The sequence below is a fragment of the Enterobacter sp. Y17 genome (assembly GCF_019730495.1).
Lineage (GTDB): Bacteria > Pseudomonadota > Gammaproteobacteria > Enterobacterales > Enterobacteriaceae > Enterobacter > Enterobacter asburiae_B.
In genome coordinates this window covers 1-115,343 of the sequence record NZ_JAASKP010000005.1, presented here as the reverse complement: position 1 = coordinate 115,343, position 115,343 = coordinate 1, and the positions used below count along the sequence as shown (strand labels likewise).

Sequence of the window (115,343 nt, the reverse complement as noted above, 5' to 3'; positions counted from 1 at the left end):
GATACTTTTTACTACGTGCTTTACGGCATGCTGGGGCGCGCCATCGGGATGATGGACACGCAAAAACGCGGGCTGAACTGGCTCTGCGGGGCGCTGTTTATCGCTGGCGTGGCAGTGATTTCACGCGGGACGCTGCACGAATTGCAGTGGCGCGGCAATTTTGCCGATACCTGGTATCTCTATTGCGGGCCGATGGTCTTTATCTGTGCCGTTTCGCTGCTCACGCTTGCCAAAAATACCCTGAACACGCGCGCCCTTCCCGTGCTGAGTATTATCTCGCGGCACTCTCTCGGGATTTACGGTTTTCACGCGCTGGTGATCCACGCGCTGCGCACGAGAGGCGTTGAGCTAAAAAGCTGGCCGGTGCTGGATATCGTCTGGATTTTTGCCGCCACGCTGGCGATCAGCCTGCTGCTGTCGATGCTGCTGCAAAAAATAGACGTTCGCCGCTTCGTCAGCTAATGCTTCGCTGCCGGGCGCGATGGTACTGGCGAGGGGAGGAAAACCCCGCCGCCAGTGAAGCCTGCTCCACGCCGCGCCCCTGCAATAGCCACTGCTCCGCCACCGCCAGACGCAGCTGTTCCAGATAATCGCGAACGCTAATCCCTAAATGTGACTGGAAAAGCCGGGTGAGATGACGCGGGCTGACGTGCGCCAGTGCGGCAATGTCAGGCAAGCTCCACGTTTTTTGCGGCTCGGCAGTGAGCGCATCTTGCGCCCGATGAATCGCCGGGTGAAGATGATTGCGATAGCGTAGCCACGGAGAGAGCTGGGGATCGTCACCGGAACGGCGGAACCAGACCACCATCTCACGCGCCACGGTCAGCGCCTTTTCGGGGCCGCACAGGCGGTTAATCATGTGCAGCGCCAGGTCGATGCCTGACGTGATCCCCGCGCTGGTCCAGATATTCTCATCCTGCACAAATATGCGGTTTTCTTTAATCGTCGCCGTGGGGGCCGCGGTGCGTAAACGGCTAATAACGTCATGATGGGTCGTGCACTGTCGGTTGTTCAGCAGGTCCGATTTCGCCGCCAGTAAGGCCCCTGAACAGACGCACAACACGGTGATTTCCTGGCGCTGGATCTGCGGCTGCAGGCGCATCAGCCAGTGCTGGATCTGCTGCGCCTGTGGCGTTGAGAACTGACTGCGGGAGTCGCTCACACCCGGCAGCACCAGCAGACTACCTTCCGGCAGACGCTCCGGCAGCGGCTGAATGCCGCTCATCGTCAGGCCAATCGACGTCTGAACGTCAGGCTGCGGGCCAATGTAATGCAGGCGAAACGCGTCTCCTGCCAGCACAAAGGTTTCTGCCGGGCCGGTCATGTCTAATGACAGCACCCCGGGCAACATCACGAACCAGACGTCGATGCGCATTACAGTGACTCCAGCGTCTCCGCTACCGTTTTAATCTCGGCAAAACGCCCGGAAAGTACCGTCTCGGTACGATGGCGAATTTCCGCTGCGCTAAGGGTTATCCCCTTGTACGTCATGGGAAACGTCAGCGTTGCCTCACTAACAAAGGTCACAGCATAACCCAGATCGGATGCCACCCGGGCGGTGGTTTCACAACATTGTTCAGTGCGAATGCCGCAGATAATCAGCTGGTTGATATCACGCTCGCGCAGCCAGCGGTCAAGCCCGGTATCCGTGAAGGCATTATGGACGTGTTTCTGGAAAACCACATCCGGCTGATGACGTAAAAAGGCCATCGGTTTGACATAGCCGCTTTCGAGGGTGAAAGGACCGTCTTCATCCACGTGAAAAATATCAACGACCGGAATATTGTGCGCCTGACAGCCTTCAATCAGCCCCAGCATCGCCTGCTGAAAGGCAGGAATTTCGTCCTCCTGCCAGTAATTGCGGTGATGGAATGACTGCTGAGTATCGATGTTGATTAATGCAATGCGTGACATGATGGTTCTCCTCGCCAGTGGGTGTGACACCATACTGGCAAGGAAATGAAGGCACGCACAGACCAAAAAAGGACATCCTCGTGCCTCTCCCGGACAAGCGTATTTACGACATCAGCGGCAGCAGCTGTTGGTAGATTTTGCGGAACACGTCGCGCCTCTCCGCGTACCGCGCATGGCGCGCCGCGTCAGGCAAATGCGCCTGTTCAAGCGTAAGCTGCGGCAACAGTTGCGAAAGCGGTTGTTCCGGATGAATGGCTATCTGCGCCAGACGCGCGGCACCGAGCGCGGGCCCGACGTCCCCCCCGGTGCGGAAATCCAGCTGCAACCCGCTGATATCAGACAGCATCTGTCGCCAGTAAGGGCTTCGCGCACCGCCGCCAATCAGGGTGACGCTCGTCGGTTTCAGGCCGCAGTCGTGCACCACGTCCATCCCGTCGGCCAGCGCATAGCCCACGCCTTCCAGAACCGCACGCGCCAGTTCTGCCGGGCCATGTTGATGGGTTAAGCCAAAGAACACCCCTTTCGCTTCCGGGTTGTTGTGCGGCGTACGCTCGCCGGAAAGATACGGTAAAAACCAGACGGTACCCGCAGCGTCATCCGCCTGCTGGGCTGTGGAAATGAGCGCCGGAACGTCGGCCATGCCGGTGAGTTTTGCCGCCCAGTCCAGGCAGGATGCCGCGCTGAGCATCACCGACATCAAATGCCATTTCCCGGGAAGGGCATGACAGAAACTGTGCACAGCGCTTTCAGGATTACTGCGATACCCGTCGCTGACGGCAAAATAGACGCCGGACGTTCCCAGCGACAGCATTGCCTGGCCCGCCTCAACCATGCCGACACCGACAGCGCCCGCCGCGTTATCGCCGCCCCCGGCCACCACCGGTACGGCAGGCATATTCCAGCGCTCAGCAACGGCTGGCAGCAGCGCGCCTGTCACCTCACAGCCTTCGTACAGCGCGGGCATATGTTCCCGGGTCAGATGGCAGGCATCCAGCATCGCCTCGCTCCAGTCGCGCTTCGCCACGTCGAGCCACATGGTGCCCGCGGCATCCGACATGTCGCTGGCGAAATCGCCCGTTATGCGAAAACGCAGATAGTCTTTCGGCAGCAGGACTTTCGCCACCTGACGGAAAATCTCCGGTTCGTGGCGCTGCACCCACAGCAATTTGGGCGCAGTAAAGCCGGGCATCATCAGGTTGCCGGTAATCTCCCGGGAATTGGGCACGCGTTCCTCAAGAAGCGCGCACTCTTCCGCACAGCGGCCATCGTTCCAGAGGATCGCTGGACGCAGCACGCGATGCTGGCTGTCGAGCAGCGTAGCGCCGTGCATTTGTCCGGCAATTCCCAGCGCTTTCACGTCACGAAGGCTGTGCTGCTCACCTAAGGCTTTGATTGCGCGGTCCGTCGCCTGCCACCACTGTTCCGGATCCTGTTCCGACCACAGCGGATGCGGACGTGAAACCTGCAGCGTTTCCGTCTGCGTTGCTAACACGTCGCCCTGCTCGCTCAACAGGATGGCTTTCACACCCGATGTGCCAAGATCGATCCCGATATACATTACGGTGACTCCTTTAACAGAAATGCCCGGTGGCGCTAACGCTTACCGGGCCTACGTGCATCTTCAGCTCAATCACTTATCAAACAGATAGTGGTTTACGAGATTTTCCAGCAGTTCCTGATGCCCGCTCTGGTGCTGCGGCGCCAGCTGATGTTGTTCAGCGTACTTCGCGATTTCCGCAAGTGATAACTGCCCTTTCAAAATTTGCTGGCCCAGCTCACTGTTCCAGCCGCTGTAACGCTTCGCTACGCGTTTATCCAGCTCGCCGTCTTCAATCATTCGAGCCGCCACTTTCAGCGCCAGCGCCATGGTGTCCATCGCGCCAATGTGGCCGTAGAACAGATCGTATTTGTCAGTGCTCTGACGACGCACCTTGGCGTCAAAGTTCAGGCCGCCGGTGGTGAAACCGCCCGCTTTGATGATTTCATACATCACCAGCGCATTCTCTTCCACGCTGTTCGGGAACTGGTCGGTGTCCCAGCCCAGCTGTGCATCGCCGCGGTTCGCATCGACAGAGCCGAAGATACCCAGCGCAATCGCAGACGCGATCTCGTGATGGAAAGAGTGGCCCGCCAGCGTGGCGTGGTTGGCCTCAATGTTCACTTTAATCTCTTTTTCCAGACCGAACTGCTTCAGGAAGCCATACACCGTCGCCACGTCGTAGTCGTACTGGTGCTTGGTTGGTTCCTGCGGCTTCGGCTCGATCAGCAGCGTGCCGCGGAAGCCGATTTTGTGCTTATGGTCGACAACCATCTGCATAAAGCGGCCAATTTGTTCGCGCTCCTGGCGCAGGTCGGTGTTGAGCAGGGTTTCATAGCCTTCACGGCCCCCCCACAGAACATAGTTCTCGCCACCCAGTTGATGCGTAGCGTTCATTGCCGTCACCACCTGCGTGGCTGCCCAGCTAAACACTTCCGGATCCGGATTGGTTGCCGCGCCCGCGCCGTAGCGTGGGTTGGTGAAGCAGTTTGCCGTGCCCCAGAGCAGCTTCACGCCACTTTGCTGCTGTTTCGCCGCCAGTACATCCACCATCTGCGCAAAATTATTCAGATACTCTTTCAGCGACGCGCCTTCTGGCGACACGTCCACGTCATGGAAGCAGTAGTACGGCACGTTTAGCTTGTGGAAGAACTCAAACGCCACATCGGCTTTGCGCTTTGCCAGCTCAATGGCCTCACCCGGCTGCTGCCACGGGCGGTCAAAGGAACCCACGCCGAACATATCGGCGCCATTCCAGCAGAAGGTATGCCAGTAACAGGCGGCAAAGCGCAGATGATCTTCCATGCGCTTACCCAGCACCAGCTCATCCGGGTTGTAGTGACGAAATGCTAAAGGATTGGTCGTTTTTGGGCCTTCGTAACGAACACGATCGAGTTGGTCGAAATAAGCTTGCATATTGAGCTCCATAATCAGGGTATGCGGCGAGTCGTTGATACAGGAGTAATAGTGAATAGACATTTTGGGTTGCTCAATTACGTTATTTCACACTGCTATTGAGAGAATGCACAACTGTGCGCTGGCTCGCAAAATAATGCGCAGACAAACTATTTTTCGGCGCGTATTCCAGAATCAAATGTAATTAAGACGTTACGTATTTTAAAATCCGATCGCGGTCATAAATTCAGAAATAAACCAAATATCATAATGAGAAGATAAAAATCTGTAATTGCCAGCCCGCCTTTCCGCGTTAAAAATTTGCTGCGTCTCAGCAGTGAATGTTTCTTTTATCTCAGCAACACATACCCCTACAAAAAGGCCTAATAATTATGAAGATAAAGAACCTGACTCTAACGCTCTGCACTACGCTTCTCCTTGCAAGCTTTGCAGGACATGCCAAAGAGGTCAAAATTGGCATGGCGATTGACGACCTGCGCCTGGAACGCTGGCAAAAAGATCGCGATATTTTTGTGAAGAAAGCAGAATCTCTCGGCGCAAGCGTGTTTGTTCAGTCGGCTAACGGCAACGAAGAAACACAAATGTCGCAGATTGAGAATATGATCAACCGTGGCGTCGATGTTCTGGTCATTATCCCCTATAACGGCCAGGTATTAAGTAACGTGGTGAAAGAAGCCAAACAGGAAGGCATAAAAGTCCTGGCCTATGACCGCATGATTAATAATGCGGATATTGATTATTATATTTCTTTCGACAATGAAAAAGTCGGGGAATTACAGGCGCAAAGCCTGATCGACAAAGTGCCTCAGGGCAATTATTTCCTGATGGGTGGCTCTCCGGTAGATAACAACGCCAAACTGTTCCGCGAAGGGCAAATGAAAGTCCTTAAACCGTACATCGACAACGGGAAAATTAAAGTGGTTGGCGATCAGTGGGCCGACGGCTGGCTGCCAGAAAACGCGCTGAAAATTATGGAAAACGCGCTGACGGCCAACAACAACAAAATTGATGCGGTTGTGGCCTCCAACGATGCCACTGCAGGTGGTGCTATCCAGGCCCTGAGCGCACAGGGGCTGGCCGGAAAAGTCGCCATTTCAGGACAGGATGCCGATCTCGCTGGCGTAAAACGCATTATCGCAGGCACCCAAACCATGACGGTCTACAAACCGATTACCCAGCTGGCCAATACGGCGGCGGAAATCGCCGTGGAGCTGGGCAATGGCAAACAACCTAAAGCAGACGCAACGCTGAATAACGGCCTGAAAGACGTTCCGGCTCGCCTGCTCATGCCGATTGAAGTCAATAAAGAGAACATTGACGCCACCGTGGTTAAAGACGGTTTCCACAAGAAGAGCGAACTGTAATCCGGCGCGGCCCCTGCTCTGCGGGGGCGCATCACGTTGTACTGTTCTTCCCTCGGGTTATGTGGAGCGGTTATGCCCTATTTACTTGAAATGAAAAGCATCACCAAGCGCTTCGGCACGGTGAAAGCCGTCGATAACGTTAGCCTCCGGTTGAACCCCGGCGAAGTGGTTTCACTGTGCGGCGAGAACGGCTCGGGCAAGTCGACGCTGATGAAAGTGCTGTGCGGGATCTACCCACACGGCAGCTACGAAGGCGAAATCGTCTTTGCCGGTGAAGTGATTCAGGCGACACACATCCGCGATACCGAACGCAAAGGCATCGCCATCATCCACCAGGAGCTGGCGCTGGTGAAGCATCTCACCGTGCTGGAGAACATCTTCCTCGGGGCCGAAATTTCCCACCGCGGCGTGCTGGATTACGACACCATGACGCTCCGCTGCGAAAAGCTGCTGGCGCAGGTGAGCCTCAACATTTCACCGGATACCCGCGTGGGGGATCTGGGCCTGGGTCAACAGCAGCTGGTCGAAATAGCGAAGGCGCTAAATAAACAGGTCAGGCTGCTGATCCTTGATGAGCCAACGGCCTCGCTTACCGAACAGGAAACCGCGGTTCTGCTCAACATCATCCGCGATCTGCAAAACCACGGCATCGCCTGTGTCTACATTTCGCACAAGCTGAACGAGGTCAAAGCCATTTCGGACACCATCTGCGTGATCCGCGACGGGCAGCACATCGGCACACGTGAAGCCGCCGGGATGAGCGAAGATGACATCATCACCATGATGGTGGGCCGCGAGCTGACGGCGCTCTACCCGAATGAGCCTCACGCTAAGGGCGATGAAGTGCTGCGCGTGGAAAACTTGACCGCGTGGCACCCCGTTAACCGCCACATCAAGCGCGTCAATAACGTCTCGTTTTCTCTTCACAGCGGTGAAATTCTTGGGATTGCCGGCCTCGTCGGTGCCGGGCGCACCGAAGCCGTACAGTGCCTGTTTGGCGTGTGGCCGGGGCGCTGGGAGGGCACGGTTTATATCGACGGCCAGCCGGTGAAAATCGACAACTGCCAGCAGGCGATTGCCCACGGTATTGCCATGGTGCCGGAAGATCGTAAGAAAGACGGCATCGTACCGGTGATGGCGGTGGGTAAAAACATTACGCTTGCGGCACTCGATCGGTTCTCCGGCGCGCTGAGCAGCCTGGACGACGCCGCCGAGCAGCAGTGCATCCTCCAGTCGCTTGCCCGGCTGAAGGTCAAAACCTCCTCGCCGGAGCTGGCGATTGGCCGTCTGAGCGGGGGAAACCAGCAGAAGGCGATTCTGGCGCGCTGCCTGCTTCTCAATCCACGCATATTAATCCTTGATGAGCCAACGCGCGGGATTGATATCGGTGCCAAATATGAAATCTACAAACTGATTAATCAGCTTGTACAGCAAGGGATTGCCGTCATTGTCATTTCGTCTGAATTACCCGAAGTGCTCGGCCTGAGCGACCGCGTGCTGGTCATGCACGAGGGAAAACTGAAAGCCAACCTGATTAACCAGAACCTGACGCAGGAGCAGGTGATGGAAGCCGCTTTAAGGAGCGAACGTCATGTCGAAAAGCAATCCGTCTGATATCAAAGTCGCTGTTCCGACGCCCGGTGCATTCGCGGGGCTAAAAGCGCTTAACCTGCAGGTTTTCGTGATGATCGCGGCCATTATCGTCATCATGCTGTTCTTTACCTGGATGACCGATGGCTCGTACTTAAGCGCGCGTAACGTCTCCAACCTGCTCCGCCAGACCGCCATCACCGGCATTCTGGCCGTGGGCATGGTGTTCGTGATTATCTCCGCGGAGATCGACCTGTCGGTCGGGTCGATGATGGGCCTACTCGGCGGCGTGGCGGCGATTTTTGACGTCTGGCTCGGCTGGCCGTTGCCGCTGACCGTGGCGGTCACGCTGGTGCTGGGTCTGGTACTGGGAGCCTGGAACGGCTGGTGGGTTGCCTACCGTAAGGTGCCATCGTTCATTGTCACCCTGGCGGGGATGCTGGCCTTTCGCGGGATCTTAATCGGCATCACCAACGGCACCACCGTCTCCCCGACCAGTGCAGCCATGTCGCAGATTGGCCAGAGTTACCTCTCGGATAGCGTGGGCTTTACCCTCGGTGTGGTGGGATTGCTGGGGTTTGTCGCGTGGCAGTGGCGTGGACGCATGCGTCGTCAGGCGCTGGGGCTGGCTTCTCCAGCGTCAACGTCGGTAGTGGGGCGTCAGGCGCTCACGGCGGTCATTGTGCTGGGCGCCATCTGGCTTTTAAACGACTATCGCGGTGTCCCGACCCCCGTCCTGCTGCTGGCGCTTTTACTGCTGGCCGGTATGTTTATGGCGACGCGCACCGCGTTTGGCCGCCGTATTTATGCCATAGGCGGCAACCTTGAAGCTGCCCGCCTCTCAGGTATCAATGTCGAACGTACCAAGCTGGCAGTTTTCGCCATTAACGGCCTGATGGTCGCTATCGCCGGGTTGATCCTCAGCTCGCGTCTGGGCGCCGGCTCGCCCTCCGCCGGTAACATCGCCGAGCTGGATGCTATCGCCGCCTGCGTCATTGGCGGCACCAGCCTCGCAGGGGGTATCGGGAGCGTGGCGGGCGCGGTCATGGGGGCATTTATCATGGCGTCGTTGGATAACGGGATGAGTATGATGGACGTCCCGACGTTTTGGCAGTATATCGTCAAGGGGGCCATTCTTTTACTGGCAGTCTGGATGGATTCGGCCACCAAGCGACGGGCCTGATAACCGTATTGTGACTTAATTGGGAAGTGAGCCATGTTTGAAAAGCGTCACCGCATTACGTTGTTATTCAATGCCAATAAGGCCTACGACCGTCAGGTGGTGGAAGGCGTTGGTGAATATTTGCAGGCGTCGCAATCCGAATGGGATATTTTTATTGAAGAAGATTTTCGCACCCGTCTGGAGAACATTAAAGACTGGCTGGGCGATGGCGTCATCGCCGATTATGACGATCCCGTCATCGAACAGCTGCTGACCGACGTCGACGTCCCGATTGTGGGCGTCGGCGGCTCCTATCATGCGCCCGAACACTATCCGCCGGTCCACTATATTGCCACCGATAACCATGCCCTGGTCGAGGCCGCCTTTCTTCATTTAAAAGAGAAAGGCGTCCATCGCTTCGCGTTTTATGGGTTACCGGCCACCAGCGGCAAGCGCTGGGCCGTCGAACGAGAGCACGCGTTTTGCCAGCTGGTCGCGCAGGAAAAATACCGTGGCGTGGTCTATCAGGGGCTGGAGACCGCGCCGGAAAACTGGCAGCACGCGCAAAACCGCCTGGCGGACTGGCTGCAAACGCTGCCGCCGCAAACCGGTATTATCGCCGTGACGGACGCTCGCGCGCGGCACGTGCTGCAGGTCTGCGAACATTTACACATTCCTGTGCCCGAAAAGCTGTGCGTGATTGGCATTGATAACGAAGAACTGACCCGCTATCTGTCTCGCGTGGCGCTCTCCTCCGTTGCTCAGGGCACGCGTCAGATGGGCTATCAGGCGGCGAAGCTGCTGCATCGTCTGCTCGATAAAGAATCTCTGCCGCTTCAGCGTTTGCTCGTGCCTCCTGTCCGCGTCGTGGAACGTCGCTCAACCGATTATCGCTCCTTAAGCGACCCGGCCGTCATTCAGGCCATGCACTACATTCGCAACCACGCCTGCAAAGGGATAAAGGTCGATCAGGTGCTGGATTCGGTGGGCATTTCGCGTTCGAATCTGGAGAAGCGTTTTAAAGAAGAGGTGGGCGAAACCATTCATGCCGTCATCCATGCTGAAAAGCTGGAGAAAGCACGCAGCCTGCTCATTTCCACGTCGCTGTCGATCAACGAAATCTCGCAGATGTGCGGTTACCCGTCTCTGCAATATTTCTATTCCGTGTTTCGCAAGGAGTATGAGACCACGCCGAAGGAGTATCGGGATCGCTACAGCGAGGTGCTGATATAGAAAAGAAAACGCCTTCCAGTGGAAGGCGTTTTTTTAGATTACATATGGGCGGCGATTAAACGCTGGTTATCCTGGTACATGGCGAACAGATAGTTGTTATAGCTCTGTCCCTTTGTCGAATAACCTTTCAGCTTGTGGATCATCGTACTGGCCGTCACTTCCTGGTCCGCTTTACGCAGCTGAGCGCGTGATTTACGGAACGATGAGTAGGCCGGGTGCGTGTTCAGATTCACCACGTAGGCGCTGACGGAATCTTTCACAGATTCAAACTGCGAATAGCCTTTCACCTTGCCAGGGGCATTATTACAACGACCTTTCACACATTTCATGCCGAAAAGGTTGTTGTTGCTACGCGCAAGCTTAGAAGTCCCCCAGCCGCTTTCGGCAGCAGCCATGGTCGCAACCATGCTGCCCGGGATGATATCCACACGCTCAAGGAGAGCATTCCACGGCACACGACGGGTGTTACCGTTCCAGCTCAGCTTGTAGCGCTTCGTGATATCTTTCAGACGCGCGCGCTCTGACGGCGACCAGCGGCTATCGTACTGTTTGGAAATCAGCCAGTTACGATCCGCAGTAATCGCAGCATTTTGACTCGTGATGTAAGGCATTACCGTCCGGAGAAACGCTTTTTTCCTTGGTGTTCCGGAAGGGTATTTTCGCAAATCAGGAAGTGAACTACTCTTTGCACTATTGCGAGAATACTCTTGTTTACTGCTAACCTTACTACTAGTCGTTTTTATTACGTGGGCTTTCTTACTCGTTGTATCCGTGTGCGTCTTCGCAAGCACCTCACCCGAAAATGCCGTGGTGAGTAACATGAGTATCGCAGCCCCATATCGTCGAATGGGAGTCGATATCATTAGGTCTCCTGGTCGGATGTAATCATCCCAACACCTTATTTTTTTCACAAATTTGAGAGCGGAATCTCAAATCATATCAAAAATAGACTTCAAGAGCACGTATAGAAATAGTCCAATTCCGAAACTATGTCACCTGAAACTTGCTCATAAAAACATCATTCCACAAAAACTGTGTGCGCTATCGCAGATAACTACCTAATTTTGCGCGAGATCACTCATCCTCACGCTTCCTCCCGGCAGAAAGCGGCAGGGGATGAGTTTTTGCCCCTCGCCTGATGGCACACTGGTCAAAAATGCCGCGACAGGAAAAAGGAATGAAACGTACCGCATTAGCCTTTCTGATGTTACCCGCACTGGCGCATGCCGACTGGTCATCGCCGGGGTTTAGCGCATTTAGCGCCGAAGGCACCGGGGTCTTCACCAGCCAGGCAAAGCTTGCGAAGGGTACGCGTCCTCTGACGCTGAGTTTTGACAAGACGTGCTGGCAGCCTGCGGACGCGATAAAACTCAATGAGATGCTGTCGCTCAAGCCCTGTGACGGCACGCCGCCGCAGTGGCGCCTTTTTCGCGACGGTGACTACCAGATGCGGATTGATACCCGCTCCGGCACGCCCACCCTGCTGCTGACGATTCAGAGTGCCGCAGAACAGCCGGTTGCAAACGTCATCCGCCAGTGTCCGAAGTGGGACGGTAAACCGCTGACGCTGGACGTCAGCAGTACCTTCCCGGAAGGCTCCGTCGTGCGCGACTACTACAGTAAACAGACGGCGACGGTGCAGAATGGAAAAATCACCCTGCAGCCAGCCGCCCACAGTAACGGCCTGCTGCTGCTTGAGCGCGCCGAAACCGACAAGCCTGCGCCGTTTAGCTGGCAAAACGCCACCGTCTATTTTGTGCTGACCGACCGTTATGTGAATGGTGACCCGGGCAACGACAACAGCTACGGTCGTCATAAAGACGGTATGCAGGAGATTGGCACCTTCCACGGCGGGGATCTCAAAGGACTTGCCGGCAAGCTCGATTATTTACAGCAGCTGGGGGTGAACGCGCTCTGGATAAGCTCTCCGCTTGAGCAGATCCACGGCTGGGTAGGCGGTGGCACAAAAGGGGATTTCCCGCATTACGCCTATCACGGCTACTACACCCAGGACTGGACGAAGCTCGACGCCAACATGGGAACCGAAGATGATTTACGCCATCTTGTCGACGAAGCGCACAAGCGCGGGATCCGCGTTCTGTTCGATATCGTCATGAACCACGTTGGCTATGCCACGCTGGCAGACATGCAGGAATTTCAGTTTGGTGCCCTGTACCTTCAGGGTGATGAGCTGAAAAAGACGCTGGGAGAACGCTGGACGGACTGGAAGCCGGGCGCGGGCCAAAGCTGGCACAGCTTTAACGACTACATCAACTTCAGCGACAAAGCCGCATGGGAAAAATGGTGGGGCAAGAAATGGATCCGCACGGACATCGGCGATTACGACAACCCCGGCTTCGACGATTTGACCATGTCGCTGGCATTTCTGCCGGATTTGAAAACGGAATCCATGACGCCTTCCGGATTGCCTAACTTTTTCCAACACAAGCCCGACACCCACGCGAAGGCCATCCCGGGATATACCCCGCGCGATTATCTGACCCACTGGCTCAGCCAGTGGGTACGTGACTACGGCATCGACGGTTTCCGGGTGGATACGGCGAAACACGTTGAGCTTGCGGCCTGGCAACAGCTGAAAGACCAGGCAAGCCAGGCGCTGGCCGCCTGGAAAGGGGCGAACCCGGACAAAAAGCTCGACAACGCACCGTTCTGGATGACCGGGGAATCCTGGGGCCACGGGGTGATGCAAAGCGATTATTACCGCCACGGTTTTGATGCGATGATCAACTTTGACTATCAGGAGCAGGCGGCAAAAGCGGTGGATTGTCTGGCCGATATGGATCTCACCTGGCAGCAGATGGCGGAAAAGCTGCAAAGCTTCAACGTGCTGAGCTATCTCTCATCACACGATACGCGTCTGTTCCGCGAAGGGGGCCAGCGCGCGGCGGAGCTGCTTCTGCTGGCACCCGGCAGCGTACAAATCTATTACGGTGATGAATCCGAGCGTCCGTTCGGTCCGACAGGTTCTGACCCGCTGCAGGGCACCCGGTCAGATATGAACTGGCAGGACGTCACGGGCAAGCAGGCCCTAACCGTCGCCCACTGGCAAACGCTGGGCCAGTTCCGCGCCCGCCACCCGGCGATTGGTGAAGGCAAACAAACCACGCTGTCGCTGAAAGAGGGATATGGCTTCGTGCGCGAGCATAATGGCGATAAGGTGATGGTGGTATGGGCAGGTAATCAATAATTCACCCCCTCACCCTAACCCTCTCCCCGCAGGGGAGAGGAAACCGCACGGCGCCGTCTTTTCCCCCTCTCCCTTTTGGGAGAGGGTCGGGGTGAGGGAAACCCACCAGAACTATTCGCTACACAAATACACTTCCGCCCTATAAAACAACAAATCCGACCACATCACCCGATTTGCACCAGCACGGTGCTAGCGTTATGGTTACCCACTTTCAAAATAAGCTCGACAGATCACCTGCTATGACGTTTTCACTTTTCGGCGACAAATTTACCCGCCATTCAGGCATTACTCGCCTGATGGAGGATCTCAACGACGGGCTGCGCACACCGGGCGCAATCATGCTCGGCGGCGGAAACCCGGCTCAAATCCCGGAGATGAATACCTATTTCCAGACGCTGCTCGCTCAGATGCTGGAAAGCGGCAAAGCAACCGATGCGCTTTGCAATTACGACGGCCCGCAGGGTAAAACCGAACTGCTGGCACTCCTCGCCGAAATGCTGCGTGACGAGCTGGGTTGGGATATCGAACCACAGAATATTGCACTGACAAACGGCAGTCAGAGCGCGTTTTTCTACTTGTTTAACCTGTTCGCAGGGCGTCGCGCCGACGGCACCACCAAAAAAGTGCTGTTCCCGCTGGCACCAGAGTATATCGGCTACACCGATTCCGGCCTGGAAGAGGATCTGTTCGTCTCCGCGCGCCCGAACATCGAGCTGCTGCCGGAAGGCCAGTTCAAATATCACGTCGATTTTGAACACCTGCATATTGGTGAAGAGACGGGAATGATCTGCGTATCGCGCCCGACTAACCCAACGGGCAACGTGATCACCGACGACGAACTGATGAAACTGGATGCGCTGGCGAATCAGCACGGTATTCCGCTGGTGATCGATAACGCCTACGGCGTGCCGTTCCCGGGCATTATCTTCAGCGAAGCACGTCCGCTGTGGAACCCGAACATTGTCCTGTGCATGAGCCTCTCTAAGCTGGGTCTGCCGGGCAGCCGCTGCGGCATCATCATCGCCAACGAGAAAATCATCACCGCCATTACCAATATGAACGGCATTATCAGCCTTTCACCGGGCGGCATTGGCCCGGCGATGATGTGTGAAATGATTAAGCGCAACGACCTGCTGCGTCTGTCGAATGACGTGATCAAGCCATTCTATTACCAGCGCGTTCAGGAGACGATTGCGATACTTCGCCGCTATTTGCCGGAAGAACGCTGCCTGATCCACAAACCTGAAGGAGCAATTTTCCTGTGGTTGTGGTTTAAGGATTTGCCTGTCACCACCGAACTGCTCTACCAGCGCCTGAAAAAGCGCGGCGTTCTGATGGTACCGGGCGATTATTTCTTCCCGGGACTGGATAAGCCGTGGCCGCATACGCACCAGTGCATGCGCATGAACTACGTACCCGATCCGGAAAAAATCGAAGCGGGTGTAAAAATTCTCGCCGAAGAAATTGAAAAAGCCTGGCGCGAAGGCAATTGTTAAATATTAAGGCTCTTCGGATGAAGAGCCTTATTTTTACCGTGATCTATATATTTTATAAAGGATATATCCTTCAGCTTTATTCCCCTATTATTTAAAGGGATTATTTAGGATAATTCCTGTTGTTTTAATGGCACTATAGTAATTCAAAAATAATTAAGTAGACGTTAAATAATAAATTAATTAACTCATTGTTATACAAGATTTAAAACAAACAACGCTGGTAAAAAATATCCTCGAAGCGAGTCTGTGTGCATTTTTAAAATACTGCATATACTCACTAATACGCCGCTCGGCGTTCTATTGCGTGGAGTATTTTTATGCTACCTAATAATGCTAGTCGCATCAGCGTAATTGCTGCTGCGGTACTGCTCGCGTTCTCTCTTTCTGCCTGCAGTGGAAGCGGTGGCGGATCTCACTCAACAGCCAAAAATAACCCTGCAACCGGAAGTAATACCGGCTCGGGTGATGGAAGTGGCACAACGGCTAACAATGGTGGTTCAGGCAGTAACGGATCTGGCTCAGGTTCAGGGACAGGCTCGGGCTCAGGCTCAGGAACGGGAACCGGAGGTAACGGCAGCGGAGGAACCGGAACGGGCAGTGGCGGCACAACCACTGCAGGCGTGAATACTGTGCTGGGTGATGCCGGTAAAACGGTAACCAGCGTCGGCTCTACGGTGGACAGCCTGGGAAGCCAGATCCCGACAAATAATCCTGTTACATCAACCGTTTCAACCACCGTCAGCGGTGTTGGCAGCGCCGTTTCTACCGTGGGGACGGGCGTCACCTCCGGCATTGGCGATCCGGGCAACGCGAACGGTGTTGGTACGACGGTTCAGGGCGTGACCACGTCGGTCACCTCCTTGGGCAATACCGTCTCTACGGTAGGCACGGGCCTGGCAAGTTCGACATCGGGAACACCGGTTAGCGGCGTAACAGGCCTGACGGGCAGCGTGGTAAACAGTACCGGGCAGTTAGTCAGTAACACCGGCACAGGTTTAACCAACACGGTCAGTAGCCCTGCGGTAGCTCAGGTAACAACCGATACGACGACTGTGGTGAACAAGACGCTGGGCGGAGTACAAGGCGTGACGCAAAGCGTGGGCACCACAACAGGTCTGGGTACTCCGGTCAACGGCCTGCTGACGCAGGTAGGAAACACCGTGAGCGGCGTAGGTACCAACGTTAGCAGCAGTAATAGCGGGCTTAGCGGCGTAGGTCAGGTCGTTCAAAACGTCGGCCAGACGGTGACGGATACCGGTACGCTAGTGAAACCCGCCACCTCGACGACCGGAGGAGGATCAGGCTCTCTCACAGCTAATGCAAATGTGGCGGCCACGAACAACAGCCTGGGTGCGACGGTCAATACAACCCTCAATACCCTGACGTCGGGCGTTACCGCCAGCACAACAACACGTTAACCACCGGTCTACTGACGCCAAAACAGTAAAACGGTTATTGCCTTTCTGCGCCCCTGCTTCAGGGGCGCTTCGTACAGCGACACTCCCCCTAACCGGGAATGATGAACAGGGATAGCGCGATGAAAAACCATTTCCTTTTTTCGCTGACGGGGCTGGTTGTGTTGAGCATGGCCCGCGCCGATACACTGCCCTCTATTATTAACCCTGATAACCCGGCGCAAGTTTCTCGTAACGTTGCCCCAGAACAGACTGAGACCGTCCCACAGCCGAAAGTCAAAATAGAAAAACCGCAGTCAACGCTGACGCCTGAAACGCCCATTACCATTCATCACATTCAGTTTATTGGCGGCACGCGTTATCCCTTGCAGGAATTACTTAACCCCTTCAGGCCTTACGCCGGAAAAACCGTGCCGCTAAAAACGCTTACGGGGCTGGTAAATGATATTACGGCGCGCTACAAGGCCGACGGTTTTCCGCTCTCCTATGCCTGGCTGCCCGATAATAATTTCCAGCAGGGAAATATTAAAATTGTCCTGGTCGAAGGGTACGTGGCGCACAGCGACATAACCAGTAACAACCCCAATATCGCCGCGCGCCTTAAACGCTTGTCAGAAAAAATCATGGCGGAAAAACCGCTGTCTCAGGATACGTTCGATCGCTATAGCCAGCTGATGACCCGCACCCCGAACGTTCCGGTCACGGCCAACGCGCAGCTGCCAACCAATATCTATGGCGCGGCGGCGATGCAGATAACCGGTAATGAGGAGCGGAGCTGGAATATCGCCTCCACGATCGACACCCGTAAAGGGCAAGATTTAATGATGCTGAACGGAACGCTCAGCAACCTGACAAGCTATGGCGATCAGCTTGGCGTGGCTACGCTTATACCGTTAGATAGCAACACGCGAAAAAACTATGTGGGTCTGAACTGGCAGCAGTTTTTAAACGATGAAGGGCTGACGATGCAGATCAAAGGCAGCTATTACCGTGAAAATCCGCGGGATTTTTCCCCCCTGCTCACTTTGCCCAATAATATTCAGGTCGATTCGAAGCAAAAAACCACGCAATACAACGGCGGCGTGACGATTGGCTATCCATTGCTGCTGACGCAAAAATCACAAATTAATCTGACCAGCGGTTTTGATTATACCGACCGCCGGGATGACTATGCCCTGCAGGCCAGACTGCAGGGCAAAACCTACAGTCTGGACTCCGTCAACCAACACGCACGTTATCCGGCGCTGGAAGTGGGTATCAATGGTGCACATCAATTCACAACCGCCAGCATCAGCGGCAGACTCAACGTACGACAGGGTATTGATGCGATGGGTGCCGATATCGTCTCAGCGCCTAAACCCGATATTAATTTTACGCTCACAAAAAGCTTTTTAGACGCAGCCTGGCTGTTTGCCGATAAATGGCGGCTATCAACATCCTGGGAGGGAGACTGGTCAAATAACACGTTGCCAGAGCCCGAACGCGTTAGCTTCGGTGCCCAGCGCTTTGGCCGTGGATATCAGGACAGTGAAGCAAGCGGTGATTACGGCTACGGCGGGCAGGTAGAACTGCGCTATATCAAGATGCGAAAAGAGAGCACCTGGCTTGCCACCATCCAACCCTATATCCTGGCCGATACCGCGCAAACCTGGTTTAACACGTCCGGTTTGCCTCATCAACGGCTCGGGTCAGTGGCTGCCGGGGTGATGATAGGCGATACGCGCCACTATAGCGTCACGGTGGAGGCGGCACGACCCGTCGGGGATGTTCCGACAGACAGTCGCAACAGGGACTGGCGCTACAGTCTGACGTTTACGTGGAATTTCAATAAAATGCAGTAAGCTTTTCAGCCCGAATCCTGGCAGGGTCAACGCAGCGCAACGCGTGGGTTGGACAGGCCTCCACGCAGGCCGGTCCGCCTTCGCGATGCAGGCATAAATCACATTTCAGCGCCTGCGCCTTATTTCCCTCCAGGCGCACCTGCATCGCCCCAAACGGACATGCCACCACACAGCTTTTGCACCCAATGCAGCGCGTCTGCTCAACGAGCCAGGCTCCCGCCGTACGGCTGATGGCATGGGTTGGACAGACGTTAGCACAAGGCGCGTCCTCGCACTGATGGCAACCCACTGCCGTAGTGTATGAACTTCCCTTAACCACCCGAAGGCGGGGCGAAAAGGCATTAGCGGAGACGCCGTCCTGATGCGACACCGCGCAGGCCACTTCGCAGGTGCGGCACCCAATGCATTTTTCCGCATCCGCCATGATAAATCGGTTCATGTGTTACGCCTCGCGCACGTTAAAAGCCGGTACTGCACACATCTTACATAATGCCCGATTCAGCGAAGGTGTGATGGGTCAAACAGGAGGCGCTCAGCCGGAATTATTATGCGCTTTACAATACCGCCGTTTCCAGACGGCAGGTGTTAAGCCCGTATGCTTTGAAAATATTTGCCGAAAATAGCCCACGTCATTAAAACCAAAGCGGTTTGCTACTTAGGTAAGCGACGCAGAGCCATCCAGCAACAGCTTTTCCACTGCCCTGACGCGCTGGCGATGTATCGCCTCCGTCAGGGTTAAATGGAAAGTCCGGCGAAATACGCGCCCCAGGTAATCGGCATTGCAGTGCAACGCTTTTGCCAGCTGCGACGTCGAAAGCGGTAAATGAAACTGCGTGCGAATAAGCTGCTTCGCCTTCCACGCCATCGCCGCACCGGCTTGATCCACGCTGTCTCCATTCCCTGAAGAGAGCGACACCTGCTATAAAATCATCTCCAGCACCAGCACTGCACGCTAACCTTTATACCCCGGTTCAGTTGGGCAAATAGGGGAGTAGCAGAGATGCGGATTTGGGTGGATAAACATAAACAAGAATAATGTCACCTTTATGGATATATAATATTTTTATCAAGCTCAGTGATGCCGAGTTCACGGATTATCATCGACTGAAAGACAATGTGATCTAACCCTCGGTATTGTTTTTTTGCAGCAGTTCAGCTCAGGTATACCATTGTCTGACATGCATTTTAGTGTTATTCCATAAAGACACACAGCTAAAAATAAGGACATCCCATGGAATTCACAGAAAGATTAAATGCCTTATCAAATAAAATAAAACAACAACTTGATGTAATTAATACTGAAGAAGCAACAAAAACTGCATTTGTAATGCCATTCATTCATAACGTTCTGGGTTATGATGTTTTTGATCCTTCAGAGGTAACACCTGAGTTTGTCTGTGATGTTGGTACAAAAAAGGGCGAAAAAATCGATTATGCTATAATGAAAAATAATGACGTTCAGATACTTATTGAATGTAAGAAAATTGGCGAACCATTAAATATAAATCATGCCTCGCAGTTATTCAGGTATTTTCATGTAACAAACGCCAGAATTTCAATCCTCACCAATGGACAAAATTATAAATTTTTTACAGATCTGGATGCTCCCAATAAAATGGATGAAAAACCATTTTTGGAAGTAGATCTTCTTGATATTGACGAAAATATAATACCTGAGCTAAAAAAATTAACTAAGTCTTCGTTTGATTTAGAATCAATTATCAATGCTGCTGGTGAATTAAAATATGTCAGCCAAATCAAAAAAATCCTGCATTCTCAGCTAAATAATCCTGAAGATGACTTTGTGAAATTTTTTGCATCCCGAGTTTATGATGGGATTCTGACTCAAAAAGTCAGAGAGTCTTTTTTTAACTTGACCAAAAAAGCTGCAAGCCAGTACATAAATGATCAGGTTAATGAGCGACTTAAGTCAGCTATTACGGGCATAACCCCAGCGATCATCGATACTCCAAATGAGTCATCACAGATTGAGGAAGACGAACATAAAGATGAAAGTGATGTGGTTACAACGCTAGAGGAGCTCGAGGGATATCATATTGTTAAAGCAATCACCAGAGCAGTACTGGAGGCACCCCGTATAACTCACAGAGATACCAAAAGTTACTTTGGTATTCTTGTAGATGACAACAACCGCAAACCCCTTTGCCGATTGCATTTTAATCGTACACAAAAATACATCGGACTTTTCGACATAGAAAAAAACGAAACGCGTCATCCTATAACGACAGTCGATGATATCTATTCATTTGCTGATATCCTGAAAGCGACAGCAGCTCTATATAATTAATTTTTTACTCAGGCAGCACGCGACGTGCTGCCTCAGCCTGGAACGTCAGGGAAAAAGGCGCTGGCGCTACCGTCGAAGTCAGAACGAATGTAAGCCGGATAAAACATAACGACTCCTGATATCCGTGCTTAATTAACGCCTGTCGCCAAATACGGGCGAGAGTGCCCGGTTTGATTTTCTTTAAGCATGATACACATGATGCACATCTTTATTGATGGCGCAGATCGCATTAGCGTATCAGGAATATTAATGAGGAAGCCATGACGGGAAGGGAAAACGGGAGATCGGTACTCTCAAATATGCCCGGCGGCGCTTTGCTTGCACGGGCCTACGTAAAACTGCGATGGCAGTCCATGTAGGCCGGGTAAGGCGAAGCCGCCACCCGGCTTTAGCGCATCAGAAACGCCAGGTCAGGCCGGTCATCAGCGCGAAGCTGTCGTCGCGGTCGATCATCGGGCTGTTCTTCACGTCGTCAGGCAATACGGAGTAGACCGCGCTGGCGTTAAGATACAGCTTCTGGGTTAACTGATATTTGGCCGCCAGGCCAACGTATGGCGTCCAGCTGTCACCGGCGGTGTATTCATCCAGACCTGAGCGGCGAGACTCGATGCCGGATACGCCATAGTAGTAGTCGTTATAGCTTTCGTCGCTATAGAAAATACCGACAGAGGGCGTCAGGGTCAGGCGTTCCATCCTGATTGGACGGAAGTAAGAAACCTCGCCGATCATACCGCCGCTTTCATCCGTGGCATCGCCCGAGACCGCCACTTTCAGCGAACCCCAGCTTTCGTGGCGGTAGTACGCGCCGCCGAGGAAGGCAGAGGCTTTACGCTCATCAAGCTTTTTCATCTGATGGTCGTCGTTGTCATCAGGATCGAAATGCAGCGGCATCCACGATGCGGTCAGGCTGAGTTCATTTTTTGCGTCTTTCCACAGGATCCATCCGCCCGTGGTCTGGCGAACATAAAAGCTATCGCCTTCGTAGCTAATTAACGGTACTGCGGTAGTATTTTCGTTATAGCCTTTGTAAGGAGACTCATTAAATACAGCCCCCGCTCCTAGTGAAAAGTCACCGGCCATTGCTGAGGATGTTGCAAATAACGTGGCAGCGATGAGTAAATTGTATTTAATAGTCATTACATGTAATCCATTAAAATGCCAAACAAGCGAGGCGCATAATAATGGTTACAAATTTGCCAATGCAACGCTGCGGTTTATATAATATTATATACAAAATCATATAGATGGGTGTGCATGATGAATAAATTACAGCTAAAGCCGCGCGAGTTAAAAATTATATCCGTCATCGCAGCCACCCACAGCATTGGTGATGCCGCCGCCCTGCTGGGCATGGCGCAGGCCAACGTCAGTAAATATCTGTCTGATTTTGAAACGCGGGTTGGGCTCAAGGTTTTTGAGCGCACCACGCGGCAGCTGGCCCTGACCCAGTTTGGGGAAGCGTTACTCCCGTACATTGATGCCACGCTGGATAAGAACCGTCAACTCGTTAATTTTATTGCTGATTATAAGCATGAAAAGCGCGGAAAGGTCACGATCTATGCCCCTACAGGTATCGTAACCTATCTCGCGCGCCACGTGATCCATCAGATAGAAGATATCGGTGACATCCGCATCTCCCTGAAAACCTATAACCTGGATCGGAATGAATTTTCAGAAGGCGTTTCTTTTCCGGATGACTGCGACATTTTAATTACCTATGCGCCGCCGAAAGACGAAAGTCTGGTTGCCAGCGTGTTAACAAAATATTCTGTTACGGCATTCGCTACCCTGGAATATTTAAATAAACACCCCTTAACGGGACCTGAAGGTTTAATTAATCATTCCTGTATTCTCATTGATTCCATGCTGATCGATGATGCAAACATCTGGCGTTTCCGCGTGCACGGCAGTGATAGCGTGCATGACTACCGGGTGACCGGTAATTATATTTGCGACAATACGCAGACGGCCCTGGAGCTGGCAAGAAATAATCTTGGGATTGTTTTTGCGCCAAAAGAGAGTCTGAAAAAAGAATTAACGAAAGGGATGCTGGTCCCCTGCTTCCCGCATCAGGAAGAGTGGTGGCTCGATCTGACGGCCATTTTCCGCAAACGCGAATACCAGCCCTGGCGCGTGCAATACGTTCTGGATGGCGTTCTGAACTGCCTGCGCCAGCAAATTGCTCAGGCCGCCCATGGACGGCCTGAGCTGGGCGATTAGAACAGCCCCAGCGGTTTATCGGAGTAGCTGACCAGCAAACATTTCGTCTGCTGATAATGTTCCAGCATCATCTTGTGGGTTTCACGCCCGATGCCCGATTGCTTATAACCGCCAAATGCCGCGTGCGCAGGATAGGCGTGGTAGCAGTTGGTCCAGACGCGCCCGGCCTGAATGCCTCTGCCCATTTTATAGGCCAGATTACCGTTGCGGCTCCAGACGCCGGCTCCCAGGCCATACGGCGTGTCGTTGGCAATCTCCAGCGCCTCCTCCATCGTTTTGAAGGTGGTCACGGCCAGCACCGGTCCGAAAATTTCCTCCTGGAAGACGCGCATGTTGTTCTGACCGAACAGGATCGTTGGCTCAAGGTAATACCCTTCCTGCAGATCCCCGCCGAGCACCTTACGGCGACCGCCGGTCAGAATATCCGCCCCCTCTTTCTTGCCGATATCGATGTAGTTGAGGATGGTTTCCAGCTGTCCGTGCGAGACCTGCGCCCCCATCTGCGTGACGTTATCGAGCGGATTACCGCTGCGGATAGACTCGACGCGGCGAATGGCCCGCTCCATAAAGCGCTCATAGATGGACTCCTGCACCAGCGCGCGGCTTGGGCAGGTGCAGACTTCGCCCTGGTTAAACGCAAACAGCGCAAACCCTTCCAGGGCTTTATCGAAGAAGGCATCCTCTTCCTCCATCACGTCCGCGAAGAAGATGTTCGGGGATTTCCCGCCCAGCTCCAGGGTTACCGGAATGATGTTCTGCGTGGCGTACTGCATAATCTGCTGGCCCACTTCCGTCGACCCGGTAAACGCCACTTTAGCGATCCGTTTCGAGGTAGCCAGATATTCCCCTATCTCACCGCCCGCACCGTTGACCACGTTAATCACGCCCGGCGGCAGAAGATCGCCAACGATTTCCATCAGCAGCAGCACCGAGAGCGGGGTCAGACGCGCCGGTTTAAGCACAATGCAGTTCCCGGCCGCCAGCGCGGGTGCCATTTTCCAGCTCGCCATCAGCAGCGGGAAGTTCCATGGAATGATTTGCCCGACGACGCCCAGCGGCTCGTGGAAGTGATACGCCACGGTGTCGCTGTCTACCTCGCTTATTCCGCCCTCCTGAGCGCGAATGCAGGAGGCAAAATAGCGGAAGTGGTCGATGGCCAGCGGCACGTCTGCCGCCATCGTTTCCCGGATCGGCTTGCCGTTATCCCAGGTTTCCGCCGTCGCCAGCAGCTCCAGATTCTGCTCCATCCGGTCGGCGATTTTGAACAAAATAGCCGCGCGGTCCTGAACGGAGGTGTGGCCCCATTTATCTTTCGCTTTGTGCGCCGCATCCAGCGCCAGATCGATATCGCGCCTGCCGGAGCTGGCTATTTCGCACAGCGGCTGGCCGGTTACGGGGGTCAGGTTGGAATAGTATTCGCCGTCGACGGGAGCTACCCAGTCGCCGCCAATAAAGTTGTCATAACGAGGCTTCAGCTTGAGGGGAAAACCATACTCGCCGGGCTGGATACGCGATGAGGGAGGATTGTTTGTCATGACCGTCTCCTTGCTGTTGGTGTACATCAAGGGTAGTTCCGGCTGGCGATTTTCTCGCCAACCGGTAACGGCTTTACGACGGGGGTCACGGAGTTTCAGGAAATAATAACGAATCGCGCAATAAATGATCGTTACCGCGACGGCGGGTGAAGCCGATGCGGTTGAAATACTCCAGGATCTGAATCGCCAGCTTGCGGCCCACGTTCAGCCGGTCGCGGAAATCGGCTGCGCAGGTAGAGCCCCGCTCCAGATCCAGCTCGCGGATCAGGTTCGCAAAGGCCACAATACGATCGTTACGGTAATAACGATCTTTCACGATCGCGACTATCAGCCCCTGCTGCGCCGCATGGCGCAATACCTGACGCATCACCTGCTCGTCGGTATTCGTTTCGCGGGCCAGATCGCGAACCCACCACGGCTCATCGCCAAACAGCGAGGCCACTTTTTGCCATACCGCTTCTTGCTCTGCGGTGAACCCGGCCTTGTGATCCGGCAGATGGAGCCAGCCGTGGTGGCTTTTGATCGCCCCGCTTTCGCGCATGTTTTCAATCAGCAGCAGCACCAGCGCATCGTCTTCCATCGGCAGCGCCATGCGCCGCAGACGCTCACGGCCCGGGCCAGGCTCATCCTGATGCTGTTCATGGTATGTTGCGAGCGTGTTCAGTATCTTACGCTGCCAGTTCGCAGCAACCGGGGCGTTTAGCAGACTGTTTCCAGCCTGAATAAAGCCCGGCTGCTGGGCCAGCAGGCGTAATCCTTCCTCGCTCAGCTGGCGTGCCCATGCAAAATCACGCAGGCTCACCGCACCGCGCTCAAGATGCACCCGCAGCGCGGCGTTATCATCGCTGGCCTGCGCCAGCGCTGCCAGCCACTGCAGATATTCGGGCTTACGCTTGCCGCGTCGCGGTGGATTCAGCGCGACCACCCGTGCCCCGGCCAGCGTTTCCCGCGCGGAAATATCACGCAGAACCAGACGATCGTTGTCTGCAAGCCAGAGCGGTGAATCGAATACCAGTTCGGCAAGATCGTTTTCCAGCAGCGACACGCGCCCGGTGATATGGCTGGCCGCGTGGTGAATATGCAGCGGCTGCCATTGGGTCAGGGGCACGTTTGTCTGCAGGGAAACAATGACGCGTTCAGACGGCTCAGGTGGGGCATCGGCCAGCAGCCAGTCGCCGCGGTTAAGCTGCTCTTTTTCCGCATCCCCGGCAATGTTCAGCGCGATCCGCTGCCCGGCATGAGCACGCTCCGCGGGCTGGTTTTGCGCATGCAGGCCGCGCACGCGCATCGCCTTGTTAACGCCCGTCAGCCAGAGCGTATCACCTACGTTCACTTCACCGCTCAGCGCCGTACCGGTCACCACCAGCCCCGCGCCTTTGACGGTAAACGCCCGGTCAATTGCCAGACGGAAGCGGTGATGGCTGGCGTGGTCACGCGACGAAAGCTGCTGTAAGTGGTGGCGAAGTTCATCGATACCGCGCCCTTCTGTCGCCACGGTGACAAAAAGCGGGGCATCGGCAAAACCATACTCCTGCAAGGTCGCCTGTACCGCTTCGCGCACCTCACTGACGCGTGCGTCATCCACGCGATCGGCTTTGGTCAGCGCCACGGTCAGCTGCGGGTTACCGGTCAGCTGCAGGATCGCCAGGTGCTCACGGGTTTGCGCCATAACGCCATCATCGCAGGCCACCACCAGCAGGGCATGATCGATACCCCCCACGCCCGCCAGCATGTTGGACAGAAACTTTTCATGCCCCGGAACATCAATAAAACCCAGCACGCGACCATCAGGCTGGGGCCAGTAGGCATAGCCCAGATCGATGGTCATGCCGCGCTTTTTCTCTTCCGGCAGGCGGTCGGCGTTTATGCCGGTAATAGCCTGCAGCAACGTGGTTTTTCCGTGGTCGACATGACCGGCGGTGGCAATAATCATTTCAACAACATCTCCAGAAATCGCTCTTCATCTTCAAGGCAGCGCAGATCCAGCCACATTCGGCCATCGTAAATCCGCCCGATAACCGGCGCAGGCAGGCCACGCCAGCGCGCCGACAGGGCTTCAAGGTGGCTGCCGCGCCCGTCACGCGGGGTGAACGTGAGCGCTTCACTCGGCAGCCTGTCCACCGGCAGCGAACCGCTGCCAATCTGCGACTGGCAGGGTTCAATGCGAACGTCAAAATCGGGGTAGTGCGGGGCAATGCGCGGCAGCAGTAATTCGGCCTGGGCGCGAATCGAGGCGGCATCGCGGGTTAACAGACGCAGCGTGGGCAGGCGGTCGGCCAGTTTCTCCGGATGGAGATAGAGCCGCAGCGTCGCCTCCAGCGCGGCAAGCGTCATTTTATCGGCTCGCAGGGCGCGCTTGAGCGGATGCTGCTGCAGCTTCGCAATCAGCTCGCGCTTGCCGACGATAATCCCGGCCTGCGGCCCGCCCAGCAGCTTGTCGCCGGAAAAGCTGACCAGGCTAACGCCTGCGGCAATCATCTCTTGCGGCATCGGCTCTCTCGGCAGCCCGTAAAGGCTCAGATCCACCAGCGAGCCGCTGCCGAGATCGGCAATCACCGGAATATTCAGTTCGCGGCCAATCGCCGCCAGCTCTGCCTCTTCAACCGTTTTGGTGAAGCCTTCAATATGGTAATTGCTGGTGTGGACCTTCATCAGCAGGGCGGTATTTTCATTCACCGCCGCGCGATAATCTTTCGCATGGGTACGGTTAGTAGTGCCCACTTCATGCAGCGTGCAGCCCGCCTGGCGCATCACGTCCGGAATACGAAACGCCCCGCCAATCTCCACCAGCTCGCCGCGGGAAACCACCACCTCTTTGCCGCTGGCAGTCGCCGCCAGCATCAGCAGCACCGCTGCGGCGTTGTTATTCACAATGCAGGCATCTTCCGCGCCGGTCAGCTGGCACAGCAGGTCCGCCAGCGCCCGGTCACGATGCCCGCGTCCGGCGCCGTCCAGATCGTACTCCAGCGTCACGGGCGCCCGCATGGCCTGCACAACCGCAGCCACCGCCTCTTCCGCCTGCTGCGCGCGGCCCAGGTTGGTATGCAGCACGGTACCGGTCAGGTTAATCACCGGGCGTAATGCGCTTTGCGCTTTCTCATCCAGCCGGTGCTCAACTTCCTGCTCCCACGCCGCGCACCAGTCGGGCAAGGCGTTTTCTGCCTGAATAGCGCATCGGGCTTCGTCCTGAAGCAGGCGTAACATCTCCACCGTCGCGGTATGGCCGAAGCGCTCAACGGCAGCATGAATGCGGGGCTCGCGAAGGAGGCGGTCGGTAGCGGGGATCTGGCTGTACAGCGAATGATGAGTAGTCATGAAAGCGCCTGGCGAGTAAATATCTTCCCCCCTCCCGACGGGAGAGGGAGTTAACATGTGGAGGGATTGTACCGCCTCCGACGCCGAAGTGTTATAACCCGCATCAAGCCTTTGGCGGTTCGGTACGGGCAAAGCTCTCGCGGCTAAAAAGCGTGTCTGCCAGTTTCACCAGCAGCGGACGGTCGACGCACCAGCCAGGGGAAACCCGGCGGAAGTTGAGATAGCCGATGGCGCAGGCGATAGCGATAGTTGCCAGGTTCAGGCTGTCGGTTTGAATCTTTCCCTCCCGGATAAGCTGTTCGCACCTGTCCAGGCTGCGGCTGATTTTTTCCCGCTGGCGTAACAGTTCCGTTTCCGACTGCTGGGCGGCGGGCCTGGCCTGTTCACGCACGGAGGTTAACGCCGCATCCATAATGCCATCGGCCAGGGCTTCAATTTGCTTCAGCGCCAGCGCCGCTTTTGGGTCAGCCGGCAGCATTGCCGGGGCAACGCCCAGCAGCTCGATATACTCCGCAATAATCGGGGAATCGAACCAGTATTCGCCCTCGTCCGTCACCAGCGCCGGGACTTTCCCCAGCGGGTTGTACTGCGCGACGCCGTTTTCAGCGTTGTAGGGCTGTTCATTGATGAATTCAAATTCAATCCCTTTCTCCAGAAGGAGAATCGAGATTTTTCGCACGAAGGGACTGGTGTAGCTACCGATGAGTTTCATTGCCTGATCCTGGATGCCGGAAAAAAGTCAGTATGGATCAAGCGATGAAAAAAGGGCAGGTATGCGTGTCGCATTCCTGCCCTGGAAGGATTAGTGATCGAGATAGAGGTAGTGCATCCAGCTGGTCATGCGCAGCAATACTTTACGCATCACCGAGACGTGGGCGAAATGGTCCGAGTAGACCGCCACCTGGGCATAGATACCGTCTGGCAGCGCATCGACTTCCGCATTCGGATCCAGCTCAATCGTACCCAACACGCCGTCCGTTCCCGGCACCACCGTCAGCGACTGCAGCGCACCCTGCGCCTGATAGGAGCCTCCCGGCACCACCGGCAGAATACTGGTGAGTTTACCGGTAAACACCTGGCCCGGCAGCGCGTTAAACACCACTTCCGCTTCATCGCCCGGCTTCAGACGCAGCAGCGAGTTCTGACGGAACTGGGCCACGATCTGACGCTTCTGTTCAGGAATAAAGACCATCACCGGACGCAGCGGCAGCGCGGCGGCGTACGTCCCCGGACGGATCAGCACCTGGGTGATGTAGCCATCGCTTGGCGCACGGACCACGGTCTGATCCAGGTTGTATTTGGCTTCAGCAAGCTGCGCGCGTAAGGAGGCAATCTGCGACTGCTCGCCGTTCACCATGCTGTCCAGCTGGCTTTGAATCTGCGTCTGTTCGGCAACGGAGCCTTTCACCATCGCATCCTGTGCGAGATAATTTTGCCGCGCGTTGTCGATATCGCTTTCAGAAAACGGATTCACTTTTGCCTGGCTGCCTTTCAGGTAGCGCTGATAATCTTTAAACAGACGATCGCGTTCAGCCGACACGCGGGTGGTATTGGCGACCGCTTCCGAAAGCTGCGCTTTCAGATTGTCGATATTGTGCGTTGCGGTCACCAGGTCGGCCTGGAGTCTGTCGACGCGCGCCTGGTAGCGGCCCGGATCCAGTTTAAATAACACTTCGCCTTTTTTAATAAGCTGGTTATTTTTATCGGTCACTTCACTGACCACCCCGGTAACCTGCGGCGTAATTGGAATAGAAATAACCGCCTTTTGCGCCGTAAAGGTGTACGGATGGTTATAGTTCATTAACAGAATAAGCCCGGCAACAATAAACACCCCGCCTAATGTCGCGGTGGCAAGCGTCCACTGGTTTACCGGAATACGGAATATTTTAAAAATCACCCAGGCAAATGCCACATAGGTCAAAATAATTAACAGATCCATGATTAGCGCTCCAGCGTGTTCTTATCAGCGGCGGGCTGTACCGCGGCCAGCTTTTGTTCTAATTCGGCCACGCGTTTGGCCAGCGCATCCATGCCCGGAACCTCATCAGGCTTGGTGATGTGGTTTTGCATCCCCCAGCCGCGATCTTCACGGTACAGCGTGGCCCATATCCACAGGAACGGCCAGATGGCATGGAGCGTAAACAGGCTAATCCAGCCTGCCGTGTGAATCGCATCGGCATGCGGATGGTTTCGCTTTTTGGCCATATTATAAGGAATGTCATGGATGGCGATGATTCCATAAAAAAGAACCAGAAATACAAAAATCAATACGCCCAGCGCAAAATAGTTGAGAAACATATTCTCCTCACTTAAACAACGTCAACTCATTTAATTAATAAAACAGTACGCAACCTAATTAATTTATTTTGAAATACAGAAGGTATACTGGTTATTTCAGAGCCGGGGAGTATCGTTTTTTATAATATCTCCATGCAAGTTTATAAGCGTGTCAAAATATATCCTGAATAATAATATACTTAACCTTACAATATGAGCGTAATCCACGTTTTAACTTTTCGCCATACCACACTTCAAAAGTGGTTTTTTAGCTTAACGTGTCGCGCTATGCCATCCTGACGCCGAATCGCTAAGCAGAGTTTGCCGCCGATCGCAGCCGGAGAAATCTGCATAAAAATATTTTGTGAAATCAGTCACAATCCAGAAACAAACCCACAAAACCAAATCGTGACAACCATCACATAAAAGGGTGGTTTTTGCCGCATTTCTCGCCGTCGTATTTTTTTTGCCCACCTTTTTTGTGACTAAGATCACCTCATTGACATCCACACCCCCTACCTTTACGTGATATGCGTCACACAAATTTTCACTGTCTGGACAGTTGAACGATTCAGTGCCAGATTTCACAGCATCAGAACAGGGCCCGGCTACCTCTGCCGCCTCATTAACAATAAACCTCGGGCCGCAAGCCTAAGCGTAAACAGAAGAAGGGGTGTTTTATGTCATCCGATTTCAAGATCAAAGTTCAAAGCTTTGGTCGTTTCCTCAGCAACATGGTGATGCCAAATATCGGCGCGTTTATCGCGTGGGGTATCATCACTGCATTGTTCATTCCGACAGGGTGGTTGCCTAACGAAACGCTGGCGAAACTTGTTGGCCCAATGATTACCTATCTCCTGCCGCTGCTCATCGGTTTCACCGGTGGTCGTCTGGTGGGCGGTGACCGTGGTGGCGTAGTGGGTGCCATCACGACCATGGGTGTTATCGTCGGTGCGGATATGCCGATGTTCCTCGGTGCAATGATTGCCGGTCCTCTGGGCGGCTGGGCGATTAAGAAATTCGACGTCTGGGTTGATGGTAAGATCAAATCCGGCTTCGAAATGCTGGTGAACAACTTCTCTGCGGGCATCATCGGGATGATCCTCGCGATTCTGGCGTTCCTCGGCATTGGCCCTGCGGTTGAAGTGCTGTCCAAAATTCTGGCGGCAGGCGTTAACTTTATGGTGGCGCACGACATGCTGCCGCTGGCGTCTATCTTCGTTGAACCGGCGAAAATCCTGTTCCTGAACAACGCCATCAACCACGGTATCTTCTCGCCGCTGGGTATTCAGCAGTCTCACGATCTCGGCAAGTCTATCTTCTTCCTGATTGAAGCCAACCCGGGTCCGGGTATGGGCGTACTGCTGGCGTACATGTTCTTTGGTCGCGGCAGCGCTAAGCAGTCTGCTGGCGGTGCGGCAATCATTCACTTCCTGGGCGGTATCCACGAAATTTACTTCCCGTACGTGCTGATGAACCCACGCCTGATCCTGGCCGTTATCCTTGGCGGTATGACCGGCGTGTTCACCCTGAGCGTGCTGGGCGGCGGTCTGGTGTCTCCAGCTTCTCCGGGGTCTATCCTGGCGGTGCTGGCGATGACGCCAAAAGGAGCGTATTTCGCTAACATCGCGGCCATCTGTGCGGCCATGGCCGTCTCCTTCGTGGTCTCTTCTATCCTGCTGAAAACCAGCAAAGTGAAAGAAGACGACGATATTGAAGCGGCGACCCGTCGTATGCACGACATGAAAGCCGAATCCAAAGGCGCAACCCCGCTGGCGGCTGGCGATGTGTCTAACGACCTGAGCCACGTGCGTAAAATCATCGTAGCCTGTGACGCCGGTATGGGTTCCAGCGCAATGGGTGCAGGCGTGCTGCGTAAGAAAGTGCAGGATGCGGGCCTGACCAACATCTCCGTCACCAACAGCGCCATTAACAGCCTGCCGCCGGACGTTGACCTGGTCATCACGCACCGCGACCTGACCGAACGCGCCATGCGCCAGGTGCCGCAGGCACAGCACATCTCGCTGACCAACTTCCTCGACAGCGGCCTGTACACCAGCCTGACCGAACGTCTGGTTGCGGCGCAGCGTCACGAAGACAACGAAGTGAAAGTGCGCTCAAGCCTGCAGGACAGCTTTGACGAAAGCAACGCCCACCTGTTCAAACTGGGTGCGGAAAACATCTTCCTCGGTCGCACAGCAGCAACCAAAGAAGAAGCGATTCGCTTTGCCGGCGAGCAGCTGGTGAAAGGCGGCTACGTTCAGCCTGAATATGTCGACGCAATGCTGGAACGCGAAAAACTGACGCCAACCTACCTGGGCGAATCCATCGCGGTTCCGCACGGTACGGTTGAAGCGAAAGATCGCGTCCTGAAAACCGGCGTCGTATTCTGTCAGTATCCGCAGGGCGTGCGCTTCGGTGAAGAAGAAGACGACATCGCCCGTCTGGTGATTGGTATCGCCGCTCGCAACAACGAGCACATTCAGGTGATTACCAGCCTGACCAACGCGCTGGATGATGAATCTGTCATTGCGCGTCTGGCCAGCACCACCAGCGTGGAAGAAGTCCTGGCACTTCTTAACAAATAAGTCCTCTTCCCTCTCCCCTCTGGGGAGAGGGCTAGGGTGAGGGGAAAAGTTCCTCACCCCAGCCCTCTCGGGTAAAAACATTGATGAAGGTTAACACTATGAAAGCATTACATTTTGGCGCAGGTAACATCGGTCGTGGTTTTATCGGTAAACTGCTGGCAGACGCGGGCATTACGCTGACATTCGCCGATGTGAATCAGGTGGTCCTGGATGCCCTGAATGCGCGTCATAGCTATCAGGTCCATGTAGTCGGTGAAAACGAGCAGGTTGAGACAGTATCCGGCGTCAACGCGGTCAGCAGCATCGGGGAAGACGTTATCGACCTGATCGCCAGCGTCGATCTGGTCACCACGGCCGTGGGTCCGGTCGTCCTTGAGCGCATCGCCCCTGCGGTTGCGAAAGGCCTGGCAAAACGTAAAGCGCAGGGCATCGACACCCCGCTGAACATCATCGCCTGTGAAAACATGGTGCGCGGCACCACGCAGCTGAAAGGCCACGTGCTCAACGCTGTAGCAGATGAAGACAAAGCCTGGGTTGAAGCGCACGTCGGGTTTGTGGATTCCGCCGTGGATCGCATCGTTCCGCCGTCTGAATCCGCCACCAACGACCCGCTGGAAGTGACCGTGGAAACCTTCAGCGAGTGGATCGTTGATAAAACCCAGTTTAAAGGCGCCCTGCCGACCATTCCGGGAATGGAATTAACCGATAACCTGATGGCATTTGTCGAACGCAAACTCTTCACGCTGAACACCGGGCATGCTATAACCGCGTACCTCGGAAAATTGGCCGGTCATCAGACCATTCGTGACGCGATCCTCGATGAGAAGATCCGCGCGGTGGTGAAAGGGGCAATGGAAGAGAGCGGCGCGGTGCTGATCAAACGCTACGGTTTTGATGCTGATAAACACGCAGCATACATCCAGAAAATCCTCGGTCGCTTTGAAAATCCGTATTTGAAAGATGACGTTGAGCGCGTGGGCCGTCAGCCTCTGCGCAAACTGAGCGCGGGCGACCGTCTGATTAAGCCGCTGCTGGGCACGCTGGAATACGGCCTGCCGCACGCCAACCTGGTGAAAGGGATTGCCGCCGCGATGCACTACCGCAGCGAGCAGGACCCACAGGCGCAGGAACTGGCTCAGCTGATTGATGACAAAGGCGCGCAGGCTGCGCTGGCGCAGATTTCCGGTCTGGACGCCAACAGCGACGTGGTTGTGGAGGCGGTTAACGCATACAACGCAACCAAATGATGCACAGTGAGGCGCAGGTTAACCTGCGCCCAGATAATAGATTGTCAGATATGCAGGCAATAATGGAACAAACCCAGGCCTTTGAAAATCGTGTGCTTGAGCGTCTGAATGCTGGCAAAACCGTACGAAGCTTCCTGATTGCCGCCGTCGAATTACTGACCGAGGCGGTGAATATCCTGGTGCTTCAGGTGTTTCGCAAAGACGACTACGCGGTAAAGTATGCTGTAGAACCGTTACTGGACGGAGACGGACCGCTGGGCGATTTATCCGTGCGTCTGAAGCTGATTTATGGTCTTGGCGTGCTCAACCGACAAGAGTATGAAGATGCGGAGCTGTTAATGGCGCTGCGCGAAGAGCTCAATCATGACGGTAACGAGTATACCTTTACCGATGATGAGATCCTGGGGCCCTTCGGCGAGCTGCACTGCGTCAGCGCGCTCCCCCCTGCTCCCCATTTTGACAACAGCGACCCTGAGCTCTACGCGATGCAAAAGCTGCGTTATCAACAGGTTGTCCGTTCCACGATGGTGCTCTCCCTGACTGAGCTGATTTCCCGAATCAGCTTAAAAAAAGCGTTTCAGAAGTAAGCCTGCTCACATTGGTGTATCCTTCCCTGTAAATTCCCCGTTTTCAGAGTTATTTGTCATGAAAGAAGTCGAAAAGAACGAAATTAAACGCCTGAGCGACCGTCTGGATCTGATCCGCCACCAGATGGCTGGCCTGTCACTGGTCGATTACGCCGAGAAGTACGCCGAGCTGGAAAAAGAAGCCGCCACGCTGGAAACAGAAATCGAGCGCCTGCGCGAAGTGAAGGGCCAGAAGCTGAGCAAAGAAGCGCAGAAGCTGATGAACATGCCGCACCGCCGCGCGATCACCAAAAAAGAACAGGCCGACATGGGCAAGCTGAAAAAAAGCGTCCGTGGTCTGGTGGTGGTACACCCGATGACCGAACTTGGCCGCGAAATGGGCCTGAAAGAGATGACGGGCTTTTGTAAGACCGCGTTCTGATACTTCCCCCTCTTCCTGTGGGAGAGGGCCGGGGTGAGGGCATCAGGCCCCACCCTGCTTCAAATTGGCCCAACCAATCCCCCTTTTCTTTCTTCCCCGGTTCACAATTCCATTATTTTCGCTCACAAACTCATTGCCTGACCATAACATTTGGTTAACCATTCATTGTCATTAACCCTACAACACAACATTGGCAGGACCACTTTTACACAACCTGTGACGCAGAGTTGAGCGGAGACTCACCCGCAGCGCAGGCTGTCTGGTCCCCAGGAGACCTGCATGAGCCTCTGGCAACAAAACTACGACCCGGCCGGAAATATCTGGCTGTCGAGCCTGATCGCATCGCTTCCGATTCTGTTCTTCTTCTTTGCGCTGATTAAGCTCAAGCTGAAGGGCTACCTCGCCGCGACGTATACCGTTGCTATCGCCCTGATGGTGGCGCTGTTCTTCTATAAAATGCCGGTCGATCGCGCGCTGGCCTCCGTCGTCTACGGTTTCTTCTACGGCCTGTGGCCGATTGCGTGGATCATCATCGCGGCGGTCTTTGTCTATAAAATCTCGGTGAAAACCGGGCAGTTCGACATTATCCGCTCGTCGATTCTTTCCATCACGCCGGACCAGCGCCTGCAGATGCTGATTGTCGGCTTCTCCTTCGGGGCGTTTCTGGAAGGTGCGGCAGGCTTTGGCGCACCGGTGGCGATCACCGCCGCGCTGCTGGTCGGTCTGGGCTTTAACCCGCTCTATGCCGCTGGCCTGTGCCTGATTGTGAACACCGCGCCGGTTGCATTTGGCGCGATGGGTATTCCGATACTGGTGGCCGGACAGGTCACCGGGCTGGACAGCTTCGAGATCGGCCAGATGGTCGGCCGCCAGCTGCCCTTCCTGACCATTATCGTCCTGTTCTGGATCATGGCGATTATGGACGGCTGGCGCGGCGTGAAGGAGACCTGGCCTGCGGTGATGGTAGCGGGCGGTTCGTTCGCTATCGCTCAATACCTCAGCTCGAACTTCCTCGGCCCGGAGCTGCCTGACATCATCTCCTCGCTGGTGTCGCTGGTCTGTCTGACGCTGTTCCTGAAACGCTGGCAGCCGGTACGTATCTTCCGCTTCGCCGACATGGGCGCCTCGCAGGTCGATCAAACCCTGGCGCGTACGGGCTATACGGCAGGACAGGTGATCCGCGCCTGGTCGCCGTTCCTGTTCCTGACCGCAACGGTCACCCTGTGGAGCATTCCGCCGTTTAAAGCCCTGTTCGCCCCGGGCGGCGCGCTGTACGACATGGTGATTAACATCTCCGTACCGTTCCTCGACAAGATGGTCGCCCGTATGCCGCCGGTGGTGCACGCCGCTACGCCGTATGCCGCGGTCTATAAATTCGACTGGTTCTCCGCCACCGGTACCGCCATCCTGTTTGCCGCGATCCTTTCCGTGGTGTGGCTGCGCATGAAGCCTGCGGCCGCGGTGCAGACCTTTGCCGCGACCATTAAAGAGCTGATGCTGCCGATTTACTCCATCGGCATGGTGCTGGCGTTCGCGTTTATCTCGAACTACTCCGGCCTGTCATCGACGCTGGCGCTGGCGCTGGCCCATACCAGCCACGCCTTCACCTTCTTCTCGCCGTTCCTCGGCTGGCTGGGGGTGTTCCTGACCGGTTCCGATACCTCGTCTAACGCCCTGTTTGCCGCGCTGCAGGCAACGGCAGCCCAGCAGATTGGCGTGTCGGATGTCCTGCTGGTGGCCGCGAACACCACCGGCGGCGTGACCGGGAAAATGATCTCTCCACAATCCATCGCCATTGCCTGTGCGGCGGTGGGACTGGTCGGTAAAGAGTCGGATCTGTTCCGCTTTACCGTGAAACACAGCCTGATATTCACCTGCATGGTCGGGGTGATCACCACCCTGCAGGCCTATGTCTTAACCTGGATGATCCCATGATAGTGATGCCCAGACGCCTGTCCGACGAGATTGCCTCTCGCGTGCGGGCGCTGATTGAAGAACAGCAGCTGGAAGCGGGCATGAAGTTGCCCGCCGAACGCCAGCTTGCCGCCCAGCTTGGCGTGTCGCGCAATTCACTGCGCGAGGCGCTGGCGACGCTGGTCAGCGAAGGGGTGCTGGTGAGCCGTCGCGGCGGCGGCACCTTTGTGCGCTGGCAGCATGACGACTGGTCCGAGCAAAACATCGTGCAGCCCCTGAAGACGCTGATGGAGAACGACCCGGACTACAGCTTCGACATCCTTGAAGCGCGTCACGCCATCGAAACCAGTACCGCCTGGCACGCGGCCATGCGGGCAACCGACGCCGACAAAGAGAAACTCATCGCCTGCTTTGAGGCCACGCAAAGCAGCGACCCGGACATCGCCTCCCAGGCGGACGTCCGTTTTCACCTGGCGATTGCCGAGGCGTCGCACAACGTGGTGCTGCTTCAGACCATGCGCGGGTTCTTCGACCTGCTGCAATCCTCCGTGAAGCAGAGCCGCCAGCGCATGTATCTGGTTCCGCCGGTGTTTGCCCAGCTCACAGAACAGCACGAGGCGGTGCTCAACGCCATTCTGGCCGGTGATGCCGAGGCCGCACGCAAAGCGATGATGGCGCATCTCGGTTTCGTGCACACCACCATTAAACGATTCGATGAAGACCAGGCCCGACAGGCGCGTATTACCCGTCTGCCTGGCGACAGTGATATTTCCAGGGAGAACAAAGCATGATTATTTCAGCAGCCAGTGACTATCGCGCCGCGGCGCAGCGCATTTTGCCCCCGTTCCTGTTCCACTATATCGACGGCGGGGCGTATGCCGAATACACCCTGCGCCGCAACGTGGAAGATCTGTCGGAGGTGGCTCTGCGCCAGCGCGTGCTGAAGAATATGTCTGACCTGAGCCTTGAGACGAAGCTGTTCAACGAAACGCTCTCCATGCCCGTGGCGCTCGCGCCTGTAGGCTTATGCGGCATGTATGCCCGCCGCGGTGAAGTGCAGGCTGCCGCTGCGGCGGATGCCAAAGGCATTCCGTTTACGCTTTCCACCGTGTCCGTCTGCCCGATTGAAGAGGTAGCACCGACCATCAAGCGCCCAATGTGGTTCCAGCTGTACGTCCTGCGCGATCGCGGCTTTATGCGCAACGCGCTCGAGCGCGCCAAAGCGGCGGGCTGCTCCACGCTGGTCTTTACCGTCGATATGCCAACGCCCGGGGCACGCTATCGTGATGCCCACTCCGGCATGAGCGGCCCGAATGCCGCCCTGCGCCGCTACTGGCAGGCCATGACCCATCCGCAGTGGGCGTGGGATGTCGGCCTGAACGGTCGTCCGCACGATCTGGGCAATATCTCGGCTTACCTCGGTAAACCGACCGGGCTGGAAGATTACATCGGCTGGCTGGCGAACAACTTCGATCCGTCGATCTCGTGGAAAGACCTGGAGTGGATCCGCGAGTTCTGGGACGGCCCGATGGTGATCAAAGGGATCCTCGATCCGGAAGATGCCCGCGACGCGGTACGCTTTGGCGCAGACGGGATTGTGGTCTCTAACCACGGCGGACGCCAGCTTGACGGTGTGCTCTCTTCCGCACGCGCCCTGCCGGCCATCGCCGATGCGGTGAAAGGCGATATTGCGATCCTGGCCGACAGCGGCATCCGCAACGGGCTGGACGTGGTGCGCATGATTGCGCTCGGCGCCGACAGCGTGCTGCTGGGGCGCGCGTATCTGTATGCGCTGGCGACGGCGGGCCAGGCAGGGGTGGCGAATCTGCTCAACCTGATCGAAAAAGAGATGAAGGTAGCGATGACGCTGACAGGTGCAAGAACGATTAGCGAAATCAGTAAGGATTCTCTGGTGCAGGAGTTAAGCAAATTACCGGCGGCGCTGGCTCCCCTGGCTCAGGGAAACGCGGCCTGACCTTCTCCGATTAATCCCCCTTTCTCACGCGCCCGATTTCCCCCTCGGGCGCTTTTTTACGCCAAAAATAACATCCAGATAACATATTAGATAAGAAAATTTGACATCCACCTGCCGTCCGCAATTGTATAGACAAGCAAATACAAGAACACAAAAACAACATCAGATCGGAGGGGAGCGTATGGCGTATTCAGGTAAGGTGGATATTCAGCAGGTGATCGATGAGAGTTCCTTTTCAGGGTTTCACTGGCTGCTCATTGTGCTGGGCTTTCTGGTTCTGGCGATCGATGGTTTTGATACGGCGGCGATGGGTTACATCGCGCCTACGCTGTCGGCAGAATGGGGGATACACAAACAGGATCTGGGGCCGGTGCTGAGCGCGGCGCTGCTGGGGCTGTCGCTGGGCGCGCTGATTGCTGGTCCGGTATCGGACCGGATGGGTCGCAAGCGCGTGCTGGTCTTTTCGTGCCTGTTCTTCGGCCTTGCGAGCCTGGGGACGGCCTGGGCGCAAAGTCTGAATACGCTCACGCTGTGGCGCTTTCTGACGGGCCTGGGCCTCGGTGCCGCAATGCCTAACGCCATCACGCTGATCTCGGAGTTTGCCCCCCAGCGCTGTCGCGCCATGGCGATTAATACCATGTACTGCGGCTTCCCTCTGGGTGCGGCGGGCGGCGGCGCGATCTCTTCCTGGCTTATCCCCCATCACGGCTGGCGAAGCGTGCTGCTGACCGGGGCGATTGCGCCGCTGATTTTAACGCTGCTGCTGGGGCTGTTTTTACCGGAGTCCGTGAAGTTTCTGGTGCAGCGCGGGAAAGACGTCATGCAGGTCCGCCGTATCGCCAGCCGGTTCGCCCGCAGCACGCTGGATGGCGTCACGGGCTTTTTCCTGGCGGAGGAGAAAGTCGCCTCTAAAAAAGGGAGCGTGTCGCAGCTGTTTTCTATGCCCTGGCTGCCCGGCACCCTGATGCTGTGGGTGACCTATTTTATGGGGCTGGTGATTTACTACGTCCTGCTTAGCTGGATGCCAACGCTGATGCAGGGGATGGGCTATGCTCTGGCGGAATCCGCCTGGCTCACCTCGCTGTTCACCTTCGGCGGCACCGCAGGCATTCTGCTCGCGGGCTGGATGATGGACCGCTGGGAAGCGCATAAAGTTGTCGCGTGTGGTTTCGTGCTGACAATGGGCCTTATTCTTTTACTGGGTATTGAGCATAACCATATCGCTCTGTTTGGTGGGCTGATTTTCCTGATGGGGATCGCGATGAACGGCGCGCAATCGGGCATGCAAACCCTGGCCGCCACCTTTTACCCTACCGAGTGCCGCGCGACGGGCATCGCCTGGATGCAGGGGATCGGCCGCTTTGGCGGCGTGGCGGGAACCATGACCAGCGCCCAGCTTCTCGCTATGCAGTGGCAGGCAGACAGTATTTTAATGATCCTCAGCGTTCCCGCTCTGGTGGCCGCTGCGGCAACCGTCTACAAAATGCTGTACAGCCGCTCGCAGGAACCCGGCGTCGCGTAGTTCCTCTCTTTTCTGCTATTCTGCCCCCGCAATTAAGGGGGCAGCATGCTTAACATCGTTTTATTCGAACCAGAAATTCCGCCAAATACCGGCAATATTATCCGCCTGTGTGCCAACACCGGTTTTCGTCTGCATATCATTGAGCCGATGGGCTTTACGTGGGACGACAAACGCCTGCGTCGCGCAGGGCTGGATTATCATGAATTTACCGCCGTCGTTCGCCATCACGATTACGCCGCGTTTCTGGAAACAGAGAAGCCGCAGCGCATGTTCGCCCTGACCACCAAAGGCACGCCAGCGCATAGCGCCGTGAACTATCAGGCAGGTGACTATCTGATGTTTGGCCCGGAAACCCGCGGCCTGCCGGCCACGATCCTGGATGCCCTGCCCGCTGAGCAGAAAATCCGTATTCCGATGATGCCGGACAGCCGCAGCATGAACCTGTCGAACGCGGTGTCGGTGGTGGTGTATGAAGCATGGCGCCAGCTGGGGTATCCGGGCGCCATTCTCAGAAGTTAAATGCCGTCACCATACTCGAACGTATGGTGAATGCCGTTGAAGTGCTGATCCATGTCCATGGAAGGCTTATCGCTGTCTGGTTTACCGACGATGCGCGCCGGTACGCCAGCGGCGGTGGTATGCGGCGGCACGGGCTGGAGCACCACGGAGCCTGCGCCGATCTTCGCGCCGCGCCCGACTTCAATATTGCCGAGGATTTTGGCACCCGCGCCAATCATCACCCCTTCACGGATTTTCGGATGGCGATCGCCGCTGGTTTTACCGGTACCGCCCAGGGTAACCGACTGCAGGATCGAGACGTCATCTTCAATCACCGCCGTTTCCCCGACGACAATCCCGGTGGCGTGGTCGAGCATGATCCCGCGGCCAATCTTTGCCGCCGGGTGAATATCGACCTGGAACGTCACGGAAACCTGGTTTTGCAGGAAGATCGCCAGCGCGCGGCGGCCTTCATTCCACAGCCAGTGGCCGATGCGGTAAGCCTGAAGGGCGTGGAAGCCTTTCAGGTACAGCAGCGGCGTAGAATATTTATCGACCGCCGGGTCACGCGTGCGCACGGCCTGGATATCGCAGGCGGCAGAGGCGATCATTTCCGGGTCTGCGGCGTACGCCTCTTCCACCACTTCACGAATGGCGATAGCTGGCATGATCGAGGAAGCCAGCTTGTTGGCGAGCATATAGCTCAGCGCGCTGCCGAGATTTTCGTGCTTGAGTAGCGTCGCGTGGTAAAAACTGGCCAGCATAGGCTCGCAGTCGGCCAGCGCCCGGGCTTCGGCTTTAATATTGTTCCAGACGATATCCAGTTCTTCACACGGCATTGCTTACTCCAGACGATAGTTAATGACCAGCCAGTTCTGCGCTGGCTGGGTCATTCAGGTGACAACGGTTCCGACTAGTTACTGCTGCGCTCGTCCTTGCGCGCACGACCTAATAAGGTCAATGCTGCCTCGCGCGCATTTTTTCCGCAATACAATACCTGATAAATTTCCTCGGTTATTGGCATTTCGACACCGAAACGGTGCGCCAACTCGCGGACTTCCCTGGTATTGCGGTAGCCTTCAACCACCTGACCAATCTTCTCCTGCGCGCCTTTAACATCGCTGCCCTGTCCGAGCATCATGCCAAAACGGCGGTTACGAGACTGGTTATCGGTACAGGTCAGCACCAGGTCGCCCAGGCCAGCCATCCCCATAAAGGTGGCCGGATCGGCACCCAGCGCTTCGCCCAGGCGGGACATTTCGGTCAGTCCTCGGGTGATCAGCGCCGTACGCGCATTGGCACCAAAACCAATGCCGTCTGACATTCCGGCACCAATCGCAATCACGTTCTTCACCGCACCGCCCAGCTGCACGCCGATAAAATCGGGGTTGCTGTAGACGCGGAAGCTCTTGCCGCAGTGCAGCAGCTGTTGAAGATCGTCGGAGAAGGCCTGATCGGTGGAGGCCAGCGAAATCGCGGTCGGCAGACCAGCGGCCAGCTCTTTGGCAAAGGTCGGGCCGGAGATGACCGCCAGCGGGATCTCATCACCCAGCGCTTCGCGGGCAACGTCCTGCAGCAGGCGTCCGGTTTCGGCTTCCAGTCCTTTTGTCGCCCAGACAATGCGCGCATCCGGGCGCATCAGCGGCTTAATCTGACGGAGCACGTCGCCAAATACATGGCTCGGGACCACAATCAGAATGTTGCGGCTGGCCGCCAGCGCGGTCGCAAGGTCGCTTTCAAGGTGCAGGGAGTCGGGGAACGGAACGTCCGGAAGAAACGCCACGTTACAACGGTCGCGTTGCAGCGTTGCGATATGTTTTGGATCGTGGCCCCAGAGAACCACTTCGTGACCATTTCTTGCCAGCGTGATGGCAAGAGCGGTGCCGTATGAGCCGGCACCGATCACAGTCATTGACGCATTAACAGTGCTCATCAGGCATCCTGATGTTGTTCAGCACCTTCGCCAGCTTGCTGCTGCAGATAGTTCATGAACAGCGCATCAAAGTTAACTGGCGCAAGGTTCAGTTGCGGGAATGTACCGCGAGAAACCAGGCTGGTGATGCATTCACGCGCATACGGGAACAGAATGTTCGGGCAGTACGCACCCAGGCAATGCGCCATCTGGTTGCCTTCGATACCGCCGATAGAGAAGATGCCGCCCTGCTGTACTTCACACAGGAATGCAGTTTCTTCACCCAGAGATGCGGTAACGGTCACACGCAGCACGACTTCATACACGTCATCTGCCAGTTGGGTAGATGCGGTATCCAGATCAAGTTTAACCTCTGGCTGCCAATCTTTCTGGAAAACATGTGGCGCATTTGGCGCTTCGAAAGAGACGTCCTTGGTGTAGATACGCTGGATCTGGAAAGTCATTTCGGTGTTGTTTTGTTCTGACATGGAAATACCCTTTTTAATTGTCCTAAAGTCTCTTAGCTCAGCAGCGGATCGAGTCCACCACGGGCGTCGAGCGCATACAAGTCATCACAGCCGCCAATGTGCTGCGCATCAATAAAAATCTGCGGAACCGTCGTGCGACCACTACGTTTGATCATCTCTTCGCGTTTAATCGCGTCACCGTCGATCGGCAGTTCCTGGAACGTGACGCCTTTGCTGTTCAGCAGCGCTTTCGCACGATGACAGAACGGGCACGTCGCTTTGGTATAGATCTCAATATTGGCCATGACTGAACTCCTTATTTACCGCGTACCAAAGGAAGATTTTCCCCGCTCCAGCCGGAAATACCTTCTTTCAGCACCGTTACGTTTTCGAAGCCTGCTTTATGAAGCGCGCTGGCAGATTCCTGTGCCTGCATGCCGGTCGCATCGACAACGATAATCGGCTGGGCTTTGTGTTTCTCAAGCTCACCGACGTTGTTCGCTTTGATTTCAGCTGGCAGCAGGTTGATTGCGCCCGCAATGTGACCTTTGCGGAAATCGTCACGCTGACGCAGATCGACCACGACGGCATCTTCTTTGTTAATCAGACGCGTCGCTTCACCACGGGTGATAACCTTAATTTTAGACGTCAGGCTCTTAAATGTGGTGAACAGCACAGCAGCCAGCAGGCCAATCCACGCGATGCTCAGAACCGGATGGCGGCTAACGAATTGCATAATTTCTTGCATGGAGGGTAACTACTCCCGACTAAGTGATAAAAAAACCAGGACAGGAGTATACCTGTGCGTTCTGGCAAATACAGCCAGCGACCATAACCTAATCCATTTTCTGCGGCATGCCACCTAAAAAAATGCCTCAAAATGGTCTGGTGAACATCTTGCCCCTGCGCTTTCTTTGATCTTCTGCGGCTATTTGATCGATTCAGCTGTAGTAAAATTACGCAAATTTTGACTCTTGAGCATGAGGTTGTCGCAATGTCGGTTTCTAAAAAACCTATGGTACTGGTGATTCTGGATGGCTATGGCTACCGTGAAGATAGCCAGGATAACGCTATTTTCAACGCCAAAACCCCGGTCATGGATGCCCTGTGGGCGAAACGTCCGCATACGCTGATTGACGCGTCTGGCCTGGAAGTGGGTCTGCCGGACCGCCAGATGGGCAACTCCGAAGTCGGTCACGTAAACCTGGGCGCCGGGCGTATTGTGTATCAGGATCTGACGCGTCTGGACGTTGAAATTAAAGAACGCACCTTCTTCTCCAACCCAACGCTGTCTGGCGCGGTCGATAAAGCCGTTGCCGCTGGCAAGGCCGTACACATCATGGGCCTGCTCTCTGCTGGCGGCGTTCACAGCCACGAAGATCACATCATGGCGATGGTTGAACTGGCCGCCGAGCGCGGTGCGGAAAAAATCTATCTGCACGCCTTCCTGGACGGTCGCGATACGCCACCACGTAGCGCAAAAGGCTCTCTGCAAGCCTTCGAAGAGAAATTCGCCGCGCTGGGCAAAGGCCGCGTAGCGTCCATCATTGGCCGTTACTACGCTATGGACCGCGACAACCGCTGGGATCGCGTTGAACAGGCCTATGACCTGATGACCCTGGCAAAAGGCGAGTTCCAGTTCGCGACCGCCGTTGAAGCGCTGGAAGCGGCCTATGCGCGTGATGAAAACGACGAATTCGTGAAAGCGTCCGTGATTCGTGCTCAAGGCCAGGCCGACGCCGCCATGGAAGATGGCGACGCGCTGATCTTCATGAACTTCCGCGCTGACCGCGCGCGTGAAATCACCCGTGCGTTCGTCAACAGCGACTTCGACGGTTTTGCCCGTAAGAAAGTGGTAAACCTCGATTTCATCCAGCTGACCGAATACGCCGCAGACATCAAAGCGCCTTGCGCGTATCCGCCAGCATCTCTGGCAAATACCTTTGGCGAGTGGATGGCGAAGAACGACAAAACGCAGCTGCGTATTTCCGAAACTGAAAAATACGCGCACGTGACCTTCTTCTTTAACGGCGGCGTTGAAGAGCCGTTCAAAGGCGAAGACCGCATTCTGATCAACTCTCCGAAAGTCGCTACCTACGATCTGCAGCCAGAAATGAGCTCTGCCGAATTGACGGAAAAACTGGTTGCGGCCATCAAGAGCGGTAAGTACGACACCATCATCTGTAACTACCCGAACGGCGACATGGTTGGGCATACCGGGGTGATGGAAGCGGCAGTGAAAGCGGTTGAAGCGCTGGACCACTGCGTTGAGCAGGTAGCGAAAGCGGTTGAATCCGTTGGCGGCCAGCTGCTGATCACAGCTGACCACGGTAACGCTGAACAGATGCGCGACCCGGCGACCGGCCAGGCGCACACGGCCCATACCAACCTGCCTGTTCCGCTGATTTATGTGGGTGATAAATCACTGAAAGCAGTGGAAGGCGGCAAGCTTTCTGACATCGCGCCAACCATGCTGTCGCTGATGGGTATGCCGATCCCTGAAGAGATGACTGGTAAGCCGCTGTTCATCGTGGAATAATCGCTCCCCATGAGGGGAAAGGCGATTTTTTCAATCACATGGGTCGTGAAGCCGCTTAGGTTATCAGTCAGACCTCTGTTTTACGCCAGCGCACTCAGCGCTGGCGTATTGCTGTGCGCCGCATCCGCCCACGCGGATGACCGCGACCAGCTGAAATCCATTCAGGCCGATATCGCCGCCAAAGAGCGTGCGGTACGCCAGCAGCAGCAGCAACGCTCCGCCCTGCTCGCCCAACTCAAGCAGCAGGAAGAGGCGATCTCCGCCGCCACGCGTAAACTCCGTGAAACGCAAAACACCCTCGCCCAGTTGAATAAACAGATCGACGAGATGAACGCGTCGATTGCCAAACTCGAGCGCCAGCGTGACGCGCAGGAGCGCAATCTTGCCGCACAGCTTGATGCCGCATTCCGCCAGGGTGAACATACCGGACTCCAGCTGATCCTCAGCGGCGAAGAGAGCCAGCGCGGCCAGCGCCTGCAGGCCTACTTTGGCTATCTCAACCAGGCGCGTCAGGAGACGATCGCGCAGCTGAAGCAGACGCGCGAAGAGGTCTCCACGCAAAAAGCCGAGCTGGAAGAGAAGCAGAGCCAGCAGCAAACTCTGCTCTACGATCAGCAGGCCCAGCAGGCGAAGCTTGAGCAGGCGCGCAACGAGCGTAAGAAAACCCTTTCCAGCCTTGAATCCTCCATTCAGGAAGGTCAGAGCCAGCTTAGCGAAATGCGCGCCAACGAATCAAAACTGCGTAACAGCATCGCCCGTGCGGAAGCGGCGGCGAAAGCGCGCGCCGAAAAAGAGGCTCGCGAGGCGCAGGCCGTTCGCGATAAGCAGCAGGAAGCGTCCCGCAAAGGCACTACCTACAAGCCAAGCGAGAGCGAACGTTCCCTGATGTCGCGTACCGGCGGTTTGGGCTCTCCTCGCGGTCAGGCTTTCTGGCCCGTTCGCGGTTCAATTCTGCATCGCTATGGCGAACAGCTGCAGGGTGAGCTACGTTGGAAAGGGATAGTTATCGGTGCGTCTGAAGGTAGCGAAGTAAAAGCCATTGCCGATGGCCGCGTGATTCTGGCCGACTGGCTGCAGGGTTACGGTCTGGTGGTGGTGGTCGAACACGGTAAAGGTGACATGAGCCTTTACGGCTACAACCAGAGCGCGCTGGTCAGCGTCGGCACGCAGGTGCGCGCAGGCCAACCCATCGCCCTTGTGGGCAGCAGTGGCGGTCAGGGCCGCCCGTCACTCTATTTCGAAATTCGTCGCCAGGGTCAGGCGGTCAATCCACAGCCGTGGTTGGGAAGATAAGTTTTGCTTCAATTTCGTCGAATGGTTTTCTCCGTCGTCAGCGCGCTGGCGCTGGCTGCACCAGTATACGCAGGTAAACTCGCTATCGTGATTGATGACTTCGGTTATCGTCCGCACTATGAAAATCAGGTGCTGGCGATGCCGTCGGCCATTTCTGTCGCCGTCCTTCCAAATGCGCCCCACGCGCGTGAGATGGCGACCAAAGCCCATAACAGCGGTCATCAGGTGCTGATCCACCTGCCGATGGCCCCGCTCAGCAAGCAGCCGCTGGAAAAAGACACCCTGCGCCCGGACATGAGCAGCGAGGAGATCGAGCGCATCATCCGCGACGCCTATAACAAAGTGCCGTATGCCGTAGGGCTGAACAACCATATGGGCAGCGCGATGACATCAAGCCTGTACGGGATGCTCAAAGTGATGCAGGCGCTGGAGCGTTACAACCTCTACTTCCTCGACAGCATGACCATCGGCAACAGCCAGGCGATGCGTGCCGCTCAGGGAACGGGCGTAAAGGTGATTAAGCGCAAGGTGTTCCTGGATGATACCCAGAACGAAGCCGATATTCGCATGCAGTTTAATCGCGCGGTACAGCTGGCACGCCGCAATGGCTCAGCCATCGCCATCGGTCATCCGCACCCGTCTACCGTTCGCGTTCTGCAGCAGATGCTGCCGACCTTGCCTGCCGATATCACGCTGGTGCGTCCGAGCGATCTGCTGAACGAGCCGCAGGTGGATACCTCTACACCAAATTCTGCGCAGCCTGCCCCGACAGCGCCGCGTAATCCGTTCCGCGGCGTGAAACGCTGTGTACCGAAGCAACCACTTGAACCGGTCTATGCGACCCGCTTCTTCTCCGTCATCGGAGACAGCATCAGTAACAGTACCCTGGTGAAATACGTCCAGCAGCAGTGGCAGGGATGGGGTAAGAAAGCCTGACGCTTATTTCGCAATCTGAGAGTCCGTCTGCTCGTTAGCAACGGACTCTTTTTTTTCCTGATGCTGATACCAGGATTTGAAATACTTCAAAAAGCTATAGGCTGTGGCATACAGTCCCGTCGCCACCCCCACTTTGCCCTTACGCCAGGCGCCGCTAAACAGATACCATTTGAAAAAAGCCCCGATGGCGCTGATTACGCCGCGCCCTATAGAGGGCCGTATTTTTTGATGTTGAACCAGGCGGGTTGTATAACAATTTAATTTGTTAAAAAGCTCATGCAGCGTGGGAAACGTATCATGTTTTACATAACCCGGAATACGTTCACAACGGAGAAAACCTTCGACCTGATCGTCTACCGGCCTGTTATTAAACCGGGACTGTTTACGATTAAAAAGACGCACAGGATAATCAGGGGATGAAACTGGATAAATCGTCCGGACTTCTTCACCCAGAACAAACCAGTGGCGGCATATTCGCCATGCCATTCCGGGGTCTGGCTCATCGCCTGCTTTTAACGTTAAAACGGCATTAACCGTTTCCTGGTCAAGAATTTCGTCGCTGTCGATGCACAGGACCCAGTCATTGCTGGCTAAGGATATAGCATGGTTCATCTGCTCGCCATGCCAGCCAAATTTTTTATAGACAGGTAGCAGTCCAAAACTTTCACAAATATATCGTGTTTTGTCCGTACTGCCAGAATCGACCACGACAATTTCATCCGCTATTTTCAAAAGAGGCGGGATAACATCGTGCAATAATCTTTCAGAATTAAACGTTAATAAGCAGACCGTTATTTTAAACATTTTCCCACTCTCAATAGCAGCCTAAATTAATATTATTAATACTATATAAATGAGTAGAGACGATTAAAGTCCTGAATCACACTTTTCAAATAAGCACGCTTGAAATTTTGTCTAATTCTCAAGAGCAATAAAATAGAAAAATCTATTTTATTTCAACAGATTCTTTATAATGCAGTCAGATGAAGGGTAGCACACGGATTCAGACATGCCGCACAAAAGTAAAATTCTCCTCCTGGATACGGGTAAAGAATGGGGGGGAGGCACCAACAGTATGCTTGAGCTCCTGAAGCGAATCAATCGCGATAAATTCGATATTACCTGTTGTTTTTACAGTGATTATAGTCGTGCTGAAGGTGAGACAATTGGCCAGGTGCTCAACGGCATCGGCATCCCGCTCATCGTGATCCCTCAACGTCCGCAGCCGGTCTGGGCCAAATTGTTGAAGGAAGCGGGACGTAGCCTGCTGTTTTTCTCACGCAGCGCCCGCAAGGCATTGACGCGTCACGTGGATATCATGTGGCGCATCAGGCCTAACGTCAGCAAAATCGAGACCCTTTTCACGCAGGGCGGTTTCGATACGCTCTATATGAATAACCAGCCGGGCTCAAACGAGGAAGGCTATCTGGCGGCGGCGAACCTGCAGGCGCGGTTGATCCAGCACTGCCGCATTGAGCCCGTTTTGACCCCGCCGCTGGTAAAGCTGGTTAATGCCCATGCCACAAAAATCATCGCCGTCTCGCACGGCGTTGAACGCGTGTTGCTTCAGCATGGCGTCCGGCCCGAACTGTGTACAACGGTCAATAATGCCATCGACATCCACCAGCCTTTACCTGACCGACGCGCAATGCGCCAGCGCCTGAACATTGATGACGACACGTTTGTGTTCGGCAGTATTGGGTCGTTAATCCCTCGCAAAGCCAACCACCACACGCTGGAGGCGCTGGCACAGTTCAGCCAGAAGCATCCCGAGGCGAAATGGAAAATGGTGCTGGTCGGCGAAGGTGCCGAACGCCGCGCTTTAGCGGAACAGGCCCGAGCGCTGGGAATTGAAAACCACGTCATCTTCACCGGTTTTCAGAATACCCCATTTAATTACCTCGCTACGTTTGACGCCTTTATTCTGGCCTCAAAAAGCGAAGGGCTGCCGCGCGTGGTGCTGGAAGCGATGCTTCTCAATATCCCCGTGATTGGCTCTCAGGTGACCGGCACGGCAGAGTTGATTGATCATGATTCGACAGGGCTGCTCTTCCCCTGGAGCGATGTTTCACAGCTTGCACAGCATCTGGACAATATCTGGGCAGATGCGGAGCTGCGGGCTCGACTGGCGGCAGCTGCATACCAGAACGTCTGTCATACCTATGCCATCGAAAACTATGTCAGCGGTGTCGAAGCCGTGCTTGGCGCGCACTAACCAAACGAGATAACTATGTTTAAATTTCTTAATGCTCGCTATCGTCATATCACCGGGCGACACAACATTCCTTACAGCTCTCTGCCCGTGACGGGCGCGCTTGCTGCGGTGGATTCTATTGTGATTCCGTGTACCGGCGCAGATTTCGTCGAAGAAGCATTACTCTCTGCCACCTTCGCGGAACGTTATGCCACCGGGGTGAGCGAAATCGTCATCGTCAGCGATCAGCCTGAATCCGCCTTTGGGGTACTGCCGCCGAAAACCCGCGTCGTGACGCTTAACCTTCCCGTACGTGAGGAAAGTTACCGCTATAAGCAGATCTACCTCAGCCGTCTGGTGAAGCTTAACGCCCCGCTGCAGGCTCGCGGTGAAGGGGTATTGATGATCGATTCCGATCTCAACTTGCTGAAAATGCCAGAGATCAACATGGCCGATATGCACATCTACTCCAGCTTCCGTCAGGGCAAAATGATTGCTAAGCTGGATGGTGCGCCAGAGGAGAAAGTGCCGGCATATTACAAAGAGACGGTGCGCCCGTATCTGGTCGATCACGTTAACGGCGCGTTTCTTGCGGCAACCAAAAAAACCTGGCGCCGTATCTGTCCGCTATGGCTGACGCTGTTCCAGGATACCTGGGAGCTGATGGACGACACGCAGCCGCCGACCGATCAGCTGCCGCTCGCCGCGCTGCTGGACATGCTGGATTTAAAAACGGTTAACCTGGGTGACTGGATGAACTGGCCGGTCTCGAAGAAAATCGGCGGTCAGGAAGCCGTTGTGCCGAAAGAGGTGATTGGCGCGCACGGCGGTTTCCCCCTCTCCGAATGGCAGAAGTATCTTGAATCGCCGGATAACAAACTGCTGTTCAAAGGTCAGGACTACACCCGCAAGGTGCGTTACCTGACGGACGAAGAGAAAAAGAATCAGTGAAAAAAGGGGCCTCAGGCCCCTTTTTGATTACTTATCCCAGCTCAGGATCACTTTACCTGACTGGCCGGAACGCATCGCGTCAAAGCCCTGCTGGAACTCATCGATGGAGAAACGGTGAGTAATAATCGGGGACAGATCCAGACCGGACTGGATCAGCGCCGCCATCTTGTACCAGGTCTCGAACATCTCGCGGCCATAGATGCCCTTGATGAACAGCCCCTTGAAGATGACTTTGTTCCAGTCGATAGACATGTCTGACGGCGGAATACCCAGCATCGCGATACGGCCACCGTGGTTCATGGTGTCGAGCATGGTGCGAAATGCCGGCGGCGCGCCGGACATCTCCAGGCCAACGTCAAAGCCTTCGGTCATGCCCAGCTCTTCCATCACGTCGGTCAGGCTCTCTTTCGAAACATCCACCGCGCGGGTGACGCCCATTTTGCGCGCCAGCGACAGACGGTATTCGTTCACGTCGGTGATTACAACGTTGCGCGCGCCCACGTGCTTCGCTACGGCTGCCGCCATAATGCCGATTGGGCCCGCACCGGAGACCAGCACGTCTTCACCGACCAGGTCGAAGGAGAGCGCCGTATGCACCGCGTTGCCGAACGGGTCGAAGATGGAGGCCAGGTCGTCAGAGATATTGTCCGGGATTTTGAACGCGTTAAACGCCGGGATCACCAGGTATTCCGCGAAGCAGCCCGGGCGGTTTACGCCCACGCCAATGGTATTACGGCACAGGTGCGTACGTCCGCCGCGGCAGTTACGGCAGTGGCCGCAGGTAATATGGCCTTCACCGGAGACGCGATCGCCAATTTGGAAGCCTTTCACTTCCTGGCCGATACCCACCACTTCACCGACATATTCGTGACCGACAACCATCGGTACCGGAATGGTTTTCTGCGACCACTGGTCCCAGTTGTAGATGTGAACGTCAGTACCGCAGATGGCGGTTTTACGAATTTTGATCAGCAGATCGTTATGACCGACTTCCGGCTCCGGCACGTCGGTCATCCAAATCCCTTCTTCCGCTTTCAGTTTGGATAACGCTTTCATCACACGTCCTCAGGCAATTACGCCCAGCTGTTTGCCGATGCGGGTAAAGGCTTCCACCGCACGTTCAATTTGTTCAGGCGTATGCGCCGCAGACATCTGGGTGCGGATACGCGCCTGACCTTTTGGCACCACCGGGAAGAAGAACCCGGTGACGTAAATCCCTTCTTTCTGCAGTTCGCGGGCAAATTGCTGCGCGACGACCGCATCGCCCAGCATCACCGGAATGATCGCGTGGTCAGCACCGGCCAGGGTAAACCCTGCGGCGCTCATTTTTTCACGGAACAGACGGGCGTTGGACCACAGGCGGTCGCGCAGCTCAGCGCCGGACTCCACCATCTCCAGCACCTTGATGGAGGCGGCAACAATGGCCGGCGCCAGGGAGTTGGAGAACAGGTACGGGCGAGAGCGCTGGCGCAGCCACTCGACCACCTCTTTACGCGCGGCGGTATAGCCGCCGGACGCGCCGCCGAGCGCTTTGCCCAGCGTACCGGTGATGATATCCACGCGGCCCATCACGTCACAGTATTCGTGGGAACCGCGGCCGTTTTCGCCGACAAAACCGACCGCGTGAGAGTCATCAACCATCACCAGCGCGTCGTATTTATCCGCCAGGTCGCACACGCCCTTCAGGTTGGCGATCACGCCGTCCATGGAGAACACGCCGTCGGTGGCGATCAGCACGTGGCGAGCCCCCGCTTCACGAGCCTCTTTCAGGCGCGCTTCCAGCTCGACCATGTCGTTGTTGGCGTAGCGGAAACGCTTCGCTTTGCACAGGCGTACGCCGTCAATGATGGAGGCGTGGTTCAGGGCGTCGGAGATAATCGCATCTTCTGCGCCAAGCAGGGTCTCAAACAGACCGCCGTTGGCGTCGAAGCAGGAGGAGTACAGAATCGCGTCTTCCATTCCGAGGAAGCTCGCCAGCTTTTGCTCAAGCTGCTTGTGGCTGTCCTGCGTACCGCAGATAAAGCGTACGGAGGCCATGCCGAAACCGTGGGTGTCCATGCCGTTTTTTGCAGCGGCAATCAGCTCAGGGTGATTCGCAAGACCTAAGTAGTTGTTCGCACAAAAGTTGATCACATGGCTGCCGTCGGCAACGGTGATGTCCGCCTGCTGGGCAGACGTGATAATACGCTCTTCCTTGAACAACCCTTCCGCACGTGCGGTGTCGAGGTCGCTGTTTAACTGTTTGTAAAAATCACCACGCATTGCAATTCTCCAGACTCGGCAAATTTCGGGACATATTACCCAAACCTATAGTTCATGACGAGATGACACGTCATCTCTTGTCGTTTTTGCAGCATAAATCACGCGTACCCCTGCGCTGTGAAGGTGAATGGCTGAAGGGCAGCCATACTAATGATATGATAGAGACATTAGCGTCCGGGATTGTCCCCGGGCTCCACACTTCAAAGGTTACAGTTATGATCATCGTTACCGGCGGCGCGGGCTTTATCGGCAGCAATATTGTTAAGGCTCTCAATGACAAAGGCATCACCGACATCCTGGTGGTTGACAACCTGAAAGACGGCACCAAGTTCGTCAACCTGGTGGATCTGAACATCGCTGACTACATGGATAAAGAAGACTTCCTTATCCAGATTATGGCAGGCGAAGAGTTCGGCGAGATCGAAGCCATCTTCCACGAAGGTGCGTGTTCTTCCACCACCGAGTGGGACGGCAAGTACATGATGGACAATAACTATCAGTACTCCAAAGAGATCCTGCACTACTGCCTGGAGCGTGAAATTCCGTTCCTGTATGCCTCCTCCGCGGCAACCTACGGCGGCCGCACCTCGGACTTTATCGAATCCCGCGAGTATGAACAGCCGCTGAACGTCTACGGTTACTCCAAATTCCTGTTCGACGAGTACGTGCGTCAGGTGCTGCCAGAAGCGAACTCGCAGATCGTCGGCTTCCGTTACTTCAACGTCTACGGACCGCGCGAAGGTCACAAAGGCAGCATGGCGAGCGTGGCGTTCCACCTGAACACCCAACTGAATAACGGTGAAAGCCCGAAACTGTTCGAAGGCAGCGACGGCTTTAAGCGCGACTTCGTTTACGTGGGCGACGTAGCCGCAGTGAACCTGTGGTTCTGGGAAAACGGCGTATCCGGCATCTTCAACCTGGGTACAGGCCGCGCGGAGTCCTTCCAGGCGGTGGCTGACGCAACGCTGGCGTATCACAAAAAAGGCAGCATCGAGTACATTCCGTTCCCTGACAAGCTGAAAGGCCGTTATCAGGCGTTCACCCAGGCTGACCTGACCAACCTGCGCGCCGCAGGCTACGACAAGCCGTTCAAGACCGTTGCCGAAGGCGTAACGGAATATATGGCCTGGCTGAACCGCGACGCATAAGTATGAAGATTCTGGTGATCGGCCCGTCATGGGTGGGCGACATGATGATGTCGCAAAGTCTCTATCGCACGCTCAAGGCGCGTTATCCCCAGGCGATAATCGACGTGATGGCACCCGCGTGGTGCCGTCCGCTGTTGTCGCGTATGCCGGAAGTGAACGAGGCGATCCCGATGCCGCTTGGCCACGGGGCGCTGGAAATTGGCGAACGCCGCAAGCTCGGCCATAGCCTGCGCGATAAGCGCTACGATCGGGCGTATGTCCTGCCAAACTCCTTTAAATCCGCCCTTGTGCCTTTCTTTGCAGGTATCCCACATCGCACCGGCTGGCGCGGTGAAATGCGCTACGGCCTGCTGAACGATGCGCGGGTGCTGGATAAAGAGGCCTGGCCGCTGATGGTGGAGCGCTATGTGGCGCTGGCCTACGACAAAGGCGTGATGCGCAGTGCGAAAGACCTGCCGCAGCCGCTGCTGTGGCCACAGCTTCAGGTTAACGACGGTGAAAAATCCCAGACCTGTAACGCGTTTGGTCTATCGTCTGAACGCCCGATCATTGGCTTCTGCCCCGGCGCCGAGTTCGGCCCGGCAAAACGCTGGCCGCACTACCACTATGCGGAGCTGGCGAAACAGCTGATTGACGAAGGCTACCAGATTGTCCTGTTCGGTTCGGCAAAGGACCACGAGGCAGGCAACGAAATTCTCGCGACGCTCAGTAATGAACAGCAGGCCTGGTGCCGCAATCTGGCGGGAGAAACGCAGCTTGAACAGGCGGTTATTCTGATTGCCGCCTGTGAGGCCGTGGTCAGCAACGATTCGGGCCTGATGCACGTCGCCGCCGCGCTCAACCGCCCGCTGGTGGCGCTGTATGGCCCAAGTAGCCCGGACTTCACGCCCCCGCTTTCTCATAAAGCGCGCGTCATCCGCCTGATCACCGGCTATCACAAAGTACGCAAGGGCGATGCCGCAGAAGGCTACCATCAGAGCCTGATCGACATTACGCCAGAGCGCGTTCTCGAAGAGCTTAACGAACTGCTGTTGAGCGAAGAAGGATAACGAATGCGGGTACTGATCGTTAAAACTTCTTCGATGGGCGATGTTCTGCATACGCTCCCGTCACTGACGGACGCCATGCGGGCCATTCCCGACATTCGTTTTGACTGGGTGGTGGAAGAAGGCTTCGCGCAGATCCCCACCTGGCATGAAGCGGTTGACCGCGTGATCCCGGTGGCGATCCGCCGCTGGCGCAAAGCGTGGTTCTCCGCGCCGATTAAAGCCGAACGCAAAGCCTTCCGTGAGGCGGTGCGGGCACAGCATTACGACGCCATCATCGACGCCCAGGGGCTGGTGAAAAGCGCCGCGCTGGTGACGCGTCTGGCACACGGCGTAAAGCACGGCATGGACTGGCATACCGCCCGCGAACCGCTGGCGAGCCTGTTCTATAACCGTCGGCACCACATCGTAAAGCAACAGCATGCCGTAGAACGTACCCGCGAGCTGTTTGCAAAAAGTCTGGGCTATGCGAAACCGGAAACCCAGGGCGACTACGCCATTGCGCAGCACTTTTTGCGCAATACAGATCCCTGTGCGCAGCCTTATCTTGTCTTCCTGCATGCCACAACGCGCGACGATAAACACTGGCCGGAAACGCACTGGCGAAGCCTGATTGAACTAATGCAACCTACCGGCATCCATATTAAACTGCCCTGGGGCGCTGAACATGAGCGGCAGCGTGCAGAGCGTCTGGCAGCAGGTTTTTCACACGTCGAGGTATTGCCGAAACTCACGCTGGCGCAGGTTGCCGCGCAGCTGGCGGGAGCGAATGCTGTTGTTTCCGTTGATACAGGTTTAAGCCATTTAACCGCGGCGCTGGATCGTCCGAATATTACGATTTTTGGTCCGACCGATCCCGGATTGATCGGGGGTTACGGTAAAAACCAGCATCAGATGGTCAGCCCGACCCAGCAAACGAAGGATATCAGCGCAGATGCTATTTTTTCATTTTTACAGGGCAGCCGTTGGCTTTCCAACAGGGATATCTAACGCATGAGTTACGTATTTCTGCTGATTTTACTCTTTCCGGTGAAGCTTATCCGGAAGCTGTTCCGCAAAGAGACAGGTAAAAACCTGGTCATTCAGACAGCAAAAATCGGCGATTTTGTTAATGCAACGCCCCTTCTGGCATACCTGCAAAAAAGCGACGTGCTCATCAGTCGTAGCGTAGGTGCGCTGGCGAAGCATGATGAGACGATCGATGAGATTTTTTTTATCGAGCAGCATAAGCGTAACCTGTGGCGAAAGCTGGTCTTTGCCTGCCGGATCATGAACCGCTATGACAATGTCTATCTCCTGCAACCCAACAGCGTGAACCTCTTTTTCGCCTCCGTGTGTAACGCTAAAAACAAACAGTTTTTAAGCACTTACACGCGCAGATGGTATCACGGTATTTTCTATGCAACGGCAGACGGTACTGTTGAACACGGTAAGAAGACTCTTTCAGTCACGAACTATCTCAAACTGGCCGATCGCACCTTAACCTGGCAAGACTCGCCAAAGCACGCCACAAAGCCACTTTTCAAACCTGCGACCTATCCGGCAATCCTCGATAAACCCGGCGTGATCCGCATTGGCATCAGCGTAGCCGCGGGAAATAAAGCGAAAACCGTTCCGCCGGTCATCTGGAAGCAAATTTCCGATCGTCTCGCCGACCTGCCCTGCGAATTTTATGTGTTTGGCGCCCCGAATGAACAATCGTGGATGGACGACATCACCCGCGCTTATGGTGAACTGCCCAACTTTATTAACCTGATTGGCAAAATCTCGCTTGAAGAGCTGCCGTGGGCCATTTCTAAAATGGATTGCTATATCGCGTCTGACTCGGGGAATGTCTACATTGCCGATGCGGTCGGCGTGCCGGTAATCTTACTGTTCGGGCCTTGTTGCCACTATGAACAGCGTCCGCTGGGCAACGTATTGCTGATTGGTAATGATGACAACATTTGCTCATATGTTTTTGAAACACGATATTACTTCTCACAGAGCCGGGAAGAACTCTTCGCTGTAACAGACGAAGCGCTACGTGAACTCAAACTCTTCATTTGCGAGTTACCCACAATTAATACAGACGCATACTCCTTTGATGCTCAGGGAAACTAATTATTATGGCTTTTCTAAGCATCATTATTGCCGCGCATAACGCCAAAGATACGCTTCACACTACGCTAGAAAGCCTGCAAAACGCGATTGAGGGTGCGGGGGATGATGTAGAGATCATTATCTTTAACGACAGTTCAAACGACTCAACGCAGGATATTATTGAAGCGTGGCTGCCAATGCTTCCGAATGCGCAATCCCGATACGTCGAGTACCGTAACGTAGGCCATGTTCGAAACAGTGCCCTCTCGCTGGCCACAGGTGAATACATTACCATGCTGGATAGCGATGACCGGATGAAACCGGGCAGCATCAGGGACGCGGTGGCGTTTCTCAAATCAGAGCGCCCTGATATGCTCCTGACGCGCCTGCTGGAAATTCGCGACACCAAAAAAATGACAGCCGACTGGCAGGGGTTCTCTCCTGTTGCTTTGTCACAACATGAGGCAATAAAGCGGTTCCTGCAGCACAAAGATTTTCAGGCACATCTCATCGGGCAATTCATTCATCGGGAATTGTATGTGAATAACCCGATTCCTTCGATGATTTGTTATGAAGATTTCGCCGTGTTTCCCGGCATGCTGATGCAATCGCGTAAAATAGTCTATCAGCGTCAGGGGCACTATTATTACATCAAACGTAACGACAGTTTGTCGAGCCGTCTCGACGCCAGTAAAATCGCTACGCTGGTTGATTGCACATTGCAAATGGAAGAAACATTCCCTCGTTCTTTTAAGCATCTTGTTAATTGTCACTGGTTTGATATCTACAGAAACCACCGGCAGCATCTGACTGACCTGCAACTCAAACTGGTTAAACAGCGGGTCAATGCACTTTATTCTCTCTCTTTCTTCTTTACCAGAGATGTACGTTTCAGCTACAAAAAAAGGGTCATTGAGGCATTATGGAAAAAGTAAAACTGCGGCTTTATCAGCTGACGCTGATTTTGAGCCTTATTTCGCTTGCGCTGGCGCTGCTGAGTTCAGGTAAGCAGCGAGAGGTTTTCTATATTGCGATTTATGCCAGCATTATCGGCTTAGCGTGCGAATATAAAAAAATCACAATGCGTCCTTTTTCTATCGCATTGCCGATTTTATTGATTGGCCTGCTTAATCTTGGCTGGTATCTGGTGTATGAATATCATAGCGAAGGTCTGAACGTTTATAGCGATTATCTCGGTGCAAGTAAAAAATTAATTCTGGCAAGTATTCTCATTTTTTACCTTGACCGGTTTAAGTCTTATATTGATAGAGCATCCTTCCAGAAATATTTTTTATACGCCTCTGGTGCAGGGTTTATACTCGCCACTGGCTATGGCTTATGGCAGGCTTCACAGGGTATGGGGCGTATCGAGATGGCCATAAACCGTGCGACCGTGTCGGCCTATGTTTATTCTGTATTGTCACTGGCGTTTGTATACAGCCTTTATCTACAGAAAAATATCAAACTGTATGTAGCCGCAGGACTCATCATCTTAATATCTTATTTCGTCATTCTTCTAACGGGCACCCGTGCCGCAATGGGGTTATATCTACTCCTGGCGATTGTACTCACGCTTTATCACTTCAGAAGAATACACCTTAAATCTACGCTGATTTTCTTATGTATTGTGGCGGGTATTGTTATCGTTAGCTACAAACCATTAATCCTACCCAAGCTACAACAAACACAAGCTGAAGTTGAAAGTTATCAAAAAGGTAATGATGCAACCTCGCTCGGCGCACGTTTCTCTATGTGGAGTGTTGGTATTCAAAACGGTCTTGCCCATCCTTTAGGGCAGTCAGTTGAAGACCGCGAAATATGGACACAGCAATATGTGAAAAATGGGCACCCACACCTCGCGGCTGCCCTCGAGTTTATCAGGGTGCATCTGCACAATGAGTTTATTGAGAAATATTCTCTGCAGGGGATCCCAGGGCTGGCGATTTTAGTGTTTTTCTATATATCGATGATCGTTTACGCCCTTAAAAACAGAAATGGCCTGCTGCTAACGACCATGCTTCTTTTATTACTCTATGGCCTGACTGACGTCATACTGTTGAGTTCTGAAGCTTTAATCTTCTTTGTCACCGTATTTGCGCTGAGTACCCCTTTTTCGCAAACCAGGCAACGCTAATGATAATGCCCGCCTGGCGGGCATTATTTTTTCTTGTACTGATAAAACTCCGCCAGCGTCATCCCTACCGTCTTATCGGATAACCAGCTAAAGAGCGTTTCTAAATCCTGATACAACCCTTCAATCGCCGCCTCATCTTTAAACGTTGGGCTTCCGCCAGGCATAAATTCCGACGAATGAAGCATAAACTCCACGTACTCACTTCCCTGCGACAGGCATTGCTGTGCGACCTGAATCATTTGCTCCGCATTCCCACCGGACGGTCTTAGCCAGTTCACAGAGGGAGAGCGGTATTTACCGCGAAGCCTGTCGTAACCCTGTTTGATCGTGTTCAACCACGCCGGGTGTTTATACTGAATGCTCATCGGCACTTCGAGTAATGGGCTATGGCCTGCCCGGGAAATATTGTCTAAATCCATGAAATAGGCGTGGTCGGGGAAATGCTGATAATCCGTTCCGCCATTACCCTGTGGGGCGCCTTTCGCATTGCGCCAGTTCACGCGTGGCGTCACGGAGCAATCCACCTGGTAGCCCAGTTCAACGAGCAATTTTGCGTAGCGACTGTCAAATGCCCAACGTCCGGCACGGTGGCTTAACATTTTGGTCTGGAAGGTCTCTTCCAGCAGGCGGGTCATGAATAGCACTTTTTCGCGCATCACCTCATCCGAAAATTCAACCAGATAAGGCTGCCATCGCCAGTCATCGCCCGTGAGATCGTGTTCCGGCGGGCTATTCCATGCGTGAAGGTGCATTCCCACCTCCCCCTGACCGCGGGCGATCGCGTCCCTGGCGAATTCGATGAAAACGGGCTCGATCGCCATCTCGTAATTGGTCAGCCACACGGGCTTAAAGCCGAAACGCTCACAAAGCGCCTGGAAACGCGCCAGATAACGCGCATTTTCCGTTTTAATGACGCGGTGATTTTGCCAGAGATTATCGCCCTCAGTATCAATTGTGATGATAAACGCTGGTTTGTTCATAATGAGTCCGCAAGACAGGAAAGTTAGCGCTATGTTACGCACTCTCCAAAGCATGAGTAAACCCTTCCAGGGAAATTACTGAGATTATGGAGAAAGAGTGCAAGTCGCTATCAGGTCTATTAGAATTGCCATCAGTACAACGCCGATAAGATGATGATGAATAACTTACCTGACACACCTGATTTGCGCATTTTACTTATCAAACTCCGCCATCATGGCGACATGTTGCTGACCACTCCCGTCATTGATTCGCTACGTCAAAAATGGCCGCAGGCGCAGATTGATGTCCTGCTGTATGAAGAAACGCGCGATATGCTCGCCGCGCATCCGGCGATCGGTACAATTTATGGAATCGATCGTAAATGGAAACAGCTTGGCACGCTCAAGCATCTTCAAAAAGAGTGGCAGTTGCTGCGTGCGTTAAGAAATCAGCATTATCATCTGGTGATTAACTTGGCCGATCAATGGCGTAGCGCGATCGTCACCCGTTTCACCGGTGCACCCGTTCGCCTCGGATTCGCGTTTAACAAACGCAACAGTGCATTCTGGCGTTTTTGTCACACCGATCTGGTCTCTGTCGACGGCCACAAATCCCTGCATACGGTCGAACAGAATCTTTCCATTCTGGCGCCATTACCGGTCGCGCCGCAGCCTGCCGTCACCATGGCTTACACCGCAGAAGACTGGCATCATGCCCGCCAAAAGCTGACGCAGACGGCCGTGGGCGACAGCTATATCGTGATCCAGCCGACGTCCCGCTGGTTCTTTAAATGCTGGAGCGAAGACAAAATGGCGCAAACCATTACTGCACTGCAGCAGGATGGTCATACGGTTGTGCTCACCGCGGGGCCGGATAAAAAAGAGCTGGCGATGATCGATCGCATTCTCGCCGCCTCGCCGAAGACGGGAGTCGTCTCGCTGGCGGGCCAGCTAACGTTGCGCCAGCTGGCCTCACTCATCGATCATGCGCGTCTTTTTATCGGCGTTGACTCCGTTCCAATGCATATGGCCGCCGCGCTGCAAACACCCTGCGTGGCGCTGTTTGGTCCTTCTAAACTCACGTTTTGGTCTCCATGGCAAGTCAACGGTGAAGTCATCTGGGCCGGCGATTACGGCCCTTTACCCGATCCGGATGCCATTGATACCAAAACGAAAGAACGCTATCTCGACGCCATTCCCGTTGATGCTGTCGTCTCCGCCGCAAGGAGATATCTGTCATGAAACACCATCGTCTGGCCATTGTTCGACAAAAGTATCGCCCTGATGGCGGAGCGGAACGCTTCGTTTCGCGCGCTCTCACCGCGCTGAGCAATCAGAACCTTGAGCTCAACGTCATCACGCGTGAGTGGCAGGGAGAGAAGCAAGACGACTGGCATATCCATATTTGCAACCCTCAAAAATGGGGCCGCATCAGTCGAGAGCGCGGATTTGCACAGGCCGCGCGCGCGCTGTGGCAGCAACAGCAGTTTGATATTGTTCAAAGCCATGAGCGCATCCCGGGTTGTGATATCTATCGCGCGGGTGATGGGGTGCATCGTCGCTGGCTGCTTCAGCGCGCGCGCATTTTACCTGCCTGGCGTGCGCAAATGCTGATGTATGACCGCTATCACCGCTACGTGATGCGTGCGGAACGGGAAATGTATCAGGCGCCCGAGCTGAAAGCCGTAATCTGTAATGCGGAGATGATCAAACGCGAAATCGTTGAAGACTTTGATATTGACGCAAATAAAATTCATGTGATTTATAATTCTATTGATTCCAGCCGCTTCGTTCCGGCCCAGGAGGCACAGCGTGCGATGCTGCGCCAGCAATTTGGTTTGCCAGCCGATACCGTTGTGCTCTGTTTTGTTGGCTCAGGGTTTGAACGAAAAGGATTAGCCAGCGCCATACGCGCTATCGCTGGAACATCAGCCTGGCTGATTGTGGTTGGGCAAGATAAAGCAGAGCGTCGTTATCGCGACCTCGCCCGTTCGTTAGGCTGCGAGGGGCAAATCCGTTTCCTGGGGGTGCAAAAAGAAACTCTGCCTTTTTATCAGCTATCCGATGGTTTACTGTTGCCAACGCTGTATGATCCCTTTCCTAACGTCATTCTTGAAGCGATGGCCTGCGGCTTGCCCGTCATTACTTCAGAGAGTTGCGGTGGTGCAGAGTTTATTCAACAAGGCCAGAACGGATTTTATTGTGACGCACTTGATATCAGTACACTGAAGGAAGCGGTAGCCGCCATTCCTTCACTGGAAAAAAATAACAATATGGGACGAGCGGCACGTGAACGTGTAAAAGACGCCACTCCCGAAAAACTATCAAGTCAGCTTATTACGCTTTATCAAAAATTACTGGATTAAAAATGCGCATCCTAATGATTATTGATGGTTTACCCGGTGGAGGAGCTGAAAAAACGGTTCTTACGCTCTCCCGTGGATTAATAGAAATGGGACATCAGGTCTCTCTATTCTCTCTGCGGAAAGTGTGCGACTACGCCATCCCGGACGGCATCGATTATCAGGTTGTTCAGGACACATGTAAAAAACCGTGGCGAAAGCTGACGGAAATCCCACGCCGCGCCCAACTGCTGGATCAGGCGATTGAGCAAGCTGAGCGCAGCGGCAAATTTGATGTGGTGTTCTCTCACCTGCACAAAACAGACCGCATTGTGTCGCACTGCCGCGCGCTGGAACGTGACAAAGTCTGGTTCTGCGTGCACGGCATGTTCTCGTTTTCCTATCTTCGCCATCGCAGCGGACTTTCGCGCTGGTTTAAACATCTTAAAATTCGTCATACCTACGAAAACCGCAACGTTGTCGCCGTCTCAGGCGCCGTGTTGACAGATCTTTCCGAGACGCTGGCGCTCAATCTTCGACGCAAAGCGGTTATCCATAATCCTTTCGATATTCCTGAAATTCAGCGTCTGGCGGATGCGCCCTTCGAGATGCAGGGAAAGGATTACATTATTCATGTTGGCCGCTTCCATGAGCACAAACGCCACGACCGACTCTTACGTGCGTTCGCCCTGAGTAAAATTGACACAACGCTGGTCATGATGGGCAATGGTTCTGACGCTCAAATTCAAAAACTCAAGCAGCTTGCTGCCGAGCTGGGTATTGAAAACAAAACGGTTTTCCGCCCGTTCGAGTCCAATCCCTATCCCTGGATTAAAGGGGCACGCCTTTTAGTGTTAAGTTCTGACTGCGAAGGTTTTGGTAATGTGCTGGTCGAAGCCATTATCTGCCAGACGCCACCGGTCAGTACAAATTGCCCCGGAGGCCCTGCCGAAATCCTCACCGGCGCTTTAGCGCGCGGGCTGGCAGAGTTAAATGACGAGTCACTGGCAAAAACGCTGGCGGATATTTATACCGCCCCACCGGTCGTTGGCGATACAACCATCGCGTCGTTCGGTATCAATGCCATTTGCCAGCAATATATTGCTCTGGTCGATAATCAAAAATAATCAGGTTTCTTATGCAAAATTCAGCCCCATTGTTAAGCGTGGTGGTTGCCGTTTATAACGGTGAAGCTTTCCTGGATCAGTTCTTTACCTGCCTTGTCAATCAACGCATCGACAGCATGGAAGTCATCATTGTCAATGACGGCTCTACTGACCGCTCGATGGAGATCGTCGAAAACTGGCGAGAAAAACTGCCGCAGCTGCAGGTCATAGAACAGCAAAACCAGGGCGTATCCATCGCGCGTAACACCGGTCTGGCCGTTGCGACGGGTCAATATCTTTCTTTCCCGGATATTGATGATGTCTTTAAACCCGGCATGTACCAACACCTGCTGGATATGGCCGTCACGCAGGATCTGGATGTCGCCACCTGTAACGGGAACTACGTCTGGGAGAATAACAAGAAACCCTCGCGCCCGATCTTCCCTGAAGACAAACTGGCTTCGACTGGGGTCATGGCTGGCCCTGCGTGGTTAAAAATGGCGCTGGACTCTCGTAAATTCCTTCACGTCACCTGGCTGAACATCTATCGCCACGACTTTATCCGTAAACACAATTTCCATTTCGAACCCGGCCTGCGCCATCAGGATATTCCGTGGACCACCGAAGTGCTGCTCGCGGCAGAGCGGGTTCAGTACACCAGTGAACGTTATTACGACTACTACATTCACTCTGCATCGGTGTCCCATATGCCGGACAATGACGACACGCTGATTCGCTCCGCGCGTCACTACATGAAAATCTTGCAGATGCTCGACGCCATCAATCAGCGCTACCCGGATAAAGTGAAAGGGATCCCTGCCTGCCACTGGCAAATTGCCAAAGAGGGGCTGGGCATTATTCACACCTTCGACAACATGAAGGATGAGAAGAAGAAATCAATGATTATTAAAGAGTTCTTCGAAACAGGCATCTGGAAACTCATCTGGAAAAGTGCAAAAAGTCCGCGTCTGCGCTGGCGGCTGGGTCGACGTTATTTCCGTTTGAAACGGTATCTGGCATAAGAGATAGCTTTACCTGGCCTAAATGCTTAGAATTTGCCCGCCGAAACTAAAAAAACGGATAATCGCTTGGAATTGTTGTATACCGCTCTGCTCTACATCATTCAGCCACTGGTGTGGCTGAGACTGTTGCTTCGTAGCCGGAAAGCGCCTGCGTATCGTAAACGCTGGGCTGAACGCTATGGCTTCTGCCGCAATAAAGTCGTACCGGACGGTATCTTGCTGCATTCCGTTTCTGTCGGTGAAACGCTGGCGGCGATCCCGCTGGTTCGCGCCCTGCGTCACCGCTACCCTTCACTGCCAATCACCGTCACGACGATGACGCCAACCGGCTCGGAGCGCGCGTTATCCGCTTTCGGTAAAGACGTGCAGCACGTCTATCTGCCTTACGATCTGCCCTGCGCCATGAATCGTTTCCTGAATACCGTTCGCCCGAAGCTGGTGATCGTGATGGAAACCGAACTGTGGCCGAATATGATTTCCGCCCTGCATGCCCGTAAAATCCCGCTGGTCATTGCCAACGCCCGCCTTTCAGAGCGCTCGGCGAAAGGTTACGGCAAGCTGGGTAAGTTTATGCGCCGCCTGCTGAGCAAAATTACGCTGATTGCCGCGCAGAACGAAGAGGATGCGGCACGCTTTATCGCGCTGGGCCTGAAACGCAACCAGCTTGCGGTAACGGGCAGCCTGAAATTTGATATTTCCGTTACCCCTGAGCTCGCCGCCCGTGCGATCACGCTGCGTCGCCAGTGGGCCCCGCGTCGTCAGGTCTGGATTGCCACCAGTACTCATGATGGCGAAGAAGAGATCATTCTGCAGGCTCACCGCAAGCTGCTGGAAAAATTCCCTGATTTACTGCTGATCCTCGTGCCTCGCCATCCGGAGCGTTTTAAAGATGCCCGTGAAATGGTGCAGAAAGGCGGCTTCAGCTTCACGCTGCGCAGCAGCGGTGAAATTCCTTCCGGCAGCACCCAGGTGGTGATTGGCGATACGATGGGCGAGCTGATGCTGCTGTACGGAATCGCTGACCTCGCGTTTGTCGGTGGCAGCCTGGTCGAACGCGGCGGTCATAACCCGCTGGAGCCGGCAGCCCACGCTATTCCGGTGCTGATGGGGCCGCACACGTTTAACTTCAAAGATATCTGCGCGAAACTACAGCAGGCCGATGGTTTAATTACCGTGACCGATGCGGATTCGGTGGTCAAAGAGGTATCGACCCTTCTGACTGACGAAGATTATCGCCTGTGGTACGGGCGTCATGCCGTCGAAGTGCTGCACCAGAACCAGGGCGCGCTGACCCGACTGCTGCAGCTTCTGCAACCTTATCTGCCCCAGCGGAGCCACTAATGTCAACGCGTCTGTCGGTCGTCATGATCGCCAAAAACGCCGCCGACCTGCTTCCGGATTGCCTGGCGTCGGTTGCCTGGGCTGACGAAATAGTCATTCTTGACTCTGGAAGTACGGACAACACGGTGAACGTTGCCCGGGCAGCGGGCGCAAAAGTCTTTATCGACGCTGACTGGCAAGGCTATGGCATCCAGCGCCAGCGCGCGCAGGGCTATGCCACAGGTGATTATGTCCTGATGCTCGACACCGACGAACGCATCACGCCTGAGCTTCAGCAGGCCATTCAGGCGGTGATTTCCTCGCCCCAGCCAGGCGCCGTATACAGCATTGCCCGCCGCAACTACTTCCTTGGCCGTTTTATGCGCCACAGCGGCTGGTATCCTGACCGCGTGATGCGCCTCTACGAGCGCGAGCGATATCAGTACAACGGCAATCTGGTGCATGAATCCCTGAGCTGCGATAGCGCCCAGGTGATTCCCCTGACGGGCGATTTGCTGCACCTGACCTGCCGTGATTTCGCGAGCTTCCAGCGTAAACAGCTCAACTATGCCACCGCATGGGCTCAGGAGCGTCACCAGCGCGGCAAGAAGGCCTCGCTGACGGGTATCTTCACCCACACGCTGGGCGCGTTCCTGAAAACGCTGCTGCTGCGTGGTGGCGTCCTGGACGGCAAGCAGGGCTGGTTACTCGCGGTTGTGAATGCCCAGTATACTTTCAACAAATACACCGAGCTGTGGGCGCTCTGCCGCGGCTACTCAGAGAAAACGTGAGCCATGAGCACAAAAGCGATTTATCCGGGTACCTTCGATCCGATCACCAACGGTCATCTTGATATCATCACCCGTGCGGCGTGCATGTTCGACAAGGTGATCCTGGCCATTGCCGCCAGCCCCAGCAAAAAGCCGATGTTTGATCTCAACGAGCGCGTACAGCTCGCCACCGATGCCATTTCGCATCTGCCGAATGTTGAGGTGGTCGGGTTTAGCGACCTGATGGCAAACTTCGCCCGCGCTCAGCAGGCCAATATTCTGATCCGTGGTTTACGCGCGGTGGCAGACTTCGAGTATGAGATGCAGCTGGCGCACATGAACCGCCACCTGATGCCGGAGCTGGAGAGCGTGTTCCTGATGCCCTCCAAAGAGTGGTCGTTTATCTCTTCCACGCTGGTAAAAGAGGTGGCGCGTCATCACGGCGATGTCACCCATTTCCTGCCGACTAACGTCCACCATGCATTGATGGAAAAGCTAAAGTAGCCTTATTTCTGGCACTGACGGCAGTAGAACGTGGCGCGCTGGGCGTGCTTCGTGGCAATCACTGGCGTGCCGCAGACTCTGCACGGTTCGCCTTTACGGCCATACACCTGCAGCTCCTGGGCAAAATAGCCCGGCTTGCCGTCACTTTGCAGGAAGTCCTTCAACGTTGTCCCGCCCTGCTCAATCGAGCGAAGTAATACGGCTTTAATCACCCGGACCAGCAGCTCGCACTCCTGCGCCGACAGCGAAGAGGCCAGCCGATCGGGATGGATCCCCGCCGCAAACAGCGATTCGCTGGCGTAGATATTCCCCACGCCGACCACCAGCTTGTTATCCATCAGCCAGGGCTTAATCGGGCTTTTCTTCTTCGCACACTTCGCCTTGAGGTATTCCGCGTTAAACGCGTCTGAGAGCGGCTCCGGGCCCAGATGCGCCAGCACGTTATGCCCTTCCAGCTCCTTCGTCCACAGCCACGCGCCAAAGCGCCGTGGGTCGGTGTAACGGAGCACTTTGCCGTTGTTCATCACCAGATCGACGTGGTCGTGCTTTTCCGCAGGCAGTTCTTCGGTAAGAATGCGCAGGCTCCCGGACATTCCCAGGTGGATAATAATCCAGCCGTCGGGCAGTTCCAGCAGCAGGTATTTCGCGCGACGCTGTACGCTAAGGACGGGTTTATCGCTCAGGGCATGGATCTCATCGGACACCGGCCAGCGCAGACGTCCATTGCGGACCACCGCGTGAAGAATCGTCGCGCCGACCAGATGGGGCTCAATGCCGCGACGGCTGGTTTCTACCTCAGGTAATTCAGGCATAGTTCCTCCGTTGAGATACAGAATGCAAAAAACCCCGCAGTTGCGGGGTTTTTCGATACAAGGAGACTAAAATTATTTGATTTTAGCTTCTTTGTACAGTACGTGCTGGCGTACAACTGGATCGAATTTTTTCAGTTCCAGTTTTTCCGGCTTAGTACGTTTGTTCTTCGTGGTGGTGTAGAAGTGACCTGTACCAGCAGAAGAAACCAGCTTGATTTTCTCGCGAATACCTTTAGCCATGATTTATTTCCTCTTTAAGTACTTAGTACTTTTCGCCACGGGCACGCAGTTCGGACAGAACTGTATCGATGCCTTTCTTATCGATTACACGCATACCTTTAGCAGATACGCGCAGGGTGACAAAACGCTTCTCGCTCTCAACCCAGAAACGGTGAGAGTGCAGGTTCGGCAGGAAACGGCGTTTAGTCGCGTTCAGTGCGTGGGAACGGTTGTTACCGGTCACCGGACGCTTGCCAGTAACTTGGCAGACTCGGGACATGTCTATTCTCCAAAAATCAAATTAGCTCGAGCTTCGTATGGGGTATCGGCGCCTCGTCAGGCTTTACAGCCCGGTCATCGCATAGTTCTAAGTGAACTCTCGATTGCCAGGCCCAAATGCCAAACCCGAGATTCTCAAAGGTGGCGTAGTATACGCTGACTCGGCGGTGTGCTCAAGTCCCGAACAGACAAAGATCCCGATGGATCGCGAGAAATAGCCTAAATCCAGCCATGTTCTGCGAAAGAAATGTACTCACCGCGGCCAATTATCAGATGGTCCAGCACACGAATGTCCATGAATTGACAGCATTTGATAATGCGTTCGGTGATTTCTTTGTCCGCTCTGCTCGGTTCTGCACAGCCAGAGGGGTGATTATGCGCGAGGATCACGCCCGCTGCATTCACTTTTATCGCTTCCCGCACAATTTCACGCGGATGCACCTCAACGTGACTCAATGTGCCCGCAAAGAGACAGCTATGTTTCAGCACCCGATTTCTGTTATCGACAAAGATCACCATAAAGATCTCGCGTTCGATATCGGTTAACTGGCTTTGCAGGAATTCGCGCGTCATTTCAGGCGTCAGGATCGGATCTTCCTTCTCCATGCGGACATTGTAAAAACGGCGGGCAAGTTCAGCAATGCCCCTCAGCTGGGCATATTTCGCCACGCCAATTCCCTCAACGTGCTTAAACTGCGCCATATCGGCGGTCAATAAACCGTACAGCGAACCGAAATGTGCGATCAGCTCTTTTGCCAGCGTAAATACCGTTTTTCCGGGCGTTCCGGTACGTAAAAAGAGCGCCAGCAGTTCATCGTCTTTTAACAGGCTAACGCCATAGCGCAGCAGTTTTTCGCGCGGCAGCAGCTCCTCATCCTCTTCTTCCATGCTCTTTCTCCCCTTTTTAACCCCATGCTGCCACAGGCCAATCCGTCGCTCGACGGCCACATTGCGTTCTTGCGTAGCGCCTCGCAAAGTGGTCGAAGGACAAAATCACCCCGCTTTGGGGATTGTGATAAAATGCCCGCTCTCTGGTGAAACCCAACAGGAAAGAATCATGATGAGCCTGGCCGGTAAAAAAATCGTTCTTGGCGTGAGCGGCGGCATTGCTGCTTATAAAGCGCCGGAGCTGGTGCGTCGTCTGCGCGAGCGCGGAGCTGACGTGCGGGTCGCGATAACCGAAGGCGGTAAAGCCTTTATCACTCCCCTGAGCCTGCAGGCCGTTTCAGGATACCCGGTATCTGACAGCCTGCTCGATCCGGCCGCCGAAGCCGCGATGGGCCATATTGAGCTGGGAAAATGGGCAGACCTGGTTATCCTCGCTCCCGCCACGGCTGATTTAATCGCTCGGGTTGCGGCCGGTATGGCAAACGACCTGGTCTCCACCATTTGTCTGGCCACCCCTGCGCCTGTTGCCGTCGTTCCTGCCATGAACCAGCAGATGTACCGTAACGCGGCCACCCAGCATAATCTTGAGACGCTGGCCTCACGCGGCCTGCTTATCTGGGGTCCGGACAGCGGCAGCCAGGCCTGCGGCGACGTTGGCCCGGGCCGCATGCTTGACCCGCTGACGATTGTTGATATGGCCGCAGCCCATTTTTCGCCTGTCAACGATCTGCAACATCTCAACATCATGATTACCGCGGGCCCCACGCGCGAGCCGCTGGATCCGGTGCGCTACATCACCAACCACAGCTCCGGCAAAATGGGCTTTGCGATTGCCGCCGCCGCCGCAAGGCGTGGCGCGAACGTCACGCTGGTGAGCGGCCCGGTATCGCTGCCTACCCCTGCGTTTGTGAAGCGAATTGACGTGACCACCGCGCTGGAGATGGAAGCCGCCGTGCAGGCACATGCGCAAAGCCAGCAGATTTTTATCGGCTGTGCGGCCGTCGCAGACTATCGTGCCGAGACGATCGCCGAGGCTAAAATTAAAAAGCAAGGCGATGAATTAACACTAAAAATGGTGAAAAACCCGGACATTGTTGCCGGCGTCGCCGCACTAAAAAGCCATCGTCCATACGTTGTTGGGTTTGCCGCAGAAACGAATAATGTGGAAGAATATGCCCGGCAAAAACGTACCCGCAAAAACCTCGATTTGATTTGCGCGAACGACGTATCGCTGGCCACACAAGGATTTAACAGCGACAGCAACGCACTGCACCTTTTCTGGCAGGATGGAGATAAAGTCTTACCGCTTGAGCGCAAGGAACTCCTGGGCCAACAATTACTGGACGAGATCGTTACCCGTTATGATGAAAAAAATCGACGTTAAGATTCTGGACCCGCGTGTTGGCGAGCAATTCCCGCTGCCAACCTATGCCACCTCCGGCTCTGCCGGTCTTGACCTGCGCGCCTGTCTCGATGACGCCGTAGAACTGGCTCCGGGTGCCACTACCCTGGTTCCAACTGGCCTGGCGATTCACATTGCTGACCCGTCTCTGGCAGCAGTGATCCTGCCGCGTTCTGGTCTGGGCCATAAGCACGGCGTTGTGCTGGGTAACCTGGTCGGCCTGATCGACTCCGACTACCAGGGTCAGCTGATGGTCTCCGTCTGGAACCGCGGTCAGGACAGCTTCACCATTGAACCTGGCGAGCGTATCGCCCAGATGGTCTTTGTACCGGTGGTGCAGGCAGAATTTAACCTGGTGGCAGACTTTGACGCCACCGACCGTGGCGAAGGCGGCTTCGGCCATTCCGGGCGCAAATAACGGCCCGAAAGACACGTATCTCACAGCGTCATAATGCAATAACAAACCGCAAACGCCCGTTTGCGGTCGCTGTGTGGATGCCAGCCTGGCAAGTGCTTATTTTCAGGGGTATTTTGTAACATGGCAGAAAAACAAACCGCGAAAAGGAATCGTCGCGAAGAAATACTTCAATCTCTGGCTCTGATGCTTGAATCCAGCGATGGCAGTCAACGCATCACCACCGCTAAACTGGCCGCCTCTGTAGGCGTGTCTGAGGCGGCGCTGTACCGTCATTTCCCGAGCAAGACCCGAATGTTCGACAGCCTGATCGAGTTTATTGAAGACAGCCTGATCACGCGCATCAACCTGATTCTGAAAGACGAAAAAGACACCACCGCACGTCTGCGTCTGATTGTGCTGTTAATCCTGGGCTTTGGTGAACGCAATCCGGGCTTAACCCGTATTCTCACCGGCCACGCGCTGATGTTTGAACAGGACAGACTGCAGGGCCGCATTAACCAGCTTTTCGAGCGTATTGAAGCGCAGCTGCGCCAGGTACTACGCGAAAAGAAAATGCGTGAAGGCGAAGGTTACACCATTGATGAAACGCTGCTGGCGAGCCAGATTCTGGCGTTTTGTGAAGGGATGCTCTCCCGCTTTGTGCGTAGCGAATTCAAATACCGTCCAACGGACGATTTTGACGCCCGCTGGCCGTTAGTGGCTGCTCAGTTGCAGTAATCCGTAAGCCCGGTAAGCGTAGCGCCACCGGGCAATTTAATTACACCCCGAACTCTTCCCGGTATGCACGTACCGCCGCCAGATGGTCCGCCATCTCAGGCTTCTCTTCCAGATACGCAATCAGGTCTTTCAGGGTGATAATCGACGTCACTTTGCAGCTGTAATCGCGTTCGACTTCCTGAATAGCGGAAATTTCACCGCGACCACGCTCCTGACGATCCAGAGAAATCAGCACGCCAGCAAGCGTCGCACCGTTGGCCTGGATAATCTCCATTGATTCGCGGATCGCCGTACCCGCGGTAATCACGTCATCGACCAGCATGACGCGGCCCTGCAGCGCGCTGCCGACCAGATTCCCGCCTTCACCATGGGTTTTAGCTTCTTTGCGGTTAAAGCAGTACGGCACGTCGCGGTCATGGTGTTCCGCCAGCGCCACCGCGGTGGTGGTCGCAATCGGAATGCCTTTATAGGCCGGGCCAAACAGCAGGTCAAAATCAATCCCGGAATCCACCAGCGCTTCGGCATAGAAACGGCCTAACAGTGCCAGATCGCGCCCGGTATTAAACAGCCCGGCGTTGAAGAAATAGGGACTCTTACGCCCGGATTTCAGCGTAAATTCGCCAAACTTAAGTACCTGCTTGTTAAGCGCAAACTCAATAAACTGGCGCTGATACGATTTCATGGATTTGCTCCTTTGGTTTTTCTGTCTTACAGGCAAAAAAAAGGCGACTCATTGGTCGCCTTTAAAATCAATTTTCTAACGCCGCTTTCTGCGTCGTTACAATGGATTCGATTCCCCCTCGGGCCAACGCCAGCAGGGAGAGAAGCTCTTCGTGGGTGAACGGCTCGCCTTCCGCCGTGCCCTGCACCTCAATGATGCGACCGTCTTCGGTCATCACCACGTTCATGTCGGTTTCGGCTGCGGAATCTTCAACGTATTCCAGATCGCAAAGCGCTTCGCTGTTAACGATACCGACAGAAACCGCCGCAACCATGCCTTTCATTGGGTTGGTTTTCAGCTTACCGGCAGCAACCAGCTTGTTCAGGGCATCGGCCAGCGCTACGCAGGCACCGGTAATGGACGCGGTACGCGTACCGCCGTCAGCCTGAATCACGTCGCAGTCCAGCGTGATGGTGAATTCGCCGAGGATTTTCAGGTCAACGGCGGCGCGCAGCGCACGCGCGATCAGACGTTGAATCTCCATGGTACGACCGCCCTGCTTACCCTTTGCCGCTTCACGGGCATTACGGGTATGGGTCGCACGCGGCAGCATGCCGTATTCTGCGGTGATCCACCCCTGGCCCTGACCTTTCAGGAAGCGCGGAACGCCTTCTTCGATGGAGGCGGTGCACAGCACTTTAGTGTCACCAAACTCAACCAGCACGGAGCCTTCAGCGTGTTTTGTATAGTTACGGGTCAGGGTGACGGGACGCACCTGGTTGGCGCTACGACCTGATGGACGCATGATGGATTCTCCGGCTTGAAACGAATGTGGCTGCGCATTATACGGATAAAGGACGCTTATTCCTATCCTGAGAAGCCCCCGAAAGCTATAATCCCCCCATCTCTCCTTTAAAAACGGGAATGTCTATGATCCGCAGTATGACCGCCTACGCCCGGCGTGAAATCAAGGGTAGCTGGGGTAGCGCCACATGGGAAATGCGCTCGGTAAACCAGCGTTACCTGGAAACGTATTTCCGTATGCCGGAGCAGTTCCGCAGCCTTGAGCCTGTCGTACGTGAACGTATCCGTACGCGTCTGACGCGCGGAAAAGTGGAATGTAACCTGCGCTTTGAGCCTGATGCGAGCGCACAGGGCGAGCTCATCCTCAACGAAAAACTGGCAAAACAGCTCGTGAATGCGGCGAACTGGGTCAAAATGCAGAGCGATGAAGGCGAAATCAACCCGGTTGATATTCTGCGCTGGCCTGGCGTCATGGCCGCCGGTGAGCAGGATCTGGACGCCATTGCCGCTGAAATCCTGGCAGCTCTCGACGGCACGCTGGACGACTTTATCATTGCCCGCGAAACCGAAGGCCAGGCGCTGAAAGCGATGATTGAGCAGCGTCTTGAAGGCGTGAGCACCGAAGTAGCGAAAGTCCGCACCCATATGCCAGAAGTGCTGCAATGGCAGCGCGAGCGCCTTGTCGCCAAACTGGAAGAAGCGGAAGTTCAGCTGGAAAACACCCGTCTGGAACAAGAACTGGTGCTGATGGCGCAGCGTATCGATGTCGCTGAAGAGCTGGACCGTCTGGAAGCGCACGTTAAAGAAACCTACAACATTCTGAAGAAAAAAGAAGCTGTGGGCCGCCGTCTGGACTTTATGATGCAGGAGTTCAACCGCGAGTCGAACACCCTGGCGTCTAAGTCGATCAATGCAGAAGTGACGAATTCAGCGATTGAGCTGAAAGTGCTGATTGAACAGATGCGCGAGCAGATCCAGAACATCGAGTAATGCCTTTCGGGTGGTGTCGAATGCACCACCCATTACTATTTCTAATCCATCTCAACGCCCATTTTGTCGCTTTACCGCCTTTCATCAAGCCTGCTCAATATAGCTTGATAAAAATTTTTAGGGCAAACTGACTCGCCTTAGAAAATCTCAATCGTGATCTTGCGCACAAATCGCTAACCTCCCCCGCGTTCACACCGGAGGGTATATGCTGCTTCACATCCTTTATCTCATTGGCATCACCGCAGAAGCCATGACCGGCGCGCTTGCCGCCGGACGTCGCCGTATGGATACCTTCGGCGTAATCATTATTGCTACCGCGACCGCACTGGGCGGCGGTTCCGTGCGCGATATCCTGCTTGGCCATTACCCGCTCGGCTGGGTTAAACACCCTGAGTATGTGATTATTGTTGCGACGGCCGCCGTGTTAACCACCATCGTGGCGCCCGTTATGCCCCATCTTCGCCGCCTGTTCCTGGTGCTTGATGCGCTGGGGCTGATCGTCTTTTCGATAATCGGTGCGCAAATCGCGCTCGATATGGGGGAAGGACCGGTTATCGCCACCATTGCTGCCGTGGTCACGGGCGTATTCGGCGGTGTGCTGCGCGATATGTTCTGCAAACGCATCCCCCTGGTCTTTCAAAAAGAGCTGTATGCCGGCATCTCCTTTGCGGCAGCGGTGCTCTATATCGCCCTGCAGCATTACGTTTCAAACCATGACGTGGTGGTCATCTCAACGCTGCTGTTTGGCTTTACGGCCCGCATGCTGGCGCTGCGTCTGAAGCTCGGGCTGCCCGTTTTTCATTACAAACACAGCGCCCACTAGCTTCAGAACCCGTTGATGTGCTGTTCAGCGAGCCATTTCGCCAGCACATCAATCTGAGGCGCGTGAATCCAGTTAACGATTTGTCGCGCTTTCTCCTCTCCTGTTCCCGGCAGGGTCTGCCAGTCCTTAGCGTTGCGCCCGCTCATCTTCTGCCACGATATGTCTCCCATCGCCTTCAGCGAAGCCTGGGTCAATGGCACACCCATTGCCATGAGCCAGCGGATAAACGGCTTCTCGCGCACCAGATTAAATCGGTGCCAGAGCGCCAGCCCGCGTGCTGAGGAAAACCCCGGTGTAGCCTGCAGCTGCGCCTGCGTTAATAACAGCCATGAAAAGAGATGTTCAAAATGATGCGCCTGCCAGATGGCCCGCCAGGCTGACTCGCCTACTCCTTCAATATCAAGTACCTGCTTTGAACTGAGCCAGGTTAGCCGGGCAAAGAACTGCTCCATACACTCCGGCGAAGCATAGAAACAGCTAAGAGCATGATAGCGTGAGGCCGGAGGCTCTGGTTTATGTCTGTCCGTTCCGCGCCAGAGCACCTTATCAAACCGGGGGATACCCTGCCCGGCCAGGCTGATCTGTATCTGATCCCCCGGAGCAATATCCAGACTCTGCCAGCGCCCAACCGAGCCCAGACTCACCCGCTGCACCTGTTTATCATCCAGTTGCACGGGTTCCAGCGCTGCTACAACGGAAATTTTGCCCGTGCGCCCCACGGAAAAATGAATATCGCTCACCTCAGCGACCTGGGCTGCGGGAGGATATTTCCACGCGACAACCCAGATGCCTTCTCCCGGTAACCACTCTTCGCCCGCAGGTTCATCTTCCGAACGCACCACAATGCCATCCGTGGCAAAGGGTAATGCGGTCACGTGCCAGGCCGCGCGCTGCTTCTCGACGGCATCGACAGATTCGGCGGGTAGCGTATACCGTGCCGACAGCGTAAAACCGGCCTGAGACAGTTCTGCTAAAGATGTACGCATATCTTTCGGTCCGTCCGGCCAGGCCCAGATGAATACGCCGATCTTGCTCAATAGCGAGTTATCCTTTTGCCGCATCATCGCCCCCGCCACCTTTGCGCGAGCGTTCATTCCGCCCAACTGGCTCTGAATGTGGTTGTCGCGTAGCCAGTAAAGCTCGCCCTGCAAGACGCTATTCGCCAGCGCGCCGGTGAGATTTTGCGGAACAGACGGGATTAAACGTACCTTCCCGGTCCAGTCTTCCCCTTTGAGGCCATCACCGCGACTGATGGCCTGGGTTAACTTTCCGTTGCGATAGACCAGCGTCACCGCCACACCGTCAACTTTGGGCTGCAGCCACAGATGCTGTCGGACACGCATCCACTGTCTCAACTCCTCTTTGCTGGTCACCTTATGCACACCCGTGTGGGCAACGGGATGTTTTACGCTTCCCGTCAGCGCCGGGAGTTTCTCTTCTGAAGGCTCACTGCCAAAACAGCGCTGCCACTGCGTTAACCGCCCGTGAAGCTGGTCGTAAGCCTCGTCGCTGATCTCGCTCACGCCCTGCTTCCAGTAAGCCTCATCCCAGCCTTTGATTTGGGCGCTTAACGACGCCATCTCTTTTTCTGCTTTTGCCTGCGACCACACCGGACACACCGCCGCGCCATAGCCACACCACAACAGCATTAACCCGCTTATCCATCGCCACATCGCTACCCCTCCTTTTCATTGCAGGAGATATACCCGGATGCCTGAAACAACGCTAACGGCAACGTTTCACAATGCGAGACGCTATCCGGTGTTTCTTTTGGTTGCTGAAAACCACAGATAAAACCTGAAAACGGCACGCAAAATTCAATAATCCAGGGGAAAAAGTGTGACAAAGGCTACGTCACACGGCGGTGACGTGTATAATAAGCCCGTATGTAGGACTTCTTCGTTAACACATACAAAAGACTCTCATGGCTCAAGGCACGCTTTATATTGTTTCTGCCCCTAGTGGCGCGGGTAAATCCAGCCTTATTCAGGCACTGTTAAAAACCCAACCGTTGTACGACACACAGGTTTCTGTTTCTCACACCACGCGAGCGCCGCGTCCGGGTGAAGTGCACGGTGAACACTATTTCTTTGTGGATCACGACGAATTCAGAGCGATGATCGGCAGAGACGCGTTTCTTGAACACGCTGAAGTATTTGGTAATTACTACGGTACCTCGCGTGAAACCATTGAGCAGGTTCTGGCCACGGGCGTGAATGTGTTCCTGGATATCGACTGGCAGGGCGCACAGCAAATTCGTAAGAAAATGCCTGATTCGCGCAGTATCTTTATTTTACCGCCATCGAAAGATGAGCTGGATCGCCGCCTGCGTGGCCGCGGTCAGGACAGCGAAGAAGTGATCGCAAAGCGTATGGAACAGGCTGTTGCAGAAATGAGCCATTACGCGGAATATGATTACCTTATTGTGAATGATGATTTTGATGCCGCACTGAGCGATCTCAAAACCATTCTTCGTGCAGAACGTCTGCGTATGAGCCGCCAGAAGCAGCGACATGACGCATTAATCACCAAACTGTTGGCAGACTGAACCCACTTTCAGTATCATGCCCAGTCATTTCTTCACCTGTGGAGCATTTTAAGTATGGCACGCGTAACTGTTCAGGACGCTGTAGAGAAAATTGGTAACCGTTTTGACCTGGTGCTGGTCGCCGCGCGTCGCGCTCGTCAGATGCAGGTAGGCGGTAAAGATCCGCTGGTACCGGAAGAAAACGATAAAACCACCGTTATTGCACTTCGCGAAATCGAAGAAGGTCTGATCAACAACCAGATCCTCGACGTGCGTGAGCGCCAGGAGCAGCAAGAGCAGGAAGCCGCAGAACTGCAGGCCGTAACCGCTATTGCTGAAGGTCGTCGTTAATTAAACCTGCGGGTCGCCCTTGTATCTGTTTGAAAGCCTGAATCAACTGATTCAAACCTACCTGCCTGAAGACCAGATTAAGCGTCTTCAGCAGGCGTATCTCGTTGCACGTGACGCTCACGAGGGCCAGACACGTTCAAGCGGTGAACCCTATATCACGCACCCGGTAGCGGTGGCCTGTATTCTGGCCGAGATGAAACTCGACTACGAAACGCTGATGGCCGCTCTGCTGCATGACGTGATCGAAGATACCCCTGCCACTTATCAGGACATGGAACAGCTGTTTGGCAAAAGCGTTGCCGAACTGGTGGAAGGGGTCTCTAAGCTTGATAAGCTGAATTTCCGCGACAAGAAAGAGGCGCAAGCCGAAAACTTCCGCAAGATGATTATGGCGATGGTGCAGGATATCCGCGTCATTCTCATCAAACTCGCTGACCGTACCCACAACATGCGCACGCTGGGCTCACTTCGCCCGGATAAACGTCGCCGCATTGCCCGTGAAACCCTCGAAATCTACAGTCCGCTGGCGCACCGTTTAGGTATTCACCACATTAAAACCGAGCTGGAAGAGTTGGGTTTTGAAGCGTTGTACCCGAACCGCTATCGCGTGATTAAAGAGGTGGTGAAAGCCGCACGCGGTAACCGTAAAGAGATGATTCAAAAAATCCTCTCGGAAATTGAAGGGCGCTTACAGGAAGCGGGAATTCCGTGCCGCGTCAGCGGTCGCGAAAAACATTTGTACTCCATCTACTGCAAAATGGTGCTCAAAGAGCAGCGTTTTCACTCGATCATGGATATCTACGCCTTCCGCGTAATTGTCCACGACTCGGACACCTGCTATCGCGTGCTGGGGCAGATGCACAGCCTCTACAAACCGCGTCCGGGCCGCATGAAAGATTACATCGCCATTCCAAAAGCGAACGGCTATCAATCTTTGCACACCTCGATGATCGGGCCACATGGCGTACCTGTTGAGGTGCAAATTCGCACCGAAGACATGGACCAGATGGCAGAGATGGGTGTTGCCGCACACTGGGCGTATAAAGAGCACGGTGGCGAAAGCAGCACGACCGCACAAATCCGCGCCCAGCGCTGGATGCAGAGCCTGCTGGAGCTTCAGCAGAGTGCGGGTAGCTCGTTTGAATTTATCGAGAGCGTTAAATCCGATCTCTTCCCGGATGAGATTTACGTTTTCACCCCAGAAGGTCGCATTGTCGAACTGCCTGCGGGCGCCACGCCGGTCGACTTCGCTTACGCCGTGCATACCGATATCGGGCATGCCTGCGTCGGCGCGCGTGTCGACAGACAGCCTTATCCGCTGTCTCAGCCGCTCTCCAGCGGCCAGACGGTAGAAATTATTACCGCGCCGGGCGCACGTCCGAACGCGGCCTGGCTGAACTTTGTCGTGAGCTCCAAAGCACGCGCCAAAATTCGCCAGCTGCTGAAAAACCTCAAGCGCGATGATTCCGTCAGCCTGGGGCGTCGCCTGCTCAACCACGCGTTGGGCGGTAGCCGTAAGCTGGCTGAAATTCCGCAGGAGAACGTACAGCGTGAGCTGGAGCGCATGAAGCTTGCGTCGCTTGACGACCTGCTGGCAGAGATTGGCCTCGGCAACGCCATGAGCGTGGTGGTGGCGAAGAATCTGCAGCAAGGCGACACGACAGCGGTGCCTGCAACCACGCAAAGCCACGGACACCTGCCGATTAAAGGCGCAGACGGGGTGCTGATCACCTTCGCAAAATGCTGTCGTCCAATTCCTGGCGACCCGATTATTGCGCATGTCAGCCCGGGTAAAGGGCTGGTTATCCACCACGAGTCCTGTCGTAACATTCGCGGCTACCAGAAAGAAGCCGAGAAGTTTATGGCGGTCGAGTGGGATAAAGAGACCGCGCAGGAATTTATCACCGAAATTAAGGTGGATATGTTCAACCATCAGGGTGCCCTGGCGAACCTGACGGCAGCGATCAACACGGCTTCATCCAACATTCAGAGCCTGAATACGGAAGAAAAAGATGGCCGCGTGTACAGCGCCTTTATTCGTCTGACCGCCCGCGACCGCGTGCATCTGGCGAATATTATGCGCAAGATCCGCGTCATGCCGGACGTGATTAAAGTCACCCGAAACCGAAACTAGGTTTATGAATTCACAACGTTATGCACGTATCTGCGAAATGCTCGCCAGGCGTCAGCCTGACCTGACGGTCTGCATGGAGCAGGTGCATAAACCTCATAACGTCTCTGCTATCGTCCGTACCGCAGATGCCGTCGGTGTGCATGAAGTGCACGCCGTCTGGCCGGACGGCCGTATGCGCAATACGGTCTCGGCGGCGGCAGGCAGCAACAGCTGGGTGTCTGTCAAAAATCATCACACCATTGGCGAAGCCGTATCGCACCTGAAAGGGCGCGGGATGCAGATCCTGGCCACGAACCTGTCCGCTAAAGCCGTAGATTTCCGCGAGATCGACTACACCCGACCGACCTGCATTTTGATGGGTCAGGAGAAAACCGGGATCACCCAGGAAGCGCTGGATCTGGCGGATCGTGACATCATCATTCCGATGATCGGCATGGTGCAGTCTTTGAACGTCTCCGTGGCGTCCGCGCTCATTCTGTATGAAGCGCAGCGCCAGCGTCAGAACGCCGGGATGTACGAGCGCAGCAACAGCATGCTGCCGGAAGATGAGCAGCAGCGCCTGCTGTTTGAAGGTGGTTATCCGGTGCTGGCTCGCGTTGCGAAGCAGAAAAAATTGCCTTACCCCCACGTCAACGCGCAGGGCGAAATTGTAGCCGATGCCGAGTGGTGGGCCACCATGCAGTACGCCGGGTAAGCGATGAAAGGCCGCCTGCTGGATGCTATCCCGCTTAACAGCCTGACGGGCGTGGGCGCGGCGCAAAGCAATAAGCTGGCAAAAATTGGCCTGCACACCGTTCAGGATCTCCTGCTTCACCTCCCCCTGCGTTACGAAGACCGCACCCAGCTCTACAAGATTGGCGATCTTCTTCCCGCCATTTACGCCACCGTTGAAGGCGAAGTCCTGAACTGCAACATCACCTTCGGCGGACGCCGGATGATGACCTGCCAGATCAGCGACGGTACCGGCATTCTCACCATACGTTTTTTCAACTTCAGCGCGGCGATGAAAAACAGCCTGGCGACGGGCCGCAGGGTGCTGGCCTATGGCGAAGCCAAACGCGGGAAATACGGCGCAGAGATGATCCACCCGGAGTACCGCGTGCAGGGCGATCTCAGCACGCCGGAAATGCAGGAGACGCTTACCCCGGTTTACCCGACAACCGAAGGCATCAAGCAGGCGACGCTGCGCAAGCTCACCGATCAGGCGCTGGAGCTGCTGGATACCTGCGCCATTACCGAGCTGCTGCCGCCCGAGCTGGCGCAGGGCATGATGAGCCTGCCCGAGGCGCTGCGCACCCTGCACCGCCCGCCGCCAACGCTGCAGCTCAGCGATTTAGAAAGCGGCAAACACCCCGCACAACAGCGTCTTATCCTTGAGGAATTACTGGCACATAACCTGAGCATGCTGGCGCTTCGCGCGGGCGCGCAGCGTTTCCACGCTCAGCCGTTAAGCCAGAACGATGCGCTCAAAGATAAGCTGCTGGCCTCGCTGCCGTTTAAACCCACCGGCGCGCAGGCGCGCGTTACCGCCGAGATTGAACGCGATATGGCGCTCGACGTGCCGATGATGCGCCTGGTGCAGGGCGACGTGGGCTCCGGTAAAACGCTGGTTGCCGCCCTGGCGGCCCTGCGCGCGATTGCTAACGGTAAACAGGTGGCGCTAATGGCGCCGACCGAGCTGCTGGCTGAACAGCACGCCAACAATTTCCGCGCCTGGTTTGCGCCACTCGGAATTGAAGTGGGCTGGCTTGCCGGGAAGCAAAAAGGCAAAGCGCGCCTTGCGCAACAGGAGGCTATTGCCAGCGGGCAGGTGCAGATGATTGTCGGCACGCACGCCATCTTCCAGGAGCAGGTGCAGTTTAACGGTCTTGCGCTGGTGATTATCGACGAGCAGCACCGCTTCGGCGTGCATCAGCGTCTGGCGCTCTGGGAGAAAGGGCTGCAGCAGGGCTTCCACCCGCATCAGCTGATCATGACCGCCACGCCGATCCCGCGCACCCTGGCGATGACCGCGTACGCCGATCTGGATACCTCCACCATTGACGAACTGCCGCCGGGCCGTACGCCGGTCACCACGGTCGCCATTCCCGACACGCGCCGCAGCGATATCATCGACCGCGTGCGCAACGCCTGCACCCAGGAAGGGCGTCAGGCCTACTGGGTCTGTACGCTGATTGAAGAGTCTGAACTGCTGGAAGCACAGGCTGCCGAAGCAACGTGGGAAGAGCTTAAGCTGGCGCTGCCCGAGCTGAACGTGGGTCTGGTTCACGGACGCATGAAGCCCGCCGAAAAACAGGCGGTGATGCAGTCGTTCAAACAGGGTGATTTACATCTGCTGATCGCCACCACGGTAATCGAAGTCGGTGTGGACGTTCCCAATTCCAGCCTGATGATCATCGAAAACCCGGAGCGTCTCGGCCTTGCCCAGCTCCACCAGCTGCGCGGGCGCGTCGGCCGCGGCGCGGTTGCGTCCCACTGCGTACTGCTCTACAAAGCGCCTCTTTCCAAAACCGCCCAGATGCGTCTGCAGGTGCTGCGCGACAGCAACGACGGTTTTGTGATTGCGCAAAAAGACCTGGAGATCCGCGGCCCGGGCGAGCTGCTGGGCACGCGTCAGACGGGTAACGCGGAGTTCAAAGTAGCGGATTTGCTGCGAGATCAGGCCATGATCCCCGAGGTTCAGCGCCTCGCCCGCCATATTCATGAACGCTACCCCGAACAGGCGGCAGCGTTAATTGAGCGCTGGATGCCGGAAACCGAGCGGTATTCCAACGCCTGATCTCAGGCAAACATCGGCAGCATCAGGTACAGCTTGATCACCAGCGCGTTGACGATATCAATGAAGAAGGCGCCAACCATCGGGACCACCAGAAACGCCATGTGCGATGGTCCGAACCGTTCGGTGATCGCCTGCATGTTGGCTATAGCCGTTGGGGTAGCCCCCAGACCAAACCCGCAGTGACCCGCTGCCAGCACCGCCGCATCGTAGTTTTTGCCCATCATGCGCCAGGTCACGAACATGGCGTACAGCGCCATAAACAGCGCCTGCACCGCAAGAATCGCCACCATCGGCAGCGCCAGCGAGGCCAGCACCCACAGCTTGAGGCTCATCAGCGCCATCGCCAGGAACAGCGACAGACAGACGTTGCCGAGCACCGATACCGCCCGTTCAAACACGCGGTAGAAGCCCATCAGCGCCAGACCGTTGCTCAGGATCACCCCGATAAACAGCACGCAGACAAACGTCGGCAGTTCAAACGCGGAACCCGCCAGCCATTGCGCAACCACTTTGCCCACGGTCAGGCAGATGGCGATCGTCGCGATAGTTTCAATCAGCACCAGCGAGGTGATGCTGCGGCCAACGTCCGGCTTTTCGAAGGCGGTCGGCACCAGCTCATCGTCCGGCCTGCCGTTCGGCGTGGTGGAGTGCTTAACCAGATACCGCGCCACCGGACCGCCAATCAGGCCACCCAGCACCAGGCCAAAGGTCGCACAGGCCATCGCCACTTCCGTCGCGTTTTCAAACCCGTAGCGCTCGATGAACAGCTTGCTCCACGCGGCCCCGGTTCCGTGACCGCCCGAAAGGGTAATCGACCCCGCCAGCAGACCCATCAGCGGATCCAGCCCCAGCAGCGTTGCCATGCCGATGCCAATGGCGTTTTGCATCAGCAGCAGCCCCACCACCACAATCAGGAATACGCCGAGCACCTTACCGCCCGAGCGCAGGCTCGCCAGGTTGGCGTTCAGGCCGATAGTGGCAAAGAAGGCCAGCATCAGCGGGTCTTTCAGGGACATATCAAAATCGATTTCCCAGCCCATGCTTTTTTTCAGTATCAGCAGGGCCAGCGCCACCAGCAGGCCACCGGCGACAGGTTCAGGAATGGTGTATTTCTTCAGAAGGGAAACGCTATGTACCAGCTTGCGACCAAGCAGAAGAACCAGCGTTGCGGCAACAAGGGTCGACAACGTATCGAGATGAATCATAAAAGGCTCCTGTTATGCGCGTGTTCCATACACACGCGGCGTTATCCTGGGCCGGTTTGCGCTCTTCATGAGCCCCCGGCGCAAAAAGTGTAATTTTTTTTCCCCACGCGTTGTAGAAAACCTGCTCACAGCGGCAGATTTTCTTCCCTTTTTTTGCTGGCAATCGTTTGCTTTTACCAGGTGGTCAGATAAAATGCCCGCTTTTCCACCGTGGGATTGCCGCCGATGTCCGTTAACACCATAGAGTCGCCTGATGCGCAACCGATTGCGCAGAAGCAAAATAGCGAACTGATTTACCGCCTTGAGGATCGCCCGCCGCTGCCGCAAACGCTTTTCGCCGCCTGCCAGCATCTTCTGGCGATGTTTGTTGCGGTGATCACCCCGGCGCTGCTGATTTGCCAGGCGCTCGGTTTACCGGCGCAGGACACGCAGCACATTATCAGCATGTCTCTCTTCGCCTCCGGCGTGGCCTCGATTATTCAAATTAAAGCGTGGGGGCCGGTGGGGTCGGGATTATTGTCGATTCAGGGCACCAGCTTTAACTTCGTGGCACCGCTTATCATGGGCGGTACGGCGCTGAAAACCGGCGGTGCGGATGTCCCAACCATGATGGCGGCGCTGTTCGGCACCCTGATGCTGGCCAGCTGCACGGAGATGGTCATCTCCCGCGTTCTGCATCTGGCTCGCCGCGTTATCACCCCGCTGGTTTCTGGCGTCGTCGTAATGATTATCGGCCTGTCGCTGATTCAGGTGGGCCTGACCTCCATTGGCGGCGGTTATGCCGCAATGAGCGACCACACCTTTGGCGCGCCGAAAAACCTGCTGCTGGCGGGTGTCGTGCTGGCGATCATTATTCTGCTTAACCGTCAGCGAAATCCTTACCTGCGCGTCGCCTCGCTGGTGATCGCCATGGCGGCGGGCTACCTGCTGGCGTGGGCGCTGGGCATGCTGCCGGAGAACACCGCGCCGACCAACAGCGCGCTGATCGTCGTCCCCACGCCGCTGTACTACGGACTGGGCATTGACTGGGGCCTGCTCCTGCCGCTGATGCTGGTCTTTATGATCACCTCTCTGGAGACCATCGGTGACATCACCGCCACCTCCGACGTCTCCGAGCAGCCGGTGTCCGGCCCGCTGTACATGAAGCGCCTGAAAGGCGGCGTGCTGGCGAACGGCCTGAACTCGTTTGTCTCTGCGGTATTCAACACCTTCCCGAACTCCTGCTTCGGTCAGAACAACGGCGTGATCCAGCTGACCGGCGTGGCCAGCCGCTACGTCGGTTTTGTGGTGGCGCTGATGCTGATCGTCCTCGGCCTGTTCCCGGCGGTAAGCGGCTTTGTGCAGCACATCCCTGAGCCGGTGCTGGGCGGCGCAACGCTGGTGATGTTCGGGACAATCGCGGCCTCCGGCGTGCGTATAGTCTCCCGCGAGCCGCTGAACCGCCGCGCGATCATGATTATCGCGCTGTCGCTGGCCGTCGGTCTGGGTGTTTCCCAGCAGCCGCTGATCCTGCAGTTTGCGCCTGACTGGGTGAAAAACCTGCTCTCTTCCGGCATTGCCGCGGGCGGTATCACCGCTATCGTACTGAACCTCGTTTTCCCGCCTGAAAAGAACTGATCCTCTTCACGGCAGGCAGCCAATGCCTGCCGTGACATCTAATTACACCATTCCCGCCTTGAGGATTGCGCATAAATCGTGCATAACTCCCTTATGTGCGTTTTGCGGGATGGAAGACCATGAAATTTATTGGAAAGCTCCTCATCTATCTTCTGGTAGCCCTGCTCATTGTGCTGCTGGCGTTCTACATTCTGCTCCAGACCCGCTGGGGCGCGTCTCAGGTCAGCAGCTGGGTGACGGTGAATACCGACTACGAACTCAGTTTCGACAAGATGAATCACCGCTTTTCGTCGCCTTCCCACATCATTCTGGAAAACGTCACCTTCGGTCGGGACGGTAAACCCGCCACGCTGGTAGCCAAAAAAGTCGATATCGGCCTGAGCAGCCGCCAGATAACCGATCCGCTGCATATGGACACCATCACCCTGTTCGACGGCACGCTGAATCTCTCGCCTCAGACGGCACCGCTGCCTTTCCAGGCGGATCGCCTGCAGCTGAACAACATGGCCTTTAACAGCCCGAATACCGAATGGGATCTCAGCGCGCAGAAGGTCACGGGCGGCGTCAGCCCGTGGCAGCCGGAAGCGGGTAACGTGCTGGGGAACAACGCGCAGATCCAGATGAGCGCGGGCTCGCTGACCCTGAACGGCGTACCGGCGACTAACGTGCTGATCGAGGGCCAGCTCAACGGCAGGGAAGTGGTGCTGAAAACGATTGGCGCCGATATGGCCCGTGGCTCGCTTACCGGCTCCGCCCTGCGCAACGCCGACGGGAGCTGGATTATCGACACGATGCGCCTGAATGAGATCCGCCTGCAGAGCGATAAAACGCTGATGGCGTTCTTCGCGCCGCTGGCCTCCATCCCCTCTCTGCAGATTGGTCGTCTGGACGTGACCGACGCCCGGCTTCAGGGCCCGGACTGGGCGGTGACCGATCTCGATTTAAGCCTGCGCAACCTGACTCTCAGCAAAGGCGACTGGCAGAGCCAGGAAGGCCGGCTGTCCATGAACGCCAGCGAGTTTATCTACGGCTCGCTGCATCTTTTCGACCCGATCCTGAATGCGGAGTTTTCCCCGCAGGGCATGGCGCTGCGTCAGTTCACCTCCCGCTGGGAGGGCGGCATGGTGCGCACGTCCGGTAACTGGCTGCGCGATGGTAAAGCGCTGGTGCTGGACGATGTTGCCATCGCCGGGCTGGAGTACACCCTGCCGCAGAACTGGAAAACGCTGTGGATGGAGCCTCTGCCGGAATGGCTGAACAGCGTCACGCTGCAAAAATTCGGCCTGAGCCGCAACCTGGTGATCGACATCGATCCCGCCTTCCCGTGGCAGATCACCTCTCTGGACGGCTACGGCGCAAACCTGCAGCTGGTGAAAGATCGCCAGTGGGGTATCTGGGGCGGTAGCGCAACCCTGAACGGCGCGGCAGCGACCTTTAACCGCGTGGACGTGCGTCGTCCGTCGCTGGCGCTGAATGCGAACGCCGCCACGGTGAACATTACCGACCTGAGCGCCTTTACCGAGAAAGGCATTCTGGAAGCCACGGCGACGGTTTCTCAGCTGCCGCAGCGGCAGACCACGGTGAGCCTGAACGGCCGCGGCGTGCCGCTCAACGTGCTGCAGCAGTGGGGCTGGCCTGCGCTGCCGATTACGGGCGACGGCAATATTCAGCTCACCGCCAGCGGCAGCGTGCAGGCCAGCGCACCGTTGAAGCCAACGGTGAACGGCAAGCTGAACGCGGTAAATATGGATAAACAGCAGGTGCAGCAGACGATGACGGGCGGTGTAGTATCGACCGCACCCTCACCCCAGCCCTCTCCCTGAAAGGGAGAGGGAGCAAACCCTTCCCTCGCCCCTTTGGGGAGAGGGTTAGGGTGAGGGGAATTAAAGGTGAACCACCACCTCATTCCCCTCCGCTTTCACTACCACACCCCACTCGCTGCCCGCGTGTGACCCCCCCTTCACGCCGCTCACCTTCTGTACGTTGCGCAAGCACACGGACCAGTTTTTCGCGTCTCCCGCGCCGGTAAAGGTCACGATATCGCCCCGACGTGACGCCTTCAGCGTAAACGCCACGGCCCCGTCCGCCGCAGGCACTTCGCTCACCGCCGTTGAGCCATCGTCCAGGTTAAACAGCTGGAAGGCCGTCCCCGCGTTCCACGCGTAGTCCGGCTTCTGGTTATTGTTGCCCAGCGCCAGCAGGGTGTTGTCGCGCACGTAGACCGGCAGGCTCATGAAATCGTGCTGCTGCTTATGCCAGCGGCTGCCCTGAATTTCGTCGTTATGCCACAGATGCGTCCAGCGTCCTTCCGGCAGGTAGAACTGCACGTCGCCCGCCTCGGAGAACACCGGCGCGACCATCACCGCATCCCCCAGCATGTACTGGCGGTCGAGGTAATCGCATGCCGGATCGTCCGGGAACTCCAGCATCATCGCCCGCAGCATCGGCGTGCCGAACTCGCGGGCCAGCGCCGCCTGACGATACAGGTACGGCATCAGCTGACACTTCTGCTGGGTGAAGTGGCGCACCACGTCGCAGGACTCGTCATCGTACGCCCACGGCACGCGGTAGGATTTGCTGCCGTGCAGGCGGCTGTGGCTGGAGAACAGCCCGAACGCGCACCAGCGCTTGTAGACGTGCGCCGGAGCGGTGTTTTCGAACCCGCCGATATCGTGGCTCCAGAACCCGAAGCCGGACAGGCCAATCGACAGCCCGCCGCGCAGGCTTTCGGCCATCGACTCGTAGTTAGCGTAGCAGTCGCCGCCCCAGTGCACCGGAAACTGCTGCGCCCCGACGGACGCCGAGCGGGCAAACAGCACCGCCTCTTCCTCCCCCACCGTCTCCTTCAGCACGTTCCACACCAGCTCGTTATAGATGTAGGCGTAGTGGTTATGCATCTTCTGCGGATCGGCCCCGTCGAACCACTGCACGTCCGTCGGGATACGCTCGCCGAAGTCGGTCTTGAAGCAGTCGACGCCGATCTCCACCAGACCTTTCAGCCTGTCGGCATACCACCGGCACGCGTCCGGGTTGGTGAAGTCATAAATCGCCAGCCCCGGCTGCCATTTGTCCCACTGCCACAGGGAGCCGTCCGGGCGCCTGAGCAGGTAGCCCTTCTCTTTCAGCTCCCTGAAAATCGGGGATTTCTGGCCGATGTACGGGTTAATCCACACGCAGACCTTCAGCCCTTTCTCCTTCAGGCGTCGGATCATCCCTTCCGGATCCGGGAAGGTCACCGGGTCCCACTCGAAATCGCACCACTGGAAGGCCTTCATCCAGAAGCAGTCGAAGTGGAACACGTGCAGCGGCAGGTCGCGCTCGGCCATGCCGTCAATAAAGCTGTTTACCGTCGCTTCGTCGTAGTTGGTGGTGAACGAGGTGGTGAGCCACAGGCCGAACGACCAGGCAGGCGGCAGCGCCGGACGCCCGGTGAACCGCGTATAGCGGTTCAGCACCTCTTTCGGCGTCGGGCCGTCGATCACGAAGTATTCGAGATATTCCCCTTCCACGCTGAACTGCACTTTGGAGACTTTCTCGGAGCCGACTTCAAACGAGACGTTCTCGGGATGATTCACCAGCACGCCGTAGCCGCGGTTGGTCAGGTAGAACGGGATATTTTTGTAGGACTGCTCGGTGCTGGTGCCGCCGTCGCGGTTCCAGGTTTCGACCGTCTGGCCGTTGCGCACCAGCGCGGTAAAGCGCTCGCCCAGACCGTAGACCGTTTCCCCCACGCCCAGATCCAGACGTTCGAACACGTAATTGCGGTCGGCGTTGGTATCCTGCACGTAGCCGTTGTTTTTCAGCTGGCTGCCGGTAATGCGCTGGCCGTTGCGCAGGAAATCCAGCGCCCAGAACTCGCCTTTGGTGACGCGCACGCTGACGCTTCCGCTTTTCAGCTCGGCAAACCCGGCGTTGTTTTCAATCTCTACCTTCACGTCTTTCAGAACGTTCAGCGGATAGTGCGGGCCGTTATTCAGCGCGCCCTGGAAATGCTCGATGCGCACCCCGACAATCCCTTCCTGCGGGGCAAACAGGCGCACCGTGAACATCAACGTGTCGAGCTGCCAGGTGCGTTCGCGCACGTCGCGCGGCGCCACATACACCACCAGGTCGTTGCCCTGCTGCTCCACGTCGAACACCTGAACCGGATACGTCACGTTCAGGCCCGGTTGAATAAGCCAGTTTCCATCACTGATTTTCATGCTCTCGTCCTCTTAGTTCTGCAATTCTTTGCTGACCGGCAGGTTTTCAAACTCCTGCTGATTGCGGCGCGCGCCCTGCGCCAGCTCACCCATGATTTTGGTCAGGAAGGGGGTTTTCAGCGTGTAGTAGCGCTTGGCGATAATGGCGCTCAGCACGTAGCAGGCCGCCGGGGCCAGGGTAAACAGGCCGATAATGATGCTGATGGTCGCGCTGTTCTGGCTTTTGGCTGCCGCGTCGTAGCCGCCGCCTGCCAGCATCCAGCCGATCATCGCTCCGCCCAGCGCCAGACCGAGCTTCAGCACGAACAGCGTGCCCGCAAAGCTGATGCCGGTCAGGCGCTTGCCGTTGGTCCATTCGCCGTAGTCGACGGTGTCGGACATCATCACCCACTGGATCGGCGTCACCAGCTGGTGCAGCACGCCGATGATGAAGATAAAGGCGAACATCAGCACGGTGGCGTGCATCGGCACGAAGAACATCGCCACGCTGACCACCGCCAGCGCGGCGTTGGTCCACCAGAAGATGCTGACCTTGCACTTCCAGTCGGTGAGCGGTTTCGCCAGCGCGGAGCCAATCAGGTTGCCGACGCAGTAGGTGGTGAGGAACGCGACGAACACCTCCGGCGAGCCCATGATCCAGGTGCAGTAGTACATCATCGCGCCGCCGCGCACGCAGACGGCGAGGATGTTGAGGATGGTGAGTACGCCGACGATGCGCCACTGGTCGTTGTGCCAGATGTCGCGCAGGTCTTCCCGCATGGAGGTGGTGCTAGGCGGCACCTGGATGCGCTCTTTGGTGGTAAAGAAGCAGAACGCCAGCATCAGGAACGCGACCACCGACAGCACGGCGATGCCGCCCTGGAAGCCGAACGCCTTATCGTCGCCGCCAATCAGGTTCACCAGCGGCATCATCAGCACCGTGGAGAGCATGCCGCCCGCGGTCGCCAGCACAAAGCGCCAGGACTGAAGGGAGATACGCTGCGTCGGGTCGTTGGTGATCACGCCGCCCAGCGCGCAGTAGGGGATATTGACCACGGTATAGAGCAGGGTCAGCAGGGTGTAGGTAACGGCGGCGTAAACCATTTTGCCGTTGAGGCTGAGGTCCGGGGTGGTGTAGGCCAGCACGCAGACGATGCCGAACGGGATGGCGCCGAACAAAATCCACGGACGGAATTTGCCCCAGCGGCTGCGGGTGCGGTCGGCAATCAGCCCCATGCACGGGTCGGAGATCGCATCCAGCGCGCGCGCCAGCAGGAACATGGTGCCGACAAACCCGGCGGGAATGCCGAAAATATCGGTGTAGAAAAACATCATGTATAACATGACGTTATCAAAAATGATGTGGCTGGCGGCATCTCCCATGCCGTAGCCAATCTTCTCTTTAACTGACAATACTTCGCTCATCTTTTTTTATCCTTCACGCTGTAGGGGGCGCTGAGACCGGTTACAGAGTTTTAAACCATTGTTTCAGGAGCGGGTATTGCGTTTTCTGGTTAGCAGATTACGTTTCTTGTTTTTTGTGATCGCGGTAAATGTTGGAAGCACGAGGGGCTAACATGAGGATTTTCTTAGGAATTAACTGAAACAGGGGTGTACAGGTCAAAAGAGAGGTGAAAAAAGTGTGTCGGGGTATGTGGTAAATGCCTGAAAGTAGCTATAATGCGCCCCGCCTCCATGTAGCAATCGAGGCGCGGAAGATCGTCATCTCCGGTGAGGTGGCTGGACTTCAAATCCAGTTGGGGACGCCAGCGTTCCCGGGCAGGTTCGACTCCTGTGATCTTCCGCCAAAATGCCATCCGCTTTAATAAAAACTTTATTAATAAATAAATTCCCCACATCCCAGTCACCTTATGTGAACATGATCATTTATTCATTTAAATTCTGTAAGTTAAAGATGCTCGAACTATTAATGGGCATCTCATGAAAAATTTTTCTGGTCGCAAAGTTGATTAACATTCAACTATCCGATTATCCCGGATAGTTCACTAGTTAGGAAAACGCCAATTTTCAGAGAGATAGATCGCTATAATCTCGAAGCAATACACACCAGCATGAATAGAAAAAACGCTGGAAAGCGCCTCGCAATTTCTTAATTGCACGATCCCGTTTGATATCTCAACTTTGTCATACTCTTGCCACTAACAGCCAGGCTATCGATGACAGCCATTGCATTTATTAACTACAGCTTATATTCTTTTTTATAAGCTACAGCTTATCATGGACGAAAGCATGTGGACGGTTCTGTTCGGAAAGGTGTTCGAGCAATGGCTGCTTGAGCAGGAAGAAGGATTACAGGATAAGGTACTGGCAGACCTGCTAAATCTGCAAAAATATGGGCCACGTCTTCCACGGCCCTATGCTGATACGGTTAAAGGCTCACGGTATAACCATATTAAAGAATTACGTATTCAATATGCTGGACGTCCGATACGTGCTTTCTTCGCATTTGATCCTGTCCGTCAGGCCATTGTGCTTTGCGCGGGCGATAAGAGTAACGACAAAGCCTTTTATGAAAAAATGATTCGCATCGCAGAAGCAGAATTTTCCTTCCATCTGACAAGCCTGGAGGCAACCAAGTGAAAACCTTAAATGAAGTGATTGCGTCACGTTCACCGGAAAGCCAACAACGTATTAAAGAAATGGCAGATGAAATGATCCTCGAGACGGGTCTGCAACTTTTACGTGAAGAGCTGAGACTTTCGCAAAAAAATGTTGCCGATCTGATGGGGGTGAGTCAGCCCGCAGTAACGCAGCTAGAGCAACGTGGAAATGAACTCAAAATTGCCACGCTTAAGCGCTACATTGAGGCAATGGGGGGGAAACTTCATATCGACATTGAACTTCCCACAGGAAAACGCGTTGCATTTCATATCTAAAAGTATGATTTCTGCGTTAAGTTAATATTCATTCACCCAACCGCATATGCAACAGCGGAAACGGATTCCCCTGCCCGTCCAGTTCCGAGCGTCCGACCTGCTCAAACCCCATATGGCGATAAAACGCGACGCCCTGCGGGTTCTGCTCATTCACGTCCACTTCGTTCGCGCCGAACGCTGCGATGGCGTGCTGGAGCAGCAATTTCCCGACGCCCTTCCCGCGGCTCGCGTCATCAACAAACAGCATTTCAATGCGGTTTTCATCCACGCCTAAAAAGCCGTGAATAACGCCTGCGTCATCGCGAACGATCACGACCTTGAGGTTAGGCAGATAGGCGTTAAGCAATAACGGGCGCAGCGCCGCAATATCGCTTTCCTGTAAAAAGTGATGGGTGGCGCGGACGGAGGATTCCCAGATCGCGACCAGACGTTCGAAGTGTGTGGGGAGTGCGGTTTCTATTTTCATGGGGGGATCATTATAGAGCGCAGAGATTAAATCAAGTATCCAGAAGCATGGAGGCAATAAAACGAAGACCTTAAATGAAGTTATAAACTCTCGTACATCTGAAAGTAGAGAGCGTATTAATGAAATGGCCCGAAAGTTGGTTCAGGAAACCAGGCAAATGATAGATCATGGCAAGCAAGAATCATCACCTGGGAATGAGAACAGGGAAACGAGTCAATCCTTCATGACAGTTGTTCGGTTTAACCGAACAACTGAGGAACGGTAAATATTGTTGCGCCCTGCTCCCCCTCACCCTAGCCCTCTCCCTCAAGGGAGAGGGAACCGATTGTGCGGTTTGTCATCCCACACCGTTCGAGCTAAACCTTAATCTCCATCACCGCATACACCCCATCCTTCGGCACCACCACGGTGACGTCTTCCACCGGCACGCCCGCCGCGAGGTGGATATCCTGCAGCTGCTGTAACGACCTCGGGTGAATATCCTCCCAGCCGATACCCCGCAGCACAAAGTCAATTTGCGGGCTGCTGGTCAGCATGTTCGACACAATCACCGCGCCGCCGGGTTTGACCAGCCGCAGGGCGCGCTGGAGAAAAATCACCGCATCGGTATCGTTGAAGTATTCGAAAATCCCAAGCGCGTCGACCAGTTCGGCCTGATGCTCGCCGAGCTCCAGCAGCAGGTCTTCGTTACGCACCAGCGTATGGAGCAGGTTGCGCCTGAGCAGCGTCAGCTGTTCGCCCACCACAATCCCTTCCTGCGCCGCCATGGTTTCGGCCCAGCTGAGCGCCACAGGGTCTTTGTCCACCAGCGTGAGATATACACGCTGGCCGTCGAGCTTTGCTTCGCGCAGCGCCTCCAGCACCGGAATGGCGGCACCGCTTGCGAGGCTAACCCAGTTATTTTCACTTTCGTTGTGAATGTACTTATCCACCAGCGCGGCCAGCACCCTGGCGCGGGATCGCACGCCAACCGCATCGTTAGCGTGTATAAACCACTGGCGGCTGTCGCTGTCCATTTTCGTGCCGTCGGGCAGGCGGTCCTCCAGCGGGTTTTGCACCACAAACAGCGCCAGCGCGGAGGGCACCAGCCGGGTGCGCCACGCGGTGAGCGCCGGGCGGTTGCGGAAGGCCTGTTCGGAATAGCGGTTCTGCGGGACGAGCACGGCCTGCCCCCCTTCGTCGTATTCTACCCTCGGAGGCCGGAGCGCTGGCTCGGCTTTCAGGGCGCGGTCAAGGGAGGCGATTTCACGGGCAGCGTCGTCTTTCATCGGCCACTGGTCGCTGACGTCGGGAAATGACGCGCTGAAAATCGTCATATTTTCCGGTGCATCGCCGCGAAAAGGCTGCCAGTTCATGTCGTCTTCCCTCCGTTAGGCTTTTAACGGAAGTCTATCCAGGCGAGCCAGTAATACCCTACGAAGAAAGCACGAAATAGGTGCATCAGTTCTGCGACGTGCGCCATACCCCCGGCGTGCAGCCGTACTCGGTCTGAAAATGACGAATAAAATGGGCGCAGTCGCTAAACCGCATCCGCCGCGCAATATCCGTCACGCTTTGCTGAGAGTTTTTCAGCAGCCAGCAGGCATAGCGCAGCCTGGCGCTGCGAATAAATTCCCGCGCCGTTTTGCCAAACTCGGCGTGAAACAGGCGGTTAAGCTGGCGTTCGCTCAGCTTAACGTCCTGCGCGAGCCTGGCGGCGTTCAGCGGGTGAGTCAGATACTGTTCGACGATCGTCACCGCCCTGCGCAGCCGTGAATCAGGGATCATGGCGATATTCGCGGGCCGCGGCGTGGCGGCGTCATGCGGAGGAAGGGACAGCCGCCGGGAGGTGGTGGCCGCAATGTCGTCTCCCCCGTGGGCGCGGATCAGCGCCGTTACCAGGGTGAGCGTTGAGATCCCGCCCGGGCAGGTCAGCACATCGACTTCGTCGATAAAATCGAGGCCTTGCTCAGCATAAACCTGCGGAAACCGTTGCGTGAAAACGTCATGGTGATGAGGATGAATCGAGGCGCGGCGCTCGTTCAGTAAGCCTTCCTCCGCCAGAATAAAGCTGCCGGTACCAATACCAATCAGAGGAACGTTGTTGTGATAAGCCTCCGTGAGAAACGCTCTGTCGCCACGGTGTCCCTGGTGAAGATGCTCCAGACCTCCGCCGATCGCCGCAATGTAGTCGAAGTCGCCGGGCGGCGCATGGGCGGCCTCAGGCCGCACGCTGAGCCCTGAGCTGCTCACTATCGGTAAGTCGGGATAAGTGCTTATCAGGCTGAGTTTAAAGCGTATTTTCTGGCTACGCTTCTGGACGCTGGATGCAATACGTAACGCCTCTATTAATCCTGAATATGCGAAAAGCGAGAAATGGGGCCACAGGAGTAAACCCATATGCAGGGATTTATTCCGTGCAGGCGTCATTCTGACGCTATCATCAATTATATTTTTCATTAACTTGCCGAAGAATAATTACATTATCGCAACATTATTGTCGCTGTTATATTTTCCTAAGATAGGTCCTGGCTGTTAAATCAAGCATAAATGATGCCCGCAAAAAATTAAAAACATTTCTCCCTGTCGCTATCCGTTTTTTGACGTGTGGCACACATAGGTCGGCAGCGTTCCCAGAATAAATAAATAATTCTCATTCTGCTGTTTCTTAATACGCATATAAATATTCTTATTCGGATAGATAAAAAATAAGGGCTCGTACTTCTCCAGCCAGCTGTCGCTGATGTTGTCGTCCGGAAATTTCATATTGCGTATGGACGTCAGATTATAGACGCTGTCTTTGCGCTCAATCTGAAAGAAAACTTTGCGATTCAGGGTCTTCGTAGGATCGCTTTTCAACCGGCCATTCATGCTGAGTATTCCGCTGTTACCCTCCACGGTGTAATTCAGCCACAGAGAGAGCGTTTCATCACGGTGATGCTGAATAAAGTTCGCCTGGCAGGAAAAGGGCTGGATGTAATGGCGATGCAAGAGGTAATACGCTGCCACGACAGCCCCCATCAACAGGCACAGGCAGAGCGCAACAACCGTTTGACGGTAGCGAACCATACTAGCGATCCTCTATAAAATAATCGGACATACAGCGGTTGGGTTCCGTCATTGGCCTGTCACAGCGAATGACCGATGCGCGAGGCAGCAGGATGTAGCCGCTGACGTAAACCCAGGGATAGTTAGCGCACTGGTCCTTAAACGGGGCGGCATAGGCCAGGGCTTTATCCCTGTCGCGCTGCGTTTCAATATCGCGAGAAAAATAGAGCTGGCATTCGCCCATCTTCATCGCGAAGCGGTATCCGTCGACGAAATAGCTTTCATGCAGCAGGTTATGGCTGATAACGCTCACGCCAGCCAGCATCAGCAATAGCACCAGCGCGCCCGGCAGCCAGAAGCGGCGTGTCGGGGCCGTCGGGCCGACAGTCTCTTCGCAGACATCCGGAGCAGCACGTTCTTCCTCATCAGCCTGCGGCTGCGTCTCTTTAACGGTGATTTGCGTATCGCTTGCGAGCGTCAGCCCAATGCGCGGGATAGTGACAATCGGATCGGTTTCAAACCCCACTTTCTTCAGCCCCTTACGCAGAATAGAAATATTCTGGTAGTAGGTATTAGGCGAAACCAGCATCCCCCGGCGCTGCCAGACAATATCCATGCACTCCTGTTGAGTCACAATACTTCCGACTCTTTCTATTAATAACAACAAACAGCGCCCCGCCGGGGAATTTAATACCACCACCCGGTCAGGATTGTTGAGATCGCGTAATGTGCTGGCCGCTGGATGAAACTCTACCAGGCCATTAATAATGTAATGCTTATGCATAGAATGGGCTAAATACCTCCGGTCAACGCCTGTTGCTCCAGTAGATTCCCTTCACGGTTAACCTGCGTATCCCTCGCCTGTGTAAGGATTAATGTGACGGATAAATGCGCAACTGTATATCCTGGCGCCTGGCGAAAAATCTTATTTTTCCTTTCTCTTTATCTGACCGGTCTGAAGTTTTCTTAACCGCGATTTTAAGCCGTCTTGACACTGACAAAACTCGACAAAGGCGCCCGTTGAACGCTTTAGCCATCATTGTCTGAATTATTCAGCGCGCTTAATTTGTTTTTTTAATCAAAAGCAGAGAGGACGCGCTCTGCCAGCGGGTTTCGAAATTACGACCAATTCGAAAGCTGTCGTCTTAATTAACAATTTCGGTGCGAAACTGTTAGCCACCGTCAGTAACAACCCGCGTCGCATGACGTCCCCAGACTATTTCCTTACAAAACATTTATTAAAGCCAACTTTTCAATAAAAACTACCGGTATGATTATTTACAGGCAGATAAGCAAAAGCCGGTTCAGCGAGGAGAAATTGACGCTACACCTAAACCGTACTTAAAACAAATTAAGATTAATTCAGGTTACCTCTTTTACGCCCTGAGTATAGTGGGCTCACACCGTGCAATGCTTAATTGCTTCGAAAATACAGGCATCGTTCTGCCAGACAGACGAGTCTCATTACAATTATAAATCGAGGGAATGACATGGCGAATAAGCTCAACAACACACGTCATTTAAATATCGCGCTATTGGGTGGAGATCACTTTGCGCGCCAGGGGATCGCCGCGTTATTAAAAAATATTGTCCCGGCTATGCAGATTACAGCATCGATCGATAATTACGCGGAGATCGAAACGATACTCGCGACCGCACCGATAGACGTGATTTTTTTATCCGGCATGGAGAAATATCACGCGGGATATGACTGCCTGAAATATATCAGGAAGATGAAAGTACTTTATCCCGACGTACTTATTTGCATGTATTCCGCACCGGCAAATTCCTGGCTGTGGATACGCGGTGAAATAGACGCCTATCTCTCGCTGCAGGACCCGCTTTATCACTGGCGAGCCAGCGTATTAAAAATGGTCGATAGCCGTTATCGCCCACTAAAAAAACCCACGGCGTTATCGCTGACGCCGGGTGAATGGAGGGTATTGAAGGAACTGCGAAAGGGTCTGGATATGCGTTACATCGCCGAAACAGAGCAGCTTTCTTACCGTCGTGTCAGCGCGTTAAAAAGCTCAGCGATAAGAAAACTCGGGCTCAGGAACAAGACAGATTTGCTGGTCTTTTTAACCAGTTAGACCTGCTGCTTTCAGAGCAAATCTCGACATAACACCATAATGGAATCAGGACAATGAAAGCTCAATTCAATAATAAAACGCTGCTCGCGATCGCTATTGCGGCATTACTGCCAGCGGGCACGGCCCTGGCTGCCGGCACCAGCGGCGGCACGGTGAACTTTAGCGGCAAAGTGGTGACCTCCGCCTGCGCCATCAGCGCAGGAAGCGCCAACATTGACGTGGACATGGGTGAAGTGCGTACCGCAACGCTGAAGACGGCAGGCAGCGTTGCCAGCACGGCAAAAGCGTTTGCCATCACCCTGGAAGATTGCGAAATCGCCGATACCTCAGCCTCTACGGATGAGAACCCGATTGCCGCCACAACCGTGGCCGTCACCTTCACCGGCACGCCGGACACTTCCGATGTTAATAGCTTGTCCGTCGGAGCAAACGGCAGCGCCAACTCTGCGCAAAACGTGGCTATTCGCCTTTATGACGAGCAGGGCAACGTGGTGAACCTGGGTGAACCTGCTGCGGCCATCCCTCTGCGTAAGGGTGCCAACACCCTGAACTTCAGCGCGAAATATTACTCGCCGAAGGGCGGCGCCACCGCGGGTGATGCCAGCGCCGTCGCAACCTACACCGTGACCTATTCGTAATCTTCAGGCCCGGTCTGCGGCCGGGCCTGTCTTAGCTTTCAGGAGAAACACTATGCGCGTAAACACATGGATTTGCCTGGCGGGTGCGTTATGTTCCTCCGCCGTCTATGCCGGCGGCGTGGGGCTGGGCGCAACGCGAATGGTCTACTCCAGCGCCACCAGCCAGGCCATGATGCAGGTGAGAAACACCCATCCCGACGCTACGTTCCTCATCCAGTCGTGGATGGAGAATGAGAAAGGCGAGCGCACCAACGACTTCGCGATCACGCCGCCGCTGTACGTCATAAAACCGGCCAGCGAAAGCGCGGTGAAAATCATGTTTAACGGCAAAGCCCTGCCAGCGGATCGGGAGACGCTCTACTGGATGACGGTCAAAGCCATCCCCCAGCAGGCGAAAAGCGGCGCCGGGAATACGCTGCAGTTTGCGTCGGCTAACCGCATCAAGGTCTTTTATCGCCCGGAAGGACTCAGCGAGAGCCCGGGAGAGGCGTGGAAAAAACTGGCCGGTGCCTACCGCGCCGGAAAAGTCACGCTCAGCAACCCCACGCCGTACTACCTCACCACCATCAACGTGAAAATTGACGGTATGCCGGTGCAGCCGGTGATGGTGCCCCCGAAAGGCAGCGTGACGCTGGCCGAAACCTTCAGCCATGCGGGCAGCATGAGCTATCAGACCATTAACGATTACGGGGCATGGACCCCCGCCGCGCGCGCGTCGTTATCCCAATAATAAAAACAGTAAGGCGTGACCACGTGAAAATAAAAATCCTGTGCGCCACGGTGATCTCCCTGGTGATTCGGCAAGCCGTGGCTGCTGAAAGCGAGCTGCAATTTAACCCCGCGTTCCTCAACGGCGAGAGCGCAAACAGCGCCGATCTCGCCTGGGTCAACGCCGGGAGCGCGTTGCCGCCGGGTGATTACAACCTCAACGTATATATCAATACGAATTATGCGTTCACGGGTAACGTCACGTTCCGCCTTGCTGAAGACAGCACGGGTGAAGCGCTGCCCTGCCTCACGCCTGAACAATTCGCCGCGCTGGGCATCGATAGCCATCAGGCGAAGGGTGGCGACCTGCCGCTGGCGCAGCGCTGCATCTTCCTAACGAAGGCGTTTGCGGATACGCAGTTTGATCTGGACCAGAAGACGCTCACCCTGAGCTTCACCGTACCGCAAAGTGCGATGCGCAATTTGCCGCGCGGGTACGTCAGCCCGGAAAGCTGGGAGGCGGGCATTCCTGCCGCGTGGCTGAATTACGTGGTCAATGGCTCGAACAATGAGTATCGCGGCGAGACGCGCACGCGGGAACAGCAGCTGTTTGCGAGCCTCAACAGCGGCGTCAACCTGGGCGCGTGGCGGCTGCGTGATTTCACCACGTGGACCAAAGACAGCAATGAGCTCACCCACGTGCAGACCTGGCTGCAGCGCGATATTCACGCCCTGCGCGCGCAGGTGTATGCCGGGGAAACGTACACCTCGGCGCAGGTGTTCGACTCCGTGGGCCTGCGCGGTATCGCCCTGAAAACCGATGACAACATGCTGCCCGCCAGCCTCAGCGGCTATGCGCCAGAAGTCCGGGGCATCGCGCGCAGCAACGCGACCGTAACGGTTCGCCAGAACGGCAACATCATCTATCAAACCTCCGTCCCGCCGGGGGCGTTTGTGCTGAAAGATCTCTACCCGACCTCCTCGGGCGGCGATCTGGCGGTCACCATTCAGGAGAACGACGGCAGCAAAACGCAATACACGCTTCCCTTTGCCAGCGTGCCGAACCTGGTGCGTAACGGACAGGTGAAATATGCCCTCGGCGCCGGGAAATACCGTCCGACGGGCAATCAGGACGCGCCCGCTTTCGCGCAGGGCGAGCTGTTCTACGGCTGGCGATACGGCCTGACGTTTTACGGCGGGGCGCAGTTTGCCGATCGCTATAACGGCCTGGCCCTCGGGTTTGGGCAAAACCTCGGCCGCTTTGGCGCCTACTCCATCGATCTGACCCACGCCCGCAGCCAGCTGGCGGACGATCGGCACTATACCGGTGATTCGGTGCGCCTGCGCTACAGCAAGCTGCTGAACGACATTGGCACGCGGGTGAATTTCTTCTCGCTGCGCTACTCCACGAAAGGGTTTTATACCCTCAGCGACACCACGTACAAAGGCATGTCGGGCGGATCGCCAAAGCAGACGGTGGAAGACGATGGCACCGTCACCACCCAATACGACACCGTGTACAACCTGCGCATGTCGCGTAAGGCAAAAAACCAGCTGCTGCTGTCGCAGCCGATGGGACAATACGGCTCGCTGTCGCTGTCGTGGGATCAGCAGACCTACTGGAACACGTCAAATACCACGCAAAGCCTGCAGTTTGCGTGGAACGCCACGTTTCGCAACGTGTCGCTTGGCGTCAGCGTCCAGCGAAGCTCGAGCCTGTATGACGACAAGAAAGATAACATCCTGTCGATGTCGATTTCGGTCCCGCTGGGCAACCCGACGCTGTCGACCCGCGCGCGCTTTACCACGACCCATGCGGACTCCACCGGCACCACCACCAGCACGGGCGTGAGCGGCTACCTGCCGGGTGAGGAGAATCTGTTCTATAGCGTCAACCAGCGCTACAGCTCCCGACAGCACTACGGCGGCGATGCCACCTTGCAATACGAAGGCGCGTGGGGAGACTACAACCTGGGCTACAGCTACGCCAGCGACTCCCGCAACCTCAGCTACGGCATCAGCGGCGGCGCGGTAGTGCATGAAGATGGCCTGACGCTGAGCCAGCCGCTCGGGAACACCAACATTCTGGTAAAAGCGCCGGGGGCCAGCAATGTCGCCGTGCTTAACCATAAGGGCATCAAAACGGACGGCCGTGGCTACGCGGTGATCCCGTACGCCACGCCGTACCGCGTTAACCAGGTCGCGCTGGACGTGACGACCGCCGGCAACGACGTGGAGCTGGAAAACGCCATCGCCAACAAAACGCCTACCGATGGCGCCCTGGTTCGCGCCACCTTCACCACGCACCAGGGGGCAAAAGCGATGTTTATCGTACGTCACGGCAACGACGTGCTCCCCTTCGGCACGCTGGTCTCGCTCGATGATGACAAAACCAGCGGCATCGTTGGCGATGGCGGCAGCCTGTATCTCTCCGGTTTGTCAGATAAGGGCACGCTGAACGCCGTGTGGGGCCGCGGCAGCCGCCAGCGCTGCGCCATTACCTACGCCTTAAACAAGCAGAACTATAACGCCCGCACCGGTCTTTATTCTCAGGAGGTGGTATGTCAGTAACGCTTCGGATCGGCTGCCTTGCGCTGCCGCTGGTTTTCACGCTCCCCGTTCGCGGCTACGACGTGCTGGTCTCCGTCACCGGCAATTTGATCGGCAACACCTGCGTGGTGGCGCAGGACTCCGTTGAGCAAAACGTGCCGCTGGGCACCATTGGTATTAAACAGTTCAGCCGTGCCGGGGCCGTCAGCAATATCAAAACGCCCTTCACGCTCAGGCTTGAAGCGTGCGGGCCAACCTTTGCTGGCGTAAAAATCCGCTTCAGCGGTACGCCGGATGATGCCAGCCCGCAGCTGCTGAAGATTGCCGACGGTGGCGCTACCGGCGTGGCGGTGCAGATCCTCGATAAAGAGAGCGTACTCATTCCCCTGAATACAAAGACCACCGCGTACGGAACGGCGGGGGATGACAGCGTACAGATGACCTTCTACGCGCAGCTGGTTGCCACCGCCACGCCGGTGAGCGCCGGTGATGTGTCAGCCCTCGCCACCTGGACAACGGAGTATCTATGATGCGTTTAGCGTTTCTTCTCAGCGGATTACTTTTCTGCGCCAGCGTGCAGGCTCTGGACTGGAAATCGGACATTACGCTCTCCCCTCAGCCGATGACCTACAGCGGGCCAGCGGACTCCGTGGTGCCAGGCAGCATTATCGGATCGACCTGGAGCGCCACCGCCAGCGTGCAGCAGGTGTTCTGGTGCGGGCTTATTTTTACCTGCAACAAAGGGACGCTGCAGCCCAGCAGCAGCGCCATCTCTAGCGGTGCGACGGTCACCGTCGACGGCGCGAATTACACTATTTTTGAGACCGGCGTACCGGGCGTGGGGTATATCATCGGTTTAAAGGACTTTAAGGGGACAAAATATATTCCCCTGCAAACCGGCGTAACACAAAGCTATCCTGCGGATGGGACGGGAGGAATCGCCCAGGATTTAGGCTGGTCAGCAAAAGTCACCTTTATTAAAACCGGTACGGCGCTGAAATCCGGCGTCTATAACATCCCGACTATCAACGCCGCGGTGCTCACCGCCTATAACAACGAAACGAAAACGGCGCAGGTCATCATCAGCCCGACCACCATCACGGTGACCGCCAGCGGGTGTACGGTCGGCAGCAAAAACGCCAGCGTGGCGCTGGGCACCATTGATATTCGCACCCTGCCCACGGTGGGAAGCACGTCGCCATCGGGGACGTTTACCGTCGGCCTGACCTGCGACGCGAACGTGGCGGTTCACGCCGTGATGACCGATCAGACCACGCCGTCGAACACCTCGTCGGTGGTGACTCTGACCGGAGATTCCACGGCGTCCGGCGTTGGGGTGCAGTTTTTCTACAACGGCAGCGGGCCGCTGACGATGGGGCCGGACAGCTCGGCCGCGGGTGCGACCGGCCAGTTCTTCATCCAGAGCACCACGGCGGCGCAGACGCTCACGTTACCGTTCCAGGCGCAGTACGTCCGAACCGGCGAACTGGTCCCCGGCTCGGCCAACGCGCTGGCCAGCATTACGTTTTCCTACCAGTAGGGGCTACTGCTTCACCCACACCAGTTGGTCAACCCGGAAGCCCAGACCGCGCGCGGTGTTCAGATAATCCTGCTTCACCGCATCCGGAATGGTTGGCGTGCGCGACAGGATCCACAGGTAGTCGCGGTTCGGGCCGCTGACCAGCGCGTACTGGTACTTATCGTCCAGCCTGATCACGTTATAGCCGCCGTAGAACGGGCCGAAGAAGGACACCTTCAGCGCGGCGGTGGTCGGTTCGCCGGTAAAGTACGCTTTGCCTTCGCTCTCGTTCCACTTGTTCTTCACCGGATCGTAGCCCCGGTTGAGCACGCTGATGCCGCCGTCGCTGCGCTTGCCGTAGGTGGCGGTTACCTGCTCCAGCCCGCGTTCAAAGCGGTTTTCCAGACGGGCGACCTCGTACCATTTGCCAAGATAGCGGCTGGCGTCAAAACCGGAAATCGGCTGCACGCCCTTCGGCGGCGTGGGGGATTTACAGGCGACCAGCGTCAGCGCAATGGCAACACCGGTCACAACAGGCCATAGCTTCATGAGAATTCCTTTCATTTGCACGGTTGGACGTTAAGTGTAGTGCACCGTTTCGGCGCTTCATCCCGTTCGGGAAAATTCGTAGTATATTGAGAGTATTCCTCCACTCTGGACACGGACATGGCTTACTCCATCGGCGAATTCGCCAGACTCAGCGGCATCACCGCCACCACCCTGCGGGCGTGGCAGCGTCGCTATGGTTTACTCAAGCCACAGCGCACGGAAGGCGGCCACCGCCAGTACAGCGACGATGACGTCCAGCAGGCGCTAAAAATCCTCGACTGGGTCAAAAAAGGCGTCCCGATCGGCCAGGTCAAACCGCTGCTGGAGCGCCCGATGCCGGGTCGGACCAACAACTGGCAAACCCTGCAGCAGAACATGCTGCAACGTCTGCAGGACGGCAAGGTCGAGTCCCTGCGCCAGATGATTTACGACGCCGGACGCGAATACCCAAGGCCGGAGCTGGTCGCGAACGTGCTGCGCCCGCTGCGCAGCCAGGTCTCGGCCAACGTCGCCGCCGCCATGACCCTGCGCGCGATCCTCGACGGCATCATCATCGCCTACACCTCGTTTTGCCTCGAAGGCGATAAAAAAGCGCCGGGCGATAACATTCTGCTCAGCGGCTGGCACCTGAACGACCCGTGCGAGATCTGGCTCGAAGCCTTAACGCGCACCGGGCAGGGCCACCGAATCGACATCCTGCCGGTTCCGCCTGACGCGCTGGCACCGGAAATTTTCCCGGAGCGCAAATGGCTTCTGATCACCAGCGGCAAACTCACCGCCGGGCGGAAAAAACAGGTGGAGCAGTGGCAGCAGCAGGTATCGCTTGAAGTGATTATCCTCTGATAATTTTCTCCTGCGGGAATCTTCACGAAAAGTTGAATATTTTCCCGCGCCGCAGATGCTAACGTTTTCCTGTGACGAATAACTCAACAGGAAAACACCATGAAAAAAACTGCCCCTCTGCTGATCCTGGCCTCGATGGCCTTTGCCCCTGCTGCCTTTAGCGCCCCTGCCGGCACGCTGAGCGTTCACATTCTCGACCAGCAAACCGGGATGCCGCCATCAGACGTGACCGTTACGCTGGAGAAACAGCAGCAGGACAAATGGACCCCGATTGCCAGCGGTAAAACCGACCACGACGGCCGCATCAAATCGCTCTATCCGCAGGATCAGGACATGCAGCCTGGCGTGTATAAAGTGACCTTCAAAACCGCAGAGTACTTCCACGGCAAAAAGCTGGACTCCTTCTTCCCGGAGATCCCGGTGCTGTTTACCGTGACCCGCACCAACGAGAAGCTGCACATCCCGCTTCTGCTGAGCCAGTACGGTTACTCGACCTACAAGGGCAGTTAAGACGCATTGATTTTAAAGGAATAAAAAAAATAGTTCCGCTAATACTTGGACAAATTAGTCATGTTGTGTAAGTTTTAATTATATGAACGGGAGGACTACACCATGACAACGAAACCTGTACTCGGTATTAGCGGATGTTTGACCGGATCCGCCGTTCGCTTTGACGGCGGACACAAGCGTATGGGCTTCGTCATGGATGAGCTGGCCCAGTGGGTGAATTTCAGGCCCGTCTGCCCTGAAATGGCCATCGGCCTGCCGACGCCTCGCCCGGCCATACGCCTGACGCTGACGGACAGCGGCGAAACGCAGCTCCGTTTCAGCAAGCCGCCTCATGATGACCTCACGCAGAAAATGGCCGACTTTACGGCAGACTATCTGCCAAAAATCGGCGATCTGTCGGGATTTATCGTCTGTGCAAAATCCCCAAGCTGCGGCCTGGAACGCGTGCGGCTGTACGATGAAAACGGCAACCGGGGCCGCAAGGAGGGCGTCGGGCTGTTCACCGCCGCCCTTCTTGAAACCTACCCGTGGCTGCCCGTCGAGGAAGACGGTCGGCTGCACGACCCGGTGCTGCGGGAAAACTTTATCGAGCGGGTATTTGCCCTGCACGAGCTAAACACGCTGCGCGCTAAAGGTCTGACGCGGCGTGGGCTGCTGGATTTTCACAGCCGCTATAAGCTTCAGCTACTGGCGCACCATCAGGCAGGCTATCGCGAAATCGGCCCGTTCGTTGCCTCGCTGCACGAGTGGGAAGACTTGGACGCCTTCTTCGTGGCGTACCGGGAAAAGCTGATGACCATCCTGAAAAAACCCGCCTCGCGGAAGAATCACACCAACGTGCTGATGCATATCCAGGGGTATTTCCGTAACCAGCTGAACACCCGCCAGCGCGGCGAGCTGCGCGACGTGATCCTGCACTATCGCAACGGACACTTGCCTATTCTCGCCCCGATCACGCTGCTGAAGCACTACCTGGCCGAATACCCCGACCGGTATCTGATGACGCAAAACTACTTTGATCCCTATCCTGATGATTTGGGTCTGCGTCTGGCAGTCAAGTGATCATAAAAATGCGAAGGCCCCATTGACCCGTAGAGGCCCAAAGCAGTACCCCGTTTAGACGACATCCTCACTGTCGTCTCTTTTTTGCATTTCATCTTAAAGACTGTGATTATATACAGGCTTATTCTGCAAAAGGGGCCTGCCAGTGATCAACACCCTGCACATTCAAAACTACCGATCCATCCGCGACATGTCGCTGGAGCTGGAGCAGCTCAACATCGTCTTCGGGCCGAACGGCACCGGGAAATCCAATATTTACAAGGCGATACACCTGATGCACAGCGCCGCCCAGGGGCAATTTTCCCAGGCGCTGGCAAACGAGGGCGGCATTCTGAAGGTGTTCTGGGCAGGCAAAACCCGCAGCGACCAGCTGCGGCGGATGAATCTGGCGGTGGAAACAGAGACCTACGAATACGAGCTGCAGGTCGGGTTTGTGGAGAAGCTGCCCTATCCCTCGCAGTTTCAGCTCGATCCGGTGATCAAAGAGGAGTCCATCTGGCTGAGCGGTCAGCACCGTCGGCCTTCGTCACAGCTGATGAAGCGTAAGAACCAGGCAGTATTTCTGAACAACGTGCATCACGAGAAAGTGACCCACAGCGGCACGCTGTACGAGAACGAATCGGTGTTCGGGCAGCTCGGCGAACCGCATCTTTACCCGGAAGTGTCGCAGATGCGCGAGTCCCTGCGTAACTGGCGCTTTTATCATGAGTTTTCTGTATCAATCGGCTCGGCGATGCGGGCTCCGCAGGTCGGTTTCCGCTCCCCGGTGCTGGCCAGCGACGGTGCCAACCTGGCGGCCGCGTTTCAGACTATCGTCGAGATCGGCGACGAGCTGCTGCTGATGCGCATCCTTGACCAGGCCTTCCCCGGCTGCGTGTTTTACAGCGACAACACTGGCGGACGTTTTCGCATGATGATGCAGCGCGAAGGTCTTAGCAGGCCGCTGGAACCGGCGGAGTTCTCCGACGGTACCCTGCGCTTTCTGTGCCTGGCGGTAGCGCTGTTAAGCCCGCGCCCACCGGCGTTTATCGCGTTGAACGAACCGGAAAACAGCCTGCACCCACAGATGCTGCCCGCGCTGGCGAGCTTAATCGCCGAGGCCAGCCGCTACTCGCAGATTTGGCTCACCAGCCACTCGCCGGAGCTGGCGAAGTTGATTGAGAAACAGCGATCGTTTTCGCTGTATCAGCTGTCAATGGTGGAGGGGGAGACGAGGGTGGAGAGGCTGGGGTAGTTCTATACCCTCATTCGGGTAGATCTTCAGAGCGCTTCTTTTCTTTTGAAATAATGCGCAATATTCCTCCAACGGCAAGAGTAGTTATTGGAGAATCAGAATTGACCGGAAGACGATACGGCCAAATACGTCTTATCTGGAAGTGAAAAAGGGCAAATCCAAAAATCCCGCCGACATTTGGCGGGATTTTGAATCAACCTTTGCAACGACTGAGGGCAAGTCGCAGACCCGCGCCAATTTCGGCTGGAGTGCTATCTACAGAGAGAACGACATTCTCTATGCCATCACCTTTAGTTCTTCCCCAACCTTCTAGTTTCTCATGGCGAGTTGGTGAAAAAGTGATAAAACCATTGATACAATGTACACCACAGTTCTTCATATCTTTGAATAAAGCACGTTTGGTTTTATAGCCGTATTTTTTCATCAACATTGCTATCCAGGCAGCATATTGTGCTTTGCCTTTCTCAACATCAAAGAACGTATCACACTCTTCAATCGTCAATGTCCGGCTATCTGACAACGCTTGTAAAACAACTTCACCGATACTTTGATTATCGGCATCGGGGTGCAATAAGTGGGGAGGAAAGAGGGGATCAGCAGCGACCATCCCCAGCCCTGATTGAGTCTCAACAAGCAATAATTCAGAGTTATAGTAACAACTAGCCCTGTAATCCTGACTTTTATTAAATTTCATCATTTCACCTGTGTCACTTTAACTGTCACACCCTGACTCTTGCCATATTCAATGGCTCGGTTTATTTCTGTCCACTGCGTTTTTGTTGTAGTAGCAGGAACAGCAAGCTGGACCTCTCTATTAGCAATCATAGAAGAATCAATTGTCTTTCGAGAGAGTGTGTATGTATCAAATTTTGCAGCTGCATCAATATTTCCTTTGATCGAACTGTAAATCTGATTAGGGTTTGCCAGCTTCGCCATTGTCTGTGTATCCAATGATTTAGCGCTCACAGCTGTTTTAGTAGATACATCATAATAGTCAAACGTTTTAAAATTCTGGGGCAATCTGGCACTGGAGGGTAAGGATGAACCAACATAATCCTCCCAAGGCATACCTTGTTTAATATTACCCTGGCCCCATTGCATTCCGAGTTCAGAGGCTTTGACAGTAGCCGTTGCAGTATTGCGGCTCATGAACGATAGCGCCGCTTTGGTTATGTCTTTTACAAGCAGCCCACCGCTGACAAGCATGGCCTGATTTTCCGGATCGGACGCGAATACCGCATACTTCATCCACTCCGGACTGTTTTGGTCTATTTTCGCCAGATCCTGACCATTCCACTGTTGAACGTAGGTCTTGGCTTCGTCACTGGTCATAACATCAGCGCCGATATTTCCCAACCAGCCGGGGCGCTCCGTCATATCGTAGCCACCCTCAGCAACTTCCTTATTCCATCCAACAGCCGTTAGGGGATCATCCTTCAATAGCTCATCAACTGTAGCACTTTGCTCATCACTGACTTTTTTCCATTTATCGATAATCGCCTGACAGTCACCACCAGATTTTCGACACTCAGAAAGTTCCTTATCGAATGCTACTGCCTGCGTACTGCTCAGATAGTTATTCTCAACACTATTCTTCCCGGCACTGGCCCCGGCCGCCGCACCAGCCGTATTTCCCCCAGCAATCCCGCCGGCTATGCCCGCTGAAACAGATGCCAGCGTACTCACGGTCTGCTTCTGCTCTTCCGTCAGCTTCGACGGGTCTGTGTCCGGATAGAACTGTCTGGCGATTGCTGTAGCAATCAGTTCGCCGGATGCGGCCCCCACAGCGCCCGCTGCGGCACTGTTTCCCTGAAGGGCTGCAGTTACGCCGCCGAGGATGGCATGGGCAATCGCTTTTGCCGCCGTGTTGTCATCAATGCCTGCATGATGGCCGATGATGTTCGCCAGCTCCGGTGCCGACGCGCCCGCCAGCGCCCCTCCGATATTGCCGCCCGCCAGTCCCTGCAGCGCTGCCGTGGCCGCCTGGATGCCGCGCTGCATATCGCTGCCGGTTCCGTACGTCACCATCACGTTTTTGTATGCCTGGGTATCTCGCAGTTTCGCCAGATAATCCTGGCGCTGTTTCTCTGTCGCGTTTGCGGGGAGTGTTGCGCCGGTTTCTTTCTGGGCCGCCTTCAGCCCGTTCAGGTCACCCTGCGTCCTGGCAATATCCGCCACCTGGCTGCCAATGTCGCTGATCATCCCAACCGCGTTCAGGCGGTTCTGCTCTTTCTCCTTGTCGAAGATCGGGCTGATGCTGTCGTTAGCATGTTCGGTGTCGCGACTCAGATCGGCCACGTCCTGCTTCTGGTTTGCCTTGTCGCGGATGGTGAGGGAGCCCTCTGCCACGGCGGCCTGCGTGGTGCCTTCCTTATGGCCTTTATTACCCGCAGCGGAGATCATGCCGCCCGGCAGGTTGCCCTGGAATTTATCCCCGAAGCTGCCGCCGCCGCTCAGGCTGATACCGGAGTGCGAGGTTTTAAAGTCCGCTTCGTTGTGGATATCGCTGAAGCCCAGCGTTCCGGTATCGAGGCTGTTTTTGTCCGGCGTGGCGGTGGACGCGATAACCGCGCCATCAAGCTGGGTGTGATGCCCCACGGTGATGTCGAAGCCCCCGTCCCCGGCATACAGCCCGGTCTGTTCGGCCACCGAATCAAAGCGGCTCTTCATCTTGTCCTGGCTGGCGTTGATATAGCCTGAACCGGACATGGTGCCGAAGGTGAAGCTGCCACCCGCTGCAACGCTGGTCTGCTTGCTGTCGTAGTCGCTGTTGTTCTGCTGGCTGCGCATCAGCAGGTCGTGACCAACGTCTGCCACGATTTTATTGCCGTTAACCTGAGCGCCATCAAGCACGGTGTCGTGCCCGCTTTTTAGAGTGACGTTTTTGCCGCTGTCGATTGTGGTTTCGGTCCAGTCGGTACCGTTACCTTTATCCTTGCCGTGCGCGGCGTTAACGTTGGCAAACACGCTGATACCCGCGCCGTTGCCTCCGGCACCGATGCTTACCCCAATACCGCCACCGCTGCTGCTGTTCTTGCCGCTGGTTTTTTGGGTATTCGCCGCGCCGGACAACAGAATATCGTTCTGTGCATCCAGCGTGGTGTCGCCCCCGGCTTTCAGCTGGCTGCCCGCAATCACGATGTCGCCGCTGTTTGCACCTTTGTTTTTGCCGTTCGCGGTGATGGAGAGATTGTTGCCTGCGTTCAGCGTGCTGCCTGCCACCGCATCACTCTCAGCATGCTGCTGTGATTTCGACTTCTGGGTCGTCAGCGAGAGGCTCACACCCATTGCGTTCGGATCGCCGGTGGTTGCCGCCATATCCGCAGCCTGCCCGGCCTGCACGCCGGACAGCACCGTTTTGGTGGCCTGAAGGGCTTTCAGACGGCCATCACTTTGCTCTTTGGTCTCCTGCGCCGCGCTCACGGCATTGTTAATAGCGCTACCGACGGTGCCGGAGAGCGCCACGGTGAGCCCGCTTTTCTTCTGCTCGAAGGTTTCATCCCGGGTGCGCCTGTCGTGCCCCGGCTCGATGATGACGCTGTCGCCGCTGAGGCTTAAATCCTTCCCGGCGATAAGATCCGCCCCGCCGACATGGGCCTGGTTTCCGGCAGAAATCGCGACGTTACCGCCCGTCGAGCCCACCGTACTGAAGCTCTGGCTCTGGGTGGTACCCTTCTCACGAAGATCGTGCGTGCTTTTACTGCTGCCGATGGTGAAGCCAATCCCGCCCGAGCCCATCAGGCCGGATTTTTTCTCTTCCTTAAAGCGCCACGAGGTGTCGGTGTTGGTGGCCGCAACGATATCAACATTGTTGCCCGCCTTAAGCTGCACGTCGCCATCGCCCGCCACGGCGGAGCCGAACACCCGCAGGTTATTGCCCGCCACCACCTGCACGTTATCGCCGCTCAGCAAGGAGCCGGATTCACGCGTCGCGCTGTCCTCCTCGATGGTGTGGGTGGTTTTCTTGCTGAGGAAACCTTTTTTGGTTTTGGTCTGCTCTTTGTAGTGATAATCGCTTTCGGTTGCGGTATTGAGGCTGACGTCGCGGCCTGCCGCCACGCCGATATCGCCCTTCGCCGTCACCTGCGCGGCTTCGGTGGTGACATCGCGTCCGGCGAGGATTTGGGTATTCTCCCCGCTGGCGATCTCGGTTCCCTGCTGACGTACCGATTCGTTAATAACGGTTTTCTTGCCTGACCTATAGCTGTCGCCCTGCGTGGTCTCTTCCGCAGCCAGATTCACGTCGCGACCCGCCTGCAGCCCGACGCTTTTCTCCGCTGCCAGCGCGGCGGCCTGAGCGTTGATATCCTGCCCGGCCTTCAGGACCAGGTTATCGCCTGCGGAAATCGTGGTGCGGTCGAGCCCGGTGCTGTGGGACTCGCTTTTCCCTTTACGGCTGCTTTCGCTTGTCTGTGCCGCGTTCAGGTTCAGATCGTTGCCCGCGCTCAGCCCCGCGCTGCCGCCCGCCTTCAGGTCGCTGGCGGTCACGTCAAGGTTGTGCCCGGCATTCACCAGCAGGTTGCCGCCCGCACTGACGTTACTTCCCTGATACGTGACGGAGGAACGGCTGGTTTTCTCCCGGCTGGAGCTGAATGCGTCGTTGATCTGATTCGCGTTGACGGCAATATCGCCCCACGCGTTCAGCAGCATATCCCCGCCGGAGGACAGGTTCGCCCCGGTGACGGTGATGTTTTTCCCTGCCTCAAGCGACAGGCCATCCTGCGCGGTAATCGACGCAGCGTTCCCCAGCAGGGTGTCCTTCAGGCCGATGTTGCCGTACTTCCCGCCGGCGTTGATATCAATCTGCTCAACCTGCGTCAGGTTGTTGATGCTGCCGTCCAGGCTCTCCAGCGCGACCGTTTTGCCGCTGATGGTGGAGCTGATGTTATTGATATCGCCGATGGCGCTCAGGTTCAGGTCGCCGCCCGCTTTCATCAGGCCGTTGCTGAGGTTGCTGATGCTGTTCTGGCTGTCGAGCGTCAGGCTGTTTTTCGCCAGCAGCGAGCTGCCGCCGTTGGTGATGCTGCCGCCCTTCAGGGTGACGTTGTTGCCCGCGATCACGCTGCCGTTGTTGACGGTGACGTCCTTCGGCGACAGGTAGAGTTTCGGCACCATCACGGTTTCGCCGTTGACGGTGGCTTTCTCCCACCACAGCAGGCTGTGGTCGAGCGCGGCAATCTGATCGGCGGTCAGCGAGACGCCAAACTGCAGGCCCAGCGACTGCTGCGCCGCCGCGGCGTTGTCCATCAGATAGCGCATCTGATCCAGATCGGAGCCGATGCCGTTCAGGTAGCGGTTACCGGTCTGGTTGAGCACCACGTTGGAGACATAGCGGGTATCGAACGCCGCATCGCCGAGGAAGCGGTAGTCGTAGTCCGGGTTCAGGTTGAGGCGGCCAAGCATATAGGACGAGCCGAGGAACTGCTTCTCGTCGGTAAACGCCAGCCGCGTCTCCTGCGGCGCCGTGGACGACGGTTTGATCCCGAGCATCGCGTTCAGATCGGCAAACAGGGCGGGATCAAGCTGTCCGAGACCATTCAGTTTCGGGTTGATGCCGATCAGGTACGGGCTTTTCGGGTTGTCGGAGAAGACAAAATAGCCGTTGTTGCCCGACGGCAGCGGGTAAGCGCTGGTGTCGACGCGCTGGCCCTGATAGTGCCCGACGGCGCCGCCCTGCGCGGTGCGGAGATCGGCGGTGGTGACCCCTGCGTTCGCCAGCGTGCCCAGCTGGCCGAGGTTCGCGTTGCCTTTCTGCGTGGTGGCAACGTTGCTGAGAGGCGTGCCGGACGCGTCGCCGTTTTCCAGCGCGCCGCCGCCGTTAAGCTGCTGCAGCGCCCCCTGGAGCCGATCGTTCCACTGCGGCGAGGTCACCGCCACGGTGCCGGTATTGCTCAGCCCCTGTTTTTGCACACCGCTGCCGATGGTCTGGTTGCTGAGTGTGTTCAGCGACGGGGTGGAGATAACGTTACTGACGCCGCCCGCGTTAGCGGTGGTACTGGTGTTGCTGATGTTGCTGGTGAAGTTTGCGGTGACGTTGCCGCCCGCCTGGATGACGGCACGGTATGTTTCACCATTTTCACTTTCTGTGACATGCCCATCTAATACATAGGTTACGTCATTGTCGTAGTAAGTATTGCGATGGGTTGGAGAGTAGGAGCTAGGAGAACCCCCGCCATATGAGGGGCTTACATATTTATATACAGCATATTCTGTATAAGTTCCGCTCTGATAGCTCTGATTATTCAGCGTGTTTCCTGCAAGCGTAATATTGCTATTCGCCAGGATTGCACTCGCCTGATTGTTCAACTCTGCGGCAGTGATAGTCAGGTTACGCCCGGAAGAAATACGAGCGCTTCCACCCTCAGCATTTACAACCTGCGCTATCTGATTTAGTGCATATTTACGTGTTTCATAGCCTGTAATTGGTTTGTAATAGTAATGGGTATCCTCATACAAGAAACAGGGAACCCCACCACATGTACCAGAACCCTCATGGGTATAAGTGCTGTATTTATCCCGAACAAGCGTATCGATTCCGAGAACCGACACAGGTATGTCAACAGTTGCCTGCCCAACCCAACCATACGCTGGCGACGCACTTGTTGTTGTGGTTGACGTTAATCCATCACGCTGATTTAACAGGCTGGCAGTCTTAACCGTAATATCCCCACCCTGCGTCTCAATATTCCCCGACGTGTTCACCACCTGGCTGTTCGCATTCCCCGCCGCATCCCGCTGCATCCACAGGTTGTTTCCCGCCATGATGTCGCCGCGCCGGTTGGTGATGCTGTCAGCAAACAGCGCCAGGTTATTCGCCGCGTACAGCAGCGCGGTGTTGACGATGGCGCCCGGCGCGCTCAGGGTCAGCGA

The 115,343-nt window shown here is 55.7% G+C and carries 101 protein-coding genes, 1 tRNA gene and 5 pseudogenes (1 of these 107 running past the window's edge); 64 read left to right on the top strand and 43 right to left on the bottom strand.

Features of this window, described 5'->3' with window-relative positions; genetic code table 11:
• On the top strand, window positions 1–462 hold the 3' portion of the coding sequence (locus tag HCH49_RS19095; RefSeq protein ID WP_221703236.1) for an acyltransferase. 534 nt of this gene lie to the left of the window's left edge; the window shows 462 of its 996 coding nt (coding positions 535–996); its start codon lies off the left edge, out of view; it ends in the stop codon at window positions 460–462.
• Here HCH49_RS19095 and HCH49_RS19090 read toward each other — a convergent pair.
• The 4 genes from HCH49_RS19090 to xylA all read right to left on the bottom strand — a co-directional run bounded on the left by HCH49_RS19090 (window position 455) and on the right by xylA (window position 4,867).
• The gene (locus HCH49_RS19090) at window positions 455–1,375 is read right to left on the bottom strand and encodes a GlxA family transcriptional regulator (protein WP_221703235.1); all 921 of its coding nucleotides are present in this window, start codon (window positions 1,373–1,375) and stop codon (window positions 455–457) included. The two genes, HCH49_RS19095 and HCH49_RS19090, sit on opposite strands and share 8 nt — an antisense overlap.
• Window positions 1,375–1,914, bottom strand: coding sequence for an isochorismatase family protein (locus HCH49_RS19085; RefSeq protein WP_094935101.1), 540 nt, complete (start codon window positions 1,912–1,914; stop codon window positions 1,375–1,377). The genes HCH49_RS19090 and HCH49_RS19085 overlap by 1 nt, the downstream gene beginning before the upstream one ends.
• A 103-nt stretch (window positions 1,915–2,017) precedes the next feature.
• Window positions 2,018–3,472 carry a xylulokinase gene (gene xylB, locus HCH49_RS19080; protein ID WP_221703233.1) on the bottom strand — a complete coding sequence of 485 codons (1,455 nt, stop codon included), beginning with the start codon at window positions 3,470–3,472 and terminating at the stop codon, window positions 2,018–2,020.
• A gap of 72 nt (window positions 3,473–3,544) precedes the next feature.
• The gene (gene xylA / locus HCH49_RS19075) at window positions 3,545–4,867 is read right to left on the bottom strand and encodes a xylose isomerase (protein WP_123138914.1); all 1,323 of its coding nucleotides are present in this window, start codon (window positions 4,865–4,867) and stop codon (window positions 3,545–3,547) included.
• Window positions 4,868–5,238: 371 nt separating this feature from the next.
• Here xylA and xylF point away from each other — a divergent pair, with 371 nt between their 5' ends.
• The 4 genes from xylF (at window position 5,239) to xylR (ending at window position 10,216) form a co-directional block, all read left to right on the top strand.
• Complete coding sequence (gene xylF, locus HCH49_RS19070; RefSeq protein ID WP_221703232.1) at window positions 5,239–6,231, top strand: D-xylose ABC transporter substrate-binding protein; 993 nt, start codon at window positions 5,239–5,241, stop codon at window positions 6,229–6,231.
• 72 nt (window positions 6,232–6,303) lie between these two features.
• Window positions 6,304–7,845, top strand: coding sequence for a xylose ABC transporter ATP-binding protein (locus HCH49_RS19065; protein ID WP_221703231.1), 1,542 nt, complete (start codon window positions 6,304–6,306; stop codon window positions 7,843–7,845).
• Window positions 7,823–9,004: a xylose ABC transporter permease XylH gene (xylH, locus tag HCH49_RS19060; RefSeq protein WP_039261156.1), complete on the top strand. Its 1,182-nt coding sequence runs from the start codon at window positions 7,823–7,825 to the stop codon at window positions 9,002–9,004. The genes HCH49_RS19065 and xylH overlap by 23 nt, the downstream gene beginning before the upstream one ends.
• A 33-nt stretch (window positions 9,005–9,037) precedes the next feature.
• Window positions 9,038–10,216, top strand: coding sequence for a D-xylose utilization transcriptional activator XylR (xylR, locus tag HCH49_RS19055; protein WP_213788129.1), 1,179 nt, complete (start codon window positions 9,038–9,040; stop codon window positions 10,214–10,216).
• A gap of 38 nt (window positions 10,217–10,254) precedes the next feature.
• On the opposite strand, the gene HCH49_RS19050 is transcribed toward xylR, so the two are convergent.
• Window positions 10,255–11,079 carry a protein bax gene (locus HCH49_RS19050; protein ID WP_032661838.1) on the bottom strand — a complete coding sequence of 275 codons (825 nt, stop codon included), beginning with the start codon at window positions 11,077–11,079 and terminating at the stop codon, window positions 10,255–10,257.
• Between the two features lie 314 nt (window positions 11,080–11,393).
• Here HCH49_RS19050 and HCH49_RS19045 point away from each other — a divergent pair, with 314 nt between their 5' ends.
• From HCH49_RS19045 to HCH49_RS19030, 4 genes are all read left to right on the top strand, one after another.
• Window positions 11,394–13,424, top strand: coding sequence for an alpha-amylase (locus HCH49_RS19045; RefSeq protein WP_221703230.1), 2,031 nt, complete (start codon window positions 11,394–11,396; stop codon window positions 13,422–13,424).
• Window positions 13,425–13,663: 239 nt separating this feature from the next.
• The gene (gene avtA, locus HCH49_RS19040) at window positions 13,664–14,920 is read left to right on the top strand and encodes a valine--pyruvate transaminase (RefSeq protein WP_221703229.1); all 1,257 of its coding nucleotides are present in this window, start codon (window positions 13,664–13,666) and stop codon (window positions 14,918–14,920) included.
• Window positions 14,921–15,540: 620 nt separating this feature from the next.
• The gene (locus HCH49_RS19035) at window positions 15,541–16,338 is read left to right on the top strand and encodes a collagen-like triple helix repeat-containing protein (protein WP_223862643.1); all 798 of its coding nucleotides are present in this window, start codon (window positions 15,541–15,543) and stop codon (window positions 16,336–16,338) included.
• Window positions 16,339–16,457: 119 nt separating this feature from the next.
• Complete coding sequence (locus HCH49_RS19030) at window positions 16,458–18,176, top strand: ShlB/FhaC/HecB family hemolysin secretion/activation protein (protein WP_214539010.1); 1,719 nt, start codon at window positions 16,458–16,460, stop codon at window positions 18,174–18,176.
• Here HCH49_RS19030 and HCH49_RS19025 read toward each other — a convergent pair.
• Together HCH49_RS19025 and HCH49_RS19020 are read right to left on the bottom strand one after the other, a co-directional pair.
• Window positions 18,160–18,615: a 4Fe-4S dicluster domain-containing protein gene (locus HCH49_RS19025; RefSeq protein ID WP_033147016.1), complete on the bottom strand. Its 456-nt coding sequence runs from the start codon at window positions 18,613–18,615 to the stop codon at window positions 18,160–18,162. The genes HCH49_RS19030 and HCH49_RS19025 overlap by 17 nt on opposite strands.
• 93 nt (window positions 18,616–18,708) lie before the next feature.
• Window positions 18,709–19,062 (bottom strand): annotated as a pseudogene (locus HCH49_RS19020) (helix-turn-helix domain-containing protein); the annotation flags it as partial.
• Window positions 19,063–19,110: 48 nt separating this feature from the next.
• On the opposite strand from HCH49_RS19020, the pseudogene HCH49_RS22275 reads away from it, so the two are divergent.
• Both HCH49_RS22275 and HCH49_RS19015 read left to right on the top strand, forming a co-directional pair.
• A pseudogene (locus HCH49_RS22275) lies at window positions 19,111–19,212 on the top strand (hypothetical protein); the annotation flags it as partial.
• A 195-nt stretch (window positions 19,213–19,407) separates the two neighbouring features.
• On the top strand, window positions 19,408–20,484 hold the full coding sequence (locus HCH49_RS19015; protein WP_033147017.1) for a type I restriction endonuclease: 1,077 nt from the start codon (window positions 19,408–19,410) through the stop codon (window positions 20,482–20,484).
• Window positions 20,485–20,519: 35 nt separating this feature from the next.
• On the opposite strand, the pseudogene HCH49_RS22270 reads toward HCH49_RS19015, so the two are convergent.
• Both HCH49_RS22270 and HCH49_RS19010 read right to left on the bottom strand, forming a co-directional pair.
• Window positions 20,520–20,591: pseudogene (locus HCH49_RS22270) on the bottom strand (type II toxin-antitoxin system HicB family antitoxin); the annotation flags it as partial.
• Between the two features lie 289 nt (window positions 20,592–20,880).
• Window positions 20,881–21,621, bottom strand: a complete 741-nt coding sequence (locus tag HCH49_RS19010) for a MipA/OmpV family protein (protein ID WP_221703228.1) — start codon at window positions 21,619–21,621, stop codon at window positions 20,881–20,883.
• Between the two features lie 117 nt (window positions 21,622–21,738).
• Between HCH49_RS19010 and HCH49_RS19005 the strand changes: the two genes are divergently transcribed.
• A complete protein-coding gene (locus HCH49_RS19005; RefSeq protein WP_072210862.1) occupies window positions 21,739–22,704 on the top strand; it encodes a LysR family transcriptional regulator in 966 nt (321 codons plus the stop codon).
• Here the strand turns inward: HCH49_RS19005 and aldB are convergent.
• The 6 genes from aldB to HCH49_RS18975 all read right to left on the bottom strand — a co-directional run bounded on the left by aldB (window position 22,701) and on the right by HCH49_RS18975 (window position 29,852).
• Window positions 22,701–24,239, bottom strand: a complete 1,539-nt coding sequence (gene aldB, locus HCH49_RS19000; protein WP_029740992.1) for an aldehyde dehydrogenase AldB — start codon at window positions 24,237–24,239, stop codon at window positions 22,701–22,703. The genes HCH49_RS19005 and aldB overlap by 4 nt on opposite strands.
• Before the next feature lie 85 nt (window positions 24,240–24,324).
• Window positions 24,325–26,172, bottom strand: coding sequence for a selenocysteine-specific translation elongation factor (gene selB, locus HCH49_RS18995; protein WP_167819033.1), 1,848 nt, complete (start codon window positions 26,170–26,172; stop codon window positions 24,325–24,327).
• Window positions 26,169–27,554: an L-seryl-tRNA(Sec) selenium transferase gene (selA, locus tag HCH49_RS18990; RefSeq protein ID WP_064673799.1), complete on the bottom strand. Its 1,386-nt coding sequence runs from the start codon at window positions 27,552–27,554 to the stop codon at window positions 26,169–26,171. Before selA ends, selB begins: the two co-directional genes overlap by 4 nt.
• A gap of 103 nt (window positions 27,555–27,657) precedes the next feature.
• Window positions 27,658–28,266, bottom strand: a complete 609-nt coding sequence (locus tag HCH49_RS18985; RefSeq protein ID WP_047059729.1) for a glutathione S-transferase — start codon at window positions 28,264–28,266, stop codon at window positions 27,658–27,660.
• A 90-nt stretch (window positions 28,267–28,356) separates the two neighbouring features.
• Window positions 28,357–29,493 (bottom strand): HlyD family secretion protein, encoded by a 1,137-nt coding sequence (locus HCH49_RS18980; protein ID WP_033147023.1) that lies wholly within the window; start codon window positions 29,491–29,493, stop codon window positions 28,357–28,359.
• A gap of 2 nt (window positions 29,494–29,495) precedes the next feature.
• Window positions 29,496–29,852 (bottom strand): DUF3302 domain-containing protein, encoded by a 357-nt coding sequence (locus HCH49_RS18975; protein WP_023334046.1) that lies wholly within the window; start codon window positions 29,850–29,852, stop codon window positions 29,496–29,498.
• Window positions 29,853–30,511: 659 nt separating this feature from the next.
• Between HCH49_RS18975 and HCH49_RS18970 the strand changes: the two genes are divergently transcribed.
• The 9 genes from HCH49_RS18970 (at window position 30,512) to trmL (ending at window position 40,604) form a co-directional block, all read left to right on the top strand.
• A complete protein-coding gene (locus HCH49_RS18970; protein ID WP_023309922.1) occupies window positions 30,512–32,419 on the top strand; it encodes a PTS mannitol transporter subunit IICBA in 1,908 nt (635 codons plus the stop codon).
• Between the two features lie 98 nt (window positions 32,420–32,517).
• Window positions 32,518–33,666, top strand: coding sequence for a mannitol-1-phosphate 5-dehydrogenase (gene mtlD / locus HCH49_RS18965; RefSeq protein WP_023309921.1), 1,149 nt, complete (start codon window positions 32,518–32,520; stop codon window positions 33,664–33,666).
• Entirely contained in the window at window positions 33,663–34,253 is a 591-nt protein-coding gene (mtlR, locus tag HCH49_RS18960; protein ID WP_045887681.1) for a mannitol operon repressor MtlR, read from the top strand. Before mtlD ends, mtlR begins: the two co-directional genes overlap by 4 nt.
• Before the next feature lie 58 nt (window positions 34,254–34,311).
• The gene (locus HCH49_RS18955; protein ID WP_064673801.1) at window positions 34,312–34,674 is read left to right on the top strand and encodes a YibL family ribosome-associated protein; all 363 of its coding nucleotides are present in this window, start codon (window positions 34,312–34,314) and stop codon (window positions 34,672–34,674) included.
• A 279-nt stretch (window positions 34,675–34,953) separates the two neighbouring features.
• Window positions 34,954–36,609, top strand: coding sequence for an L-lactate permease (gene lldP, locus HCH49_RS18950; protein WP_032650757.1), 1,656 nt, complete (start codon window positions 34,954–34,956; stop codon window positions 36,607–36,609).
• Entirely contained in the window at window positions 36,606–37,379 is a 774-nt protein-coding gene (gene lldR, locus HCH49_RS18945; protein WP_023294814.1) for a transcriptional regulator LldR, read from the top strand. Before lldP ends, lldR begins: the two co-directional genes overlap by 4 nt.
• Entirely contained in the window at window positions 37,376–38,563 is a 1,188-nt protein-coding gene (gene lldD / locus HCH49_RS18940; RefSeq protein WP_058841867.1) for an FMN-dependent L-lactate dehydrogenase LldD, read from the top strand. The genes lldR and lldD overlap by 4 nt, the downstream gene beginning before the upstream one ends.
• Before the next feature lie 181 nt (window positions 38,564–38,744).
• Window positions 38,745–40,085, top strand: coding sequence for an MFS transporter (locus tag HCH49_RS18935; protein WP_048975589.1), 1,341 nt, complete (start codon window positions 38,745–38,747; stop codon window positions 40,083–40,085).
• A 45-nt stretch (window positions 40,086–40,130) separates the two neighbouring features.
• Window positions 40,131–40,604, top strand: coding sequence for a tRNA (uridine(34)/cytosine(34)/5-carboxymethylaminomethyluridine(34)-2'-O)-methyltransferase TrmL (gene trmL, locus HCH49_RS18930; protein WP_048975590.1), 474 nt, complete (start codon window positions 40,131–40,133; stop codon window positions 40,602–40,604).
• Here trmL and cysE read toward each other — a convergent pair.
• From cysE to HCH49_RS18905, 5 genes are all read right to left on the bottom strand, one after another.
• The gene (gene cysE, locus HCH49_RS18925) at window positions 40,601–41,422 is read right to left on the bottom strand and encodes a serine O-acetyltransferase (RefSeq protein WP_008502718.1); all 822 of its coding nucleotides are present in this window, start codon (window positions 41,420–41,422) and stop codon (window positions 40,601–40,603) included. The two genes, trmL and cysE, sit on opposite strands and share 4 nt — an antisense overlap.
• A gap of 74 nt (window positions 41,423–41,496) precedes the next feature.
• On the bottom strand, window positions 41,497–42,516 hold the full coding sequence (gpsA, locus tag HCH49_RS18920) for an NAD(P)H-dependent glycerol-3-phosphate dehydrogenase (RefSeq protein ID WP_033147029.1): 1,020 nt from the start codon (window positions 42,514–42,516) through the stop codon (window positions 41,497–41,499).
• The gene (secB, locus tag HCH49_RS18915; RefSeq protein WP_003860835.1) at window positions 42,516–42,983 is read right to left on the bottom strand and encodes a protein-export chaperone SecB; all 468 of its coding nucleotides are present in this window, start codon (window positions 42,981–42,983) and stop codon (window positions 42,516–42,518) included. The genes gpsA and secB overlap by 1 nt, the downstream gene beginning before the upstream one ends.
• A 32-nt stretch (window positions 42,984–43,015) precedes the next feature.
• Complete coding sequence (gene grxC, locus HCH49_RS18910; protein ID WP_023309914.1) at window positions 43,016–43,267, bottom strand: glutaredoxin 3; 252 nt, start codon at window positions 43,265–43,267, stop codon at window positions 43,016–43,018.
• A gap of 11 nt (window positions 43,268–43,278) precedes the next feature.
• On the bottom strand, window positions 43,279–43,710 hold the full coding sequence (locus HCH49_RS18905; RefSeq protein ID WP_023309913.1) for a rhodanese-like domain-containing protein: 432 nt from the start codon (window positions 43,708–43,710) through the stop codon (window positions 43,279–43,281).
• Window positions 43,711–43,956: 246 nt separating this feature from the next.
• Between HCH49_RS18905 and gpmM the strand changes: the two genes are divergently transcribed.
• Genes gpmM through HCH49_RS18890 form a run of 3 tightly spaced genes read left to right on the top strand, consistent with a single transcriptional unit; the run spans window position 43,957 to window position 47,730 of the window.
• Complete coding sequence (gpmM, locus tag HCH49_RS18900; RefSeq protein ID WP_219940388.1) at window positions 43,957–45,501, top strand: 2,3-bisphosphoglycerate-independent phosphoglycerate mutase; 1,545 nt, start codon at window positions 43,957–43,959, stop codon at window positions 45,499–45,501.
• A gap of 33 nt (window positions 45,502–45,534) precedes the next feature.
• A complete protein-coding gene (gene envC, locus HCH49_RS18895; protein WP_232938891.1) occupies window positions 45,535–46,794 on the top strand; it encodes a murein hydrolase activator EnvC in 1,260 nt (419 codons plus the stop codon).
• A gap of 3 nt (window positions 46,795–46,797) precedes the next feature.
• Window positions 46,798–47,730, top strand: a complete 933-nt coding sequence (locus tag HCH49_RS18890; protein WP_121426011.1) for a divergent polysaccharide deacetylase family protein — start codon at window positions 46,798–46,800, stop codon at window positions 47,728–47,730.
• A gap of 3 nt (window positions 47,731–47,733) precedes the next feature.
• On the opposite strand, the gene HCH49_RS18885 is transcribed toward HCH49_RS18890, so the two are convergent.
• Window positions 47,734–48,534, bottom strand: coding sequence for a glycosyltransferase family 2 protein (locus HCH49_RS18885; protein WP_182071931.1), 801 nt, complete (start codon window positions 48,532–48,534; stop codon window positions 47,734–47,736).
• A 205-nt stretch (window positions 48,535–48,739) separates the two neighbouring features.
• On the opposite strand from HCH49_RS18885, the gene HCH49_RS18880 reads away from it, so the two are divergent.
• Entirely contained in the window at window positions 48,740–49,945 is a 1,206-nt protein-coding gene (locus HCH49_RS18880) for a glycosyltransferase (RefSeq protein ID WP_214538998.1), read from the top strand.
• A 15-nt stretch (window positions 49,946–49,960) separates the two neighbouring features.
• On the top strand, window positions 49,961–50,875 hold the full coding sequence (locus HCH49_RS18875) for a hypothetical protein (protein ID WP_094935084.1): 915 nt from the start codon (window positions 49,961–49,963) through the stop codon (window positions 50,873–50,875).
• Window positions 50,876–50,902: 27 nt separating this feature from the next.
• On the opposite strand, the gene tdh is transcribed toward HCH49_RS18875, so the two are convergent.
• The gene (gene tdh / locus HCH49_RS18870; protein WP_023309906.1) at window positions 50,903–51,931 is read right to left on the bottom strand and encodes an L-threonine 3-dehydrogenase; all 1,029 of its coding nucleotides are present in this window, start codon (window positions 51,929–51,931) and stop codon (window positions 50,903–50,905) included.
• 9 nt (window positions 51,932–51,940) lie between these two features.
• Entirely contained in the window at window positions 51,941–53,137 is a 1,197-nt protein-coding gene (kbl, locus tag HCH49_RS18865) for a glycine C-acetyltransferase (protein ID WP_024906617.1), read from the bottom strand.
• A 215-nt stretch (window positions 53,138–53,352) separates the two neighbouring features.
• Between kbl and rfaD the strand changes: the two genes are divergently transcribed.
• The 6 genes from rfaD to HCH49_RS18835 are packed head-to-tail and all read left to right on the top strand — an operon-like array spanning window position 53,353 to window position 59,547.
• Window positions 53,353–54,285, top strand: a complete 933-nt coding sequence (gene rfaD, locus HCH49_RS18860) for an ADP-glyceromanno-heptose 6-epimerase (RefSeq protein ID WP_008502707.1) — start codon at window positions 53,353–53,355, stop codon at window positions 54,283–54,285.
• A 2-nt stretch (window positions 54,286–54,287) separates the two neighbouring features.
• Window positions 54,288–55,334, top strand: coding sequence for an ADP-heptose--LPS heptosyltransferase RfaF (rfaF, locus tag HCH49_RS18855; protein ID WP_069303476.1), 1,047 nt, complete (start codon window positions 54,288–54,290; stop codon window positions 55,332–55,334).
• Window positions 55,335–55,337: 3 nt separating this feature from the next.
• On the top strand, window positions 55,338–56,321 hold the full coding sequence (gene rfaC / locus HCH49_RS18850; protein ID WP_033147035.1) for a lipopolysaccharide heptosyltransferase RfaC: 984 nt from the start codon (window positions 55,338–55,340) through the stop codon (window positions 56,319–56,321).
• 3 nt (window positions 56,322–56,324) lie between these two features.
• A complete protein-coding gene (locus tag HCH49_RS18845; protein WP_221703225.1) occupies window positions 56,325–57,434 on the top strand; it encodes a glycosyltransferase family 9 protein in 1,110 nt (369 codons plus the stop codon).
• A 5-nt stretch (window positions 57,435–57,439) separates the two neighbouring features.
• The gene (locus HCH49_RS18840) at window positions 57,440–58,348 is read left to right on the top strand and encodes a glycosyltransferase family 2 protein (protein WP_221703224.1); all 909 of its coding nucleotides are present in this window, start codon (window positions 57,440–57,442) and stop codon (window positions 58,346–58,348) included.
• Entirely contained in the window at window positions 58,336–59,547 is a 1,212-nt protein-coding gene (locus HCH49_RS18835) for an O-antigen ligase (RefSeq protein ID WP_221703223.1), read from the top strand. The genes HCH49_RS18840 and HCH49_RS18835 overlap by 13 nt, the downstream gene beginning before the upstream one ends.
• A 23-nt stretch (window positions 59,548–59,570) precedes the next feature.
• Here the strand turns inward: HCH49_RS18835 and HCH49_RS18830 are convergent, their stop codons facing one another.
• Window positions 59,571–60,527: a polysaccharide deacetylase family protein gene (locus HCH49_RS18830; RefSeq protein ID WP_221703221.1), complete on the bottom strand. Its 957-nt coding sequence runs from the start codon at window positions 60,525–60,527 to the stop codon at window positions 59,571–59,573.
• 150 nt (window positions 60,528–60,677) lie between these two features.
• On the opposite strand from HCH49_RS18830, the gene rfaQ reads away from it, so the two are divergent.
• The 7 genes from rfaQ (at window position 60,678) to coaD (ending at window position 67,570) form a co-directional block, all read left to right on the top strand.
• Window positions 60,678–61,748, top strand: coding sequence for a putative lipopolysaccharide heptosyltransferase III (rfaQ, locus tag HCH49_RS18825; RefSeq protein WP_072196584.1), 1,071 nt, complete (start codon window positions 60,678–60,680; stop codon window positions 61,746–61,748).
• Complete coding sequence (locus HCH49_RS18820) at window positions 61,745–62,872, top strand: glycosyltransferase family 4 protein (RefSeq protein ID WP_221703219.1); 1,128 nt, start codon at window positions 61,745–61,747, stop codon at window positions 62,870–62,872. Before rfaQ ends, HCH49_RS18820 begins: the two co-directional genes overlap by 4 nt.
• Before the next feature lie 2 nt (window positions 62,873–62,874).
• On the top strand, window positions 62,875–63,975 hold the full coding sequence (locus HCH49_RS18815) for a glycosyltransferase (RefSeq protein WP_069303472.1): 1,101 nt from the start codon (window positions 62,875–62,877) through the stop codon (window positions 63,973–63,975).
• 11 nt (window positions 63,976–63,986) lie between these two features.
• Window positions 63,987–64,976, top strand: coding sequence for a glycosyltransferase (locus tag HCH49_RS18810; protein WP_045887675.1), 990 nt, complete (start codon window positions 63,987–63,989; stop codon window positions 64,974–64,976).
• A 66-nt stretch (window positions 64,977–65,042) separates the two neighbouring features.
• Entirely contained in the window at window positions 65,043–66,317 is a 1,275-nt protein-coding gene (gene waaA / locus HCH49_RS18805) for a lipid IV(A) 3-deoxy-D-manno-octulosonic acid transferase (RefSeq protein ID WP_032661923.1), read from the top strand.
• Window positions 66,317–67,087, top strand: coding sequence for a glycosyltransferase family 2 protein (locus tag HCH49_RS18800; protein ID WP_196355147.1), 771 nt, complete (start codon window positions 66,317–66,319; stop codon window positions 67,085–67,087). Before waaA ends, HCH49_RS18800 begins: the two co-directional genes overlap by 1 nt.
• Window positions 67,088–67,090: 3 nt before the next feature.
• Complete coding sequence (gene coaD / locus HCH49_RS18795) at window positions 67,091–67,570, top strand: pantetheine-phosphate adenylyltransferase (RefSeq protein WP_063408583.1); 480 nt, start codon at window positions 67,091–67,093, stop codon at window positions 67,568–67,570.
• Between the two features lie 2 nt (window positions 67,571–67,572).
• Here coaD and mutM read toward each other — a convergent pair whose 3' ends face one another.
• The 4 genes from mutM to radC all read right to left on the bottom strand — a co-directional run bounded on the left by mutM (window position 67,573) and on the right by radC (window position 69,768).
• The gene (gene mutM, locus HCH49_RS18790; protein ID WP_064673817.1) at window positions 67,573–68,382 is read right to left on the bottom strand and encodes a bifunctional DNA-formamidopyrimidine glycosylase/DNA-(apurinic or apyrimidinic site) lyase; all 810 of its coding nucleotides are present in this window, start codon (window positions 68,380–68,382) and stop codon (window positions 67,573–67,575) included.
• Between the two features lie 72 nt (window positions 68,383–68,454).
• The gene (rpmG, locus tag HCH49_RS18785; RefSeq protein ID WP_003024094.1) at window positions 68,455–68,622 is read right to left on the bottom strand and encodes a 50S ribosomal protein L33; all 168 of its coding nucleotides are present in this window, start codon (window positions 68,620–68,622) and stop codon (window positions 68,455–68,457) included.
• 22 nt (window positions 68,623–68,644) lie between these two features.
• Window positions 68,645–68,881, bottom strand: a complete 237-nt coding sequence (gene rpmB / locus HCH49_RS18780) for a 50S ribosomal protein L28 (RefSeq protein WP_002436699.1) — start codon at window positions 68,879–68,881, stop codon at window positions 68,645–68,647.
• A gap of 218 nt (window positions 68,882–69,099) precedes the next feature.
• On the bottom strand, window positions 69,100–69,768 hold the full coding sequence (radC, locus tag HCH49_RS18775; protein WP_047059700.1) for a RadC family protein: 669 nt from the start codon (window positions 69,766–69,768) through the stop codon (window positions 69,100–69,102).
• A gap of 172 nt (window positions 69,769–69,940) precedes the next feature.
• Between radC and coaBC the strand changes: the two genes are divergently transcribed.
• The 3 genes from coaBC to slmA all read left to right on the top strand — a co-directional run bounded on the left by coaBC (window position 69,941) and on the right by slmA (window position 72,305).
• On the top strand, window positions 69,941–71,152 hold the full coding sequence (coaBC, locus tag HCH49_RS18770; RefSeq protein ID WP_087823747.1) for a bifunctional phosphopantothenoylcysteine decarboxylase/phosphopantothenate--cysteine ligase CoaBC: 1,212 nt from the start codon (window positions 69,941–69,943) through the stop codon (window positions 71,150–71,152).
• Window positions 71,130–71,588, top strand: coding sequence for a dUTP diphosphatase (gene dut, locus HCH49_RS18765; RefSeq protein ID WP_008502691.1), 459 nt, complete (start codon window positions 71,130–71,132; stop codon window positions 71,586–71,588). Before coaBC ends, dut begins: the two co-directional genes overlap by 23 nt.
• Window positions 71,589–71,708: 120 nt before the next feature.
• A complete protein-coding gene (gene slmA / locus HCH49_RS18760; RefSeq protein WP_010426428.1) occupies window positions 71,709–72,305 on the top strand; it encodes a nucleoid occlusion factor SlmA in 597 nt (198 codons plus the stop codon).
• Window positions 72,306–72,345: 40 nt separating this feature from the next.
• On the opposite strand, the gene pyrE is transcribed toward slmA, so the two are convergent.
• Together pyrE and rph are read right to left on the bottom strand one after the other, a co-directional pair.
• Window positions 72,346–72,987, bottom strand: a complete 642-nt coding sequence (gene pyrE, locus HCH49_RS18755; protein WP_010426430.1) for an orotate phosphoribosyltransferase — start codon at window positions 72,985–72,987, stop codon at window positions 72,346–72,348.
• 67 nt (window positions 72,988–73,054) lie between these two features.
• Window positions 73,055–73,771: a ribonuclease PH gene (gene rph / locus HCH49_RS18750; RefSeq protein ID WP_221703217.1), complete on the bottom strand. Its 717-nt coding sequence runs from the start codon at window positions 73,769–73,771 to the stop codon at window positions 73,055–73,057.
• A 125-nt stretch (window positions 73,772–73,896) separates the two neighbouring features.
• On the opposite strand from rph, the gene HCH49_RS18745 reads away from it, so the two are divergent.
• Both HCH49_RS18745 and HCH49_RS18740 read left to right on the top strand, forming a co-directional pair.
• A complete protein-coding gene (locus HCH49_RS18745) occupies window positions 73,897–74,760 on the top strand; it encodes a YicC/YloC family endoribonuclease (protein WP_048975620.1) in 864 nt (287 codons plus the stop codon).
• 205 nt (window positions 74,761–74,965) lie between these two features.
• Window positions 74,966–75,583, top strand: a complete 618-nt coding sequence (locus tag HCH49_RS18740) for a trimeric intracellular cation channel family protein (RefSeq protein ID WP_023334014.1) — start codon at window positions 74,966–74,968, stop codon at window positions 75,581–75,583.
• A 2-nt stretch (window positions 75,584–75,585) separates the two neighbouring features.
• Here HCH49_RS18740 and ligB read toward each other — a convergent pair whose 3' ends face one another.
• Window positions 75,586–77,256 (bottom strand): NAD-dependent DNA ligase LigB, encoded by a 1,671-nt coding sequence (ligB, locus tag HCH49_RS18735; protein ID WP_221703216.1) that lies wholly within the window; start codon window positions 77,254–77,256, stop codon window positions 75,586–75,588.
• A gap of 251 nt (window positions 77,257–77,507) precedes the next feature.
• Between ligB and gmk the strand changes: the two genes are divergently transcribed.
• Genes gmk through recG form a run of 5 tightly spaced genes read left to right on the top strand, consistent with a single transcriptional unit; the run spans window position 77,508 to window position 83,374 of the window.
• Window positions 77,508–78,131, top strand: coding sequence for a guanylate kinase (gene gmk, locus HCH49_RS18730; RefSeq protein WP_010426438.1), 624 nt, complete (start codon window positions 77,508–77,510; stop codon window positions 78,129–78,131).
• A 54-nt stretch (window positions 78,132–78,185) separates the two neighbouring features.
• Window positions 78,186–78,461 carry a DNA-directed RNA polymerase subunit omega gene (gene rpoZ, locus HCH49_RS18725; RefSeq protein ID WP_000135058.1) on the top strand — a complete coding sequence of 92 codons (276 nt, stop codon included), beginning with the start codon at window positions 78,186–78,188 and terminating at the stop codon, window positions 78,459–78,461.
• Between the two features lie 19 nt (window positions 78,462–78,480).
• A complete protein-coding gene (gene spoT, locus HCH49_RS18720) occupies window positions 78,481–80,595 on the top strand; it encodes a bifunctional GTP diphosphokinase/guanosine-3',5'-bis pyrophosphate 3'-pyrophosphohydrolase (protein ID WP_023309883.1) in 2,115 nt (704 codons plus the stop codon).
• A gap of 4 nt (window positions 80,596–80,599) precedes the next feature.
• Window positions 80,600–81,289 (top strand): tRNA (guanosine(18)-2'-O)-methyltransferase TrmH, encoded by a 690-nt coding sequence (trmH, locus tag HCH49_RS18715; RefSeq protein ID WP_202774627.1) that lies wholly within the window; start codon window positions 80,600–80,602, stop codon window positions 81,287–81,289.
• Window positions 81,290–81,292: 3 nt separating this feature from the next.
• A complete protein-coding gene (gene recG, locus HCH49_RS18710; RefSeq protein ID WP_213788143.1) occupies window positions 81,293–83,374 on the top strand; it encodes an ATP-dependent DNA helicase RecG in 2,082 nt (693 codons plus the stop codon).
• A 2-nt stretch (window positions 83,375–83,376) separates the two neighbouring features.
• Here the strand turns inward: recG and gltS are convergent, their stop codons facing one another.
• Entirely contained in the window at window positions 83,377–84,579 is a 1,203-nt protein-coding gene (gltS, locus tag HCH49_RS18705; RefSeq protein ID WP_221703213.1) for a sodium/glutamate symporter, read from the bottom strand.
• Window positions 84,580–84,804: 225 nt separating this feature from the next.
• Here gltS and xanP point away from each other — a divergent pair, with 225 nt between their 5' ends.
• The gene (xanP, locus tag HCH49_RS18700; RefSeq protein WP_023309879.1) at window positions 84,805–86,196 is read left to right on the top strand and encodes a xanthine/proton symporter XanP; all 1,392 of its coding nucleotides are present in this window, start codon (window positions 84,805–84,807) and stop codon (window positions 86,194–86,196) included.
• Between the two features lie 119 nt (window positions 86,197–86,315).
• Window positions 86,316–88,019, top strand: coding sequence for an AsmA family protein (locus tag HCH49_RS18695; RefSeq protein ID WP_221703212.1), 1,704 nt, complete (start codon window positions 86,316–86,318; stop codon window positions 88,017–88,019).
• A 60-nt stretch (window positions 88,020–88,079) separates the two neighbouring features.
• On the opposite strand, the gene yicI is transcribed toward HCH49_RS18695, so the two are convergent.
• Both yicI and HCH49_RS18685 read right to left on the bottom strand, forming a co-directional pair.
• Complete coding sequence (gene yicI / locus HCH49_RS18690) at window positions 88,080–90,398, bottom strand: alpha-xylosidase (protein WP_221703210.1); 2,319 nt, start codon at window positions 90,396–90,398, stop codon at window positions 88,080–88,082.
• 12 nt (window positions 90,399–90,410) lie between these two features.
• Window positions 90,411–91,802 (bottom strand): glycoside-pentoside-hexuronide family transporter, encoded by a 1,392-nt coding sequence (locus tag HCH49_RS18685; protein WP_221703209.1) that lies wholly within the window; start codon window positions 91,800–91,802, stop codon window positions 90,411–90,413.
• A gap of 288 nt (window positions 91,803–92,090) precedes the next feature.
• Here HCH49_RS18685 and HCH49_RS18680 point away from each other — a divergent pair.
• The 3 genes from HCH49_RS18680 to HCH49_RS18670 all read left to right on the top strand — a co-directional run bounded on the left by HCH49_RS18680 (window position 92,091) and on the right by HCH49_RS18670 (window position 93,274).
• Window positions 92,091–92,185 (top strand) — tRNA-Sec (locus tag HCH49_RS18680).
• Window positions 92,186–92,627: 442 nt separating this feature from the next.
• A complete protein-coding gene (locus tag HCH49_RS18675) occupies window positions 92,628–92,978 on the top strand; it encodes a type II toxin-antitoxin system RelE/ParE family toxin (RefSeq protein ID WP_221703207.1) in 351 nt (116 codons plus the stop codon).
• Complete coding sequence (locus HCH49_RS18670) at window positions 92,975–93,274, top strand: helix-turn-helix domain-containing protein (protein ID WP_023309874.1); 300 nt, start codon at window positions 92,975–92,977, stop codon at window positions 93,272–93,274. Before HCH49_RS18675 ends, HCH49_RS18670 begins: the two co-directional genes overlap by 4 nt.
• A gap of 28 nt (window positions 93,275–93,302) precedes the next feature.
• Here the strand turns inward: HCH49_RS18670 and HCH49_RS18665 are convergent, their stop codons facing one another.
• The 5 genes from HCH49_RS18665 to HCH49_RS18645 form a co-directional block, all read right to left on the bottom strand.
• A complete protein-coding gene (locus tag HCH49_RS18665; RefSeq protein ID WP_214538978.1) occupies window positions 93,303–93,740 on the bottom strand; it encodes an acetyltransferase in 438 nt (145 codons plus the stop codon).
• Window positions 93,741–94,096: 356 nt separating this feature from the next.
• The gene (locus HCH49_RS18660; protein WP_087823669.1) at window positions 94,097–95,095 is read right to left on the bottom strand and encodes a class I SAM-dependent methyltransferase; all 999 of its coding nucleotides are present in this window, start codon (window positions 95,093–95,095) and stop codon (window positions 94,097–94,099) included.
• Between the two features lie 85 nt (window positions 95,096–95,180).
• Window positions 95,181–96,119 (bottom strand): GlxA family transcriptional regulator, encoded by a 939-nt coding sequence (locus HCH49_RS18655; RefSeq protein ID WP_214580218.1) that lies wholly within the window; start codon window positions 96,117–96,119, stop codon window positions 95,181–95,183.
• Between the two features lie 189 nt (window positions 96,120–96,308).
• Window positions 96,309–96,788 carry a hypothetical protein gene (locus HCH49_RS18650; protein ID WP_221703206.1) on the bottom strand — a complete coding sequence of 160 codons (480 nt, stop codon included), beginning with the start codon at window positions 96,786–96,788 and terminating at the stop codon, window positions 96,309–96,311.
• A 1-nt stretch (window position 96,789) separates the two neighbouring features.
• The gene (locus HCH49_RS18645) at window positions 96,790–97,551 is read right to left on the bottom strand and encodes a transcriptional regulator (RefSeq protein WP_221703205.1); all 762 of its coding nucleotides are present in this window, start codon (window positions 97,549–97,551) and stop codon (window positions 96,790–96,792) included.
• Between the two features lie 706 nt (window positions 97,552–98,257).
• On the opposite strand from HCH49_RS18645, the gene HCH49_RS18640 reads away from it, so the two are divergent.
• Genes HCH49_RS18640 through HCH49_RS18615 form a run of 6 tightly spaced genes read left to right on the top strand, consistent with a single transcriptional unit; the run spans window position 98,258 to window position 104,296 of the window.
• The gene (locus HCH49_RS18640) at window positions 98,258–98,860 is read left to right on the top strand and encodes a helix-turn-helix transcriptional regulator (protein WP_033147063.1); all 603 of its coding nucleotides are present in this window, start codon (window positions 98,258–98,260) and stop codon (window positions 98,858–98,860) included.
• Window positions 98,861–98,913: 53 nt separating this feature from the next.
• Window positions 98,914–99,498 (top strand): fimbrial protein, encoded by a 585-nt coding sequence (locus tag HCH49_RS18635; protein WP_032661969.1) that lies wholly within the window; start codon window positions 98,914–98,916, stop codon window positions 99,496–99,498.
• Window positions 99,499–99,550: 52 nt separating this feature from the next.
• The gene (locus HCH49_RS18630) at window positions 99,551–100,228 is read left to right on the top strand and encodes a molecular chaperone (RefSeq protein ID WP_048975182.1); all 678 of its coding nucleotides are present in this window, start codon (window positions 99,551–99,553) and stop codon (window positions 100,226–100,228) included.
• Between the two features lie 23 nt (window positions 100,229–100,251).
• Window positions 100,252–102,777 (top strand): fimbria/pilus outer membrane usher protein, encoded by a 2,526-nt coding sequence (locus HCH49_RS18625; protein WP_221703198.1) that lies wholly within the window; start codon window positions 100,252–100,254, stop codon window positions 102,775–102,777.
• Window positions 102,768–103,286, top strand: coding sequence for a fimbrial protein (locus tag HCH49_RS18620; RefSeq protein WP_221703195.1), 519 nt, complete (start codon window positions 102,768–102,770; stop codon window positions 103,284–103,286). The genes HCH49_RS18625 and HCH49_RS18620 overlap by 10 nt, the downstream gene beginning before the upstream one ends.
• Window positions 103,286–104,296, top strand: a complete 1,011-nt coding sequence (locus HCH49_RS18615; protein ID WP_221703245.1) for a fimbrial protein — start codon at window positions 103,286–103,288, stop codon at window positions 104,294–104,296. Before HCH49_RS18620 ends, HCH49_RS18615 begins: the two co-directional genes overlap by 1 nt.
• Window positions 104,297–104,299: 3 nt before the next feature.
• Here the strand turns inward: HCH49_RS18615 and HCH49_RS18610 are convergent, their stop codons facing one another.
• Entirely contained in the window at window positions 104,300–104,824 is a 525-nt protein-coding gene (locus HCH49_RS18610; protein WP_058841832.1) for a lipocalin family protein, read from the bottom strand.
• A gap of 117 nt (window positions 104,825–104,941) precedes the next feature.
• Between HCH49_RS18610 and HCH49_RS18605 the strand changes: the two genes are divergently transcribed.
• The 4 genes from HCH49_RS18605 to HCH49_RS18590 all read left to right on the top strand — a co-directional run bounded on the left by HCH49_RS18605 (window position 104,942) and on the right by HCH49_RS18590 (window position 108,473).
• Window positions 104,942–105,667 (top strand): MerR family transcriptional regulator, encoded by a 726-nt coding sequence (locus tag HCH49_RS18605; protein WP_221703193.1) that lies wholly within the window; start codon window positions 104,942–104,944, stop codon window positions 105,665–105,667.
• Between the two features lie 99 nt (window positions 105,668–105,766).
• Window positions 105,767–106,177, top strand: a complete 411-nt coding sequence (gene uraH, locus HCH49_RS18600; RefSeq protein ID WP_033147068.1) for a hydroxyisourate hydrolase — start codon at window positions 105,767–105,769, stop codon at window positions 106,175–106,177.
• Between the two features lie 102 nt (window positions 106,178–106,279).
• Window positions 106,280–107,239: a DUF523 and DUF1722 domain-containing protein gene (locus HCH49_RS18595; RefSeq protein WP_221703191.1), complete on the top strand. Its 960-nt coding sequence runs from the start codon at window positions 106,280–106,282 to the stop codon at window positions 107,237–107,239.
• A gap of 145 nt (window positions 107,240–107,384) precedes the next feature.
• Entirely contained in the window at window positions 107,385–108,473 is a 1,089-nt protein-coding gene (locus HCH49_RS18590) for an AAA family ATPase (protein WP_047059659.1), read from the top strand.
• Window positions 108,474–108,666: 193 nt separating this feature from the next.
• On the opposite strand, the gene HCH49_RS18585 is transcribed toward HCH49_RS18590, so the two are convergent.
• The 3 genes and pseudogenes from HCH49_RS18585 to HCH49_RS18580 form a co-directional block, all read right to left on the bottom strand.
• Window positions 108,667–109,167, bottom strand: coding sequence for a contact-dependent growth inhibition system immunity protein (locus HCH49_RS18585; protein WP_087823663.1), 501 nt, complete (start codon window positions 109,165–109,167; stop codon window positions 108,667–108,669).
• Window positions 109,167–109,793: pseudogene (locus tag HCH49_RS22410) on the bottom strand (hypothetical protein); the annotation flags it as partial. The pseudogene HCH49_RS22410 and the gene HCH49_RS18585, both read right to left, overlap by 1 nt.
• 246 nt (window positions 109,794–110,039) lie before the next feature.
• Window positions 110,040–115,343, bottom strand: a pseudogene (locus HCH49_RS18580) (hemagglutinin repeat-containing protein); the annotation flags it as partial.

Coding starts and splice junctions, on each gene's coding strand:
- aldB (WP_029740992.1), bottom strand. CDS start 24,239: ATGACAAACAATCCTCCCTCATCGCGTATCCAGCCCGGCGAGTATGGT.
- mtlR (WP_045887681.1), top strand. CDS start 33,663: ATGATGCACAGTGAGGCGCAGGTTAACCTGCGCCCAGATAATAGATTG.
- coaD (WP_063408583.1), top strand. CDS start 67,091: ATGAGCACAAAAGCGATTTATCCGGGTACCTTCGATCCGATCACCAAC.
- HCH49_RS18980 (WP_033147023.1), bottom strand. CDS start 29,493: ATGGATCTGTTAATTATTTTGACCTATGTGGCATTTGCCTGGGTGATT.
- gltS (WP_221703213.1), bottom strand. CDS start 84,579: ATGATTCATCTCGATACGTTGTCGACCCTTGTTGCCGCAACGCTGGTT.
- HCH49_RS18695 (WP_221703212.1), top strand. CDS start 86,316: ATGAAATTTATTGGAAAGCTCCTCATCTATCTTCTGGTAGCCCTGCTC.
- HCH49_RS19010 (WP_221703228.1), bottom strand. CDS start 21,621: ATGACTATTAAATACAATTTACTCATCGCTGCCACGTTATTTGCAACA.
- HCH49_RS18595 (WP_221703191.1), top strand. CDS start 106,280: ATGACAACGAAACCTGTACTCGGTATTAGCGGATGTTTGACCGGATCC.
- HCH49_RS18970 (WP_023309922.1), top strand. CDS start 30,512: ATGTCATCCGATTTCAAGATCAAAGTTCAAAGCTTTGGTCGTTTCCTC.
- HCH49_RS18955 (WP_064673801.1), top strand. CDS start 34,312: ATGAAAGAAGTCGAAAAGAACGAAATTAAACGCCTGAGCGACCGTCTG.
- xylA (WP_123138914.1), bottom strand. CDS start 4,867: ATGCAAGCTTATTTCGACCAACTCGATCGTGTTCGTTACGAAGGCCCA.
- xylB (WP_221703233.1), bottom strand. CDS start 3,472: ATGTATATCGGGATCGATCTTGGCACATCGGGTGTGAAAGCCATCCTG.
- radC (WP_047059700.1), bottom strand. CDS start 69,768: ATGGAAGAAGAGGATGAGGAGCTGCTGCCGCGCGAAAAACTGCTGCGC.
- HCH49_RS18975 (WP_023334046.1), bottom strand. CDS start 29,852: ATGTTTCTCAACTATTTTGCGCTGGGCGTATTGATTTTTGTATTTCTG.
- HCH49_RS18985 (WP_047059729.1), bottom strand. CDS start 28,266: ATGAAACTCATCGGTAGCTACACCAGTCCCTTCGTGCGAAAAATCTCG.
- HCH49_RS18685 (WP_221703209.1), bottom strand. CDS start 91,802: ATGAGCGAAGTATTGTCAGTTAAAGAGAAGATTGGCTACGGCATGGGA.
- HCH49_RS18645 (WP_221703205.1), bottom strand. CDS start 97,551: ATGCATAAGCATTACATTATTAATGGCCTGGTAGAGTTTCATCCAGCG.
- HCH49_RS19015 (WP_033147017.1), top strand. CDS start 19,408: ATGGAATTCACAGAAAGATTAAATGCCTTATCAAATAAAATAAAACAA.
- HCH49_RS18905 (WP_023309913.1), bottom strand. CDS start 43,710: ATGCAAGAAATTATGCAATTCGTTAGCCGCCATCCGGTTCTGAGCATC.
- uraH (WP_033147068.1), top strand. CDS start 105,767: ATGAAAAAAACTGCCCCTCTGCTGATCCTGGCCTCGATGGCCTTTGCC.
- HCH49_RS18820 (WP_221703219.1), top strand. CDS start 61,745: ATGAAACACCATCGTCTGGCCATTGTTCGACAAAAGTATCGCCCTGAT.
- HCH49_RS18585 (WP_087823663.1), bottom strand. CDS start 109,167: ATGAAATTTAATAAAAGTCAGGATTACAGGGCTAGTTGTTACTATAAC.
- HCH49_RS18615 (WP_221703245.1), top strand. CDS start 103,286: ATGCGTTTAGCGTTTCTTCTCAGCGGATTACTTTTCTGCGCCAGCGTG.
- pyrE (WP_010426430.1), bottom strand. CDS start 72,987: ATGAAATCGTATCAGCGCCAGTTTATTGAGTTTGCGCTTAACAAGCAG.
- HCH49_RS18830 (WP_221703221.1), bottom strand. CDS start 60,527: ATGAACAAACCAGCGTTTATCATCACAATTGATACTGAGGGCGATAAT.
- cysE (WP_008502718.1), bottom strand. CDS start 41,422: ATGCCGTGTGAAGAACTGGATATCGTCTGGAACAATATTAAAGCCGAA.
- HCH49_RS18745 (WP_048975620.1), top strand. CDS start 73,897: ATGATCCGCAGTATGACCGCCTACGCCCGGCGTGAAATCAAGGGTAGC.
- recG (WP_213788143.1), top strand. CDS start 81,293: ATGAAAGGCCGCCTGCTGGATGCTATCCCGCTTAACAGCCTGACGGGC.
- HCH49_RS18800 (WP_196355147.1), top strand. CDS start 66,317: ATGTCAACGCGTCTGTCGGTCGTCATGATCGCCAAAAACGCCGCCGAC.
- HCH49_RS18630 (WP_048975182.1), top strand. CDS start 99,551: ATGCGCGTAAACACATGGATTTGCCTGGCGGGTGCGTTATGTTCCTCC.
- mutM (WP_064673817.1), bottom strand. CDS start 68,382: ATGCCTGAATTACCTGAGGTAGAAACCAGCCGTCGCGGCATTGAGCCC.
- grxC (WP_023309914.1), bottom strand. CDS start 43,267: ATGGCCAATATTGAGATCTATACCAAAGCGACGTGCCCGTTCTGTCAT.
- slmA (WP_010426428.1), top strand. CDS start 71,709: ATGGCAGAAAAACAAACCGCGAAAAGGAATCGTCGCGAAGAAATACTT.
- HCH49_RS19045 (WP_221703230.1), top strand. CDS start 11,394: ATGAAACGTACCGCATTAGCCTTTCTGATGTTACCCGCACTGGCGCAT.
- rpmG (WP_003024094.1), bottom strand. CDS start 68,622: ATGGCTAAAGGTATTCGCGAGAAAATCAAGCTGGTTTCTTCTGCTGGT.
- xanP (WP_023309879.1), top strand. CDS start 84,805: ATGTCCGTTAACACCATAGAGTCGCCTGATGCGCAACCGATTGCGCAG.
- HCH49_RS18840 (WP_221703224.1), top strand. CDS start 57,440: ATGGCTTTTCTAAGCATCATTATTGCCGCGCATAACGCCAAAGATACG.
- rpmB (WP_002436699.1), bottom strand. CDS start 68,881: ATGTCCCGAGTCTGCCAAGTTACTGGCAAGCGTCCGGTGACCGGTAAC.
- tdh (WP_023309906.1), bottom strand. CDS start 51,931: ATGAAAGCGTTATCCAAACTGAAAGCGGAAGAAGGGATTTGGATGACC.
- kbl (WP_024906617.1), bottom strand. CDS start 53,137: ATGCGTGGTGATTTTTACAAACAGTTAAACAGCGACCTCGACACCGCA.
- HCH49_RS18635 (WP_032661969.1), top strand. CDS start 98,914: ATGAAAGCTCAATTCAATAATAAAACGCTGCTCGCGATCGCTATTGCG.
- rpoZ (WP_000135058.1), top strand. CDS start 78,186: ATGGCACGCGTAACTGTTCAGGACGCTGTAGAGAAAATTGGTAACCGT.
- HCH49_RS18675 (WP_221703207.1), top strand. CDS start 92,628: ATGTGGACGGTTCTGTTCGGAAAGGTGTTCGAGCAATGGCTGCTTGAG.
- rph (WP_221703217.1), bottom strand. CDS start 73,771: ATGCGTCCATCAGGTCGTAGCGCCAACCAGGTGCGTCCCGTCACCCTG.
- HCH49_RS18640 (WP_033147063.1), top strand. CDS start 98,258: ATGGCGAATAAGCTCAACAACACACGTCATTTAAATATCGCGCTATTG.
- rfaQ (WP_072196584.1), top strand. CDS start 60,678: ATGATGATGAATAACTTACCTGACACACCTGATTTGCGCATTTTACTT.
- HCH49_RS18845 (WP_221703225.1), top strand. CDS start 56,325: ATGAGTTACGTATTTCTGCTGATTTTACTCTTTCCGGTGAAGCTTATC.
- selB (WP_167819033.1), bottom strand. CDS start 26,172: ATGATTATTGCCACCGCCGGTCATGTCGACCACGGAAAAACCACGTTG.
- HCH49_RS19090 (WP_221703235.1), bottom strand. CDS start 1,375: ATGCGCATCGACGTCTGGTTCGTGATGTTGCCCGGGGTGCTGTCATTA.
- HCH49_RS19030 (WP_214539010.1), top strand. CDS start 16,458: ATGAAAAACCATTTCCTTTTTTCGCTGACGGGGCTGGTTGTGTTGAGC.
- lldP (WP_032650757.1), top strand. CDS start 34,954: ATGAGCCTCTGGCAACAAAACTACGACCCGGCCGGAAATATCTGGCTG.
- lldR (WP_023294814.1), top strand. CDS start 36,606: ATGATAGTGATGCCCAGACGCCTGTCCGACGAGATTGCCTCTCGCGTG.
- yicI (WP_221703210.1), bottom strand. CDS start 90,398: ATGAAAATCAGTGATGGAAACTGGCTTATTCAACCGGGCCTGAACGTG.
- lldD (WP_058841867.1), top strand. CDS start 37,376: ATGATTATTTCAGCAGCCAGTGACTATCGCGCCGCGGCGCAGCGCATT.
- gpmM (WP_219940388.1), top strand. CDS start 43,957: ATGTCGGTTTCTAAAAAACCTATGGTACTGGTGATTCTGGATGGCTAT.
- rfaD (WP_008502707.1), top strand. CDS start 53,353: ATGATCATCGTTACCGGCGGCGCGGGCTTTATCGGCAGCAATATTGTT.
- rfaF (WP_069303476.1), top strand. CDS start 54,288: ATGAAGATTCTGGTGATCGGCCCGTCATGGGTGGGCGACATGATGATG.
- HCH49_RS19065 (WP_221703231.1), top strand. CDS start 6,304: ATGCCCTATTTACTTGAAATGAAAAGCATCACCAAGCGCTTCGGCACG.
- HCH49_RS18660 (WP_087823669.1), bottom strand. CDS start 95,095: ATGAACTGGCAGCCTTTTCGCGGCGATGCACCGGAAAATATGACGATT.
- secB (WP_003860835.1), bottom strand. CDS start 42,983: ATGTCAGAACAAAACAACACCGAAATGACTTTCCAGATCCAGCGTATC.
- xylF (WP_221703232.1), top strand. CDS start 5,239: ATGAAGATAAAGAACCTGACTCTAACGCTCTGCACTACGCTTCTCCTT.
- HCH49_RS18935 (WP_048975589.1), top strand. CDS start 38,745: ATGGCGTATTCAGGTAAGGTGGATATTCAGCAGGTGATCGATGAGAGT.
- dut (WP_008502691.1), top strand. CDS start 71,130: ATGATGAAAAAAATCGACGTTAAGATTCTGGACCCGCGTGTTGGCGAG.
- HCH49_RS18835 (WP_221703223.1), top strand. CDS start 58,336: ATGGAAAAAGTAAAACTGCGGCTTTATCAGCTGACGCTGATTTTGAGC.
- gpsA (WP_033147029.1), bottom strand. CDS start 42,516: ATGAGCACTGTTAATGCGTCAATGACTGTGATCGGTGCCGGCTCATAC.
- trmL (WP_048975590.1), top strand. CDS start 40,131: ATGCTTAACATCGTTTTATTCGAACCAGAAATTCCGCCAAATACCGGC.
- HCH49_RS18605 (WP_221703193.1), top strand. CDS start 104,942: ATGGCTTACTCCATCGGCGAATTCGCCAGACTCAGCGGCATCACCGCC.
- avtA (WP_221703229.1), top strand. CDS start 13,664: ATGACGTTTTCACTTTTCGGCGACAAATTTACCCGCCATTCAGGCATT.
- HCH49_RS18810 (WP_045887675.1), top strand. CDS start 63,987: ATGCAAAATTCAGCCCCATTGTTAAGCGTGGTGGTTGCCGTTTATAAC.
- coaBC (WP_087823747.1), top strand. CDS start 69,941: ATGAGCCTGGCCGGTAAAAAAATCGTTCTTGGCGTGAGCGGCGGCATT.
- HCH49_RS18620 (WP_221703195.1), top strand. CDS start 102,768: ATGTCAGTAACGCTTCGGATCGGCTGCCTTGCGCTGCCGCTGGTTTTC.
- xylH (WP_039261156.1), top strand. CDS start 7,823: ATGTCGAAAAGCAATCCGTCTGATATCAAAGTCGCTGTTCCGACGCCC.
- gmk (WP_010426438.1), top strand. CDS start 77,508: ATGGCTCAAGGCACGCTTTATATTGTTTCTGCCCCTAGTGGCGCGGGT.
- HCH49_RS19050 (WP_032661838.1), bottom strand. CDS start 11,079: ATGATATCGACTCCCATTCGACGATATGGGGCTGCGATACTCATGTTA.
- HCH49_RS18880 (WP_214538998.1), top strand. CDS start 48,740: ATGCCGCACAAAAGTAAAATTCTCCTCCTGGATACGGGTAAAGAATGG.
- HCH49_RS19005 (WP_072210862.1), top strand. CDS start 21,739: ATGATGAATAAATTACAGCTAAAGCCGCGCGAGTTAAAAATTATATCC.
- trmH (WP_202774627.1), top strand. CDS start 80,600: ATGAATTCACAACGTTATGCACGTATCTGCGAAATGCTCGCCAGGCGT.
- HCH49_RS18875 (WP_094935084.1), top strand. CDS start 49,961: ATGTTTAAATTTCTTAATGCTCGCTATCGTCATATCACCGGGCGACAC.
- xylR (WP_213788129.1), top strand. CDS start 9,038: ATGTTTGAAAAGCGTCACCGCATTACGTTGTTATTCAATGCCAATAAG.
- ligB (WP_221703216.1), bottom strand. CDS start 77,256: ATGTGGCGATGGATAAGCGGGTTAATGCTGTTGTGGTGTGGCTATGGC.
- HCH49_RS18650 (WP_221703206.1), bottom strand. CDS start 96,788: ATGGTTCGCTACCGTCAAACGGTTGTTGCGCTCTGCCTGTGCCTGTTG.
- rfaC (WP_033147035.1), top strand. CDS start 55,338: ATGCGGGTACTGATCGTTAAAACTTCTTCGATGGGCGATGTTCTGCAT.
- HCH49_RS18815 (WP_069303472.1), top strand. CDS start 62,875: ATGCGCATCCTAATGATTATTGATGGTTTACCCGGTGGAGGAGCTGAA.
- HCH49_RS18655 (WP_214580218.1), bottom strand. CDS start 96,119: ATGGGTTTACTCCTGTGGCCCCATTTCTCGCTTTTCGCATATTCAGGA.
- mtlD (WP_023309921.1), top strand. CDS start 32,518: ATGAAAGCATTACATTTTGGCGCAGGTAACATCGGTCGTGGTTTTATC.
- HCH49_RS19085 (WP_094935101.1), bottom strand. CDS start 1,914: ATGTCACGCATTGCATTAATCAACATCGATACTCAGCAGTCATTCCAT.
- HCH49_RS18885 (WP_182071931.1), bottom strand. CDS start 48,534: ATGTTTAAAATAACGGTCTGCTTATTAACGTTTAATTCTGAAAGATTA.
- selA (WP_064673799.1), bottom strand. CDS start 27,554: ATGACTACTCATCATTCGCTGTACAGCCAGATCCCCGCTACCGACCGC.
- HCH49_RS18740 (WP_023334014.1), top strand. CDS start 74,966: ATGCTGCTTCACATCCTTTATCTCATTGGCATCACCGCAGAAGCCATG.
- HCH49_RS19025 (WP_033147016.1), bottom strand. CDS start 18,615: ATGAACCGATTTATCATGGCGGATGCGGAAAAATGCATTGGGTGCCGC.
- HCH49_RS18610 (WP_058841832.1), bottom strand. CDS start 104,824: ATGAAGCTATGGCCTGTTGTGACCGGTGTTGCCATTGCGCTGACGCTG.
- HCH49_RS18665 (WP_214538978.1), bottom strand. CDS start 93,740: ATGAAAATAGAAACCGCACTCCCCACACACTTCGAACGTCTGGTCGCG.